The 115,343-nt window shown below is 57.3% G+C and carries 102 protein-coding genes, 1 other RNA gene, 2 pseudogenes, 1 CRISPR repeat array and 1 other annotated feature (1 of these 107 only partly in view); of the genes and pseudogenes, 38 read left to right on the top strand and 67 right to left on the bottom strand.

Annotated elements, in window-relative coordinates; translation table 11 throughout:
• Positions 1–346: 346 nt before the first annotated feature.
• The 17 genes from CSK29544_RS20025 to CSK29544_RS20105 all read right to left on the bottom strand — a co-directional run bounded on the left by CSK29544_RS20025 (position 347) and on the right by CSK29544_RS20105 (position 19,807).
• The gene (locus CSK29544_RS20025; protein WP_004387930.1) at positions 347–1,651 is read right to left on the bottom strand and encodes an inosine/guanosine kinase; all 1,305 of its coding nucleotides are present in this window, start codon (positions 1,649–1,651) and stop codon (positions 347–349) included.
• Between the two features lie 63 nt (positions 1,652–1,714).
• Positions 1,715–2,677, bottom strand: a complete 963-nt coding sequence (gene hemH, locus CSK29544_RS20030; protein WP_029039165.1) for a ferrochelatase — start codon at positions 2,675–2,677, stop codon at positions 1,715–1,717.
• Between the two features lie 120 nt (positions 2,678–2,797).
• A complete protein-coding gene (locus CSK29544_RS20035; RefSeq protein ID WP_007891938.1) occupies positions 2,798–3,952 on the bottom strand; it encodes a glycerate kinase in 1,155 nt (384 codons plus the stop codon).
• 10 nt (positions 3,953–3,962) lie between these two features.
• Positions 3,963–5,228, bottom strand: a complete 1,266-nt coding sequence (locus CSK29544_RS20040; protein ID WP_004385034.1) for a GntP family permease — start codon at positions 5,226–5,228, stop codon at positions 3,963–3,965.
• Positions 5,229–5,348: 120 nt separating this feature from the next.
• Positions 5,349–6,482 (bottom strand): sugar diacid recognition domain-containing protein, encoded by a 1,134-nt coding sequence (locus CSK29544_RS20045; protein ID WP_007891937.1) that lies wholly within the window; start codon positions 6,480–6,482, stop codon positions 5,349–5,351.
• A gap of 134 nt (positions 6,483–6,616) precedes the next feature.
• Positions 6,617–7,261, bottom strand: a complete 645-nt coding sequence (adk, locus tag CSK29544_RS20050; protein WP_007891936.1) for an adenylate kinase — start codon at positions 7,259–7,261, stop codon at positions 6,617–6,619.
• Between the two features lie 333 nt (positions 7,262–7,594).
• Positions 7,595–9,469: a molecular chaperone HtpG gene (gene htpG, locus CSK29544_RS20055; protein WP_029039164.1), complete on the bottom strand. Its 1,875-nt coding sequence runs from the start codon at positions 9,467–9,469 to the stop codon at positions 7,595–7,597.
• Between the two features lie 157 nt (positions 9,470–9,626).
• On the bottom strand, positions 9,627–10,232 hold the full coding sequence (recR, locus tag CSK29544_RS20060; RefSeq protein WP_004386895.1) for a recombination mediator RecR: 606 nt from the start codon (positions 10,230–10,232) through the stop codon (positions 9,627–9,629).
• 74 nt (positions 10,233–10,306) lie between these two features.
• Complete coding sequence (locus CSK29544_RS20065; protein WP_007891933.1) at positions 10,307–11,392, bottom strand: type 1 fimbrial protein; 1,086 nt, start codon at positions 11,390–11,392, stop codon at positions 10,307–10,309.
• A gap of 48 nt (positions 11,393–11,440) precedes the next feature.
• Positions 11,441–12,016, bottom strand: a complete 576-nt coding sequence (locus CSK29544_RS20070) for a fimbrial protein SthD (protein WP_029039162.1) — start codon at positions 12,014–12,016, stop codon at positions 11,441–11,443.
• Positions 12,017–12,044: 28 nt separating this feature from the next.
• Positions 12,045–14,534 (bottom strand): fimbria/pilus outer membrane usher protein, encoded by a 2,490-nt coding sequence (locus tag CSK29544_RS20075; protein WP_029039161.1) that lies wholly within the window; start codon positions 14,532–14,534, stop codon positions 12,045–12,047.
• Between the two features lie 95 nt (positions 14,535–14,629).
• Positions 14,630–15,307, bottom strand: coding sequence for a fimbrial assembly chaperone (locus CSK29544_RS20080; RefSeq protein WP_007891930.1), 678 nt, complete (start codon positions 15,305–15,307; stop codon positions 14,630–14,632).
• A gap of 39 nt (positions 15,308–15,346) precedes the next feature.
• Positions 15,347–16,087, bottom strand: coding sequence for a fimbrial protein SthA (locus CSK29544_RS20085; protein ID WP_234004285.1), 741 nt, complete (start codon positions 16,085–16,087; stop codon positions 15,347–15,349).
• Between the two features lie 160 nt (positions 16,088–16,247).
• A complete protein-coding gene (locus CSK29544_RS20090; RefSeq protein WP_004386900.1) occupies positions 16,248–16,580 on the bottom strand; it encodes a YbaB/EbfC family nucleoid-associated protein in 333 nt (110 codons plus the stop codon).
• 82 nt (positions 16,581–16,662) lie between these two features.
• The gene (dnaX, locus tag CSK29544_RS20095; RefSeq protein ID WP_029039160.1) at positions 16,663–18,636 is read right to left on the bottom strand and encodes a DNA polymerase III subunit gamma/tau; all 1,974 of its coding nucleotides are present in this window, start codon (positions 18,634–18,636) and stop codon (positions 16,663–16,665) included.
• Positions 17,266–17,330: a sequence feature (DnaX frameshifting element), on the bottom strand. It overlaps the preceding gene by 65 nt.
• Positions 18,637–18,726: 90 nt before the next feature.
• Complete coding sequence (gene apt, locus CSK29544_RS20100; RefSeq protein WP_004386902.1) at positions 18,727–19,278, bottom strand: adenine phosphoribosyltransferase; 552 nt, start codon at positions 19,276–19,278, stop codon at positions 18,727–18,729.
• Positions 19,279–19,429: 151 nt separating this feature from the next.
• Positions 19,430–19,807 (bottom strand): DUF454 family protein, encoded by a 378-nt coding sequence (locus CSK29544_RS20105; protein ID WP_007891928.1) that lies wholly within the window; start codon positions 19,805–19,807, stop codon positions 19,430–19,432.
• Positions 19,808–19,873: 66 nt separating this feature from the next.
• Between CSK29544_RS20105 and priC the strand changes: the two genes are divergently transcribed.
• Together priC and rsmS are read left to right on the top strand one after the other, a co-directional pair.
• On the top strand, positions 19,874–20,389 hold the full coding sequence (gene priC / locus CSK29544_RS20110) for a primosomal replication protein PriC (RefSeq protein WP_004386904.1): 516 nt from the start codon (positions 19,874–19,876) through the stop codon (positions 20,387–20,389).
• 22 nt (positions 20,390–20,411) lie between these two features.
• Positions 20,412–20,564 carry a pleiotropic regulatory protein RsmS gene (gene rsmS, locus CSK29544_RS23435; protein WP_004386905.1) on the top strand — a complete coding sequence of 51 codons (153 nt, stop codon included), beginning with the start codon at positions 20,412–20,414 and terminating at the stop codon, positions 20,562–20,564.
• 38 nt (positions 20,565–20,602) lie between these two features.
• Here the strand turns inward: rsmS and mscK are convergent, their stop codons facing one another.
• Complete coding sequence (mscK, locus tag CSK29544_RS20115) at positions 20,603–23,974, bottom strand: mechanosensitive channel MscK (protein ID WP_007891923.1); 3,372 nt, start codon at positions 23,972–23,974, stop codon at positions 20,603–20,605.
• 116 nt (positions 23,975–24,090) lie between these two features.
• The gene (acrR, locus tag CSK29544_RS20120) at positions 24,091–24,756 is read right to left on the bottom strand and encodes a multidrug efflux transporter transcriptional repressor AcrR (protein WP_007848023.1); all 666 of its coding nucleotides are present in this window, start codon (positions 24,754–24,756) and stop codon (positions 24,091–24,093) included.
• A 144-nt stretch (positions 24,757–24,900) separates the two neighbouring features.
• Here acrR and acrA point away from each other — a divergent pair, with 144 nt between their 5' ends.
• The 6 genes from acrA (at position 24,901) to CSK29544_RS20150 (ending at position 31,746) form a co-directional block, all read left to right on the top strand.
• Positions 24,901–26,106: a multidrug efflux RND transporter periplasmic adaptor subunit AcrA gene (gene acrA / locus CSK29544_RS20125; RefSeq protein ID WP_007848022.1), complete on the top strand. Its 1,206-nt coding sequence runs from the start codon at positions 24,901–24,903 to the stop codon at positions 26,104–26,106.
• 21 nt (positions 26,107–26,127) lie between these two features.
• Positions 26,128–29,277, top strand: a complete 3,150-nt coding sequence (acrB, locus tag CSK29544_RS20130; RefSeq protein ID WP_007848020.1) for a multidrug efflux RND transporter permease subunit AcrB — start codon at positions 26,128–26,130, stop codon at positions 29,275–29,277.
• Positions 29,278–29,739: 462 nt separating this feature from the next.
• Positions 29,740–30,114, top strand: a complete 375-nt coding sequence (gene tomB, locus CSK29544_RS20135) for an Hha toxicity modulator TomB (RefSeq protein ID WP_007891922.1) — start codon at positions 29,740–29,742, stop codon at positions 30,112–30,114.
• A gap of 26 nt (positions 30,115–30,140) precedes the next feature.
• Positions 30,141–30,359: a hemolysin expression-modulating protein Hha gene (gene hha / locus CSK29544_RS20140; protein ID WP_004386909.1), complete on the top strand. Its 219-nt coding sequence runs from the start codon at positions 30,141–30,143 to the stop codon at positions 30,357–30,359.
• A gap of 206 nt (positions 30,360–30,565) precedes the next feature.
• The gene (gene maa, locus CSK29544_RS20145) at positions 30,566–31,117 is read left to right on the top strand and encodes a maltose O-acetyltransferase (RefSeq protein ID WP_007891921.1); all 552 of its coding nucleotides are present in this window, start codon (positions 30,566–30,568) and stop codon (positions 31,115–31,117) included.
• 119 nt (positions 31,118–31,236) lie between these two features.
• Positions 31,237–31,746 carry a YlaC family protein gene (locus CSK29544_RS20150; RefSeq protein WP_007891920.1) on the top strand — a complete coding sequence of 170 codons (510 nt, stop codon included), beginning with the start codon at positions 31,237–31,239 and terminating at the stop codon, positions 31,744–31,746.
• A 28-nt stretch (positions 31,747–31,774) separates the two neighbouring features.
• Here the strand turns inward: CSK29544_RS20150 and ykgO are convergent, their stop codons facing one another.
• The 3 genes and pseudogenes from ykgO to CSK29544_RS20160 form a co-directional block, all read right to left on the bottom strand.
• Positions 31,775–31,915 carry a type B 50S ribosomal protein L36 gene (gene ykgO / locus CSK29544_RS23440; RefSeq protein ID WP_007891919.1) on the bottom strand — a complete coding sequence of 47 codons (141 nt, stop codon included), beginning with the start codon at positions 31,913–31,915 and terminating at the stop codon, positions 31,775–31,777.
• 3 nt (positions 31,916–31,918) lie between these two features.
• Positions 31,919–32,179, bottom strand: a complete 261-nt coding sequence (locus tag CSK29544_RS20155; RefSeq protein ID WP_004386912.1) for a type B 50S ribosomal protein L31 — start codon at positions 32,177–32,179, stop codon at positions 31,919–31,921.
• A gap of 139 nt (positions 32,180–32,318) precedes the next feature.
• A pseudogene (locus CSK29544_RS20160) lies at positions 32,319–34,220 on the bottom strand (methyl-accepting chemotaxis protein).
• Between the two features lie 357 nt (positions 34,221–34,577).
• On the opposite strand from CSK29544_RS20160, the gene CSK29544_RS20165 reads away from it, so the two are divergent.
• The 5 genes from CSK29544_RS20165 (at position 34,578) to pdeB (ending at position 39,605) form a co-directional block, all read left to right on the top strand.
• On the top strand, positions 34,578–35,615 hold the full coding sequence (locus tag CSK29544_RS20165) for an isopenicillin N synthase family dioxygenase (protein ID WP_012125455.1): 1,038 nt from the start codon (positions 34,578–34,580) through the stop codon (positions 35,613–35,615).
• Positions 35,616–35,636: 21 nt separating this feature from the next.
• A complete protein-coding gene (locus CSK29544_RS20170; RefSeq protein ID WP_029039158.1) occupies positions 35,637–36,440 on the top strand; it encodes a MetQ/NlpA family ABC transporter substrate-binding protein in 804 nt (267 codons plus the stop codon).
• Positions 36,437–37,228, top strand: a complete 792-nt coding sequence (locus CSK29544_RS20175) for a methionine ABC transporter ATP-binding protein (RefSeq protein ID WP_012125457.1) — start codon at positions 36,437–36,439, stop codon at positions 37,226–37,228. The genes CSK29544_RS20170 and CSK29544_RS20175 overlap by 4 nt, the downstream gene beginning before the upstream one ends.
• The gene (locus CSK29544_RS20180; protein WP_012125458.1) at positions 37,225–37,884 is read left to right on the top strand and encodes a methionine ABC transporter permease; all 660 of its coding nucleotides are present in this window, start codon (positions 37,225–37,227) and stop codon (positions 37,882–37,884) included. The genes CSK29544_RS20175 and CSK29544_RS20180 overlap by 4 nt, the downstream gene beginning before the upstream one ends.
• 164 nt (positions 37,885–38,048) lie before the next feature.
• Positions 38,049–39,605: a cyclic di-3',5'-guanosine monophosphate phosphodiesterase PdeB gene (gene pdeB, locus CSK29544_RS20185; RefSeq protein WP_007891910.1), complete on the top strand. Its 1,557-nt coding sequence runs from the start codon at positions 38,049–38,051 to the stop codon at positions 39,603–39,605.
• On the opposite strand, the gene CSK29544_RS20190 is transcribed toward pdeB, so the two are convergent.
• Together CSK29544_RS20190 and yczE are read right to left on the bottom strand one after the other, a co-directional pair.
• Positions 39,598–40,425, bottom strand: a complete 828-nt coding sequence (locus tag CSK29544_RS20190; RefSeq protein WP_007891909.1) for a GNAT family N-acetyltransferase — start codon at positions 40,423–40,425, stop codon at positions 39,598–39,600. The genes pdeB and CSK29544_RS20190 overlap by 8 nt on opposite strands.
• A gap of 56 nt (positions 40,426–40,481) precedes the next feature.
• Positions 40,482–41,099: a membrane protein YczE gene (gene yczE / locus CSK29544_RS20195; protein ID WP_014729420.1), complete on the bottom strand. Its 618-nt coding sequence runs from the start codon at positions 41,097–41,099 to the stop codon at positions 40,482–40,484.
• A gap of 86 nt (positions 41,100–41,185) precedes the next feature.
• Between yczE and yczR the strand changes: the two genes are divergently transcribed.
• Positions 41,186–42,607 (top strand): MocR-like transcription factor YczR, encoded by a 1,422-nt coding sequence (yczR, locus tag CSK29544_RS20200; RefSeq protein ID WP_004386921.1) that lies wholly within the window; start codon positions 41,186–41,188, stop codon positions 42,605–42,607.
• Positions 42,608–42,610: 3 nt separating this feature from the next.
• On the opposite strand, the gene CSK29544_RS24985 is transcribed toward yczR, so the two are convergent.
• The 8 genes from CSK29544_RS24985 to CSK29544_RS20225 all read right to left on the bottom strand — a co-directional run bounded on the left by CSK29544_RS24985 (position 42,611) and on the right by CSK29544_RS20225 (position 49,030).
• Positions 42,611–42,739, bottom strand: coding sequence for a hypothetical protein (locus CSK29544_RS24985; protein ID WP_007865308.1), 129 nt, complete (start codon positions 42,737–42,739; stop codon positions 42,611–42,613).
• Between the two features lie 243 nt (positions 42,740–42,982).
• Positions 42,983–43,204, bottom strand: coding sequence for a hypothetical protein (locus CSK29544_RS20205; protein ID WP_007781449.1), 222 nt, complete (start codon positions 43,202–43,204; stop codon positions 42,983–42,985).
• Positions 43,201–43,452 carry a DUF6364 family protein gene (locus CSK29544_RS20210; protein ID WP_004386923.1) on the bottom strand — a complete coding sequence of 84 codons (252 nt, stop codon included), beginning with the start codon at positions 43,450–43,452 and terminating at the stop codon, positions 43,201–43,203. The genes CSK29544_RS20205 and CSK29544_RS20210 overlap by 4 nt, the downstream gene beginning before the upstream one ends.
• 300 nt (positions 43,453–43,752) lie before the next feature.
• An RNA gene (gene ffs / locus CSK29544_RS23445) (signal recognition particle sRNA small type) lies at positions 43,753–43,849 on the bottom strand.
• A gap of 423 nt (positions 43,850–44,272) precedes the next feature.
• Positions 44,273–44,731, bottom strand: a complete 459-nt coding sequence (locus CSK29544_RS20215; RefSeq protein WP_029039157.1) for a DUF3828 domain-containing protein — start codon at positions 44,729–44,731, stop codon at positions 44,273–44,275.
• Positions 44,732–44,733: 2 nt separating this feature from the next.
• Complete coding sequence (locus CSK29544_RS24420; protein ID WP_155267709.1) at positions 44,734–45,093, bottom strand: CHAP domain-containing protein; 360 nt, start codon at positions 45,091–45,093, stop codon at positions 44,734–44,736.
• 213 nt (positions 45,094–45,306) lie between these two features.
• A protein-coding gene (locus tag CSK29544_RS20220) for an IS1-like element IS1B family transposase (RefSeq protein ID WP_095033700.1) occupies positions 45,307–46,004 on the bottom strand; the annotation gives its coding sequence in 2 pieces (ribosomal slippage) (positions 45,307–45,755 and positions 45,755–46,004; 699 coding nt in all).
• 392 nt (positions 46,005–46,396) lie between these two features.
• On the bottom strand, positions 46,397–49,030 hold the full coding sequence (locus CSK29544_RS20225; RefSeq protein ID WP_007902474.1) for a CRISPR-associated helicase/endonuclease Cas3: 2,634 nt from the start codon (positions 49,028–49,030) through the stop codon (positions 46,397–46,399).
• 205 nt (positions 49,031–49,235) lie between these two features.
• Here CSK29544_RS20225 and CSK29544_RS20230 point away from each other — a divergent pair.
• Positions 49,236–49,547, top strand: a pseudogene (locus tag CSK29544_RS20230) (MGMT family protein).
• Positions 49,548–49,578: 31 nt separating this feature from the next.
• Here the strand turns inward: CSK29544_RS20230 and CSK29544_RS20235 are convergent.
• Positions 49,579–50,151: a YbaY family lipoprotein gene (locus tag CSK29544_RS20235; protein WP_004386081.1), complete on the bottom strand. Its 573-nt coding sequence runs from the start codon at positions 50,149–50,151 to the stop codon at positions 49,579–49,581.
• Positions 50,152–50,376: 225 nt separating this feature from the next.
• Here CSK29544_RS20235 and tesB point away from each other — a divergent pair, with 225 nt between their 5' ends.
• Entirely contained in the window at positions 50,377–51,237 is an 861-nt protein-coding gene (gene tesB, locus CSK29544_RS20240) for an acyl-CoA thioesterase II (protein ID WP_004386082.1), read from the top strand.
• Positions 51,238–51,398: 161 nt separating this feature from the next.
• Here tesB and amtB read toward each other — a convergent pair whose 3' ends face one another.
• From amtB to CSK29544_RS20265, 5 genes are all read right to left on the bottom strand, one after another.
• Entirely contained in the window at positions 51,399–52,685 is a 1,287-nt protein-coding gene (gene amtB / locus CSK29544_RS20245; protein WP_029039630.1) for an ammonium transporter AmtB, read from the bottom strand.
• A gap of 31 nt (positions 52,686–52,716) precedes the next feature.
• Positions 52,717–53,055, bottom strand: coding sequence for a P-II family nitrogen regulator (gene glnK, locus CSK29544_RS20250; RefSeq protein WP_004387552.1), 339 nt, complete (start codon positions 53,053–53,055; stop codon positions 52,717–52,719).
• Positions 53,056–53,286: 231 nt separating this feature from the next.
• Positions 53,287–55,065 carry a SmdB family multidrug efflux ABC transporter permease/ATP-binding protein gene (locus CSK29544_RS20255; RefSeq protein WP_007902825.1) on the bottom strand — a complete coding sequence of 593 codons (1,779 nt, stop codon included), beginning with the start codon at positions 55,063–55,065 and terminating at the stop codon, positions 53,287–53,289.
• Positions 55,058–56,833 carry a SmdA family multidrug ABC transporter permease/ATP-binding protein gene (locus CSK29544_RS20260; protein WP_007865262.1) on the bottom strand — a complete coding sequence of 592 codons (1,776 nt, stop codon included), beginning with the start codon at positions 56,831–56,833 and terminating at the stop codon, positions 55,058–55,060. Before CSK29544_RS20260 ends, CSK29544_RS20255 begins: the two co-directional genes overlap by 8 nt.
• A gap of 57 nt (positions 56,834–56,890) precedes the next feature.
• On the bottom strand, positions 56,891–57,352 hold the full coding sequence (locus CSK29544_RS20265; protein WP_004387554.1) for an Lrp/AsnC family transcriptional regulator: 462 nt from the start codon (positions 57,350–57,352) through the stop codon (positions 56,891–56,893).
• A gap of 115 nt (positions 57,353–57,467) precedes the next feature.
• On the opposite strand from CSK29544_RS20265, the gene CSK29544_RS20270 reads away from it, so the two are divergent.
• The 3 genes from CSK29544_RS20270 (at position 57,468) to CSK29544_RS24990 (ending at position 61,847) form a co-directional block, all read left to right on the top strand.
• Complete coding sequence (locus tag CSK29544_RS20270) at positions 57,468–58,514, top strand: PLP-dependent cysteine synthase family protein (RefSeq protein WP_007902833.1); 1,047 nt, start codon at positions 57,468–57,470, stop codon at positions 58,512–58,514.
• Positions 58,515–58,908: 394 nt separating this feature from the next.
• The gene (locus tag CSK29544_RS20275) at positions 58,909–59,346 is read left to right on the top strand and encodes a hypothetical protein (RefSeq protein WP_007865247.1); all 438 of its coding nucleotides are present in this window, start codon (positions 58,909–58,911) and stop codon (positions 59,344–59,346) included.
• The gene (locus tag CSK29544_RS24990) at positions 59,343–61,847 is read left to right on the top strand and encodes a coiled-coil domain-containing protein (RefSeq protein WP_007902837.1); all 2,505 of its coding nucleotides are present in this window, start codon (positions 59,343–59,345) and stop codon (positions 61,845–61,847) included. The genes CSK29544_RS20275 and CSK29544_RS24990 overlap by 4 nt, the downstream gene beginning before the upstream one ends.
• Before the next feature lie 39 nt (positions 61,848–61,886).
• Here the strand turns inward: CSK29544_RS24990 and cof are convergent, their stop codons facing one another.
• A complete protein-coding gene (gene cof, locus CSK29544_RS20285) occupies positions 61,887–62,705 on the bottom strand; it encodes an HMP-PP phosphatase (protein WP_007902844.1) in 819 nt (272 codons plus the stop codon).
• 91 nt (positions 62,706–62,796) lie between these two features.
• Here cof and CSK29544_RS20290 point away from each other — a divergent pair, with 91 nt between their 5' ends.
• Positions 62,797–64,527, top strand: a complete 1,731-nt coding sequence (locus CSK29544_RS20290; RefSeq protein WP_029039631.1) for an SgrR family transcriptional regulator — start codon at positions 62,797–62,799, stop codon at positions 64,525–64,527.
• Between the two features lie 29 nt (positions 64,528–64,556).
• A complete protein-coding gene (gene queC / locus CSK29544_RS20295; protein ID WP_007902849.1) occupies positions 64,557–65,252 on the top strand; it encodes a 7-cyano-7-deazaguanine synthase QueC in 696 nt (231 codons plus the stop codon).
• On the opposite strand, the gene CSK29544_RS20300 is transcribed toward queC, so the two are convergent.
• From CSK29544_RS20300 to bolA, 10 genes are all read right to left on the bottom strand, one after another.
• A complete protein-coding gene (locus CSK29544_RS20300) occupies positions 65,245–66,081 on the bottom strand; it encodes an MBL fold metallo-hydrolase (RefSeq protein WP_029039632.1) in 837 nt (278 codons plus the stop codon). The two genes, queC and CSK29544_RS20300, sit on opposite strands and share 8 nt — an antisense overlap.
• Before the next feature lie 173 nt (positions 66,082–66,254).
• Positions 66,255–66,710: a CRISPR direct-repeat array (repeat unit 29 nt; unit sequence CGGTTTATCCCCGCTCGCGCGGGGAACGG).
• 214 nt (positions 66,711–66,924) lie between these two features.
• Positions 66,925–67,323 (bottom strand): YbgC/FadM family acyl-CoA thioesterase, encoded by a 399-nt coding sequence (locus tag CSK29544_RS20305; RefSeq protein ID WP_007902862.1) that lies wholly within the window; start codon positions 67,321–67,323, stop codon positions 66,925–66,927.
• A gap of 123 nt (positions 67,324–67,446) precedes the next feature.
• Positions 67,447–67,815 carry a helix-hairpin-helix domain-containing protein gene (locus CSK29544_RS20310; RefSeq protein WP_004387725.1) on the bottom strand — a complete coding sequence of 123 codons (369 nt, stop codon included), beginning with the start codon at positions 67,813–67,815 and terminating at the stop codon, positions 67,447–67,449.
• A 146-nt stretch (positions 67,816–67,961) separates the two neighbouring features.
• Complete coding sequence (gene ppiD, locus CSK29544_RS20315; RefSeq protein ID WP_012125487.1) at positions 67,962–69,839, bottom strand: peptidylprolyl isomerase; 1,878 nt, start codon at positions 69,837–69,839, stop codon at positions 67,962–67,964.
• A 215-nt stretch (positions 69,840–70,054) separates the two neighbouring features.
• On the bottom strand, positions 70,055–70,327 hold the full coding sequence (hupB, locus tag CSK29544_RS20320) for a nucleoid-associated protein HU-beta (protein WP_004387727.1): 273 nt from the start codon (positions 70,325–70,327) through the stop codon (positions 70,055–70,057).
• 209 nt (positions 70,328–70,536) lie between these two features.
• On the bottom strand, positions 70,537–72,891 hold the full coding sequence (lon, locus tag CSK29544_RS20325; protein WP_004387728.1) for an endopeptidase La: 2,355 nt from the start codon (positions 72,889–72,891) through the stop codon (positions 70,537–70,539).
• A 186-nt stretch (positions 72,892–73,077) separates the two neighbouring features.
• Entirely contained in the window at positions 73,078–74,352 is a 1,275-nt protein-coding gene (gene clpX / locus CSK29544_RS20330) for an ATP-dependent protease ATP-binding subunit ClpX (protein ID WP_004387729.1), read from the bottom strand.
• A gap of 123 nt (positions 74,353–74,475) precedes the next feature.
• Positions 74,476–75,099 carry an ATP-dependent Clp endopeptidase proteolytic subunit ClpP gene (gene clpP / locus CSK29544_RS20335; protein ID WP_004387730.1) on the bottom strand — a complete coding sequence of 208 codons (624 nt, stop codon included), beginning with the start codon at positions 75,097–75,099 and terminating at the stop codon, positions 74,476–74,478.
• A 300-nt stretch (positions 75,100–75,399) separates the two neighbouring features.
• Positions 75,400–76,698, bottom strand: a complete 1,299-nt coding sequence (gene tig, locus CSK29544_RS20340; RefSeq protein ID WP_004387731.1) for a trigger factor — start codon at positions 76,696–76,698, stop codon at positions 75,400–75,402.
• 350 nt (positions 76,699–77,048) lie between these two features.
• Positions 77,049–77,366 (bottom strand): transcriptional regulator BolA, encoded by a 318-nt coding sequence (bolA, locus tag CSK29544_RS20345; protein WP_004387733.1) that lies wholly within the window; start codon positions 77,364–77,366, stop codon positions 77,049–77,051.
• A gap of 298 nt (positions 77,367–77,664) precedes the next feature.
• On the opposite strand from bolA, the gene CSK29544_RS20350 reads away from it, so the two are divergent.
• Positions 77,665–78,243 carry a lipoprotein gene (locus tag CSK29544_RS20350; RefSeq protein WP_004387734.1) on the top strand — a complete coding sequence of 193 codons (579 nt, stop codon included), beginning with the start codon at positions 77,665–77,667 and terminating at the stop codon, positions 78,241–78,243.
• 54 nt (positions 78,244–78,297) lie between these two features.
• Positions 78,298–79,782 (top strand): muropeptide MFS transporter AmpG, encoded by a 1,485-nt coding sequence (gene ampG, locus CSK29544_RS20355; protein WP_007902148.1) that lies wholly within the window; start codon positions 78,298–78,300, stop codon positions 79,780–79,782.
• Here the strand turns inward: ampG and CSK29544_RS20360 are convergent.
• On the bottom strand, positions 79,771–81,111 hold the full coding sequence (locus tag CSK29544_RS20360) for a J domain-containing protein (protein ID WP_029039073.1): 1,341 nt from the start codon (positions 81,109–81,111) through the stop codon (positions 79,771–79,773). The two genes, ampG and CSK29544_RS20360, sit on opposite strands and share 12 nt — an antisense overlap.
• A complete protein-coding gene (locus tag CSK29544_RS20365) occupies positions 81,111–82,811 on the bottom strand; it encodes a molecular chaperone HscC (RefSeq protein ID WP_007902167.1) in 1,701 nt (566 codons plus the stop codon). Before CSK29544_RS20365 ends, CSK29544_RS20360 begins: the two co-directional genes overlap by 1 nt.
• Positions 82,812–83,331: 520 nt before the next feature.
• Between CSK29544_RS20365 and cyoA the strand changes: the two genes are divergently transcribed.
• From cyoA to CSK29544_RS20395, 6 genes are all read left to right on the top strand, one after another.
• Positions 83,332–84,279: a cytochrome o ubiquinol oxidase subunit II gene (gene cyoA, locus CSK29544_RS20370; RefSeq protein WP_004387737.1), complete on the top strand. Its 948-nt coding sequence runs from the start codon at positions 83,332–83,334 to the stop codon at positions 84,277–84,279.
• 19 nt (positions 84,280–84,298) lie between these two features.
• Positions 84,299–86,290: a cytochrome o ubiquinol oxidase subunit I gene (cyoB, locus tag CSK29544_RS20375; protein WP_004387738.1), complete on the top strand. Its 1,992-nt coding sequence runs from the start codon at positions 84,299–84,301 to the stop codon at positions 86,288–86,290.
• A complete protein-coding gene (locus tag CSK29544_RS20380) occupies positions 86,280–86,897 on the top strand; it encodes a cytochrome o ubiquinol oxidase subunit III (RefSeq protein ID WP_004387739.1) in 618 nt (205 codons plus the stop codon). Before cyoB ends, CSK29544_RS20380 begins: the two co-directional genes overlap by 11 nt.
• Positions 86,897–87,226, top strand: a complete 330-nt coding sequence (locus CSK29544_RS20385; protein ID WP_004387740.1) for a cytochrome o ubiquinol oxidase subunit IV — start codon at positions 86,897–86,899, stop codon at positions 87,224–87,226. Before CSK29544_RS20380 ends, CSK29544_RS20385 begins: the two co-directional genes overlap by 1 nt.
• An 11-nt stretch (positions 87,227–87,237) precedes the next feature.
• A complete protein-coding gene (cyoE, locus tag CSK29544_RS20390) occupies positions 87,238–88,125 on the top strand; it encodes a heme o synthase (RefSeq protein WP_007705361.1) in 888 nt (295 codons plus the stop codon).
• Positions 88,126–88,296: 171 nt separating this feature from the next.
• Entirely contained in the window at positions 88,297–89,661 is a 1,365-nt protein-coding gene (locus tag CSK29544_RS20395) for an MFS transporter (RefSeq protein ID WP_007902172.1), read from the top strand.
• 63 nt (positions 89,662–89,724) lie between these two features.
• Here CSK29544_RS20395 and CSK29544_RS20400 read toward each other — a convergent pair whose 3' ends face one another.
• The gene (locus tag CSK29544_RS20400) at positions 89,725–90,216 is read right to left on the bottom strand and encodes a YajQ family cyclic di-GMP-binding protein (protein ID WP_007902174.1); all 492 of its coding nucleotides are present in this window, start codon (positions 90,214–90,216) and stop codon (positions 89,725–89,727) included.
• 152 nt (positions 90,217–90,368) lie between these two features.
• Between CSK29544_RS20400 and panE the strand changes: the two genes are divergently transcribed.
• Both panE and yajL read left to right on the top strand, forming a co-directional pair.
• Positions 90,369–91,283 (top strand): 2-dehydropantoate 2-reductase, encoded by a 915-nt coding sequence (gene panE, locus CSK29544_RS20405; protein ID WP_007902190.1) that lies wholly within the window; start codon positions 90,369–90,371, stop codon positions 91,281–91,283.
• The gene (yajL, locus tag CSK29544_RS20410; RefSeq protein ID WP_004387745.1) at positions 91,243–91,836 is read left to right on the top strand and encodes a protein deglycase YajL; all 594 of its coding nucleotides are present in this window, start codon (positions 91,243–91,245) and stop codon (positions 91,834–91,836) included. Before panE ends, yajL begins: the two co-directional genes overlap by 41 nt.
• A 78-nt stretch (positions 91,837–91,914) precedes the next feature.
• Here yajL and thiI read toward each other — a convergent pair whose 3' ends face one another.
• On the bottom strand, positions 91,915–93,363 hold the full coding sequence (thiI, locus tag CSK29544_RS20415; protein WP_007902192.1) for a tRNA uracil 4-sulfurtransferase ThiI: 1,449 nt from the start codon (positions 93,361–93,363) through the stop codon (positions 91,915–91,917).
• Between the two features lie 212 nt (positions 93,364–93,575).
• On the opposite strand from thiI, the gene xseB reads away from it, so the two are divergent.
• The 4 genes from xseB to CSK29544_RS20435 all read left to right on the top strand — a co-directional run bounded on the left by xseB (position 93,576) and on the right by CSK29544_RS20435 (position 97,653).
• Positions 93,576–93,818, top strand: coding sequence for an exodeoxyribonuclease VII small subunit (gene xseB / locus CSK29544_RS20420; RefSeq protein ID WP_004387747.1), 243 nt, complete (start codon positions 93,576–93,578; stop codon positions 93,816–93,818).
• A gap of 2 nt (positions 93,819–93,820) precedes the next feature.
• Positions 93,821–94,720 (top strand): (2E,6E)-farnesyl diphosphate synthase, encoded by a 900-nt coding sequence (gene ispA, locus CSK29544_RS20425; protein WP_007781336.1) that lies wholly within the window; start codon positions 93,821–93,823, stop codon positions 94,718–94,720.
• Positions 94,721–94,746: 26 nt separating this feature from the next.
• The gene (gene dxs / locus CSK29544_RS20430; protein ID WP_007902194.1) at positions 94,747–96,609 is read left to right on the top strand and encodes a 1-deoxy-D-xylulose-5-phosphate synthase; all 1,863 of its coding nucleotides are present in this window, start codon (positions 94,747–94,749) and stop codon (positions 96,607–96,609) included.
• A 69-nt stretch (positions 96,610–96,678) separates the two neighbouring features.
• Complete coding sequence (locus CSK29544_RS20435; protein ID WP_007902198.1) at positions 96,679–97,653, top strand: aldo/keto reductase; 975 nt, start codon at positions 96,679–96,681, stop codon at positions 97,651–97,653.
• Between the two features lie 41 nt (positions 97,654–97,694).
• Here CSK29544_RS20435 and pgpA read toward each other — a convergent pair whose 3' ends face one another.
• The 6 genes from pgpA to nrdR all read right to left on the bottom strand — a co-directional run bounded on the left by pgpA (position 97,695) and on the right by nrdR (position 101,915).
• Positions 97,695–98,216, bottom strand: a complete 522-nt coding sequence (pgpA, locus tag CSK29544_RS20440; protein WP_004387751.1) for a phosphatidylglycerophosphatase A — start codon at positions 98,214–98,216, stop codon at positions 97,695–97,697.
• Positions 98,191–99,171 (bottom strand): thiamine-phosphate kinase, encoded by a 981-nt coding sequence (gene thiL, locus CSK29544_RS20445; RefSeq protein ID WP_029039072.1) that lies wholly within the window; start codon positions 99,169–99,171, stop codon positions 98,191–98,193. Before thiL ends, pgpA begins: the two co-directional genes overlap by 26 nt.
• 186 nt (positions 99,172–99,357) lie before the next feature.
• Entirely contained in the window at positions 99,358–99,777 is a 420-nt protein-coding gene (nusB, locus tag CSK29544_RS20450; protein WP_004387753.1) for a transcription antitermination factor NusB, read from the bottom strand.
• 22 nt (positions 99,778–99,799) lie between these two features.
• Complete coding sequence (gene ribH / locus CSK29544_RS20455) at positions 99,800–100,270, bottom strand: 6,7-dimethyl-8-ribityllumazine synthase (protein ID WP_004387754.1); 471 nt, start codon at positions 100,268–100,270, stop codon at positions 99,800–99,802.
• A gap of 88 nt (positions 100,271–100,358) precedes the next feature.
• Positions 100,359–101,462 (bottom strand): bifunctional diaminohydroxyphosphoribosylaminopyrimidine deaminase/5-amino-6-(5-phosphoribosylamino)uracil reductase RibD, encoded by a 1,104-nt coding sequence (ribD, locus tag CSK29544_RS20460; protein WP_007902202.1) that lies wholly within the window; start codon positions 101,460–101,462, stop codon positions 100,359–100,361.
• A gap of 3 nt (positions 101,463–101,465) precedes the next feature.
• Positions 101,466–101,915 carry a transcriptional regulator NrdR gene (gene nrdR / locus CSK29544_RS20465; protein ID WP_004387756.1) on the bottom strand — a complete coding sequence of 150 codons (450 nt, stop codon included), beginning with the start codon at positions 101,913–101,915 and terminating at the stop codon, positions 101,466–101,468.
• Between the two features lie 154 nt (positions 101,916–102,069).
• On the opposite strand from nrdR, the gene CSK29544_RS20470 reads away from it, so the two are divergent.
• Both CSK29544_RS20470 and CSK29544_RS20475 read left to right on the top strand, forming a co-directional pair.
• Complete coding sequence (locus CSK29544_RS20470; protein ID WP_007865183.1) at positions 102,070–102,630, top strand: SadB/YajI family lipoprotein; 561 nt, start codon at positions 102,070–102,072, stop codon at positions 102,628–102,630.
• A 340-nt stretch (positions 102,631–102,970) separates the two neighbouring features.
• Positions 102,971–103,849, top strand: coding sequence for a nucleoside-specific channel-forming protein Tsx (locus tag CSK29544_RS20475; RefSeq protein WP_012125503.1), 879 nt, complete (start codon positions 102,971–102,973; stop codon positions 103,847–103,849).
• A gap of 192 nt (positions 103,850–104,041) precedes the next feature.
• On the opposite strand, the gene secF is transcribed toward CSK29544_RS20475, so the two are convergent.
• The 5 genes from secF to queA form a co-directional block, all read right to left on the bottom strand.
• Positions 104,042–105,013: a protein translocase subunit SecF gene (gene secF / locus CSK29544_RS20480; RefSeq protein WP_004387760.1), complete on the bottom strand. Its 972-nt coding sequence runs from the start codon at positions 105,011–105,013 to the stop codon at positions 104,042–104,044.
• A gap of 10 nt (positions 105,014–105,023) precedes the next feature.
• A complete protein-coding gene (secD, locus tag CSK29544_RS20485) occupies positions 105,024–106,871 on the bottom strand; it encodes a protein translocase subunit SecD (protein WP_004387761.1) in 1,848 nt (615 codons plus the stop codon).
• A gap of 27 nt (positions 106,872–106,898) precedes the next feature.
• The gene (gene yajC / locus CSK29544_RS20490; protein ID WP_004387762.1) at positions 106,899–107,231 is read right to left on the bottom strand and encodes a preprotein translocase subunit YajC; all 333 of its coding nucleotides are present in this window, start codon (positions 107,229–107,231) and stop codon (positions 106,899–106,901) included.
• Between the two features lie 21 nt (positions 107,232–107,252).
• Positions 107,253–108,380 (bottom strand): tRNA guanosine(34) transglycosylase Tgt, encoded by a 1,128-nt coding sequence (gene tgt, locus CSK29544_RS20495; protein ID WP_004387763.1) that lies wholly within the window; start codon positions 108,378–108,380, stop codon positions 107,253–107,255.
• Positions 108,381–108,491: 111 nt separating this feature from the next.
• Positions 108,492–109,562, bottom strand: a complete 1,071-nt coding sequence (gene queA / locus CSK29544_RS20500; protein WP_004387764.1) for a tRNA preQ1(34) S-adenosylmethionine ribosyltransferase-isomerase QueA — start codon at positions 109,560–109,562, stop codon at positions 108,492–108,494.
• 101 nt (positions 109,563–109,663) lie between these two features.
• Here queA and acpH point away from each other — a divergent pair, with 101 nt between their 5' ends.
• Positions 109,664–110,245 (top strand): ACP phosphodiesterase, encoded by a 582-nt coding sequence (gene acpH, locus CSK29544_RS20505; RefSeq protein WP_007902215.1) that lies wholly within the window; start codon positions 109,664–109,666, stop codon positions 110,243–110,245.
• Here acpH and CSK29544_RS20510 read toward each other — a convergent pair whose 3' ends face one another.
• The 3 genes from CSK29544_RS20510 to malZ all read right to left on the bottom strand — a co-directional run.
• Positions 110,246–111,616 carry a DUF3999 family protein gene (locus tag CSK29544_RS20510; RefSeq protein WP_007902218.1) on the bottom strand — a complete coding sequence of 457 codons (1,371 nt, stop codon included), beginning with the start codon at positions 111,614–111,616 and terminating at the stop codon, positions 110,246–110,248.
• Positions 111,613–114,339 carry a DUF2339 domain-containing protein gene (locus CSK29544_RS20515; RefSeq protein WP_029039071.1) on the bottom strand — a complete coding sequence of 909 codons (2,727 nt, stop codon included), beginning with the start codon at positions 114,337–114,339 and terminating at the stop codon, positions 111,613–111,615. Before CSK29544_RS20515 ends, CSK29544_RS20510 begins: the two co-directional genes overlap by 4 nt.
• Positions 114,340–114,423: 84 nt before the next feature.
• Positions 114,424–115,343, bottom strand: the 3' portion of a protein-coding gene (malZ, locus tag CSK29544_RS20520; protein ID WP_029039070.1) for a maltodextrin glucosidase. It continues 898 nt past the right edge of the window; only the last 920 of its 1,818 coding nucleotides appear in the window; its start codon lies beyond the right edge, outside the window; its stop codon occupies positions 114,424–114,426.

The following is a 115,343-nucleotide window of genomic DNA, read 5'->3' on the forward strand; positions in this document are numbered from 1 at the left end:
TAACGGTTAACGTCTTCAGAAAAAAAGGTGGGTGCGGCTTTGCCTTACCCACCCTACAAAACCAGGCCGTTAACCGTAGGGCGGGTAAGCGTGAGCGCACCCGCCATAACGTTAACGGTTAACGTCTCCAGAAAAAAAGGTGGGTGCGGCTTTGCCTTACCCACCCTACAAAAAGCCAGGCCGTTAACCGTAGGACGGGTAAGCGTTAGCGCACCCGCCATAACATTAACGGTTATCGTCTCCAGAAAAAAAGGTGGGTGCGGCTGCGCCTTACCCACCCTACAAAAAACAGGCCGTTTAACCGTAGGGCGGGTAAGCGAATGCGCACCCGCCATAACGTTAACGGTTAACGCTCCCAGTACGCCTCTTCGAGGCTATCTTCGCGTTCCGGCAGACCGCGCGTCAGACGCGGCGAATGCTGGTTCAGCACCTGATAACTCACGCGGTTCGCGTATTTACATACCTGGGCCAGCGACGAATAGGTCAGCCAGGCGTATTTATGCTTGCTGGAGTTTGGCACGTTGGTACGGTGATAATTATTGGCGGTAATATCATGCAGCAGCGCCGCCAGCGCGCCGTCGCCGGCACCGTTGGTGTTCATTATCTTCTCCGGCCCGCCCATGTACGGGGCGATATGGGAGAAAATACGCAGCGGCTTTTCACAATCTTTAAAGCGCATCGCGCGGCTGAATTCATACTGGTTGAACTCGGCGATCGCGCCCGGCAGCAGCGGATGCTGGGTTTTGCGCTTGCCTTCCTCTTCGGTAAAGCCCGCCATATAGAGCCCGACCGGCCCGGCGGTGCAAAGCACCAGATCCACCCAGTCGAGCGCCTTATCAGACGCCAGCAGCGGATCGCTTTCGCCCGTCAGCGCCTCGCCCTCTTCTTCGTTCATTGCGAGAATCGACACGTGCTCTTTCAGGAAATCGCGCCACCACTGCGGGTTATCGGCAATCACATATTTGGTGCCGAGCGTCAGCACCACCGGCACGTTATGCTTTTTGGCGTAACGAATGGCGGTCATGGTGGCCTCCGGCATCGGCTCGCCGGGTTTGCAGCGCACCAGATAGGAGGTCAGCACCAGCGCCGACGCGCCGGCAATCACCTCTTCCGGGATGCTCTCAGGGCGCAGCTGGTTCATCTGGCCTGGGCTGATGGCGAAGGTGCGCTCGCCCTGCTCGCTTATCAGCGTGAAGCAGCGGCCAATCGCGCCGTCGACGCCCTGGAGATAGTTCAGATCGGTACGGCTTGAGGTGTTACAGAGATAACGGTAGGCGTAGCTGCCAATCTGCACGTTATTACACATGACGCCCAGCAGCACCGAGCGGTCGTCCGCCAGTACGGAGTAGTTGTGCATCGTGTTACCAATGGTGCCACCGGCAAACTGATGGGTGATGAGATTTTCACGCACCAGCTCCTGATACAGCGCTTCGGCGACATCGTCTTCAATCACCAGCGAATGGCCGAGACTCAGCCCGTAGCGTTCGATAAAGGCGTCATCCACGCGGGCTTCGATATCCACCAGCGTCTGGTCGATACCCACCACCCAAGAGGCGCTGACATCGGATTCAGGTTGAATTTGTTGCAGGAGCGGATCGCGGTCGCTGACGGGAAAATAGTGTTTGGACTTACGTTTGCCGGGAAATTTCATGGTATTGCGTGCGGGTAGCTAATCAGGCGGGGAATGGTAGCACACTCCCCGCCCCGCGCGCGATTAACGGTAACGGTCGACCAGCTCCTTCATCATCGCGATATGCGCAGGCTCATCATTAAGTGCCGGAATGTATTCGTACTTTTCACCGCCCGCCTCGATAAAAATCTCGCGGTTCTGCTCGGCGATCTCTTCGAGCGTCTCCAGGCAATCCGAGGAGAAGCCCGGACACATCACCTGAATATGCTTCACGCCTTTCTCGCCCAGCATCTTCATGGTTTCGTCGGTGTACGGCGTCAGCCACGGCTCGCGGCCAAAGCGCGACTGAAAGGTCATCATCACTTTTTCCGGCGCGATGCCAAGCGCCGACACCAGCTCGCGCGTGGTGTCGCGGCAGCGCTGCGGATAATCGTCGCCTTCATCGGCGTAACGCTGCGGAATGCCGTGGTAAGAGAGCAGCAGCAGATCCGGCTCGCCATGTTTTTCAAACGAGCGCTGTACTGACTGCGCCAGCGCGCTGATGTAAGCCGGTTCGCAGGCGTAATCGCGAATAAGGGTCATGGACGGCAGCTTACGGTAGCGGGCGGTAATGCGCGCCAGCTCGTCCCATACCGCCGCCACGGTGGAGCAGGAGTATTGCGGATAGAGAGCGAGCACGATGATGTGATCGACATGCTGGTCGAGCAGCTTCTGCACGGCGCTGTCGAGCGACGGCTGGCCGTAGCTCATACCGAGCGCCACCGGCACATCGCCAAGCGCCGCGCTCAGCGCCTTCTCCTGGCGACGGCTGTAAACCATCAGCGGCGAGCCCTCTTCCATCCAGATGGACTTATAGAGTTTCGCCACGCGCGGCGAACGCAGCGGCAGAATGACGCCGCGCAGCAGCGGCCACCAGATAACGCGCGGCACATCCACGACGCGCCGGTCGCTCAAAAACTGTTTTAAATAACGCTTAACGGCAGCTGGCGTTGGCGCCTGCGGGGTGCCGAGATTGACTAATAAAACGCCGCTTTTTACTGACTGCATCACGGTTCCTCATTGATATCCGGCGCGAACGGTGCGCCTCAGGAGACCTGCCGCACCGCTGCGAATGAAAATCATTGTAACGTAAAAGTTATTTATCGGAACCGATAACAGCAAAAGGCGTTAGCGCCGGTTTTCGGCCAGATGCCAGAGCGCCGCCACGTTGCGGGCGGTGACGCGCAGATTGCGTTCAGCGTCATCCAGCGCCTCCTGAAGCGTGACGATGCGGTCAATCACCGAAAACGCGGCGTCGATGCCGTGCTCATGCACTATCTGATAATCGGGCGTCAGGCTACCCGCAATCGCCACCACCGGACGCTGAAACTGTTTCGCCACGCGCGCCACCCCGATCGGCGTTTTACCGTGAATGCTCTGGCTGTCGAGCCGCCCTTCACCGGTAATCACCAGATCCGCGTCGCGTACCGCCTGCGCAAGCCCGAGGGATTCAATAACAATCTCAATGCCGGGACGCAGCTCTGCGTTGAGCATGCCGAGCAGCGCGGCCCCCATGCCGCCCGCCGCGCCCGCCCCCGGCGCGCTGATAATCGCTTTGCCCGTCGCGGCTTCGAGCTGTTCGCCGAAGCGCCTGAGCGCGGCGTCCAGCTCTGTCACCATGGCAGGCGTGGCACCTTTTTGCGGCCCAAACACCGCCGACGCGCCCTTCTCACCGCACAGCGGGTTATCGACGTCGCAGGCGGCGGTCACGCTGACCTGCGCGAGGCGCGGGTCGAGTGCCGAGAGATCAAGCCGTTCCAGCCTGGCCAGCGCCGCACCGCCGGGTGCCAGCTCACGCCCTTCGCCATCGAGAAACCGCGCGCCCAGCGCCTGCATCATGCCCGCGCCGCCATCGTTGGTGGCGCTGCCGCCGATGCCGATGATAATCGCCTTCACGCCCCGCTCCAGCGCCGCGAGGATAAGCTCGCCGGTGCCGTAACTCGTGGTGATGCGCGGATCGCGCTGCGCGGTTGGCACCAGATGCAGACCGGAAGCCGCCGCCATTTCCACCACCGCCGTTTCACCGTCGCCCAGCAGGCCGAAAAAACTGTCGACTTTGTTGCCGAGCGGCGCGGTCACCGGCGTGGTGATGATCTGCCCGCCGGTCGCGGCGACCATCGCCTCGACGGTGCCTTCGCCGCCGTCCGCCATCGGCACGCAGACGTAGTGCGCCTGCGGGTAGATTTCACGAAAGCCCGCTTCGATAGCCCTGGCGACATCCATTGCGCTCAGGCTTTCCTTAAATGAATCCGGTGCGATAACGATTTTTTTCAGGGTTGTCATAGTTTATTCCTTAAGCAGCAACACCCAGTACGCCGAACATCAGCGCTGAAATGGTGGCAATGGTGAAGCCCACCAGCGTTTCATACGGTAAGAGTTTAAGTCGTTCATGCACGGTCATCCCGACGCTGCCGCCGGTCGCGTGGAAAAAGCTGCCGTGCGGCAGGTGATCGAGCACCGTCGCGCCCGCGTGGATCATCGCCGCCCCGGCAATGCCGCTGACGCCAAGCTCCAGCAGCGTGTGGCTGAAGACGGCGGACGCCACGGCGGTGCCTGCGGTGGTGGAGGCCGTTGCCATCGACATAAGCGTGCCGGAGAGCGGTGCCAGCAGCCACGCGGGCAGCCCGGTGTGGGTCAGCGTGTCGATAAGCACATCTTTAAGCCCCGAATTGGCGATGATGCCCGCCAGCGCCCCGGTGCCGAGCAGCATAATGGCGACCGGCGCCATGCGGCTTAACCCTGAGACCATAAACGTATTGCACTGGCGCAGCCGCCCCATCAGCAGCGCGCCCGCAAGCCCGCCGGCCGGAAGCGCGATTAACGGGTCAACGGCGATGCCCGCGATCGGGCGCAACGACAACAACAGAATCGCTACCAGCGGCGCGCTGATGGCCGCGGCGAAACCCGGACGCGGGCCGGTATCCTGTACCGGTAGCTCTTGCTCGGTGACCCGGCTGCCTTTGTTGCTTAAGCGGTTCGCCAGAAAACAGGCCATCGCCAGACCAAACAGCCCCGGAATGACGCCCGCGAGCATTACGGAGGTGAGCGGCACATGGAAGTTATCCGCCGCGGCGATGGTATTCGGGTTTGGCGACATCACGTTACCCGCTTTGCCGCCGCCAATCATGGCAAGCAGGATAGCGATACGCGAGATGCCCGCGCGCTGAGCGATAGAGAGGGCGATGGGCGCGACGGTGATCACCGCCACATCGATAAACACGCCGACCGCCGTCAGGATAAGCGTCGCGATGGCGAGCGCCAGCAGGCTGCGCTTCTCGCCGACCTTGCGCACGATGGTTTCCGCGATGGTGTGCGCCGCGCCGGACTCAATCAGCACGCCCGCCAGCACGCCCGCCGCCAGAATGCGCATCACCGCATTGGTGATGCCCTGCGCGCCTTCAATCATCAGGCTGACCGTATGGACGAGATCCGCGCCGCCGACCAGGCCGCCTGCCAGCGCGCCCGCCAGCATGCCGTAAGCCGGTGGCACTTTACGCAGAATTAATACAATCGCGACGACCAGCGCCGTCAGCGCGCCGAGAGTGGATACCGTTGTCATTATTGTTTTCTCTTTGAGGTAAGGGTCTGGACAACATAGCGTCGCGCCGCGGGGAAAGCCTGAGCGAAACCCACAAAGAAAGCGTGCTGCCGCCCGCCTGCGTTTGTGGGTTTCTACAAATTATGGTTGCGTCAGCATCCCGACATAAAGCTGGAGGCAGTCAGATAACTGGTTGATTTTAAGGCCGGTGATGGCCTCGATACGCTGTAGTCGGTAGCGTAGCGTATTAACGTGGATATGCAGCGCGCTCGCCGTCTGCGCCTGCTCACAGTTTCGGGAAAAATAGTGGCGCAGCGTCTGGCGCAATACGCCTTTATCATCGTGTTCCGCCAGCCTGCGCCAGGGCGCGCCCAGCTCTTCGGCGCGCCAGTCGTCACCGAGATCGCAAAGCAACGCCGCCAGCGGATTTTCATCATAAACCAGGGTTTTGTGGCGAAGCTTAAGACGGCGCGCCATCGACTGCGTGGCCCGCGCCGCGCGCAGCGAACGGGACGGCCCCGCGTCGCCGGGGTAAAAGCCGCCCAGGATCAACCGCACGTTAAACCGCCCCTGCCAGAGCGCATGCAGATGCTGCGCCTGGTGACGTTCCTGCTGCGGGCTCCACTGGCCGTTTTCCATGCTCGCCGGGCGCAGCATGACCATTTCGCTAAAGCCGGTCATGGCGAACATCGCGTCGCGCGCCTCGCGCTCAAGCTCTGCGAGCAGTTCGCGCATCTGTTGCGGGTTGCCGTCGCGCAGTTCGATTATCCACGCGATACGCGGCACCGAGAGCGCAACGCCAAGCCACGCGGCCATTGATTCACGCGCCTCTGTGTCGCCGCCGCCTGCCAGCAGTTGTAGCGTGAGTTCTTCACGATAACGCTTCTCCCACTGGTTTTGCTCAAGCAACGCCGCCTGCTCGACCATCAGCTCGGCCGCCATTTTTACCAGTTCGCCACAGGCGCGCACCTGCGAAGGCTCGCCGGAAATACCGATAACGCCAATCTGGCGCTGGCGAAAACAGAACGGCAGATTGATGCCAGGGCGCACGCCCTTCAGATGACGCGCGGTGGCGGCGTCTATCTCCACGACGCGGCTCTCGGCGAGCGCCAGCAGCGCCCCTTCGTGACGCTCCATCAGGCGCTGCGGATCGCCGGAGGCGATGATGACGCCGTGGCTGTCCATGACGTTAACCGGGTAGTCGATGATGCTCATGGCGCGCCGGACAATCAGCCGGGCGGTGGACTCATCCAGGAGCGGAGTCTGTCTGAACATGCGGGTTTCCTGTGTGTTGATCCGCAAACGTTATACGCCCTCAGGCAGGAAAATTTAAGGCGCAGGCGGCAAGGATGTGAGGCGCAGATAGCAAAACGCCGGGCAGAGCCCGGCGTTGGTCATATCTCTTCGGCTTAACCGAGGATTTTTTCCAGTTCGGCGCGCACGTCGCCAACGGCTTTGGTGCCGTCGACTTTGGCGTAACGGGTGTTGCCCGCTTCCGCTTCTTTGCGGTAGTAGCCGATCAGCGGCTCGGTCATCTCATGGTATTCCACCAGACGCTTACGCACGGTTTCTTCCTGATCGTCTTTACGAGTGGTCAGCGCTTCGCCGGTCACGTCGTCTTTGCCTTCCACTTTCGGCGGATTGAATTTGATGTGGTAAACGCGACCAGACGGCGCGTGAACGCGGCGGCCAACGATACGGTCAACAATCAGTTCATCCGGCACGTCGAATTCCAGCACGTAGTCAACGTTGATGCCCGCTTCCTTCATGGCGTCCGCCTGAGGAATGGTGCGCGGGAAACCGTCCAGCAGGAAACCGTTGCGGCAATCTTCCTGGGCGATACGCTCTTTGACCAGCGCAATCACCAGCTCGTCGGTAACCAGCTTGCCGGCGTCCATAATGTCTTTCGCCTGTTTACCCAGCTCAGAGCCAGATTTCACTGCCGCGCGCAGCATGTCACCGGTGGAGATTTGCGGAATGCCGTATTTCTCCATGATGAATTGTGCCTGAGTCCCCTTTCCTGCGCCCGGAGCGCCGAGCAGAATAATACGCATTGCGTAATTCTCCATACGTTTGCATTTTCACTACGTGATTGAAGCGAAAACCATACCATTAAAGGCGCTATGCCGACAACAAACGCGGCGGAGGGTGAATGGTTTCACCGGGGCGTGACGGGCAGAAAATGGCGTATGCGGTATAAAAAAGGCGGGCACGCGAGGTGTCCGCCTTTTTACCAGTGATGTAATGGGTGTGGGCGTTTGCGACGGTAAAGAGCGTTGCGCTGGCGGGTGCGCTTCGCTTACCCGCCCTACGTTATTACAACGCCCTCATTGTAGGGTGGGTAAGCGTTAGCGCACCCACCTTAACAAAACGCCCCTGACGCGCGATCAGGAGACCAGCAGCTGGTTCATACGACGGATAAACTGGTTAGGATCTTCCAGCGTTCCGCGCTCGGCGAACAGCGCCTGATCGAGCAGCAGCTCCACCCACTCTTTAAACTGCGCCTCGTCCTGAGTATCGGCGGTGCGTTTCACCAGCTGATGATCCGGGTTCAGCTCAAAAATGTATTTCACTTCCGGCACCGCCTGGCCCGCCGCGGCGAAAAGCTTCGCCATTTGCGTACTCATTTCGTCGTTGTCGGTGGTGACAATCGCTGGCGTGTCGGTCAGACGATGCGTCAGACGCACCTCTTTCACGCGATCGCCGAGCAGAGTTTTCACACGCTCAACAAACGGCTCCAGCGCTTTTTCCGCTTCTTTGGCGCTTTCGTCGACTTCATCCGCCAGTTTCTCCAGCGATTCGTCGGCTTTCGCCACAGACTGGAACGCTTTACCGTCAAACTCGGTGAGATAGCTCATCATCCATTCGTCGATGCGATCGGAAAGCAGCAGCACTTCGATGCCTTTCTTACGCAGCAGCTCCAGATGCGGGCTGCTCTTCGCGGCCGCGTAGCTGTCGGCGGTGATGTAGTAGATCTTCTCCTGCCCTTCTTTCATACGGGAGACATAATCTGCAAGCGACACGGTCTGCGCGGCGGAATCGGTATGCGTGGAGGCGAAACGCAGCAGTTTAGCGATCGCTTCCTGGTTAGCGCTGTCCTCCGCCGGGCCTTCTTTCAGCACCAGGCCGAACTGTTTCCAGAAGGTCTGGTATTTTTCAGCGTCATCTTTGGCGAGTTTATCCAGCATCTGCAACACGCGTTTGGTCAGCGCGCTGCGCAGGTTGCGGGTAATGGAGCTGTCCTGAAGAATCTCGCGCGATACGTTGAGCGGCAGATCGTTGGAGTCAATCAGGCCGCGCACAAAGCGCAGGTAGTTCGGCATGAACTGTTCGGCGTCGTCCATGATAAACACGCGCTGCACGTAGAGTTTCAGACCGTGTTTATGATCGCGGTTCCACATATCCCACGGCGCCTGGGACGGGATGTACAGCAGGCTGGTGTATTCCTGCTTCCCTTCCACGCGGTTGTGGCTCCAGGTCAGCGGATCGGTGAAGTCGTGCGCGATGTGTTTATAAAACTCTTTATATTCGTCGTCGCTGACTTCGCCTTTACTGCGGGTCCACAGCGCCTGTGCCTTGTTGATTTTCTCCCAGGAGACGATGGTTTCGCCGTCTTTCTCCTCGCGGGTTTCAATCTCAACCGGCAGCGCGATATGGTCGGAGTATTTGCTGATAATCGAGCGCACGCGCCAGTCGTTTAGGAACTCATCTTCGCCTTCGCGCAGGTGCAGCGTGATTTCGGTGCCGCGATCCGCTTTGCTGATATCCGCAACGGTATATTCGCCTTCGCCTTCTGATTCCCAGAACACCGCTTCATCGGCGCTGACGCCTGCCGCGCGGGTGCGCACAGTCACTTTATCGGCGACGATAAACGCCGAGTAGAAGCCCACGCCGAACTGGCCGATAAGCTGGCTGTCTTTCGCCTGGTCAGAGCCCATCGATTCAAGAAATGCTTTGGTGCCCGATTTCGCGATGGTACCGAGATGGTCGATGACTTCGTCGCGGGTCATCCCGATGCCGTTATCGGCGATGGTCAGGGTGCGTTTGTCTTTATCAAACGACACGCGCACGCGCAGATCGCCGTCGCCTTCATAGAGATCGGGGCTGGAAAGCGCACGGAAGCGCAGTTTGTCCGCGGCATCCGAGGCGTTGGAGATAAGCTCACGCAGGAAAATCTCTTTATTTGAATAGAGAGAATGGATCATCAGGTGCAGAAGCTGTTTGACCTCTGACTGAAAACCACGGGTCTCTTGTCCTTTCATAATGGTGATACCTCAACAAAACAGGCCACAGTGAACAAAAACGGTTGAGGCAGAGATGGGGATAGCGGAGAAATTTTTCAAGCGGCAGGCAAAGCGGGGAACGCTGACTGGTTAAAAGCCGCACAATGCGGCTTTCGGAAGTAGAATCGTTTGACGCTTAAAACGTCATTTTATGCCGCCCGGCAAGCGAGTGCGAAAGCGTGGTGCCGTCGACCATTTCGAGCTCGCCGCCCACCGGCACGCCGTGCGCGATACGGCTTGCGTCAACGCCATACTGGGCGCAGAGCTCGGCGATGTAATTGGCGGTCGCCTCGCCTTCCACCGTCGGGTTGGTCGCGAGAATAATCTCTTTTAACGGCTCGGCGGCGAGGCGCTGCTCCAGGCGATCAAGCCCGATATCGTCCGGGCCGATACCGTCGAGCGGCGAAAGATGGCCCATCAGTACGAAATAGCGGCCCGAGAACTGGCCGGTCTGCTCGATGGCGTGGATATCCGCCGGGCTTTCCACTACGCAAATCTGTCCGTTTTCCTGACGGCGCGGATTGGTGCAGATATTACATTTTTCCTGCTCGGTGAAGGTGCGGCAGTCGGCGCAGTGGCCTATCTCCGACATGGCGCGGGTCAGCGCCTGAGCAAGCCGCATCCCGCCGCTGCGATCGCGTTGCAGCAGCGTAAACGCCATGCGCTGCGCCGATTTCGGGCCCACGCCCGGCAGGCAGCGCAACGCTTCCATCAGTTGAGTCAGCAGAGGACTGGTCTGCATCAGTGAAATTCCTTAACCAAAAACAAAGCGTGTAGATTACCACTTGCGCCTTTATGCACGCACCCTAAACCTGCTTAGTTATAGGATAGCGTAAGCGTTCCGGCCGCGTTGGCTTTGCCAGGCGTGACCTCAGCGCCGGTTTTGTAGTAGTTGGCTGTAAAGAGCAGCGTTTCCGATGCGCCTGCGCCGCCGGGATTCGCCGGATCGGTAAAATAGCTGTAGCGCCGTTCCGCATCATAGGTGCGCTGAGACGTGAGCAGCGGGATCGGCGTGCCGATGGGGAGACCCGCTTTCCCGCTGTCGTAGCCGCCAGACGCGAGTTTCAGATTCAACTGAACGCCGACGCCGGTCGCCACGTCTGACGCGCCGGTATCCGAGAGCGCGATAACCGTATTATTCGCCGTGTCGCCGCTGGCCTGAGGCGCCTGGACTTCCAGCGTGACGTTGGTGCCCGGTTCGCACGAGAGCGTGACCGTTTTTTGCGCCTCGCCCACCTGTGAGTTGTTATCAAACGCTGCCGCGTCGATATCACCCATCACAAAATTCAGCGAGGCCGTGTCTGCGGTGCATCCCATCGCCTTTACATCCACCGCAGAGGAAGAGACATCAAGCTGCGAGGCGATATCGCCGTTCGAACTGATATTTTCGCGCTCGCGGAAATCCACGCGCGCCAGCGGGGATGGCAAAATCAGGCGGCCGCTGCTGATTTTCCCGCCCGTTGCCACCAGCTGTAAACGGTACGCGGAGCCATTTAGCGTATGGCTGCTGCCAAACAGGCTGCCGTCGCCATTGCGCCAGTCGTTATCAATAGTGGTTTCATCGTCATACGGCCCGGCCTGGTTGAGGGTAAATACGCGCACCCCAACGCCGTCCAGGTTGGTGGGGTAAATATGCCCGCCCAGCGAGTCGCCCGTTTGCGGCGCATTCAGATAGATAAAGCCAACAAAATAGCCCATGTTACAGTTATGTATCGTCACTTTATCATCGCTACCCGCAATATAACCGGAGTCATATAACACCGTATCTTGCGCATAAGAGCCGCTTTCCACCACGATATGCTCCGGCAAATGCACCGACGAGACGGAAATATCGTCACTGCGGTCACGCTGGCACGCGGCGTGGGTCGTGGTAGAAAGAAGCGAGAAAAAAAGCATGAACATCAAAACAGGCCAGCGCATATCAAACTCTTAAGCGTTATTCAGTGAAGGTTACGGGTAAATAAAATTAATCGTGACGGAACTGCTGAAATCCCCGGCGGTGGGTTTCCCCAGCGGCGAGTACATGCGGGCAATGAGGCTTAACATGCCGCTATGGGTATCGGCCTTAATGGGCACGCTGTAACTGACACCGTTGGCGAGATTCACCAGCGGTTTGCCGTCGAAATTAATTAATTGCAGCCCAAGATCGCCCGCGCCATTTTCCGCCTGATTAGCGTAAATCGCAGTTCCCATCGCACCATTGTCATAAGGCTGACCGCTGAACTGTGCCGTCGCTTCGCTCAGGCCAGCCGTACAGCCGGTTAACTTAACGAGCACAGGAATGCTGGCGCTATTCGCACCGGCGATAGACAAATCCTGTCGGTTGAACGTGCCAAGCTTCACCACGCTCGGCGCTTCGATGTTGCAGGAAGGCCGAATAATCGTGCCGGTGACGGAAAAGTTAATCGTATCCTGACTGCCTGCCGCCAGCCCCGATACGGGAATCAGTGCGTTGCTGATAAGCAGCGCTAACGCCATTCGACGCCAGCGGCCAGAAAAAACGCCGCGCAACCACGACTTCATCATTTGTTCACTCCCGTGAAAGAGGCGGTGCTTACTCACACGCCGCCTGCTGAAAAATAATCCCGCCAGCGGTTGAAGCCGGTTGCAGCGTATAGTCAACCCGACACTGCTGCGCGCTCTCCGCCCCCCACCTGACCTGCAACTGCCCTTTCGGGCTCAGCCCGGCCAGATAAACCTGCCCGTCCTCGCCGACGATATCGCTGTGCGCTGTCGGGTCCGGGTTATCCGATGTTGTGACCAGCGCACCGAAAGGCACGGGTTTGCCATGAAAGGTGAGCGTCAGCATCGCTTTCAGCCCGGCAAAGGTCTGGTAGCGCGCTTTCACCACGGCACCGCGCGTCGGCACCACTTTTTTGGTGATATTTTCAATGTCGGTATCGCTTTCCTGCGCAAGCCCGCTGTCATCGAGCGAAATCGCATTCTCGTGATATGGGCGAACATAAGGCACGACGGCGTTGCCGTGAGCATCGGTGTGGACATTGTTCTGTCCATTGACCGGAATATCCTTCGCGCCAGGTGCCGTGACGATCGCGACACTCTCATTTAGCGTTCGGGAGAACGTCAGGCCATCGGCGTGCGCGACCATTCCGCCCCGCAGCGCATAGTTATAGCGGCTGGTAAAATTGTCATAACCGTAGCCGCCGGACATTTCGCCCCATGAATTCTGATAGTTAAGGCTGACGTTGCCGTTCGTTTTCTTATTGGTGGCGTTATAGCCTTCCTGCACCTGCCAGTTGAGGCTATTGCCGGCAAGCGCCGAACCGCTCATGCCAAGGCTGTGCATTGTGGCGCCGTGCGCGCTGCTGTTCATGGCGTAGTTCATTGAGGCGGAGGCGAGTTCTCCCTTATGGTCGAACGCACTGAAGGGCACATTGACAGTCAACGCAATAAGGCTATCGTTGGTTCGCTTAGTGTCATCGCTGCCGGTAACGTTCATGTTCCGGGCATAGCTAATAAAATAAGTAATCTGCCCCCAGTTATTGCCATATCCCAGGTTCATGGAGGTCATTTGCGACTGGTTCCAGTAGCGCTCTTTCATCAGCGACAACGAAAGCGAGCCCACTTTGGTACTTTTCGATAACGTGACGTCAAAGCGGTGCTGCGCATGATCGGTGTTATCGATCTCTTCAGCGGTGTCGCGGGCGTTAATCAGATCCTGAAAAGAGTAAAAACCGCGCGTCGCGTAGCGATAACTGGCGACGGAAATATCCGTGCCGGTTTCCTGCAACGTTTTGCTATAGCGCATACGCCAGGCCTGCCCGGTACTGCTTTTCATATTGCCGGGGGTTAATCGATCGGCGAGTTGCGCTTTGGCCTGTGTCACATCTACCGACAGCGCGCCGAAATTCCCGAGATTCGCGCCAATCCCCAGCGCATAGCTGGAGTAGATATCCTGCGCCTGAGTGATACCCCCGTAGAACGTGAGCGCGTTGGATAGCCCCCAGGCCGCGTCAGACTGGATAAAATCCAGCGCGTTTTTTGCATCGCCATCGTTGCGGGTCGTGCCGGCAACCAGCGAATACGTTAACTGATGCTCGCGCTGTAACACCGCCAGCGACGCAAAAGGTACGACAAAATTCTGCTCGCTGCCGTCTGACTCTTTCACCGTCACGTTCAGGTTACCCGCGCTACCGGTCGGGTAGATATCATCGATTTCTAACGGCCCCGGCGGCACAGAGGTTTTGTAAATGCTGTTGCCGTTCTGATAAACCGTCACTTCTGCGTCGCTGCGGGCAATACCGCGTACCACAGGCGCGAAGCCCTGCTGACTGTCCGGCAGCATGTCATTATCGGACGCCAGCGACACGCCGGTGTACGCGACACTGTCGAAGACTTTGGCGTCAGTATTTCCTTCACCTATCATCAGCCGGCTTTTCAGCGGGCGAATATCACGGGAGACGTGACTGTAGACCGAATGCCACTGATGTTTTCCATCGTTGATGTTAAGCGTTGAGTAGTTACGCAGTCGCCAGGCCCCGAAGTTAAACCCCGGCTGGAGGCTGACGAACTGACTGTGACGCACGGCATCGTTCACGCGCGACGTGGTGGTCTGCCCGGAAAAACTGTAATTCAAAAGCCCGGCGGTGATGCCGTCATCCCATTTTTCTTCGGGCACATAACCGCGCGCGCGATGCGTCATCGCCAGTTGCGCAATGGAGAGTTCAAAACGTTGCTGATTGAGCATTAACCGGGCGGACACGCCCTGGATAGCCAGCAGGTTAGCGCAGGTCTCGCCCTGTTTTGTCAGATCCGGATAATTTTCAACCTTGATATTCCATTGGCGGAGCTGTTCCAGCGTCAGGCACGGCAACAGCAGGCGTTTATTCTCCGCCGTGTCGACATAACGGAAAGTAAAAGTACCGGCATCGACTAATTCACCGTTGATATAAATATCGACGTTGTAATCCCCCGCCGGAGTTTGCTCCTCGCTGAATAAATTCAGATCAAGCGCTGAGGCTGACGTTTCGCTGGTCTCCAGCAGATGCGGATTAAAATATTCATTTGCCCGGGCTACTCGCATTGCAGAAAACGCTGCGCAGATTATCCCGAGGGTAATCACTGGCCGTATTTTCGTTAATGATGTCATTACGCGATGCCCGGTCATAAATGCAAAAATTAATACCTGGCGGTGTGTTCGTTTCCACGCATGCCAAAATCGTTAATTATCTGCCATTTTACCTCACCATGACTTTGCGCTTTGGGCAGTGAAAAATCGGCGCTGGAAAAAGGCGCGACAAACGTGGCACTCTTCACCGGTGTATTATTCACCGTGACGGTGGAGAAATTCATATAATACGGCGTGGGGTTATTTACTTTTACTGCATTACCGTCAGCGCTCCACGTTAATTTATCGGCGACGGATTCGGGCACATTGCCACACAGGCTAGCCGGGCGGTAAATTAATTTAATGCGCGAGTTAATGGCAATTTGCACTTCATTTTTGGCAGGTATTCCCTCCATTGCCGGAATCCCTTTGACATTCAGCCAGAACATAGACTCGCGATCGTCAGGCAACGTTTTTCCGGAGCGAACAATACGCACAGAGGCTTTTTCACCGGCGTTCAGACGAAACAGCGGCGGCGTAATAATCATCGTGTCTTTTGCTGCGGAATCTGCCGAGACAGGCGATATCCAGGACTGCACCAGGTTGGCGATTTTGTCTTTATTCTGTACGGATAATGTCGCCGCTTTTTGTTGACCATCGAAGATGACACGCGTGCCGCCGACGACAACACTCGCCTGTGCGGCGCTGACAGAAAGTGCGCAAAGCAGCGCGATTGCTAACGGTTTCATAGAAAACTCCGGATAGAAGGAGGGTTGCCCCTCCTTTGATTACTGGTAACTGATGCTGTACGTTAATGTGCTAACCACATTTCCTTTCGTGACGCCGGTGCCGGTCGCCACCAGTTGCGCGGTATAATCCACAGTGACGTCGCCGCCTTCCGCCGGTAACGTAATATCCGTATTGCCGTCATTTACATATACCGTGTCGGTGCCATACTGTTTCAAAAGCACGCCAACATTTGTCGCGGCATCGGTCGTGGCGATGTTTTTGAAATAACTGTCATCGCCATCGGTTTCGCCGTTAAATTTAATATTGGCTTTCGCAGGACTGCCTGCCGGGCAGGAAGAAAGGGTGATGGTAAAAAGTTTAGGCGCACCCGTATCACCTTTATTTACCAGATCCGATTTAACGGTTTCACCTAATTCAACAGTAGAACTGCCGTCGCCTACTGTTACCGTACAGGCGGCATCAAGCACTTTTCCGTTGAATGTAATGGTTTGGCTATTGGCGAGCGCCGCTTCAGAAGCACACAGCGCTGCAAGCACGGCAATAACACCGCAACCGCCTTTCGTTAATTGCATCATGATTTGATTTATTCCTTTAGATAAATTAACAAAGCATTCCTGTGACTTTATTAATTCCATTCGCATTACTAAATCGAGAATTAACTCCTTTTTACTCTCATTGTTGAATGGCGGTATTTCCCGATCTGAAAAGCCGTGATAAAACCGGCCATTATTATTACACCTCTCTGAACCATATAAATTCAGGAGGGGAATAATATTCACGCATAGTAATAATCATGGGGAATTCATACAATTAACGAATACTTAAAGAGAGTTTTACTGGCGTCTTCAGAACCGGCGTTCCGGCCAGAATCAATGATATAGATGGGATTTAGAGGGGGAAAAGCGGGACGACAGGCGGAGCCTGCCGTCCGGGGGGACATCAGAACGGCATTTTGAAGCCTGGCGGCAGCTGCATGCCAGAAGAGACAGACGCCATTTTCTCTTTCTGCGTCTCTTCGATGCGGCGCGCGGCGTCGTTGAACGCGGCGGCAACCAGATCTTCCAGCATTTCTTTATCGTCTTCGAGCAGGCTCGGATCGATTTCCACGCGACGGCAGTTGTGCGCGCCGTTGATGGTCACTTTAACGAGGCCAGCGCCAGATTCGCCCGTCACTTCCAGCTGAGCGATTTCTTCCTGCATCTTCTGCATTTTTTCCTGCATCTGCTGGGCCTGTTTCATCAGGTTGCCCAGACCGCCTTTACCACCAAACATAAGCTTCTCTCTTTTGCTTCAGGTCGCTGACGGCAGTGCCGACAGCGAGGCCAAGGGTTACAACAGGCAGCGGCACTGCCTGTCAAAGGGGGCGAATACTCTCTTCATCCAGATCCGCATCGAAGAAACGACGCAGCGTCTGAATATTGGTATCCGCGATAATCGCTTCTCTCGCCTGGGCGAGTTTCTCTTCGTAAATCGCCTGCCGCCACTCCAGCGGCGTCCGGTGCGCCAGATTATCATCTTCAATGATAGTCAGTTCAACCGGCGCGCCGTACAAAACGCCCAGCGCGTCAGCGAGCGTTTTCTGCGCCGACGCCGAGTTAAGATGACGCTGCGACGGGCGCAGATGCAGGCGAACCGTCTGCCCGTCCTGCTCTTTCCAGGCATTCAGCGCCACCTGCTCCACCAGCTTCGGCACCTGCAGGCGGCTGACCTCAGCGGCCCATTCGTCACGGGCAATCGCCTCTTCGGCGAGTTTGGCGGCAAGCTCCGGCGTCTTTTCATGCTCCAGCGCTTTTTTTAGCGCCCGCGGCGTGGCGACAGGGGCCTGCTGCGCCTGCGGCACAATATTTTTCGCTTTCCAGCGATACGCCTCTTTTTTGGCCGGGGCGTCCTCTTTGACCGCCGCGGGCCGGGACTGCACGCGCTCGGTCACGGACGCCAGCCGCTCCAGCGCGCTGTTATTCACCGGCCGCGCTGTGGCTGGCGCTGCCGGTTCATTCTTTTTTGTTTTGGCCGCTCCCTGCGCGCGCTGCAACTGACTGCGCGCCTGTAGAAGCTGGCTGGTCGTGTCGGGCAGCGGCGTCTGCGCGCCTGGCTGCGGTTGAGAAACGGCTGGCGAAACGGGCTGCTGCGCCTGGGTCTGATAAGCGGGCTGAGAGGCAGGCATTGCCGGCGCTTCAGGCGCGTTCACCACCGGCAGTACGGCGGCAGGCTGTACCTCGCGCTCGGGTTCCGGCAGCGGCGCGCGCGGGTGGAACGCCAGCGCGCGCAGCATGGTCATTTCCACGCCCATCCGGCGCTCCGGCGCCCACGGCAGCTCTTTACGCCCGATAAGCAGCGTCTGGTAGTAGAGCTGAATATCACCCGGCGGCACGACGCGCGCCAGTTCGCGCAGGCGCGGCTCCAGCGGGGCCATATCCGCGCCGAGCGCGGACGGCGAGAGCTGCACCATCGCGACGCGGTGCAACAGGCCGAGCATTTCAACCAGCAGCGCTTCCCATTCGACGCCGCGCGCGGCAGCGTCGTTAATCTGCTGCATGACGCGCTCGCCGTCGGCGGCGACCAGCGCTTCAATGAGGCTTAACGCCTGATCGTCATCCAGCGTGCCGAGCATCGCGCCTACCGCCTGGGCGGTCACTTGCCCGTCGCCGCTGGCGATGGCCTGATCGGTGAGGCTCAGCGCGTCGCGCAGGCTGCCATCGGCGGCGCGGGCCAGTAGTTGCAGCGCGCGCGGCTCATGCGCGATGCCTTCCTGCGTTAGCACATGTTCAAGCTGCTGGCGGATTTGATCCGGATCCAGCGCCCGCAGATGGAACTGCAGACAGCGGGAGAGGATAGTCACCGGCAGCTTTTGCGGATCGGTAGTCGCAAGCAGAAATTTCACATGCGCAGGCGGCTCTTCCAGCGTTTTCAACAGCGCGTTGAAGCTGTGGCGCGAGAGCATGTGCACTTCATCAATCAGATAAACTTTAAAGCGGCCACGGGCGGGCGCGTACTGGACGTTATCCAGCAGGTCGCGGGTATCTTCCACTTTGGTGCGCGAGGCGGCGTCGATTTCAATCAGATCGACAAAACGCCCCTGCTCGATTTCACGGCAGTTGTCGCACACGCCGCACGGCGTGGCGGTGATGCCGGTTTCACAGTTCAGCCCCTTCGCCAGAAGACGGGCGATAGAAGTCTTGCCGACGCCGCGCGTACCGGAAAACAGATAGGCGTGGTGAATTCGGCCCAGCGATAAACCGTTCGCCAGGGCGGTGAGCACGTGCTCCTGGCCGACGACGTCAGCAAAGGTTTGTGGGCGCCATTTTCGGGCTAAGACCTGATAACTCATGGGCAGGCTCTGAAACGCTTGAGTGGTGGATTCTGAAGGGGTAATGCTAACACAGCCCCACCCGATGGGCGAGGCTGCCGGGAAGGAAGATCAGTGGCCCGGGAACGGCACGAGGCTGTAGCAGGTAATGCCCTGCTTGTTGAGGCGTTCTTCGCCGCCGATGTCGAACAGATTAATGATAAACGCCGCGTCGGTCACTTCACCGCCCAGACGACGGATAAGCTTCACGGTGGCTTCAATGGTGCCGCCGGTCGCCAGCAGATCGTCGACCACCAGCACTTTGTCGCCAGGCTTGATCGCGTCAACGTGGATCTCCAGCTGATCGGTGCCGTACTCCAGCTCATAGCTTTCTGCGATCGTTTCACGCGGCAGCTTACGCGGTTTGCGCACCGGGACAAAACCCACGCCCAGCGCCAGCGCGACCGGCGCGCCGAACAGGAAACCACGCGCTTCGGTACCCACCACCTTCGTGATGCCCGCGTTTTTATAGCGCTCCACTAACAGTTCGATGCTCAGCGCGTAGGCTTTAGGGTCTTCCAGCAGGCTGGTGACGTCGCGAAAGAGAATGCCCGGCTTCGGGTAATCCTGAATGCTTTTGATGCTATTTTTAAGATATTCAAGCTGCTGCGCAGTTGCGGTCATGGATGTATGCCTGATAAAAACGGTATTACTCACAGGTTGCCGGACACGACTGAAAGGCGAATTTGCTCACCCTTTAATCAACGGCCCCTGTACTCGAAAACGCTCGAATTTACTGGCTGCGCGCGGTAAATGCAACCACTGCGGGCAGGCTTTACCCGTTTTGTTGTTTTTCATCAACCACCGGGATGCGCCACATGAAAATCAACAGCCCGGAAAGGATGACCAACAGCAGAATACGCACCCAGAAAATCTTCACCAGCCACAGTGAGATAGCGAACGTGGCGAGAATAAAAAGCATCGCGCGCGGTTTCGCGCCGGGCGGCATTGCGCGGTGCTGCTGCCAGTGGCGCAGATAACCGCCAAACCACGAGCGGTAGAGCAGCCAGTGATGAAAACGCGGCGATGAGCGCGCAAAACACCAGGCCGCCAGCAGCAGAAACGGCGTCGTCGGAAGCAGCGGCAGCACCACGCCGAGCGTCGCCAGCACTACCGCCAGCCACCCCAGGATGAGTAAAATAGTCCTTTGCATAATCGTACTCGCGAAAGCAGGTGATGTACTGTAGCACAGCCCGCATGGCCAGACGCCCGGAGTAAAATGAGAACGCCCCTATTATTACAATCGCTGAAGACCCGTGTCGCCGCGCTGCATACGCTTATCGGGCCGCTCGCCTTGCAGCGTCACTTTTCACCGCGCTTCGACAGACAACTGTTTGCATGCCGCGGCGCACGGCTCGGTGATTATCTGACGGAAGCCGAAGAGAGCCTCACGCACCTGGAAGCGGCGGTGAATCAGGGTGACGCGACGCGCGTGGCGTGGCTTGCCGAACGGCTCGCGGCCCAAATCGAGGCGTTACAGCGCGAGGCGGCTACCGCCACGCTGCGTCGTCATGAGAACGCGCATTTGCCCGGCGGTCGGCTACACGCGCGGCTTGCGGAGTATCAGGAATATGAACGTCGCCTGCTGGCAATGAAAAACGAGCGCGAGCAACGCTATGCTGAACGCCATGACCCGCAACTGGCGCGTGAAATCACCGCGCTTGACGAGCGCCTTACGCGCTGTCGCACGGCTATCGCCCGCACCGAGCGCGCGCTTGAGCGCATTACGCGCTGAATCAACGACGAGGAGAGAAACGATGTCGCTGGAACAAGCCCCTGATGAGGTTAAGCTCGCGGTCGATTTGATTATGCTGCTGGAGAATCATGACATTGCGCCGCAGACAGTGCTGGCGGCGCTGGAGATTGTGCGTAACGACTATTTGCGAAAGCTTGCCGACGCCGAGCAGTAATCGCCCTTCCCCTGGTAAGGAAAGGGCGAGAACCGGCGTCAGGCTTTGGCGGCGTTCGTCTCGCCGTTATCGTCACTGCGTAAATCGCGCTTCACTTCGGTGTGCGTCTCGCCGTTGTTGTTATGCAGATGCACTTCCAGCTGGTTGAAGGCGATATCGATATTATTTTCACGGCACAGTCTGTCGATGGTGCGGTTCAGCTCATCCACGGTATAGCTGCGATCGCGCAGTTCACGCACATACAGACGCAGTTCGTGATCCAACGAGCTTGGCCCGAAGGTGGTAAAGAACACCGCCGGTTCCGGATCGTGCATCACTTTCGGGTGATCCATCGCCGCTTTCAGTAAGATCTCGCGCACTTTGTCGAGATCCGATCCATACGCCACGCCGAGGCGGATCACCACGCGGGTGATGGTATCGGTCAGCGACCAGTTGATGAGACGCTCCGTCACAAACGCTTTGTTCGGGATAATCACTTCTTTACGGTCAAAGTCGGTGATGGTCGTGGCGCGGATGCGGATTTTGCTGACCGTGCCCGAGAAGGTGCCGATGGTAACGGTATCGCCGATACGCACCGGACGTTCAAACAGGATAATCAGGCCGGAGACGAAGTTACCGAAGATCTCCTGCAGGCCGAAACCGAGACCGACCGACAGCGCCGCCGCCAGCCATTGCAGTTTATCCCACGACACGCCGAGCGAGCCGAACACGGTCATCGCGCCCGCCGCGATAATCACATAGTTCAGGATGGTCGTAATGGCGTACGACGCGCCCTGACGCATTTTCAGGCGTGAAAGCACCAGCACTTCCAGCAGGCCTGGTAAGTTGCGAATCAGCGCCCAGGCGACCATAAACGCCACCACCGCGAACAGAATACTGCCGAGCGTCACGTTCTTCGTGACCGCCGCCCCGGCTTCGGTGCCGTTGTAGTGCCACAGCACGATGCTGTCGAGATAGGCGAAAACGGTGATTAAATCAGACCAGATAGCCCAGAACACCACGCCGAACAGCGCGAACATCAAAAGCATGGTGATACGCAACGTCTGCTGGTTCACCTGATCGAGCGCCAGCGACGTTTCCTCTACCGGTTCGGCCCCTTCGGCGCCCTCTTTCACCATATTCTGGCGACGGGCCACCGCACGGCGATACGCAATGCGGCGCGCCGCGACGCTCAGACCGCGCAACACGGTCTGATAAAGCAAGTTCCAGACAATCACCAGATAGACGGTATCTATCCAGCGCCCGGCGAGACGCAGCGTGGTATAGAAATAGCCCGTCGCGGTGAGCACCAGCAGCGCGACCGGCACAATCGAGAGCACCGTGACCGTCACCAGCCGCATGGTGTGCGACTCTTTATCACGCCAGCTGTCGCGGCACATCGGCCACACCAGGGCGCTGATTAACAGCAGATTCAGGAAAATCATGCTCTGGCCGAGCACGTCGTCCATCAGATGCAGCGGTGAGAGTTCTGCCAGCACCGACCAGAACAGCAGCGGAAGCAGCGCCAGGCTGACGCGCACAATCTGACGACGCCAGTGGCTGGTCAGTGTCGCGGGCATATTAAAATGGCTGACCGCCATACCGTCTTTTTCCAGCACACGCCAGCAGAGGCCGAAGACCAGCCAGAACACCGCCAGCTCTTTGCTGAACGCCCAGAGCAGATCGCTGATGTTCAGCTGCATCACATAAAGAATGAGCCCGACGGCCAGAATAATCAGGCAAACCGGTAGCGCGCGGACAAGGTTAATCAGTATCGCTTTCGGCGTGTGCAACTGGCTGTCGTTGCGCAGCTGACCGACTTCGCCTGCAAGCGTATTCAGGTACTGGCGCAGCCAGCCGAAACGCCAGCGAATAAGCCCGGCAATCAGCAACAGCGGCAGCCCCGCCAGCAACGCTTTTAACATCGCAGGCCAGGCTTTCTCCCAGTTAAAGGTGATTTTCATCGACTTCAACTGATCGTGCAGCGCCTGCGGGAAGGCTTTCACCCACTCCCAGTCCATCGGTTTGTTACTGTTCACCCAGAAAATCTGCTGAGTAAGCATTTCCCGCAGGTTGGTGCTGACGCTCATTAACTGCTGCTGATTGATTTGCAGGTTAATCGCCATCATCAGCTGGTTGCCGAGCTGCTTGTTGAGCTGATCCAGCAGCTCACGGCGCATATCGACTACCTGTAACAGCGCGTCATGTACGTCGTCATTAATTTCGCTTTTGTGCCCCTCTTCCAGCTTCTCGACGAAGGCGTCGTTCTGGAACAGGGCGTCGCGCTGCTGGTTCACCTCGAACTGTTCAAGACGCAGATCCGCGATGCGGTTGGTCATATCTTCCAGCTCATCGGCGGAAGGCAGCGTTTGTTGTTGCTGATACAGAATGCGCGACAGCAACAGGCTGCCTTTCAGCACAGAGATCTGCTCTTTGAGGTTGCGCTCGGATTGCAGCGCGCGGTCGAGCCAGTTCTTCACCCGGATATTCTGCTGCACCAGCGTATTGCCGCTCTGGGTCGCGTCGATCAGGCGCTGGCTGAGCTGGTGATTGATCTCCAGCTCCTGGCGTACCAGCGGGTTGTTCTGAATGCTGGAAGCGTCTTCCGGCGCAATCGCCTCCTGCGCGGTTTTCTCGGTCAGCGTCAGACGTTTGCTATTCACCGCCTCCTGCAACAGCTGTAACTGATGCTCAAGACGGTTGATATTCGCGGTAGTGTAGTCGCGCTGTTTCTGCAGCGCGTCCTGCAGAACCGTGTTGCCTTCAAGACTTTTACGCTGCTGTTCTATCTGGGCGTTGAGCAGCGCCTGCTGCGCGAGCAGGAGCGTCTGCTGCGACGGGCGCAGCGCCTCTTCACCAGGTGCGGTGCCATTCAGGCGATTGCGGATCTGCTGAAGCTGCTGCGAGGCGTTGTACATCGCGTTCTGAACGCGCTCTGGCTGCGTCTGTAACGACACCAGCTGACTGTTGTACGTCGCGAGATCGTTTTGTGCGGTTTGCAGGTCGTCAAGGACGGAGGTGACGCGCGACTCCAGCTGGCGCAGCGACAGGTTTTTCAGCGTCTGGCGCACCACCTCGTCGCTGTCCTGGTTTTGCAGCGCGCTGAGGTTGTCTGTCGCCTGGCGCATTTTCTCGGGCGCCTGCATGACCTGCTGGCGCAACTGCACGGTTTCTTGTTTGATGCGCTCGATTTTATCCAGCGTCTCAAGCGTCGCCGTCAAATCTTCGGTCGTCAGTTTGTCCTGCGCGGAGTGGTTTTTTTGTTTGCCGAGCGCGTCGAGCTGCGCCTGCACGTCAGCGCGCGACGGAAGATCGCCGCTCGCAGGAGCCGCCTGCGCCGCAACGGACGACAGCGCGCCGAACACCAGCAGAACGGCAAAAAGTACAGCGGACGCCAGGCGTCGCGAAAGGATTGTGTGCTGCATAATCATTTGAATGAAGTCATGGCCGGACCGCACGCGGAATGCCTGCGGGGATACTGGAACGGCGCTGAGAATACCACGGCTCTCGCGCATGGAATAGCGGCCCGCCGGGCTTTAAGAATATTTTAGCAGGCGTCTTGTGCGGGCGCGGCATCCGGGGCGCGGCGCAGGCTCGGGCAAAACTGATACATCTCCAGTAAAATCGCCACCAGTTCGCGCGCTTCGCTTTTAAGATCAAACGTCTGTGGCGCAAAAAGCCAGTTTTCCACCAGGCCTGAAATATAGCTGCGCATCAGGATAGCGGCGCGGCGGGTTTGCAGGTTTTCCGGCAGCATGCCGCTTTGTATGCACTGCCTTAATGTGTGTTCGATACGGTCGTAACTCTGGAAGCACAAACTGCGGTGCGCCTGTTGCACCACAGCCATTTCTCCAACAAACTCACATTTGTGATAAATTATTTCCATCATCAGGCGACGGCGCTCTTCTGTCACCGTAGCTTCAAGTATATAAACGAGAATCTCCCGTAAAACAGAGAGTGGATCGTCTGGGAATTTTGCCCGATACTCATTTTCAAGATCGCCAATGCTGGCCTCTGATGATTCCCAGATTTCACTAAACAAATCCGACTTGTTCCTGAAATGCCAGTAAATCGCGCCTCGCGTTACGCCCGCCGCCTGAGCAATATCTGAAAGGGACGTGGCTGACACACCCTGTTGCGAGAATAAGCGAATCGCCACATCCAGAATGTGTTGACGCGTCTCCAGGGCTTGCTGTTTGGTTTTTCGTGCCATAGGTCGGTGAATTTACAGGAGTCAGACTTACATACATTTTTGTATGTATGTACCATAGCATGACGACACTATAAACGCAGCAATGGGTTTGCGGACTTTTGATCCATTGGTCATTTTTTGGAATCGAACACTCGAGGTTTAGATATGAACAAAAACAGAGGGTTCACGCCTCTGGCGGTCGTTCTGATGCTCTCAGGCAGCTTTGCGCTAACAGGATGTGACGGTGAACAGGCTCAGCAACAAGCGCCACAGGCGCCCGAAGTGGGTGTAGTGACGCTGAAAAGCGAACCTCTGCAAATCACAACTGAACTCCCGGGCCGCACCCTCGCTTATCGTGTGGCGGAAGTTCGTCCGCAGGTCAGCGGCATTATTCTCAAGCGTAATTTTGAAGAAGGCAGCGAGATCAAGGCTGGCGTGTCGCTTTATCAAATCGACCCGGCGCCTTATCAGGCCTCTTACGAAAGCGCGAAAGGCGATCTGGCGAAAGCCCAGGCCAGCGCGAATATCGCGCAGGTGACGCTCAGCCGTTATCAGAAACTGCTCGGCACGCAGTACATCAGCAAGCAGGATTATGACAATGCGCAGGCGGAAGCCCAGCAGGCGAACGCCGCCGTGGTCGCGGCGAAAGCGGCGGTTGAAACCGCGCGTATCAACCTCGCGTACACCAAAGTGACCTCCCCTATCAGCGGTCGTATCGGTAAATCGAACGTGACCGAAGGCGCGCTGGTGCAAAACGGCCAGACCACCGCGCTCGCCGTCGTCCAGCAGCTCGACCCTATTTATGTTGACGTGACTCAGTCCAGCAACGATTTCCTGCGCCTTAAACAGGAACTGGCGAGCGGTCAGCTGAAACAGGAAAACGGGAAAGCGAAAGTCACGCTCTCGACGGCTGACGGCCTGAAATATCCGCAGGACGGCACGCTGGAGTTCTCCGATGTGACTGTGGATCAGACCACCGGCTCCATCACGCTGCGCGCGATTTTCCCGAACCCTGACCACACGCTGCTGCCGGGCATGTTTGTCCGCGCGCGTCTCGAAGAAGGGGTTAACCCGAACGCGATTCTGGTACCGCAGCAGGGCGTAACCCGTACTCCGCGCGGTGACGCGACCGTCATGGTCGTGGGCGAAGGCGATAAAGTGGAAGTGCGTCCGGTGCAGGTCGGCCAGGCGATGGGCGACAAATGGGTCGTGACGGACGGCGTGAAGGCCGGCGATCGCGTGATCGTCACCGGGTTGCAGAAGGTTCGCCCGGGCGCGCAGGTCAAAGCGCAGGAAGTGACTGACAACCAGCAGCAACAGAAGCAATCCGGCGCCGCTGGTCAGACGCAGTCACAGCAACCGCAGTCTTGAGTTAACAGGAGCCGTTAAAACATGGCTAAGTTTTTTATCGATCGCCCCATCTTCGCGTGGGTGATCGCCATCATCATCATGCTGGCAGGTGGCTTGTCCATTATGAAACTGCCCGTGGCGCAATATCCGTCGATTGCGCCGCCAGCGGTGACGATTAACGCGACCTATCCGGGCGCGGATGCGAAAACGGTGCAGGATACCGTGACGCAGGTTATCGAACAGAACATGAACGGTATCGATGGCCTGATGTACATGTCCTCTACCAGCGACTCTTCGGGCACCGTGCAGATCACGCTGACGTTCGAATCCGGCACCGACGCGGACATCGCGCAGGTACAGGTGCAGAACAAACTGCAGCTCGCTATGCCGCTCCTGCCGCAGGAAGTGCAGCAACAGGGCGTGAGCGTTGAGAAATCCTCCAGCTCGTTCCTGATGGTGTTAGGCCTTATTAACACCGACGGCTCGATGAAGCAGGAAGATATCGCGGACTACGCGGGCGCGAACATTAAAGACCCGATCAGCCGTACCACGGGCGTGGGCGACGTACAGCTCTTCGGTTCTCAGTACGCGATGCGTATCTGGCTCGACCCGAACAAACTGAACAACTTCCAGTTAACGCCGGTGGACGTTATCAGCGCCATTAAAGCGCAGAACGCCCAGGTGGCGGCTGGTCAGCTTGGCGGTACGCCGCCGGTGAAAGGCCAGCAGCTGAACGCCTCGATCATCGCGCAGACCCGTCTGACGTCTGCCGATGAGTTCAGCAAAATCCTGCTGAAAGTCAATCAGGATGGTTCGCGCGTACTGCTGCGAGACGTGGCGAAGGTTGAGCTCGGCGGCGAGAACTATGACATTATCGCACGCTATAACGGCCAGCCGGCGGCGGGTCTCGGTATCAAGCTCGCGACCGGCGCGAACGCGCTGGATACCGCTGAAGCGGTGCGCAAGACCATTGCCGGTCTTGAGCCGTTCTTCCCAAGCGGTCTGAAAGTCGTTTACCCGTACGACACCACGCCGTTCGTTAAAATCTCTATTTTCGAAGTGGTGAAAACGCTGGTCGAAGCGATCGTGCTGGTGTTCCTGGTGATGTATCTGTTCCTCCAGAACTTCCGCGCGACGCTTATTCCGACCATTGCGGTGCCGGTCGTCTTGCTCGGTACGTTTGCGATACTGGCGGCCTTCGGTTACTCGATAAACACCCTCACCATGTTCGGGATGGTGCTCGCCATCGGTCTGCTGGTGGATGACGCCATCGTGGTGGTTGAGAACGTCGAGCGTGTGATGGCTGAAGAAGGCCTGCCGCCCAAAGAAGCGACCCGCAAATCGATGGGTCAGATTCAGGGCGCGCTGGTCGGTATCGCGCTGGTGCTCTCGGCGGTATTTATCCCGATGGCGTTCTTTGGCGGCTCGACCGGTGCGATTTACCGTCAGTTCTCCATTACTATCGTTTCCGCGATGGTGCTGTCAGTTATCGTGGCGTTGATCCTGACGCCGGCGCTGTGCGCCACCATGCTTAAACCTGTCGCGAAAGGCGATCACGGCGAAGGCAAAAAAGGCTTCTTCGGCTGGTTTAACCGCATGTTCGACAAGAGCACGCACCATTACACCGACAGCGTAGGCAACATTCTGCGCAGCACCGGTCGTTATCTGCTGCTCTATCTGCTGATTGTCGTGGCGATGGCGTTCCTGTTTATCCGTCTGCCAAGCTCGTTCCTGCCGGATGAGGATCAGGGCGTCTTCCTGACGATGGCGCAGCTGCCAGCGGGTGCCACCCAGGAGCGTACCCAGAAGGTGCTGGATGAGGTGACCGACTACTACCTCACTCAGGAGAAAGACAACGTTAACTCCGTCTTTACCGTTAACGGCTTTGGCTTCTCCGGTCGCGGCCAGAACACCGGTCTGGCGTTCGTCTCGCTGAAAAACTGGGATGAGCGTCCGGGCGCGGAAAACAAAGTTCCGGCTATTACCGGCCGTGCGATGGGCCGCTTCTCGCAGATTAAAGATGCGATGGTGTTCGCCTTTAACCTTCCGGCGATTGTGGAACTCGGTACGGCGACCGGCTTTGACTTCGAGCTTATCGACCAGGGCAACCTGGGCCATGACAAGCTGACGCAGGCCCGTAACCAGCTGCTGGGCGAAGCGGCGCAGCACCCGGATCTGCTCTCGCAGGTGCGTCCGAATGGTCTGGAAGATACGCCGCAGTTTAAAATCGACATCGACCAGGAAAAAGCACAGGCGCTGGGCGTTTCCATCAGTGATATCAATACCACGCTCGCTTCTGCGTGGGGCGGCAGCTACGTCAACGACTTCATCGACCGCGGTCGCGTGAAGAAAGTGTACGTCATGTCGCAGGCGCAATACCGTATGCTGCCGGGTGATATCAACAACTGGTATGTGCGTGGTACAAACGGTCAGATGGTGCCATTCTCCGCCTTCTCGACGTCTCACTGGGAATATGGCTCACCGCGTCTGGAGCGTTATAACGGCCTGCCGTCCATGCAGATCCAGGGCCAGGCGGTGCAGGGTAAGAGTACCGGTGAAGCGATGGCGATGATGGAACAGCTTGCCAGCAAGCTGCCAACCGGTATCGGCTACGACTGGACCGGCATGTCCTATCAGGAACGTCTGTCCGGCAACCAGGCGCCTGCGCTTTACGCCATTTCGCTTATCGTGGTGTTCCTGTGTCTGGCGGCGCTGTATGAGAGCTGGTCGATCCCGTTCTCGGTCATGCTGGTGGTCCCGCTTGGGGTTATCGGTGCGCTGCTGGCAGCCTCGCTGCGTGGCCTTAACAACGACGTTTACTTCCAGGTAGGTCTGCTCACCACCATCGGCCTGTCGGCGAAGAACGCCATATTGATTGTGGAATTCGCCAAAGATCTGATGGAAAAAGAAGGTAAAGGTCTTATCGAGGCGACGCTTGAAGCGGTACGTATGCGTCTGCGTCCTATCCTGATGACCTCGCTGGCGTTCATCCTCGGCGTAATGCCGCTGGTGATTAGCTCGGGCGCAGGCTCCGGCGCGCAGAACGCCGTCGGTACCGGCGTAATGGGCGGGATGGTGACCGCAACCATTCTGGCTATCTTCTTCGTTCCGGTGTTCTTTGTGGTGGTTCGCCGCCGCTTCAGCCGTAAGAGTGAAGATATCGAGCACAGCCATCCGGTTGAGCATCACTAATAAGAAAGGCCGCAGATGCGGCCTTTTTTTTACCCCTTCCCTGCATACGTGTTTTAACGCTTCGCGCAAAAAAACATCACTCGCGCCTTTCGTTTCTCTTTTTTTCGCTATAAATATTTTATTGGGATTAATCTGATGCAGAAAAAACCTTTATTACAGAATATTCTTCAGGCGTGAATAAATAAACGTTTTAAACTAAGGTAAAACTAAGACTTAAAGGTTAAGTTTTCTTTCTGAATGCGTCTGCGTGCCTTGCCTTTATTGATTCGCGTAAAAGAGTCTGCGCCGATGTGCGATTAACCGCGGAAATGTAATTTTTCGTAATCGTGCCAGGAAAAAATCCCCAGGGTGTTTTATAGTAACAGTAGATTAAAAATGGAGCGCCACGGCTCCAGACACTGGTTGTGTATCTGCCCCTGCGGTGCTGTTGACTAAAATTTTTCGCTAAAAAGGGGATACGTTATGGACGAATACTCACCAAAACGGCATGATATAGCGCAGCTTAAATTTCTTTGCGAAAGCCTGTATCATGATTGCCTTGCCACGCTCGGCGAAAACCAGCATGGCTGGGTTAACGACCCCACTTCCGCCGTTAACCTGCAACTCAACGACTTGATTGAGCATATTGCCAGCTTCGGCCTGAATTATAAAATTAAGCATGAAGATGACGCAGCTCTCATTGAGCAATTAGATGAATATCTGGATGATACCTTTATGCTGTTCAGCAATTACGGTATCAATGCGCAAGATTTACAAAAATGGCGCAAGTCCGGAAACAGGCTTTTCTGGTGTTTTGTAAACGCCAGCAAAGAAAACCCTGTAAGCTTGTCTTTTTAAAAATAGAACAACTACTTAGGTGTATTATGACGACCAAACCATTAACCAAAACCGATTATTTAATGCGACTGAGACGTTGTCAGACAATTGACACGCTTGAGCGCGTTATTGAAAAAAATAAATATGAATTATCCGACAACGAACTGGCGGTATTTTATTCAGCGGCGGATCATCGTCTGGCTGAACTGACGATGAATAAGCTCTACGATAAAATTCCGACCGCCGTGTGGAAGTTCGTTCGTTAATCTCCCGCTATTTTGTATGTGATTATCTGGCTTTGATAATGTCGACGCCATGTTAGTGTCGAGCGATTCGCGTTGTGCGTGCCACACCGGATATGTCCTCCGTTAGCATGGCTTCTCTCCTGTACTCTTCCCCTCAAATGCAGTGAATGGTCAGCCGCGCGTTTAGTCGCTACTATCAGAGTTTCCATTCACGGAGCGAAACCACCATGAGCGAAGAGAAACGCAAGATGATTGCGGGCGAGCTTTACCGCCCGAACGACCCGGAGCTGCGTGAGGACCGCCTGCGCGCGCGGCATCTGCTGCATGAATACAATCACAGCGCGCCGGATGCGAAGGCACAGCGTCAGGAGATCCTCAAATCACTGCTGGGGGAAGCCGGCAACACGTACATAGAGCCCACCTTCCGCTGCGACTACGGCTATAACATTTACCTGGGCGAGAATTTCTACGCCAATTTCGACTGCGTGATTCTGGATGTCTGTCCGGTGCATATCGGCGCGAACGTTATGCTGGCGCCCGGCGTGCATATCTATACCGCCACGCATCCGCTGGATCCGACCGAGCGCAACAGCGGGCTGGAATTTGCCAAACCGGTCACCATTGGCGATAACGTCTGGATTGGCGGGCGCGCGATTATTAATCCGGGCGTCACGCTTGGGGATAACGTGGTGGTCGGTTCAGGCGCGGTAGTGACGCATTCCGTGGAAGCCAACTGCGTGGTCGCAGGCAATCCGGCGCGGGTGATTCGCCGCCTTTGAGCGCCGCTTCGGTTAACTGTTATGGTTTTTTGTTGGCCGTCTGTTACTTTTTTCGTGAACGGCGGCCTCATAAAATGCCCATTCCCGCGCACGCGCGACACCGATTCTGAAGGTTTTGCATGACTGAAATCCAGCGACTGCTGACGGCCACCATTGACCGACTCAACAAAGAAGAGAAGCGCGACAACCGTCCACGCTTTAGCATCAGCTTTATCCGTAAGCACCCTGGCCTGTTTATCGCTATGTATCTGGGCTGGCTGGCAACGCTTGCGGTGATGCTACAGTCAGAAACGCTGGCAGGCTCAGTCTGGCTGCTGGTCGTGCTGTTTGTGCTGTTAAACGGCTTTTTCTTTTTTGACGTGAATCCACGCTACCGCTACGAAGATATCGACGTGCTGGATCTGCGCGTATGCTATAACGGCGAATGGTATAACACCCGCGACGTGCCGGAGAGTCTGATAGAAGAAATTCAGGCATCGCCGCGCGTGAGCGCTGAACAAAAAGCGCAGCTTGAGAAGATGCTGACTCGTAAGAAAGCCTTATCGTTTTACGATATCTACTCGCTGGATAAAAATAACGGCCCTGCCCGCTCGCCGGTGAATACCGCAACCGCCTCACAGGCGCACTAAAAAAATCGCCCTCTTGCGAGGGCGATGCTTATTTTCTTTTCTTCCTTCCCTGTACCGCTTTAAACCGCGGGTTCGTTTTGCAAATCACATACAACCGCCCTTTGCGTCGCACTATCTGACATTCAGGATGACGCGCCTTCGCGCTCCTCAGTGAATTCAGCACCTGCATGATTTACGCCTTTTTATCGTTAAAGAAGCGACCAAAACGCTGCTGGAAGCGCGCGGCGCTGCCCTCGGTGGTAATGGTTTTTTGACGCCCGGTGTAATACGGATGCGACGCCGACGACACGTCGATGGTCACATACGGATAGGTTTCGCCATCGAGTTCAATTTCGCGCTCGGTTTTAATGGTCGAGCCGACTTTGAAATATTCGTTGGCGCTGGTGTCATGAAACACCACGGTACGGTAATGCGGATGGATATCAGCTTTCATCATTCGCCTCCTGTTAATGTTATAACATAACGATATCGTAAATCGACGCCGCTGAAATTGCAAGCAGCGGCTATCACGGGGCGACGGTAAAGAAAAAGCCGACGCATCAGGCGTCGGCTTTTCAGAAGTGAGTAATGACTTACAGGCGGAAACCGGCCACTACGCGGTCAAGCTGCTGCGTCTGTTCGGTCATCGAGTGCGATGCCGCCGAGACTTCCTGCACCAGCGCCGCGTTCTGCTGCGTCGCGCTGTCGAGCTGGTTAATCGCCAGGTTTACCTGCGAGATACCCGCGCTCTGCTCGCGGCTGGAGGACATGATTTCGCCCATCAGCGTGGTGACGTTGCGCACGCCGCTCAGCAGTTCATCCATCGTTGCGCCCGCTTCATTCACAAGCTTCGTACCAACTTCAACGTTGCTGGCGGAGTTTTCAATCAGCTGTTTGATTTCGCGAGCCGACTGCGCGGAGCGCTGCGCCAGGCTGCGCACTTCCGAGGCGACCACCGCGAAGCCGCGGCCCTGCTCACCCGCACGTGCCGCTTCCACCGCCGCGTTCAGCGCCAGGATGTTAGTCTGGAAGGCGATGCTGTCGATCACCGCGATAATATCCACCACTTTGCCGGACGAACTCTGGATAGCGCTCATGGTGCTGACCACTTCGCGCACCACATTACCGCCCCGCTCCGCCACCTGCGACGCCTGGTGCGCCAGCTCGTTGGCATGTGCGGCGTTATCAGCGTTCTGGCGCACGGTGCTGGTAAGCTGTTCCATTGACGCCGCCGTCTCTTCAATCGAGCTTGCCTGATCCTCCGTACGCGCCGAGAGATCCTGGTTGCCGCTTGAGATCTGCTGCGACGCCGACGACAGCGCGCGGGCGCTATCGCTCACCTGGCGCAGCATAGTTTGCAGGTAATCAATCACGCCGTTGAAACTGTTGATGATCGCGTTAAATTCCGGGCTGCTGGTGGGCTCCAGGCGCTGCGTCAGATCTGCCCCACCTGCGGAGAGCCGGCTGATATTGCGGTTAAGATCGGCCAGTTTGCCCATCATTGAGCGGATAAACAGCACCAGTACGCCCAGCAGCAGAAGCAGCATCGGGATCTGCACCATGCTCAGGCGCGCGAGGATCGTATCGGTCTGCGCGGTTAACAGCGCGGTCGGCAGATCGACCGCGATAATCCACGGGCTGCCTTTAATGGATTGCAGCATCACGGTATGCGAATCGCCGTCCTGATCATACTCCTGCTCGGTTTTCTCGCCGGGGCGGAACGTGGAAAGCGCTTTCTGCACCGTCTGCGCCATCGGATCGTCGCCGAGGTCTGCCAGCTTCTTCAGGCTCGCGGTTTTGCCGACCTGAGCGGCGTCGCCGACGATTTTGCCGTCCGCTTCCACAATCAGCACGCGCCCGGAGATGGCGTCGTTCATCTGTTTCGCGAGCTGATTAAAGAAGCCCAGCGTCACGTCGATGGTCGCAACTCCCCACGGCTGGCCATCTTTGGTAATGACCATCGCGCAGTTGGTACGCGGCTGCGGGCTCGCGTCATCCTGATACGCGTTCGCCCAGGCGCAGTGGCTGGCAGGCGAATTCAGACCCGCTTTATACCAGACCTATTCGTAGTAATTTGGTGCTGCGTCGGAGTTCCAGTAGGTATTCACTTCGAGCTGATTGCTGGCGTTACGCGCAAAGAAGGTGCTGAATTTATTGCGCCCCGCCTCGCGTTTTTCCGGCAACGGCCAGACGCCGCCGCCAAAGACGTTCACATCCTGGTACTGGTCCACCAGCGCCGGTAACAGCCGGTCGATTTCATCGCTCTGCATCGCCGCGACGCTCTGCGTCACGCTGCGCATCTGCGCCTGCACGCGGTTCATCTGCTCAACGATGCTGAACGCCACGTTATCCACTTCATAACGGATAATCCGCGTCTCGGTGCGTTTAATTTCCGGCATGACGAAAAAGTGGATCACCAGCGCGGTAATGCCGCTCAGGGCAGCAAGAAAGAGACAGAGTAAAAAGATAAATCTGGCCTGCGTTGTTTTTAGCATTGTTATTTTCCTGGAAAGGATCAGAGGGTTCTTCATTCAGGACAACGGCAGCGCAGCGCTAAACTTGAAGGCAGAATGCATGTTAAAAAATTAACAAAAAATTAACTCATTGACGGATAAAACAAATCCATTTTTCATGGAAACATTTTGAAATAATTACTTATGCGTCAGCCAGAAATCCTTTTTACCCCATGACGTTATAAATCAGAAAAGAACGATATTGGGCGCGCGGACGTCTTTCGGGCAGTGTGGCGGTATGGCAACAAATGAAGGAGACTCCCATGCGCCAGCGCTGTTGTTGTGCCTGTCTGTTTGCAGATAACCGACTGTGATTTTCTTTTGCTAACGGAGCGCCCCATGAGCACAGCATTACCCTCTACCCTGCCAATTCTCGATCTCGCGAGACTCAATGCAGGCCCGGCCGATCGCGCCGCGTTTCTCGATCATCTGCGCTACGCCGCGCGCGATATCGGTTTTTTCTATGTGGTTAACCACGGCGTCGACACCCGTCTGCTGGAAGATGTCCAGCGCGAGGCGCGCCAGTTTTTTGCCCTGCCGGAAGAAGAAAAAGCGCAGGTGGCGATGATCCACTCTCCGCATTTTCGCGGCTATAACCGCGCGGCGGCGGAACTGACGCGCGGCAAGCCGGACTGGCGCGAGCAGTTTGATATCGGTGCCGAGCGCCCGGCGCTCGCGCTTTCAGCGAATGCGCCCTCGTGGCGTCGCTTGCAGGGGCCAAACCTCTGGCCCGCCGCGCAGCCGTCGCTCAGGCCAACGCTGCTGCGCTTTCAGCGCGATATGGCGCAGATGGCGCTGCGGCTGCTGCGCGCGTTCGCCGAAGCTTTGCAACTTTCGCCCGACGCCTTCGACACGCTCTACGGCGAGCAGCCCAACGAGCACATTAAGCTCATCCGCTACCCCGGCCAGCAGCGCACCGGCAGCGACCAGGGCGTCGGCGCGCATAAAGATTCCGGGTTTTTAAGCTTTCTGTTACAGGATCAGCAAAAAGGCTTACAGGTGGAAGTGGCGCCTGACGAGTGGATTGACGCCGCCCCGCTGCCGGGCAGCTTTGTGGTGAACATCGGCGAACTGCTGGAGCTTGCCACCAACGGCTATCTGCGCGCCACGGTGCATCGCGTCGTCTCGCCGCCCGCGGATAACGAACGCCTCTCCATCGCCTTTTTCCTCGGCGCGCGGCTCGACGGCGTGGTGCCGGTCTATCCGCTGCCGCCGGAGCTGGCGCGCGAGGCGCATGGCCCGCAGAGCGATCCGCGCAACCCGCTTTTGCGTGATGTCGGCTGGAACTATTTAAAAGGCCGCCTGCGCTCACACCCTGATGTCGCCGAGCGCTACTACCGTGACGTGCTGCGCGAAAGCCACGAACTGATCGCCTGATCCCTTACTAAGGAAAGCAAAATGAAAAAAGCCACTATGACGCTGGCCGGGCTGGCGCTGCTTATTTCCGCAGGCTTACAGGCCGCCGAGCCGCTGCGTGTCGCCGCCGATCCGGTGCCGCACGCCGAAATTCTTAACTACATTAAAAAACTCGATCCGAAGCTCGACCTGAATGTCGTGGAGCTCACCAGCGGCGTCAACGCCAACGAGCTGCTGGCGAACGGCGACGTGGACGCCAACTATTTTCAGCATCTGCCCTACCTGAAGGATCAGGAAAAAGCGCTCGGCAAAACCTTTGCGGTCGCCGCCACGGTGCATGTTGAGCGGCTCGGCATCTATTCGCGTAAATATAAAGATTTCAAAGCCGTGCCGGAGGGCGCAACCGTGGCGGTGCCGAATAACGTCACCAACCTGAGCCGCGCGCTGTTCCTGCTGCAAAACCAGGGGCTGATTACACTCAAGGCGGGCTTTAACGATCCGGCGAGCAGTCTCGCCACGCCGAATGATATCCGCGATAACCCGAAAAAGCTGAAGATCCTCGAAATTGAATCGCCGCAGATCCCGCGCTCGCTTGACGATGTGGATCTGGCTGTGATCAACGGCAACTACGCGCTGGAAGCGGGGCTGACGCCCGCCAAAGACGCGCTGGGACTGGAGCGCGCCGATCATAACCCTTACGCCAATCTCCTGGTGACCACGCCCGCGCTGGCAGGCGATCCGCGCATCAAAGCGCTGGCGAAAGATTTACAGTCGCCGCAGGTCGCGGAATTTATTCGCCAGCATTACAACGGCTCGGTGATCCCGGTCGCGGCTCCGCAGTCATGATAACGCTTGACGGGCTGAGCAAAACTTACGCCGGAGAGGGCCACCCGGCGCTGGACGACGTCTCGCTCGCCATTCCACAGGGTGCCGTGTACGGCATTCTGGGGCGCAGCGGCGCGGGCAAAAGCACGCTGCTGCGCTGTCTTAACCTGCTGGAGCGGCCAACGTCGGGCCGCATCCTGATGAACGGCGTGGATATTACCCGCCTCGACGACCGCGCGCTGCGCCAGCACCGGCAGCGCACCGCGATGGTGTTTCAGCACTTTAATCTGCTCCATGCGCGCACGGTGGCAGACAACGTAGCAGTACCGCTGGAGATCGCGGGCGTGCCGCGCGCGGCGCGGCGCGAACGGGTGGCGGAACTGCTCGCGTTAGTCGGGCTTGCCGATAAAGCCGACGCGTTTCCTTCGCGCCTTTCCGGCGGGCAGAAACAGCGCGTCGGCATTGCCCGCGCGCTTGCCGCGCGCCCGGACGTGCTGCTGTGCGATGAAGCCACCAGCGCGCTCGACCCGGAGACCACCGCCTCCATTCTTGCGCTGCTTGCCGATATCAATCGCCAGCTCGGACTGACCATCGTGCTGATTACGCATGAGCTTGAGGTGGTTAAAGCCATCTGCGACCACGCGGCGCTGCTGGAGAATGGGCGTCTGGTGGAGAGCGGGCGACTCGCGGATTTACTCACCGCGCCCTGGTCGGTGCTGCGTCAGACGCTGGTGCGCGACAACGCCGCCTGGCAGGCATTTTTACGCCGTCATGGCGTGGAGGAGAGAATATGGTGCGAAGTGGCATGAGTTTTGAAGATCTCTGGCCGCTGCTGGCGCAGGGCACGTTGGAGACGCTCTATATGGTTGGCCTGGCGGCGCTCTTTACGGTGCTTATCGGCCTGCCAGTCGGCGTGGTGTTGTTTATCACCCGCCGCGACGGCGTACTCCCGCAGCCGCAGCTCAACAGCGTGCTGGGCAGCGTGATTAACGTCGGGCGTTCGCTGCCGTTTATTGTGCTGTTGATTGCGTTAATCCCGCTGACGCGTCTTATTATCGGCACAACGCTTGGCAGCACTGCCGCCGTGGTGCCAATTACCATCGGCGCGTTCCCCTTCTTCGCGCGCGTGGTGGAAAACGCGCTGGATGAAGTGGACCGCGGGCGCGCCGAGGCGATTATTGCGATGGGCGGCAACGCCTGGCATGTAATAAGCAAAGCGCTGCTGCCGGAGGCGCTGCCCGCGTTGCTTTCTGGCGTGACACTTACCGTGGTGATGCTGATAGGCTTTTCCTCTATGGCCGGTGTTATTGGCGGCGGCGGGCTTGGCGATCTCGCCATTCGCTACGGTTATCAGCGTTTTAATAATGAAGTGATGGCCGCCACGGTGCTGATACTGGTGGCGCTCGTTCAGGGCGTACAGACGCTCGGCGACCGGCTGGTGCGGCGTCTCGCGCACCGGCGCTAAAATCCATACTCGCGGCGCAGCCGTCATTGCTGCGCCCGCTTTACACACTTTTTTTGCCCTAACCCTACGCAAAATCAATGCGCCGTGCCGTCGCAAAAGCCATTATCCCCCACTACGCTAGAAGTACTCCGGCACTCATTTCTTCTTCAGGGCAGGCAGCAATCGTGACCATCACAAGACGGATAAAAATAGTAACAGGCGTGCTGTTACTCAGCGTTTTGCTGCCTGTCGCGTTTAGTTTCTGGCTCGCCCGTCATCAGGCCGAACAGCATTTTGTCGTGGAGCTGGACGCCTATACCGAACGCACGCTTATCCGTACCAATGACATCATGCAGCAGGCGAAAGCCGCACTCGCCAAAATCAACAGCTTCACCGGCGAGCCGTGTAGCGAGGCGCATTTACAGGCGATGCGGCGCACGTCGTTTGTGTTCCGCCATGTTCAGGAAGTGGTCTACTTAAAAGATATGACGCCGGTCTGCTCCTCGCTGGTAGGGCGCAGCACGTCAAAACCGCTGCCGACGCCAACATGGGTTAACGATGAGAATTACAAGATCTGGTTCAGCACGCAAAACGATGTGGGATTGTCGATATCCATGGTAATGGTTGCTCACGGGCCACATATGGTGCTTATCGATCCCAGCTCGTTTATCGATTTAATTCCGTTCAGCGCCTGGCCGATTAACACCGCCATCATTGGGCTGCCGCGCAACCGCGTGCTGGCAAGTAGCGGCCCGTTTGATAAAACGGTCTGGAACATGGCGCGTAAAAGCGGTGCCAGAAAAATTGAGTATCAGGGCAATATCTATCTGATTCACCGCGAGCCGCGCTCCGGGATTGCCGTGGTGGCGTGGGCCTCTCAGGCACCGCAGACGGCAGAAATCCGTAAACTCCAGCTTATCTGGCTCCCGGCGGGTATCCTTATCAGCCTCGCATTAGCGTTCTGGCTGCTGCGCCTGTTGCGGCGTTTGCAGTCGCCGCGCTATCGCCTGCAGGACGGTATCGCCAATAATGAACTGGTGATGCACTATCAGCCGATCATTCGTCTGTCCAATGGCCAGCCCACCGGCGCTGAAGCGCTCATCCGCTGGCCGCAGCCTGACGGCAGCATGTTAACGCCGGATATTTTTATCCCGCTTGCCGAGCAGACCGGGCTTATCGGCCCGCTGACGCGCCGCATTGTTCATAACGTGCTGGACGATCTTGGCGACTGGCTGCGTACGCATCCGCAACAGCATATCTCCATCAATATTTCCGCGTTCGATCTGCACGATCCGCAGTTTGTCGATATGTTCAGCCAGGCGCTGGCGCAACACGGCGTCGCGCCGCATCAGCTCGCCCTGGAGATAACCGAACGCGGCTTCGCCGACCCGGCGCTAAGCGGGCCAATCATCGCACGCCTGCGCGCGGCGGGGCACAAAATTTATATTGATGACTTCGGCACTGGCTATTCCAGCCTGAGTTATCTCGAAGATCTGGATGTCGATATCCTGAAAATCGATAAATCGTTCGTCGATGCGCTGGAGTACAAAACCGTCACGCCGCACATTATCGAAATGGCGAAAACGCTGAAGCTGGAGATGGTGGCCGAAGGCGTGGAAAATCAAAGCCAGGCGCTGTGGCTGCGGGAACATGGCGTGCAGTACGCGCAGGGCTGGCTCTACAGCAAGGCGCTGCCCGCCGGGGAGTTTATCGCCTGGTGCGGGCGGCACGGCGTCAGTTAAGCCGATGCCGCATCTCATACTGGCGCACCGGCTGAATGCGAAAACCGCTCTGTTCAAAGAGCGGCGCCAGGCGCTGATCAACCGCCACGGGCGTCATTAAACCCGCAAAGCGCTCATGCAATAGCGACAGTAACTGCCGGGCGTGCCCTTCACGCCGCGCCTGCGGCGCAACCCACAACGCGCGCAGTTGCGGCTGAGCAAAACCGGTCGCAATAATGGCAAACGCCTTATCATCCAGCGAAAACCCCGTGCCCGGCAGCGCCTGCGCCGTTTCCGGAGCCATTAACCACGGCAGGTCTTCCACCTGCGCTGCCATGCGCTGTGCGATGTCATGCGGATCGCAGGGCATTAACGCCTGCGTATTCACAAACGCCGCCGGGCTGTGGGCCTGAAAACCTACCAGCGTTTTCTCACAGGTAAACCCCACACGTTCATACAGCGCCTGACCGGCGTCGTTACCGACAATTACTTCAAGCGTCATGCTTTTTTCACCGCGCTCGTGGGCTTCATCCAGCAACTGCATCATCAGCGTTTTACCCACGCCTTTACCGCGCCAGTCAGGATGAATGGCGAACGCCGCGAGACGGCTGCGCCAGCCGCGGCGGGAGATGAGCGCCAGCGCGACGACCTGCTCACCCGCAAGCCAGACGCGACTCGCGTTCAGGCAGACATTTTCCGCGCCGAAACGGTACGCAAACGCGGCGCCATCCAGTTGAAACGGCACCAGATAGCCATCAAAACAGCGGCACAGTATTGAGGCCAGCGCTTCGCTGCTCCAGTGCAGCGCTGGCCGTGCGTGTAAGGCTGCAGGGTTCGACATGACCATTCCTCATCGGCGAAAACACCCAGCATAACGCAGCGCGGCAAAAAGATGACCTATCCTTTTTCAGCGGCTGCCACGGCCGGTGCGGCAGGCTTTACGCGCCGCACCAGAAACCACGGCAGGCAGAGCTGAATAAGCGGCCCGATGGCGAGCGCATACACCACGGTGCCAATTCCGGGCGTGCCGCCCATGGCCCAGCCCGCCAGCAGGACGGTGATTTCAATCGCGGTACGAATACTTCGCACCGACCAGCCGGTACGGGCGTGAATGCCGGTCATCAGGCCATCGCGCGGCCCTGCGCCAAAGCCCGCGCCGATATACATGCCGGTTGCCAGCGCATTCAGCACCACGGCGGCAACGAGCAGCCCGCCACGCAGCGCCAGCGATGACGGCGCAGGCAGCACGGCCAGCGCCGCATCTGCCGCAAGCCCGATCATAATAACGTTACTGATAGTGCCAAGGCCCGGCTTCTGGCGCAGCGGCACCCACAACAGCAACACCAGCGCGCCGACGCCGATAATCACCGCACCGAGATTCAGCGACAGCAGCCGCGCCAGCCCCACGTGAAACACGTTCCACGGATCGGTACCGAGATCGGCCCGGACGAACATTGCGGTCGATACGCCATACAGCGAAAGCCCGACATACAACTGCACCAAACGACGCCACATATTTTTTCCCTCATTCGTCATCTGGCTACTACTTTAAGGCCAGTGGACGTAAGATTAAGGTCCAGTTTCAACAAAGTGGACTGCTTATGAATCATCGTCGTACCGGCACAGCCTCGCTGTTGCGCCTGCTCGGCCACTGGCAGCAGGCGCATTCCCGCCTGCCGGTTTATCGTCAGCTGGCGCAGGCGCTGCGCCTGATCATTCTGGATGGTCGCCTGCCGCTCGCGAGCCGTCTGCCGGGCGAGCGTGAACTGGCCGGCGCGCTGGGCGTCAGCCGTACGACCATAGCCAGCGCGCTGGGGCTACTGCGCGATGAAGGTTTTCTGATAAGCCGCCACGGCGCAGGTTCGGAAATCGCCCTGCCCGCCAGCGCCTCGGTGCCAACGCTCACTGGCAGCGGCGGCGCGCTCGATCTCTCTACCGCAGCGCTGAGCGCAGGCCCGGAGGTGTTAGCGGCTTGCCAGCGCGCCGTGGCGCAACTGCCGGATTATCTCGGCCATACGGGCTACGATCCGCAGGGGCTGCTGCGCCTGCGTGAAACCCTCGCCGCCCGCTATAGCGCGCGCGGTCTGCCCACCAGCCCCGATCAGGTGATGCTCGTCAACGGCGCGGTGAGCGGTTTTGCGCTTGTCCTGCGGCTGTTGACCGGCCCCGGCGACCGGGTGGTTATCGATAACCCAACCTATCCGCTCGCCATCGCCGCCATTCGTGGCGCATCATGCCGTCCGGTATCGGTGGCGCTGGCAAGCCAGGGCTGGGATCCGGACGGGCTGGCGGCCACGTTCGCCCAGACGTCGCCGCGCCTTGCGTATCTCATTCCCGATTACCACAACCCTACCGGCTACTGCATGGACGCCGCCACCCGTGAGCGCATCGCCGCCGCGGCCACCGCCAGCCGCACAACGCTGGTCGTCGACGAAACGATGGTGGATCTCTGGTATGAAGAGGCGCCGCCGCCGCCGCTCGCCGCGTTTGACGCCCAGGATACGGTCATTACGCTCGGCTCGGCAGGCAAGAGTTTCTGGGGTGGGCTACGGCTTGGCTGGATACGCGCCAGCACACGCACGATCGCATCGCTGATCCAGATGCGCGATACGCTCGATCTCGGCTCGCCGCTGCTGGAACAGCTCGCCGTCGCCACGCTGATTGAGGATGCCCCGCATTTTCTGCCGCCGCGACGCACGGCGTTAAAAGCGCGTCGCGATGCGTGTCTGGACGCCATGCAGCGCTATTTTCCGCAGTGGCGCACGAGCTTGCCGCAAGGGGGATTATCGTTCTGGGTGGAGCTGCCGCGCCCGCTGGCGACACGTTTCGCGGCCAGCGCCGAAGGGCTCGGGATTCATCTTGGCGCGGGCAACCGGTTTGGCGTGGAAGGAGCCTTTGAGCGCTTTCTGCGAATGCCGTTTACGCTTGAGACCGAACGCCTGGAAGAGGCATTTTCCCGGTTACAGCCGCTCTGGCATCAGCTTATGGAGACGCGCGCGTCGACTGCCCGTGGGCTGGTGTGAACATTACATATTCAGAACAGGCCAGGTGATGCGCAGCAAAAAGACACCGACAATCGCTACCACATATGCGCACCAGAGAGAGATAACCACGCTGGCGATATGGCCTGCCACGAGCAATAACTTGGGTATCATTGCACACCTCTGTCATTAAGGTGAACCTGAAGCAAAAGTTACAAACACGCACCGAGTTTTAATAATGGCGAGAAAAACAGACGACGAGCCTTCCGGCCCGCCATAAAAAAACGGTCATCCATGACTGCACATAATTTGAGATGGTGAGGCGTATCATTTTATTATGCGAGGATAATGACGGCGCTTTGTAACAGCGCCGTGTCACGCAGATGATATATTCATGACGCGTGTAGCAGGAGGGAATTAATGCTGGCGGGGAACCGGAAAACCTTTCAGGGAAATGACAAACGCATCGCCCTCTTTTTTTATTTTTGCACCTGCATCGCACCAGTCAGACGCAATGCGAAAAAACTCATCGCTGCCGACATCCCAGCCCAGGCGGACGTGTTTGACATAGCCTGAACGCAACAGCTCACAGGCTTCCCGATAGGTTGCAGCCGTAGTGGATAAAGACGCGTCTTTCATTTTCTTTTCTTCAGCAGTTTACGTAGCGCTTTGATTTCTTTTACAGAAAGTGGGGATACATCTTCTTCAGTGTGCTGGCTGTCGATCTCTTCGCTGTTCACCACGTCGTCTTCCTCGCCCAGCACCAGCGCCTTTTGCAACAGCTTTTCTGTGGCGGCGCTGAGCGTTTCACCGTGCTGCTCAGCATACTGACGAAGCTTTTCTTTGAGATCGGTATCTATTTTTACGTTAAGCACCGCAGCAGTCATAGAAAATTCCTTTCCTTTCAGATGAGAGCTATTTAATACCTTAATTGATTATTAAGATCCAGCATTAAGCTCTTACTTATAAAAAGACGTTTTAAAAATGAGATATCGGTTCAGCTATTATGACAATAAGATGACAAATATATGACAATATAATTAAATTTAAACGACAGAATAAAATAAAGCGGTTTGCAACGCGGAAATAAATAGCTGTGGGAAGAACGGGAAAACGCAGAAGCGGATGCTTAAAAGCAGCGCAGTAGAAGTAGGTTATCGCGGTGGAGAGCCTGAAATGGGTGGGGGCCCTGCCAGCTACATCCCGGCACACACGTCATCTGCCTTGGCTGCTTCCTTCCGGACCTGACCTGGTAAACAGAGTAGCGTTGCGGGAGAACCAACAGGGCCCCCATTGAGAGCGTCGTTAAACGCGCAGGGCGCATTATGTCTGTTGCCCCCGGCGATTGCAACCCAACGCGCGCCGTATGCCGGTTTATTGCGCAATCGAGAGCAGGTGCGGGAAAAGTTTGTGTGTCGGATAAGCGCTGGCGCGCCAGTTTATATATAGGGTGGGTAAGCGAAGCGCACCCACCTGGCCTTGCAATCAATAGATGTAGGGTGGGTAAGCAAAGCGCACCCACCTGGCCTTGCAATCAATAGATGTAGGGTGGGTAAGCAAAGCGCACCCACCTGGCCTTGCAATCAATAGATGTAGGGTGGGTAAGCAAAGCGCACCCACCTGGCCTTGCAATCAATAGATGTAGGGTGGGTAAGCAAAGCGCACCCACCGGGCGCAAGGACTCTACTCAACGACTCGATTTCCTTTTCAGGGTTTCCCTTTCGCCACTGGCACGCGTGCAACGGACTGAACCTTCCATATACCCGCTTCCTTCACCATACAATCGATCACCTCATGTACCGGGTTTTGACCAAACGACACATACACCTGCGTACAAACCGGGTCATACTCGACATCCGTAATGACGATATGAGAAGTCCAGTCCGGCAGAATGTCCTGAGCCTTGATGAAAAAGTCCGCATCATAAAATTCATTTTCATTCGGTCTGGCTCGCCGCAATTTCTCCCGCGTTGTTTTTGTCACGTAATGTCTAATCTGCTTGCTATCAAGAAGATCCTGATGAGTATTCTGAAAGCCGCTTATATACCAGCGATTAAAATTAAGTGCGGCCTGCTGCGGTTTTTGTTCAAGCGTTTCATCATTGGCAACAGCGGTAGTACTACACAACGCGACAGTAGTAAGTAAGGTGCAAATGGTTTTATTCATGTTCAGTAATGCCTGTAAAGTTTAAAGGCAGGGTGAGCCCGGCGGTAACTATCCCCTGGATAAAGCGATCTCTGCCTAAAATCGCTAATCCATTTTTGGCCATCATAAATACAAACATGACCATCAGGATGTCCGGGGATCGCGTTAATAACAGCAACGTCACCCGCTACGGGCTCACCATAAACTTCATAAAAACCAGATTGAATCAATGCGTTACCCATATCTTTTGCAGAAGGTGTTGGATGTATATCCACCCCACCAGCAATAATAGCTTCTTTGACAAATAACTCACACTTATGATGGCTATTGCTATAGGCCCGATCATGTGCATGACGTATTGCTGCATACTTATCCCATGTCATTTATATATTCCTATTAATTGAAGAAAGTATAAATTCTACATGTTTAACTTAATAAACGCTGTAATTAACATTTAATTTAAATTAACAAACATAAAAGTTAGCAATAGAAAGAGTTTCATTATAACTAGCAAAAATAGAACAGATACAATACCTTTCATTTTTTATTATTACCGTTATCTTTATTTCCCAGCTCAGAGTGGTAATGACTCCAACTTATTGATAGTGTTTTATGTTCAGATAATGCCCGATGACTTTGTCATGCAGCTCCACCGATTTTGAGAACGACAGCGACTTCCGTCCCAGCCGTGCCAGGTGCTGCCTCAGATTCAGGTTATGCCGCTCAATTCGCTGCGTATATCGCTTGCTGATTACGTGCAGCTTTCCCTTCAGGCGGGATTCATACAGCGGCCAGCCATCCGTCATCCATATCACCACGTCAAAGGGTGACAGCAGGCTCATAAGACGCCCCAGCGTCGCCATAGTGCGTTCACCGAATACGTGCGCAACAACCGTCTTCCGGAGCCTGTCATACGCGTAAAACAGCCAGCGCTGGCGCGATTTAGCCCCGACGTATCCCCACTGTTCGTCCATTTCCGCGCAGACGATGACGTCACTGCCCGGCTGTATGCGCGAGGTTACCGACTGCGGCCTGAGTTTTTTAAATGGCGGAAAATCGTGTTGAGGCCAACGCCCATAATGCGGGCGGTTGCCCGGCATCCAACGCCATTCATGGCCATATCAATGATTTTCTGGTGCGTACCGGGTTGAGAAGCGGTGTAAGTGAACTGCAGTTGCCATGTTTTACGGCAGTGAGAGCAGAGATAGCGCTGATGTCCGGCGGTGCTTTTGCCGTTACGCACCACCCCGTCAGTAGCTGAACAGGAGGGACAGCTGATAGAAACAGAAGCCACTGGAGCACCTCAAAAACACCATCATACACTAAATCAGTAAGTTGGCAGCATCACCTGCCTGACAGATATCCCGCAGGCATGCGTCCTTTAAAGGTTTAAATAATGGATAGCAGAAATTAATCAAGACAATTAATTCATATCAAAAATAATTCAATCACCTCGATCGAACTCATTGAAAAATACGCCTGAAGATTCAAATAAAAAGTGACATAGCGCTAAAAAAACATCAAAAGAAAAATTACACCTTTTATTTTATTTCTTATCTATTACCCTTATTTCGTTCCCGTCGATATTAACCGGGATAAACCGGTGTATTTTTTCTCCTGGTGTTTAACCGTTCCCCGCTTTCGCGGGGATAAAATCCCAGGGCAAGTGCCCTGGGATTGACTAAGCTACGCCTCGCCGATAAGCCCCTCTTTGGCTGAATAACCGCCCGGCAGCAGAATCACCACCGCCTCTGGTTTACGCTGCTCGCTGCACCACTGAGAGAGCGCCTCGCCGCAAAGCAGCGTGAACTCGTCGCGGTGCTTGTCCCACCAGCTTTTGCGCACGCGCAGCGCGCTCATCTCCCAGGCGTTATCGCCCTGCGCGTAGGGTGTTATGCCTTGCGATGTCTCGCGTGCGAGCGATACGCTTATGGTCATATCTCCAATACGGGTCGAGACGTCCGGCCCCCATAGCTCCGCGCTCTCAACGCGGTAACCAACGTCAAGGGAAATTTCATACTTACTCGCAATGGCGCGCTGGCAGTAATAGTCGGCCAGCGCCTTCTCTTCAGAACGTTTCATGCCTTCCGGCACCTCAACGTCTTCGCCATATACGGCTTCAATTAACAGGCGCGCCGCTTCCGGCATCTTTATTTCGCCCTGCTCGCGCAATATCCGCTGGGTCAGCCAGAGCCGCGAATGCGCCGGATAAACGTAACTGGTATTACGCATGGCGGAGGTCAGCCATTTCTCATCCGGCTGCGCCTCCCAGCGCGGAGCCAGAATATCCAGACGTGGCGCGGGGCGTTCATCTGCGCCGGTTAATTTAAGCTGCCCCTGTTTATCACGACTATGCCGCTGCAAACGTCCGGCGCGCTGAATTAATAAATCGACCGGCGCGAGATCGCTAATTAAATAATCCAGATCAATATCGATAGATTGTTCTATTACTTGAGTAGATATAATTATCTTACCGCTTCGATTAATCGTATTTTGTTTTCCGAACCATTCCAGCGTTTTTTGTTCCTTATCATTACGGTCGATAAACGCGAAACGGCTATGAAATAAAATAATATTCTCTTCCGGGATATTCCTCCGGCGAATTAATTCCCGGTAGCTGTTCACCGCATCGTCGACGGAATTTCGTATCCAGCCGATACAGCCGCCCTCGCGCGCTACCGTCTCGATCTTATCAAAGCACGCAGCGTCATCCTCCATCCAGCCGATGCCGACGCGCCGCTGCACCTGCGCACGCGTGGAGACGCGCTGCCCGTCGATGCCCTGCGCGTGGAGATGCGTTATCCACGGGTAGTCGTCAGGCCCGAGGCGCGGCGATTCACGCGTGGTGTTAAGCCCTTTATAAAAGGCGGCGATTAGGCGGTCGCGCTGCGCCTGCGAAAGCGTGGCGGAAAGCAAAATCGTGGCGTTGCCGTAGCGGGCACGCGTCTCGACAAGCTTTTCCACCACATGCGACATATACGCATCGTAAGAGTGGATTTCATCGGCAATAAGCACTTTATCGTTCAGGCCCAGCAGGCGCAGATTCTGGTGCTTAAACGCCATCACCGCCATCATCGCCTGGTCGAGCGTGCCGACGCCGGTTTCAGCGAGCAGTGCCTTTTTAGGCGACTGCGCAAACCAGGCGGCACAGCCTTCATACGCGGCGGCCTCATCGCCGGAGTCGTTCGGCAGTAATTCATGTGCCCAGATGGAGGCATTAAATCCCGCAGAGAGTTTGCGCGCGCTGTGCGCCAGCACGAGGCTTGGATGACTGCCTTCACGATAGAGCCGCAGCCAGGCCTGCGACATCCGCGCATACATGGCATTCGCCGTCGCCATCGTCGGCAGGCCGATATAGAGCCCGCGCGCCTGCCCCGCCGCCATCAGGCGATGCGCCAGCACCAGCGCCGCCTCCGTTTTTCCGGCGCCGGTGACATCTTCAAGAATGATGAGATGCGGGCCTTTCGCGTGAATATCCATCTCCAGCGCTTTTTGCTGAAGCGGCGTAGGTCTGGTGATAAAAGGAAAAAGCGTTTCGATGCCGGTAAAGGGCGCGACGTCGCTTGCTGGCGGCAACAGGCGAAGCGCCCGTTGCGCCTGTTTAACAGCGCGAGCCCAGTACTCCTCAAACGGCATCGCCTGCGCCACCCAGGGGAAGTGCAGATTCGCGGAGCCCGTCCAGTCTGCCAGTACCGTGAGCGCGGAGACCAGCCAGCTTTTCTCCGGGAACGCCTCCCGCCAGTTATCGTCATTCCATAACGGCGGCAGCGCAACCGACGGGAAGAGTGCATTCACCGCGCCCGTAAACGCTCTGGCGGCAGCGATATCTTCCGGCAGAAAATCGTTATGGCAGTTTTCACAGGAGACGGGCTTGCCATGATGGCCAATAACCGCAGGCATCCACCTGTCCAGCACGCGTTTACACTCGCGCGCCGACAGCGGGCCTGTCATGCCCTGCGCCACAGTATCGCCAAGATGGTTTTGCCACAGCCACATACCGGTGACGGTATGGTGATGGCGGCTGTCGTTGACGTCTCGTTGGCCGCACGCCAGCGCGTCGCAGCGGTATTGTTGCTGAAACAGACGCGCAAATTTGCCGATGTCATGCCAGCAGAGTAGCCAGGCGAAAAACGTGGCCGCCGTTTCGCGATCGTCTATCCCGAGCGTCACAAAGAGAGACGCGGCGTTAAAGTGGTTTTCCATGACCATCACGTATCCGCATGCAGCTACATCAAGGGAATGCCATTGCAGCAGGTGGTATTCATCGCCCTGATGGTTCTCACCTTTTCGGGATTTACCCCAGTGTAAATATCCGCTCATAAATCAGTCCTTTGCAAAATTCCGCCTATTCTGCGGCGCACGCCGGAATCGTACCGTGAGCGCAAGCGTATTTCCTTTTCCCTGAAAACATATAATTCACTGATATGTAAAGGATTAATATTTAAATAACTGATAAAAAACACTCCACAGTTGCGCCCTTCGCCCGCGCTTTCTTATGCTTAACGCCTGAAATCAAGGAGCCTCTATGAACCACCACGACACCTTTCCACAGCGCGTTTATCAGATTGTCGCCGCCATCCCGGAAGGCTGCGTCACGACCTATGGCGAGGTGGCGCGGCTGGCGGGCTCGCCGCGGGCGGCGCGTTAGGTAGGCGGCGTGCTAAAGCGTCTGCCGGAAGGCAGCACGCTGCCGTGGCATCGGGTGGTGAATCGTCACGGGGAAATTTCGCTGACCGGGCCGGATTTACAGCGCCAGAGGCAGGCGTTGCTCGCGGAGGGGGTGCAGGTCTCAGGGAAAGGAGAGATCGATCTGGCGCGCTACGGGTGGCGCTACTGAAAAGCGCCTCCGAAGAGGCGCTTGTGCGGGTTTAGTACGTCGTCGGCGCCGGAACGGCGGAGGACGGCGTGACCTGCGTCGGCGAGGTTGACGGCACGCTTGTCACCGCACCGCCACCAGACTGTACTGGCACCGCGGTCTGCTGCACCGGCACCAGCGTCAGGTCGATTTTGGTGCCACCTTCGTTCACCGCAGGCTGGACGCGGTCGGTGATAAACACCAGCTTATCTTTAACCGTAATCGCCGCACTCAGCAGAACGCGGGCGTTCGGCTGAATGTCGGACGGGTTAAACGGCAGTACGAAGCTGAACGGCGCCTGTTTACCTTCGGTACGCACCACTTTCTGCGCCAGTACTTTCGACGGCGCGTTCGCCTGGGTGGCGTCAGAAAGGGTCACGGTCAGCACGGCATCCGGCGGCAGAGCCACTTTCTGGCGGATCCAGACGGTACCGGAAACGTTCGGCTGTTTAATCACCGGCTTGGTCGCGACGCCGGAAGTATTCGGGTTCGGGGCTGGAACAGCAATATCAGCACTTTTATCCTGCGCGCAACCGGCCAGAGCAACGGCAACGGCTAAACCACTTAACATGTGCACGAGTTTCATGGCGTTCTCCTTATTTTCATTCCACCAGTAAGCGCCAGGCACTCACCAGCGTGAGCTGTTACAACATGTTTGTCGTGCTAAGTGTGGCACATATCACTAATTTTCGCTTGGAAACGGGGCGCTATTAAGATTATTTAACCCCTCTGACCAGTTGCCGTTCTGCGTTATAATCGGGATATATTCATTCGCACGGCTGTGCATTTCCCGGTATGTAGAGGACCCTTTATGAGTCAGGCGCTGAGCAACTTACTCGCGTTATTAAATCTGGAAAAAATTGAAGAAGGGCTCTTTCGCGGCCAAAGCGAAGACCTCGGCTTACGGCAGGTGTTCGGCGGCCAGGTCGTCGGGCAGGCGCTGTACGCCGCCAAAGCAACGGTGCCGGAAGAGCGTCTGGTGCATTCATTCCACAGCTATTTTCTGCGCCCCGGTGACAGCCAGAAACCCATCGTTTATGACGTGGAAGTGCTGCGCGACGGCAATAGTTTTAGCGCGCGGCGCGTGGCGGCTATCCAGAACGGTAAACCGATTTTTTATATGACCGCGTCGTTCCAGGCGCCGGAAAGCGGCTTCGAGCATCAGAAACCCATGCCGCCTGCGCCCGCGCCTGACGGGCTAAAATCGGAAACGGAGATTGCCCGCTCGCTGGCGCACCTTTTGCCGCCGCAGGTGAAGGACAAATTCCTGTGCGATAAGCCGCTGGAGATCCGCCCGGTAGAGTTTCACAACCCGTTAAAAGGCCACACGGCGAAGCCGGAGCGTCAGGTGTGGATGCGCGCCAACGGGCAGATGCCGGACGAGGTGCGCGTGCATCAGTCGCTGCTCGGTTATGCATCGGATTTCAATTTCCTGGTGGTGGCGCTGCAACCGCACGGCGTTGGCTTCCTGGAGCCGGGGATGCAGGTGGCGACCATCGATCATTCGATGTGGTTCCACCGCCCGTTTGATATGAACCAGTGGCTGCTTTACAGCGTAGAGAGTACGTCCGCCTCCAGCGCCCGCGGTTTTGTGCGCGGTGAGTTTTATACGCAGGACGGCGTGCTGGTCGCCTCGACCGTGCAGGAAGGCGTGATGAGAAAGCGCGGGTAATTTTTTTGCGACCCGGCGGGTGACCCGCCCTACGGTTAACTACGGTAGGTGTGAGTGTTTTTTGTAGGGTGGGTAAGCAAAGCGCACCCACCTTGCCACTCGCCCCCATAAAAAAACCTCCCGCATGCGGGAGGTTTTTTGCTCCGGAGATATCGCCGCTATCAGGCGTTGTAGGCGTTCTCGCCGTGGCTGTTGACGTCCAGCCCTTCGCGCTCCTGCTCTTCGGAGACACGCAGGCCGACGGTCAAATCTGCCGCTTTATAGGCGATAAACGCGACCACAGCAGACCAGACAACAGTAATGGCGATGCTCTCAAGCTGCACCAGCACCTGATGACCCATCGTCACGCCCGCCGCGTAACCCACGCCGCCAAGTGATGTTGAGGCAAAAATACCTGTCAGGATGCAACCCACTATGCCACAGACGCCATGCACGCCGAATACGTCGCACGGGTCGTCAACGCGCAGCCAGCGTTTCAGCAGGGTGACGCCCCACAAGCCCGCCAGACCCGCCGCGATACCCACGATAAGCGAGCCGCCCACGCCGATGTAGCCGCACGCAGGCGTTACGCCCACCAGACCGGCAATGGCGCCGGAACACGCGCCCAGCAGCGACGGTTTACCGCGCAGCGCCCATTCGCCAAAGACCCAGGCAAGGATAGCCGCCGCCGTTGCAACAACCGTGTTCACAAACGCCAGACCCGCGATTTCGTTGGCGGCGCTGGCAGAGCCGGCGTTAAAGCCGAACCAGCCGAAATAAAGGATTGCAGTGCCGGTAAAGACCATCGGCAGGTTATGCGGTTTAAACGCTTCTTTGCCGAAGCCAACGCGTTTGCCAACCAGATACGCGCCCACCAGACCTGCTACCGCCGCGTTAATGTGCACCACGGTACCGCCCGCGAAATCCAGCGCGCCGTGAGACGCCAGCAGGCCGCCGCCCCAGACCATATGCGCAATCGGCACATAGGAGAAGGTGAGCCACACCGCCACGAAGATAAGCACGGCCGAGAAGCGGATGCGTTCCGCCAGCGCGCCGACGATAAGCCCCACGGTGATGCAGGCGAAGGAGCCCTGGAACGCTACGTGAATGTATTGATAGAAGGTGCCCATCAGGTCGGTGATTTTAATGCCTTTCAGCAGCAGCCAGTCGACATTGCCAAAGAAGCTGCCGCCGCTGCCGAACGCCAGCGAGTAGCCATAGACCACCCAAAGGACGCAGACCAGCGCGAACGCGACGGACACCTGCGTCAGCATCGAGAGCACGTTTTTCGCGCGGATTAGACCGCCGTAAAAGAGCGCAAGGCCTGGGATGGTCATAAACAGCACCAGCGCGGTGCAGATCATCATAAAGGCGTTATCGGCTTTATCCGCCACCGCGGGCGCCGCCAGGGCAATACCCGGCAGAAGAGCAAGCAGGCCGAAACCCGATTTGAAAGCTGTGTGTTTCATCTTGTGCATTCCTGTTACGGTTGGCCAGAAATCAGAGAGCCGCTTCGTCGGCTTCGCCGGTACGAATACGAATCACGCGTTGCAGTTCGGCGACAAAAATTTTGCCGTCGCCAATTTTTCCGGTCCACGCGGCCTTGCTGACCACCTCGATCACTTCATCCAGCTGATCGTCGGCGATAGCCACGTCGATTTTTACTTTCGGCAGGAAGTTCACGCTGTATTCGGCGCCGCGGTAAAGCTCGGCATGGCCTTTCTGGCGCCCGAACCCTTTCACCTCGGTGACGGTAAGCCCCTGAATGCCAATGGTGGAGAGTGCTTCACGCACGTCTTCCAGTTTGAACGGTTTGATTACCACGGTAACCAGCTTCATAGATCCCCTCCAGTCAGAAATGGGTAATTCGGCAGCGAAGATGATCTGATAAAGCAAGTGGCGTGCCAGGAATAGAAAAGCGTGCGGCGACGGCAAAAACTGCGGCAAGGAAGCGGGATGAAACGAAGGGATCGCAAAGCAGAAAAGAAAAACGCACCATGCGAGTGCACGGTGCGTTACATTTTTGCACCACTAAGGATGCGTGTTAGCAGAACGCCTGATTTTGGTGCATCAGGCGCTGAGCGGCTCCTCTTTCGCGGCGGCCTGTAGCTCTTCACCCGCAAGCTGGAGCTGATACATCTGCCAGTAGCGTCCGCGCGCCTCAAGCAGCGCCTGATGGCTGCCCCGCTCTACCGCCTGCCCGCGATGCAGCACCAGAATGGTGTCGGCTTCCACGATCGTTGAGAGGCGATGCGCGATAACCACCAGCGTCGTGTGCGGCCGAATAGCGGCCAGCGCGTGCTGAATCGCCTGCTCGGTGCCGGAATCAATATTCGCCGTCGCCTCATCAAGGATAAGGATTTGCGGCGCATCCACCAGTACGCGCGCCAGCGCCAGCAACTGTTTCTGCCCGACGGAGAGATTATTGCCCTGCTCGCCAAGGCGGGTATGGATGCCCTCGCTCATGCCGCGCGCCAGCTCGGCCAGTTGTACCGTTTCCAGCACTTCCCAGACGCGCGCTTCGTCGATATCACGCCCGAGCGTGACGTTCGCGAAGAACGAATCGGCCAGCACGACAGGATCCTGCTGCACCATCGCCACGCCTTTACGCAGCACGCCGTGGCTGAGCGAGGCGAGCGGTCGGCCATCGAGGCGGATTTCGCCGCTGCTGAGCGGATAATACCCCATCAGCAGGCTCGCGAGCGTGCTTTTGCCGCTGCCGGTGTGACCGACCAGCGCCACGAAGTGACGGGACGGCACCGAGAGCGAAATGTCTTTCAGCACCAGCTGATCGTCGCGATAGGCAAATGAGACGTTATCCACCTCAATCGCGCCGCTCGTCAGCGGGCGGTCGTCGTGGCCGTAATCCTGGCGCGGCCTGTCCATCAGCTCGAACACACGTTCGCCCGCCACCAGCGCCTGCTGCAAAATCGACTGCTGGGTGGTGAGTTCAATCAGCGGCTCGTTCAGGCGGCCCAGATAGCTGATAAACGCGTAGAGAACCCCCACCTGAATCGTCCCGACGGCGGTGAAGCCGAACAGCATCAGCAGGCCGCACAGCACCAGCGCGGAAAAGAGGCTCAGCAACGGGCGCAGCAGAAAGCCGTCCAGGCGCAGCGTCTGCATTCGCGCCAGATAGTGCGAATGGCTGGCGGCGTTCATGCGCTCGCCAAAACGCGTCTGCTGGCGGAACTGCTGGATGACATTCATCCCGCTGATGACTTCATTAAAGCCGTCGTTAATGTCCGCCAGATAAGTTCGCACCCGGCGCACAATCGGCGTGCTGTAGCGCTGATAAATCATCATGACGATCAGCACCGCCGGGAAGATAGTGATAGCAACCAGCGCCATGCGCCAGTCGAGGCTGAACATCGCCACCAGCATCGCGCCGATAAGCGCGGCGCTGCGCAACACCGTCGCCACGACCGTGACGTAGAGATCGCGGATCACCTCGGTATCGTTAGTGACGCGCGAAATCAGCTGCCCCACCGGCTGCGTGTCGAACGCGCTGAGCGGCTGGCGCAGCGCAGCATCCATCACATCGGTACGCAACTGTTGCACCACGCCCACCGCCGCCTGGTTAAACAGCAGCGCCTGCCAGTAGTGCAGCCCGGCGGCGAGGATTTGCAGCAGCACATACGCGAACGCCAGCCCGGCCACCAGCCCCAGCGGCAGCTGGTTTTTCGCGACCAGGTTGTCGATGAAATAGCTGATGAGCGCGGGGCCGGTCACTTCCGCCGCGGCGGCCACCCACAGCATCAGCACCGCGCCGCCGAGCGGTTTACGCCACGGCGAGCCATACGCCAGCAAACGTTTCAGCGTCGGCCAGCTTTTTACGGTATTACGCATTCAGCGCCTCCTCGTCGTTCTCTTCCGGCGCGTCGTCCAGCGCCGCTTCGAGCTGCTGATAGCGATACATATCCCGGTACCAGCCGGGCTGTGCCGCAAGCGCCTCATGACGCCCGCGCTGCGCCACCTGGCCGTGTTGCAGCACCAGAATTTCGCTGGCTTCGGTCAGCGCCGACAGCCGGTGCGCGCTGATGATAACCGTGCGGTTTTCGCCCCACTGGCGCAGGTTATGCAGAATCTGATGTTCAGTACGCCCGTCAACGGCGGAGAGCGCGTCATCCAGCACCAGAATTTCGGCCTCCAGCAGCAGCGCGCGGGCAATAGAGATGCGCTGCTTCTGCCCGCCGGAGAGCATCACGCCGCGCTCGCCGACTTGCGTGTCATACCCCTGCGGCAGACGCAGAATATCGTCATGCACGCAGGCGAGTTTCGCCGCCTGTTCTATCTCTTCCTGCGTGGCGTCCGGCTTGCCGAGCGCAATATTGCTGGCGACCGTGTCGGAGAATAAGAACGGCGTCTGGTTGACGACGGCGAGCCGCCCGCGCCAGTCATCCAGATGCACGCGGTCAAGCGAGACGTTATGGAACGTAATCTCCCCTGCGTCGAGATCGAAATGGCGCTGAATAAGCGACAGCACGCTGGTTTTGCCGGCACCGGTCGGGCCGCACAGCCCCAGCATCTGGCCGGGTTTCAGCGTGAACTGCACGTTACGCAGCGTATCGCGCGCGGCATGTGGATAGCGGAATTCGCGGATAGCCACGTTCAGCACACCGCGCCCGGCGGGCAGCGACGCCTGGCCATCTTTCACTACCGGCGCCTCCGCCAGCAGCGCGCGAATGCGGCTGTACGCCGCGCTGCCGCGCTCGACAATGTTAAACATCCATGCCAGCGCCAGCATTGGCCAGATCATCAGGCCCAGATACATCGTAAAGCTGGTGAGCTGGCCGAGCGTCAGCGTGCCATTCATCACCATCCAGCTGCCGCCGCCGATGGCCAGCAGGTTCGCCATGCCAATCGCGATATAAATCGTCGGGTCGAAACGAGCGTCCACGCGCGCCACGCGCAGGTTTTTCACGCCGGTATCGCGCGCGTCTTCAGAAAACAGCGCCGACTGTCTGTCTTCCAGGCCGAACGCTTTAATCATGCGGATACTGGTCAGGCTCTCCTGCGTTCTGTCATTCAGCGACGAAAACGCCGCCTGCGCGGCTTTGAAGCGGTGATGTAGCTGATCGCCGTAGCGCTTGATGACAATCGCCATCACCGGCATCGGCAACAGCGCCAGCAGCGTGAGCTGCCAGCTGATCTGCGTACACATGATGACCAGCACCGCGCAGCCCATCACCAGTGAATCGACCAGCGTCAGCACGCCCTCGCCGGCGGCGAAGACCACGCGATCGACATCGTTAGTGGCGCGCGCCATCAAATCACCGGTGCGATGGCGCAGATAGAATTCCGGATGCTGGCGGCTGAGCTGGCGGTAAAAATCGCGCCGCAGTTCAACGGCAAGCTGATAGGACGCGCCAAAAAGCAACACACGCCAGACGTAGCGCAGCAGATAAACCACTATCGCAATCACCACCAGCAGGCCCACCCACAGCAGCACCTGGCGCGTGGTGTAGTGGTGTTGAGTGACGCCGTCGACAACGTAGCCCACCACTTTTGGCGGCACCAGTTGCAGAATGGCGATAACAATAAGCAGGGCAACCGCGCCGAGGTAGCGACGCCACTCCCGGCTAAAATACCAGCTTAACTGAGCAAATAATCGCACGCGAAATTCCTGATTGGTCTGATGATAAAGCGCGGGCGTCGTGGCGAGCCAGACGGTTCAGCGCTTAAGCGGCAGGGCCGTGGTGTATTTTATCTGCTCCATGGCGAAGCTCGACGTGACATCTGACAGCCCCGGCACCCGGTTGACCAGACGTTTATAAAAGTCATCATAGCTTTTCATATCGGCCACCTGTACCCGCATAAGGTAGTCGTATTCGCCCGCCATGCGCCAGAAACCGAGCACTTCCGGCATCTCCTCCACCACCGCGACAAACTGACTGTACCAGTCGCTGCTGTGATGCTGCGTTTTGATCAGCATAAAGGCGGTGAGGCCGAGGCCGAGTTTTTCCGGGTCGAGCAGCGCGACGCGCTTAATAATATAGCCGTCATCTTCAAGCCGCCGGAGCCGCTTCCAGCAGGGCGTCGTCGTCAGATTAACGGCATCGGCGAGCGCCTGCAAAGAGAGCGTCGCGTCCTCCTGAAGCAGCGCCAGCAGTCTGCAATCAATTTTATCTAACATTACCGATTCCTGTAGAAAATTTTTCTCTCATATCAGCAACAGGCAGGCTAAATGGCAACTTATTTTCCTGAAAGATGCTTTACGCTGGGCACAAATTGATAAACCGGAACGTATCATGTCCAGCACCTGGGTTCACCACGCCATTAATGAGATCCACGCCGACGCCCGGCGATCCGCGGATACCCATTTGATCCGCTTTACCCTGCCCGCCTTTCCGGGCATCTGGTTCTATCTGAAAGATGAAAGCACGCACCCCACCGGCAGCCTGAAACACCGCCTGGCGCGCTCGCTGTTTTTATACGGCCTGAGCAACGGCTGGATCCGCGAAGGCACGCCGATTATCGAGGCCTCTTCCGGCTCAACCGCGGTTTCGGAAGCCTGGTTTGCCCGCATGCTGGGCCTGCCGTTTATCGCCGTGATGCCCGCCTGTACCGCACGGCGCAAAGTGGAACAAATTGAATTTTACGGCGGCCGCTGCCACTTCGTGCAGAGCGCCTGTGAAATTTACGAGGCCTCCGAGGTGCTCGCCCGCGAGCTGCGTGGCCGCTATATGGATCAGTTTACCTACGCCGAGCGCGCGACCGACTGGCGCGGCAACAACAATATCGCCGACAGTATTTTCCGGCAGATGGCAGGCGAGCCGCACCCGGTTCCTGATTACATCGTGATGAGCGCCGGTACCGGCGGTACATCGGCCACCATTGGCCGCTATCTGCGTTATCAGGGGCACGCCACGCGCCTGATGGTGGTCGACCCTGAGAACTCGGTGTTTTACGATTACTGGCAGCAGCGCGACAGCGGACTGAAAAGCAGTGTGGGCAGCCGCATTGAAGGGATTGGCCGTCCGCGCGTCGAACCCTCTTTTATTCCCGATGTTATCGATGAAATGTTGCAGGTGCCGGATGCCGCGAGCGTGGCGGCGATGCAATGGCTTAGCGAACTGCTGGGCCGCAAAGTGGGTGCTTCCACCGGCACCAACATGTGGGGGGCGCTGCAGCTGGCCGCGCGGATGCGTGAAGAAGGCCGCAGCGGCGCTATCGTTACGCTGCTGTGTGACAGCGGAGAACGATATCTCGAAACCTATCACAACCCGGAATGGGTGGCGGCCTCGATTGGCGATATCACGCCCTGGCGCGCGGCCATTCAGGAACTCGTGGGTTAAGATGGAAAGGTGAAGATCAAAGCGGCGAACCTTCGCCGCTTTTTATATGCATCATGCTTTTAAATTTATGTCACGCCCTGTTTATTCCAAAAATATAAAATAAAAACATTTATGAAATCTATGCATATAATTTATTGATAAAATAAAATAATACAACCCTATCGTAATTATTGATTTTCATACTTTTGAAATAGCGAAGAATCACTTTTAAGAATTTATTAAAATCTATCTTGATAAACTCTGTATAAAATCACCTTTCTTTCTCCCGGTATACTGGACTAATGCAGCGCGCTGTTTGTGGTTAGCCAGTCTATTACTGGACATATTTCGGATCATCCCGGCCAGATTGCGCAGGGATTGCTGGCATTCTGTAATCAGACACATAAGAGATAATATGTTGGACAAAAAAATCCTTTATATCGCTGCGATGATGATGTCTTTAAGCGCCTGTACCACCGCCCCTAAAAGCGCCCCGGTAAAAAGCAATGTGTCGCAGACGCCTGTCGTCCCCGCACAGCCTGCCCCGACACCGGTTGAATCCATGAATCAGTTAGCCCCCGTCAGCAGTGATACCAAACTGCGTCTTGAACGTTGCCTCGCGGAGACTAAACACCTTTCAGATATTAACCGTGAAAAATATCGTGAGCAGATCGACACGCTATATCGCAGCATTAAAGCGACACAATATTACGCCTCTATCAGTAACGATCTGTCCAATATTATGGTGGAAACCATCACTCCGCTGTATCAATTCCGCGTCAATGACGCCTGCAATACAATTTCGCAGTCTCTTCTGGCCGAACTGAAAAAAGGCGCAGGGCTTGCTAAATGAGAGGTGATGGGAGGAAGGGAAGCATCAAAAGCCATAAAAGCGCGATCGCTGTTTTACTGGCGCTCGCACTGAGCGGACAATCGTCCTGGGCTGCGCAAAATAGCGCTGCCGTTCAGGGAAATGATTTTCTGTCGTCAATTCAGCAAATCGAAGTGAAGCAGATAGACTTCCCTGCTCCCACCCATCGTCAACAAACGCCATCCGCTTCCCGGGCGCAAATCAACGATCTACAGCAGGAGATCGCTCGCCTGAAAAAACAGCTTAAAGCTGCGGAACAAGAAAAGAAAAGCCTCAGCGCTCCCAGCGATCTTCAGGCGCAAAACACGCAACTGCTGAAAGACAATAGCGCGCTTGCGAAAGAGAACGACCGCCTCTCCCGCAGCCTGCAAAACGCGCAGCGCGAACAAGGTGCTACCAGCACGCAACAGGCCGCGCGCATTGAAGCGCTGGAGCAGAAAACCGCGGAGCTTCAGGCGTCGCTTGCCAGCAAAACCGAAGCACTGGCGCAACTCAAAAAATCAAGCAACAGCCAGGCGGCGAGCGAAAGCGCACTGCAAAAACAGATTGCGCGTCTTGAAACAGAAAAAGCCGCCATCACAGAGCGCAATACGCAAGACACCGCGCGTTTTAACCGCGACATGCAGGCACTGCGCAATGAACTGAATAAGCGCGCTAATGAACTGGTGGCGCTGAAAAATACAGGCGATAAACGCGCGCAGAGCGAAAGTGCGCTGCAAAAACAGCTTGCACAGCTGGAAAAAGAGAAAACGGCGCTGACGGCGCAAAGTGCGCAGAGCATCGATGCCGCTAATAAAAAAGCACAGGCGCTGCAGGCAGAGCTTGATAAACGCACCGCCGAACTCGCCGCGCTCCAGAAGACAGGCAGCGAGCACGAGAAGAGCCAGACCTCGCTGCAAAAGCAACTCACGCAGCTTGAACAAGAAAAAGCGGCGCTGACGGCGCAAAGTGCGCAGAGTCTCGAAGCCTCGAATAACAAAGCGCAGGCGCTGCAGGCAGAGCTTGATAAACGCACCGCCGAACTCGCCGCGCTCCAAAAGGCAGGCAGCGAGCGCGAGAAGAGCCAGACCGCGTTGCAAAAACAGCTTGCACAACTGGAGCGCGAGAAAGCGGCGCTGACGGCGCAAAATGAGAAGAGCATCGGTGCACTGAACAAACAGCTCGCGCAGCTTGAGGAAGAGAAAGCCTCGCTCACCGAGCAGAACAACCTGCTGATGAAGAACAGCTCGCTTAGTAAAGAAGAAAAAGCGAAACAGCAAAAAGCGCAGGCGGAGCAGACCGCGTTGCTTGAGAAAAATCAGGCGGCAGAAGCCGCGCTTAAGGCGCAGATCGCCGCTCTTACGGAAAAACTCAACGCCTCGACAACGCTTGCCGCCACCTCGCAGGAAAAAGTCGCGGCCCTGGCCTCAGAGCTTGCCAGCCTGAAAGGCAGCCAGAGCGAAAAAGCGCAGGCGCTGCAGAGTCAGCAACAGCAGGCCGCGCAGATTGCCGCGGCAAAAGAAGCGCTCACTCAGCAGCTTGCTGCCGCCCAGGCAGATATCGCCACACTAAAGCAGTCGCTGGCAGACAAAGAAAGTCGTTTACAGCAGTCGGATAAAGCGCTGCTCGCGCTGAAAGAAGAGGCACAGTCGGCCAAAGCGCTGACTACCGCCTCCGCCACCAGCCAGCAAAAAACACAGGCTGAGCTGGATACGCTTAAACGCGCGAATGAAGAACTTAACGCCAAACTGGCCAGCCTGAGCGCGCAAACCGAGGCGCAAAAAGCGCAGGCCGAGAAAGAAAAAGCGGAGTTGCTGGCGCAGGCAGAAAAACTGAAATCCGACGCGGCAACGCAGGTGCAAACAGTGGCGGCGACGAAAGCGGAACCGGAAGTCAGCGCCGCGGCGCTTAAAGATAAAGCCAATAAGCAGTCCTATGCGAACGGCGTGATGTTCTCAAGGCTGGTGCAAAAGAGCATGGATCAGATGGCTGATCTTGGCATTAAAACCAATCTCCCCATCCTGCTGGCAGGCATTAAAGACGGCCTGGCGCAAAAAGTCGCGGTCGAGCCAAAAACGCTGCTGTCGCTGCATGAGTCGATGCTGAAAGAGCTTTCCAGCCGCGAAGAGAAGAAATATCAGGCGGGTATTGATCAGCTTGAAAAAGCCACCGCGAAGAAAAAACTGCTCAAGCGTAATAAATCGCTGTTCTTTGTGCAGGCGAAGGCTGGCAAAAAAGCCATCGCACCGGGCGAGACCGTTAACGTCACGTTTAAAGAGGCAACGTATGAAGGCCGCGTGATCAACAATAACGCCAATGTGCCGGTCACCTATGACGAAAACCTGCCGTATATCTTCCAGCAGGCGCTGGAGCTCGGTAAACGGGGCGGTGTGATGGAGGTTTACTGCTTCGCAGGCGATCTCTATAACCCGGATACCATGCCGCCGGATCTCTTCAACTATTCGCTGATGAAGCTGACAGTGACCATTAGCGGCGGAAAATAAAAAAAGCCGGGGGTTCCCCCGGCTTGCTGGAATGCCTCATCATTCGGGGGAATAATCAAGGTGTGGATGCTCCAGCCAATGCGTCAAATAGTGGGCGACCGCCTGTCTGCTGCAGTGCCCGATCACTGGCAGATGCGGGAGCTCTGCCAGAAGCTGCGGCATCGCGTTGCCCATAATCAGCCCCTTCCCTGCCAGCGATAACATTTCGCGGTCGTTCATGGCGTCACCAAACGCCATACAATCCGCCATCGTAATGCCCAGATGCTGGCTCAACGCCTGCAGCGCCGCGCCTTTATTACACCCCGGCGGCAGCACCTCCAGACAGTCGAGCGCGGAAAAGCAAATATGCGCCTGCGAACCAAGCGCCTGGCAAAGCTTAACGCGCAGTTCGCACAGCGTGTCGTGGTCGGCGACAAAGCAGATTTTCGTTACCTGATGGGCAGGAAGCCGCTTCAGATCGGTGAGCTGATAGCAAAACCCGCTCCAGGCGTGCGCGTCCAGCAGCGCCGGATCGTCGTTATCCGTCAGCCAGCCGCTGTCGTTAAACACGTGCAGACTGGCTGATGTATCCCAGTGGCCATGCAGCACCGCTTCCGCGACCTGCGGCGATAAATCTTCTGCGAACAGCAGCTCGCCCGACGGCGCATGAATGCGCGTGCCGTTGCCGGTAATGAGGAACGCTTCCAGCGCGATTTTTTGCAGCATCTGTCGCATTTCCAGCAAATGACGACCGGTTGCAAACGCCAGCGTCACGCCGCGCTGATGCAAACGGTGCAGCGCCATCTGTGTGGCTTCACCAAGCTGATGGTCTGGCATCAGCAGCGTGCCATCCATATCAAAAGCAGCCAGTCGCGCCATGGTTCGTCTCCCTCTGTCGGTTGACTTGCAGTATTGCCTGGCATATACGGAACTAATAGTGAAGAGTTAGGAAAAATCGTTCCGGGTTTATATGCGCCTTCTGAACCGACTTAATCAGTTTCAGCGTTTGTGGCAGCCTTCCGAGGGCGCGCCGCAGGCCGTGACTATCAGCGAGCTCGCCGTGCGTTGTTTTTGCAGTGAACGCCACATGCGCACGCTGCTTCGCCAGCTTGAACAGCACGGCTGGCTGCGCTGGCGCGCGCAGTCGGGACGCGGCAAGCGGGGCGAGCTGATCTTTCTGGTATCGCCGCACACCGTGCGCGCCGGCATGATGGAAACGGTGTTAAGCCAGGGGCAGACGCATAATGCGCTGGCGCTCGCACAACTGGCGTCCGGGCAACTGCGCCAGTTACTGCATCCGTTTCTGGGCGGCCAATGGCATAACGACACGCCGACGCTGCGCATTCCCTACTACCGCCCGCTGGAGCCGCTCAAGCCCGGCTTTTTGCCCGGCCGCGCCGAGCAGCATCTCGCCCGGCAGATCTTCAGCGGCCTGACGCGTTTTAATCCCGACACCGCGCGCCCGGAAGGCGATTTAGCCCACCACTGGCGCGTTTCGCCGGACGGGCTCAGCTGGTGGTTTTATCTGCGCCCTACCCTGCACTGGCACAATCACGAGCCAATAGATGCCTGGCAACTCCGCCAGCGGCTGCAACAACTGTTTGAGCTGGAGACGCTGCGCCAGCTTTTCGCGAGCGTCAGAGAGATTACGGTGGAGCATAAGCACTGCCTGCGTGTTGAACTCACGCGCCCGGATCACTGGCTCGCGTGGCGTCTTGCCAGTCACGGCTGTTATCTGGCGCATCCGGATGACACAACGATCGGCAGCGGGCCATTCCGGCTCGCCACGTTTACGCCTGAGCTGGTGCGCATTGAAAGCCACGATCGCTGTCATCTCGGGCATCCGTTGCTGAACGCGGTTGAATACTGGATAACGCCCGGACTCTTCGACAGCGCGCTCGGTACCAGCTGTCGGCACCCGGTACAGATAGCCATCGGGCAGCAGGAAGAACTCGTACATCTGCGCCCCGTCAGCAACAGCATCAGCCTCGGGTTCTGTTATCTCGGCATCCGGCAAAACGGACAACTCTCACACGCGCAGGCGCGCTGGCTGATGCAACGGGTTCACCGCAGCGGCATGATAGATTCCCTGCCGCTTGATGAGCATCTGATTACGCCAAGCAGTGAGCTGCTACCGGGCTGGCATCTGCCGCAATGGCCCGACGAGCCTCCTCCACCGCTGCCGCCCTCGCTGACGCTGGTCTATCATCTGCCGGTGGAATTGCCGGTAATGGCACGCCAGCTTCAGCATGAGCTGGCACAGCGTGGATGCACGCTCACGCTGCATTTTCATAATGCGAAAAACTGGGACGGCTGTACGCAACTGGCGCAGGCGGATATCGTCATGGGTGACAGGCTGATTGGCGAAGCGCCGGAATATACGCTGGAGCAGTGGCTGCGCTGCGATCCGCTCTGGCGACATCTGTTAACAGGCCCACAGCGGGCGCATCTGGAAGCCACTCTTGACGCGGTGCAAAGCCACCCTGATGAACAGAGCCGTCACGCGGCGCTGCGCGAGGTATGGCAGACGCTGATGCACGACGCCGTTATCACTCCGCTCTTTAATTATCGCTACCAGATAAGCGCGCCGCCGGGCGTGAACGGCATCGAACTGAACGCGCTCGGCTGGTTTGATTTTAGCCGCGCGTGGCTGCCGCCGCCGCAAGAAGCTGGTGGACGCGACGGTGCGGCGCTACCATAACGGTTTTGCTACTCAATGACAGGGGCTTTATGAAACGTGCCGTTGTGGTCTTCAGCGGGGGCCAGGACTCCACCACCTGCCTGATTCAGGCGTTACATCAATATGATGAAGTGCATTGCGTCACGTTCGATTACGGCCAGCGCCATCGGGCGGAGATTGATGTCGCCAGCGCCCTTGCCGCATCGCTGGGCGCACGGGCGCATAAAGTGCTGGATGTGACGCTGCTTAACGAACTCGCGGTCAGCAGCCTGACGCGCGACAGCATCCCGGTGCCGGATTACGATCCTGACGCCGAAGGCTTGCCAAGCACTTTCGTGCCTGGCCGCAATATTCTCTTCCTGACGCTGGCCTCGATTTACGCGTATCAGGTGCAGGCGGAGGCGGTGATTACCGGCGTGTGCGAGACCGATTTTTCCGGCTATCCGGATTGCCGCGATGAATTTGTCAAAGCGCTGAATCATGCCGTCGCGCTCGGCATGGCGCGCGATGTGCGTTTTGAAACGCCGCTGATGTGGCTTAACAAAGCCGAAACCTGGGCGCTCGCCGATTACTGGGGCAAGCTTGATGTCATCCGCCGCCAGACCCTGACCTGCTATAACGGCATTCAGGGTGATGGCTGCGGCGAATGCGCGGCCTGCCATCTGCGCGCCAACGGCCTTAGCCAGTACCAGGCCGATAAACCTGCCATTATGGCCGCGATGAAGCAGAAAACCGGGCTTAAATAGCCAGGTTTTTCCCGCTTAACCGTTCAAACTCGCGGGCGTCGTGGCTGCAAAACAGCGTCACGCCCGCGCTGGCGTCAGCGGCCAGAAGCCGCAGTCGCTTCTGGTTCGCAAGCCTCGCGGCTTTGTCTTTTTGCATCATCCACTGATAAAAGCGCAGGCCCGGCGTACAGTGCGGGTCTGCCGTCATTTCATCGCGATAGAACCACGCATCGCCGCCGTGCAGTAACCAGCCCTGCGGCGTATCAATCGCCACACCTGCGTGCCCTTCCGTATGCCCCGGCAGCGGGATCAGCAGGATCTCCGGCGGCAAACCGTCGAGCGCGCGCACCGCGCTGAAACCAAACCACGCCTCGCCATGTGGATGATAGCCATGCCAGCCGGAATGATTTCCCCATTGCCCCGGACGATAGCGCGCGCTGTCAAGCCACGTGCCGCGCCCTTCTGCAGCGGTCATTTCACGCTGCATCAGATGCACCTGCGCCTGCGGGAAATCGCTCAGCCCGCCGGCGTGATCGAAATCCAGATGCGTCAGCACAATGTGTCGGACGTCCTCCGGCTTAAAGCCGAGCGCTTTAATATGGTGCAGCGCCGTTAATGATTCCCGGTACTGGATATTATTCAGCGCCCGGAAAAAAAGTGGTAAACGGCGGCGCGGATGGCGCATATCGTCACAGCCAAAGCCGGTATCCACCAGCACCAGCCCGTGATGGTCGGTTTCAATCAGCAGGCAGTGGCAGATGAGGTGCGCATGCAGCCCTTTACTGAAGCCATCGTACAGCGCGCCGCCCAAAGGACACATACAACCGCAGTTGAGATGGTGTACTCGCATAGCCTCTCCTTCGTTGCGCAGTGTTCAAAATTTAACAAGGGCTTTGAAGTATAAACGTTGCTGAAGAATGTGGCGGGAAAGGGGGCGGCGAGTGACAGACGCGAAGAGCCTGGGCGGTTTATTACGGATGGCGGGAAACGGAGATTTTGCAGCGTGTTCGCCAGGTCAGCGTTCGGTTTATCCCCGCTCGCGCGGGGAACAGGCGCGGCGTCGCTGCGTCAATAATCCCGCCGACGGTTTATCCCCGCTCGCGCAGGGAACAGCCGCTGGGCGCAGCGGGCGGCAAAACTGATTTCGGTTTATCCCCGCTCGCGCGGGGAACGGCCACCCGCTGATACCGGGCCGCCGTTTTTGCGCGGTTTATCCCCGCTCGCGCGGGGAACGGCGGGGTGCCAGTCGATAAATTTACGTTCCATACGGTTTATCCCCGCTCGCGCGGGGAACGGTAAACTAACTATCGAGGGAATGAAAATGGATACGGTTTATCCCCGCTCGCGCGGGGAACGGGACTCAGACCAGGCAGAGCCGGGGACGATGCTCGGTTTATCCCCGCTCGCGCGGGGAACGGTGCCTCCCATACCGGAATAAGCCGCACGATAGCGGTTTATCCCCGCTCGCGCGGGGAACGGCACTAACGGTAACCCTTTATACTGAATGGCATTTTTTCGCCTTCCACATCCTACCAACATTTTTACAACAACCCATCTTGTTAAAGAACGGCTGCCCTGTTGATTTTGAAGGCGTTTTTTCGCGACGCTTGTGGGCTGTTAACATCTACCGGATTGTTCACCCTGTGCGGTGATAAATCCATGATTGCCAGCACACGCGCCACTTTTGCAGAATTTACCCTGTGATTTTTTCCAGTTTTTCACGCAGCTCGCCCTCAATCGGTAAGGCTTTTTGCGTTTTCAGATCGATACAGACAAAGGTGATCAGCGCATCGGCGACCACTTCGCCTTCCGGCTCAAGCGTAATGACCTGGCTTAAGACCCCGCTTTTACCGTTAAGCTGCTTCACCTGGCTCGTGACAGTCAGCAGATCGCCAAGCACGGCGGGCCGACGGTAGTTGATATTGATATTGGCGACAATAAACGCGATGTTGTTTGCCATCATCCATTTAAAGCTTTCATCGTTTTCCAGCCCATCCCAGCGGGCTTCTTCAAGAAATTCCAGATAACGCGCATTGTTCACGTGCTGATAAACATCCATGTGATACCCGCGCACTTTGATTTGAGTCTGCATAGCGCTTGAACCTTTTCTTTTTGTCAGGGATACAGAGTGATATAAAAACAGAGGTCACACCACTGGTATGACCTCTTTAGTCTGGCAAAGTTTTTCAACTCTGCAAGCGTGGATGACTAACGATTAGAGGCGGATCCGGGAAAGATTACGTTCGACGAGCGAATTCCCCATTCCCGGCACCTGTTTTAAATCCTCAATAGACTTAAACGGACCATACTCTTCGCGATAGCTGACGATAGACTGCGCTTTCTTTTTACCAACGCCGTTCATCGCCTGTGCCAGTTCATCCGCCGTCGCGGTGTTAATGCTAACGGTTTCTTCTGGCGCATCCGCCGTGGTTTCCGGCTTCGCCTGTGGCGTAGTGGCGGCGGTTTTTTCTTTTACCGGCTCCGCCTGGGTTTTTCCTGCTGATGGTGCCGCGATAGCTGCGGTGCAAAAAGTGCCGCCAGCCAGCGCGACGGCGAGACATAAGGCTTTGATTCCACGTTTCATGCTGTGTTCTCCTTGTTTGTTAACAGCCTCGCCACCTTAAGCGGAGAGAGAAACAGGCTCAAATGTCAGATTTCAGAAATGGAAAAGGCCGCGAAAGCGGCCTTTAGTATTTGCAGTGAGTTGCAGAAATGGTGCGAGACGTCTCGTTATTGCTGCGGCGGTGCGCCCGCATCGCCAAGTTTGATTTTGGCGTCTTTACGCAGGCCTTTCAGCAGCGCGTCGAAGGCAATCTCTGCATTGTTCTGAGTCAGACGCTGCGCCATCGCTTTCTTCTGAGCATCCGGCATGGTGCCGCTACGCACTTCATCGAGCGCCAGCAGAACCACGTTGCCCTGCATGTCGTTGCCGATGCCGTAACTCGGTTTATCTTTGGCTGGCAGCGGCAGAGCGAACACCGGCTGCGTCAGCGTATCCTGCGTGGTGCGCTCAAAGGTTTTTACCGGGCTGAAAGCAATGCCTGCCGCTTTCAGCGCCTCGTCACCTTTGCCCGCTTTCAGCGCGCTCAGCAGATTTTGCGCTTCTTCATTTGCCGCTTTCAGCGCCTTCTGGTGTTTCACCAGTGCCGTCACCTGATCTTTCACCTCTGCCAGCGGTTTTTCCGCCTGCGGTTTGTGATCGGTAATACGCAGCACGAACGCGCGGTCACCATCGACGGTGATGATGTCTGAATTACTGCCCGGCGTGCCGTTCTCGCCGAGCAGGTTGCCGCCAAACACAGCGTCGGCCACCGGCTTAAAGTTAATTTCCTCAGGCACTGCATCACGGCTGAACCAGCCGGTTTCCACCGCTTTCACGCCTGCGGCTTTTTCGGCGCTTGCCAGTGATTCGTTATCGTTATTTGCCGCATCGCTCACTTTACGCTGCAGTGCGAAGAAGGCATCCAGCGCTTTCTCTTGCTTCACTTTCGCGCTGATGTCGTTATGTACCTCAGAAAGCGGCTTCACGGTGGCTGGCGTGATGTCGTCGAGACGCACAATCAGGAAGCCCACGGAGGATTTGATAACATCAGACAACTGGCCTTTCTCTTTCAGACCGGCGTTTTTGAACTCATCCGGCGTGGTGCCCGGCTCCAGCCAGCCCATGTCGCCGCCGTTGCGGGCAGTGATGACATCAACCGATTTCTCTTTGGCAAGCGTTGCGAAATCCGCGCCCTGTTTGAGCTGCGCGAGAATGGCTTTCGCTTCATCTTCGGTTTTAGTCTGGATCAGGCTGTAGCGGTTACGCTGCGGCTGACCAAATTCATCCTGATGTTTGTCGTAGTACGCCTGGATTTCATCTTCGCTGGCGTTCTCAGCGAGGGCTGCGGCATCAAGCTTGATGTAGCTTACGCGGAACTGCTCAGGCGACTGGAAATTATTGGTGTGCTGCTGGTAGTAGTCTTTGATTTCCTGTTCGGAAACCTGCTGCTTCTGAGCCAGCGCATCGACCGCGATGGTCGCCGTGCGAACCTGGCGCTGCTGGGCAAAGAGCGCAGCAAATTGATCGCTTTCGCCCGGCAGAATGAAGTCGCTGCCCATCACGGCGCTGACCAGTTGGTCAGTCGTGAGCTGATTACGCAGCGCCTGCGCGTACTGATCGGCGCTCATGCCCATGCTGGTGATAATAGCGTTGTAGCGCGCGTTATCGAATTTACCGTCGCTCTGGAACGCCGGGTTTTTGAAAATCGACTGGCGCACCTGCTCATCGCTGATGTTGAGATGCAGCGAACGCGCATATTGATCAATCAGCGCTTCGTCAATCAGCCCCTGCAGCGCGCGCTGGCGCAGCTCAGCCATATATTGTTCATTGGACGCGAGCTCAGAGAAACGGTCGCCCAGTCTTCTCTCAAGGTTGTTGCGCTCGATGTTGACCGCGTTTTCAAGCTGGGCCCGACTGATTTCCTGGTCGTTAACTTTCGCGGCATAGTTGCTGTTACCGCCAATCAGGTAGTTACTCACGCCAGTCAGTACGAATGACAGGATAATCAAACCCAGAATGATCTTGAGCACGACGTGATTTGCCGCCGCGCGTAAATTGTCCATCATGGTGTAACAACACTCCGCTGTAGAATGACAGGTAGAACTCGCACAGAAACATGGCGACATCCGCTGGGCCGCTGCGCGCAAAGGCGTATTGTGACAAGAAACCGGGGCGGTTGTCAGCCCATATCCGCAGATTACTCATCCAGAAAGAAAAAAGGCACATCTTATGATGCGCCTTGTTTTTTTATCCTCTGGCTGTGCTGACGCCAGCCACAGGATCAGTTAACCGCGTCTTTCAGCGCTTTACCGGCACGGAAACCCGGAACTTTCGCAGCCGCGATGGTGATTTCCTTGCCCGTCTGTGGGTTGCGGCCAGTGCGGGCAGCGCGTTCACGAACGGAAAAAGTACCAAAGCCAACCAGCGCGACTTCATCCCCGGACTGCAGAGATTCAGTCACGGAATCAATCAAAGCATCTAACGCTCGTCCAGCCGCTGCTTTAGAAATATCGGCACCTGCGGCAATTTTGTCTATCAGTTGAGATTTATTCACTCTTCTCTTCCTCTCTTTATATTTTATATCGCACCGGGATCCTTCAGGGTGCGACCGCGCAGCAGTTATAACAGTCCTCACATGCCCTTACAACAGGAGTTGTTGATGGCACCCCAGACCGGCAATCTAAATTAGCTATACAAAAAAAGGCTGGCAAGTACGAAAGCACTTACCAGCCCTGTTTTTCTCAGCGCGCTTGCGTCAGGTCACTATTTTGCAGTGGCGACCTGCATGCCGTACGGCGCGTTTTGCAGCGCCAGCGTCAGCACTTCTTCGATGCGCTTAACCGGGTGGATATCCAGATCGGCAATCACGTTCTCCGGAATCTCTTCCAGGTCGCGTTTGTTTTCATCCGGGATCAGCACGGTTTTAATGCCGCCACGGTGCGCCGCCAGCAGTTTCTCTTTCAGGCCGCCAATCGGCAGCACCTGACCACGCAGCGTGATTTCACCGGTCATCGCCACATCGGCGCGCACCGGGTTGCCGGTCAGGCAGGAGACCAGCGCGGTGCACATCGCGATACCGGCGCTCGGGCCATCTTTCGGCGTGGCACCTTCCGGCACGTGAACGTGAATATCACGTTTTTCGTAGAAGTCGCTGTTGATGCCAAGCTTCTCAGCGCGCGCGCGAACGACCGTTAACGCCGCCTGGATAGATTCCTGCATCACTTCACCCAGTGAACCGGTGTAAGTCAGTTTGCCTTTGCCCGGCACGCACGCGGTTTCGATGGTCAGCAGATCGCCGCCCACTTCCGTCCACGCAAGCCCCGTCACCTGCCCTACGCGGTTTTCGCTGTCGGCGCGGCCATAGTCGAAGCGCTGCACACCCAGGAAATCTTTCAGGTTTTCACCGGTGATTTCGATGCGTTTGAGCGATTTATCCAGCAGCAGCTGTTTTACCGCTTTACGGCACAGTTTAGAGATTTCACGCTCAAGGCTACGCACGCCCGCTTCGCGAGTGTAGTAACGGATGATGCCGATAATAGCGCTGTCATCGACGTTAATCTCATTCTCTTTCAGCGCGTTACGCTCGATCTGCTTCGGCAGCAGGTGACGCTTCGCGATGTTGAGTTTTTCATCTTCGGTGTAACCGGACAGACGGATCACTTCCATACGATCCAGCAGCGGCGCCGGAATGTTCATGGAGTTAGACGTCGCGACGAACATGACGTCGCTTAAGTCGTAATCCACTTCCAGGTAGTGATCGTTAAAGGCCACGTTCTGTTCCGGATCGAGCACTTCCAGCAGGGCGGAAGCCGGATCGCCACGCATGTCAGACGACATTTTGTCGATCTCATCGAGCAGGAACAGCGGGTTTTTCACGCCCACTTTGGCCATTTTCTGGATAAGTTTACCCGGCATGGAGCCGATGTAAGTACGGCGGTGACCGCGGATTTCCGCTTCGTCACGCACGCCGCCGAGCGCCATACGGACATATTTACGACCGGTCGCTTTAGCGATGGACTGACCGAGCGAGGTTTTACCTACCCCCGGCGGCCCGACCAGGCAGAGGATCGGCCCTTTGATTTTGTTAACACGACTCTGAACCGCGAGGTATTCCAGAATGCGGTCTTTGACGCGCTCAAGGCCGTAATGGTCGGTATCGAGGATTTCCTGGGCCTGGCGCAGATCTTTTTTGACTTTGCTGCGCGCGTTCCACGGCACCTGCACCATCCAGTCGATATAACCGCGTACTACGGTCGCTTCGGCGGACATCGGCGACATCATTTTCAGCTTCTGCAGCTCGGCTTCGGCTTTCTCTTTCGCCTCTTTCGGCATTTTGGCCGCGTCGATTTTACGCTTCAGCGCTTCGTTTTCGTCCGGCGCGTCGTCCATTTCGCCAAGCTCTTTCTGAATGGCTTTCATTTGCTCGTTCAGATAGTACTCGCGCTGGCTTTTTTCCATCTGTTTTTTGACGCGATTACGAATGCGTTTCTCAACCTGCAGCAGGTCGATTTCCGATTCCATCATCGCCATCAGGTATTCCAGACGCTCGTTGATGTCGGACATTTCCAGCACCGACTGCTTGTCGCTGAGCTTCAGCGGCATATGCGCGGCGATGGTATCCGCAAGACGCGCCGGATCGTCGATGCTGTTAAGCGACGTCAGCACTTCTGGCGGGATTTTTTTGTTCAACTTGATGTAGCCTTCGAACTGGCTAATCGCGGTGCGCACCAGCACTTCCTGCTCGCGCTCGTCAATAGCCGGCGATTCGAGGTATTCCGCTTTTGCCGCGAAATGGTCGCCGTTGTCGGAAAGCGTGGTAATACGCGCGCGCTGCAAACCTTCGACCAGCACTTTGACGGTGCCGTCCGGCAGTTTCAGCATTTGCAAAATAGACGCCACGGTCCCGACGGTAAACAGATCGTTCACGCCCGGCTCATCCGTTGAGGCTTCTTTCTGCGCCACCAGCATGACTTTTTTGTCATTATCCATGGCGGCTTCAAGACAACGAATAGACTTTTCCCGTCCCACAAACAAAGGGATAACCATGTGCGGATAAACCACCACATCGCGCAATGGCAATACGGGGATTTCAATGCGTTCAGAACGCTCAGGATTCATAGAGCTCTCTCTTAGTTTAGTTTCCGCCTGGTGATGGGGCGCATGTGAACGCACTTCACGGCATCACCAATTAAGTAAATCAGTATATGGGGATGTTTCCCGGACATTCAACGGCACGGAAGCAGGAAAAATAAATGGGGGAATATTTCCCCCATTTATTGTTAACTGATTGTCGGAACGGGCGAATTATTCGCCGGATGCCTGCTGGGCTTCCGGCTTGCCGTAAATCAGCAGCGGCTCGCTCTGGCCGGCAATCACCGACTCATCGATGACCACTTTTTCCACTTCTTCCATAGACGGCAGATCGTACATGGTCTCCAGCAGCGCCGCTTCTACGATAGAGCGCAGGCCACGCGCACCGGTTTTACGGGACATCGCTTTCTTCGCGATGGCTTCCAGCGCTTCGTCGCGGAACTCAAGCTCCACGCCTTCCAGATTGAACAGCGCCTGATACTGCTTGGTCAGGGCGTTTTTCGGCTCTTTCAGGATCTGGATCAGGGCGTCTTCGCTCAGCTCGTTCAGGGTGGCCACCACCGGCAGACGACCGATGAATTCCGGGATCAGACCAAACTTGATCAGATCTTCCGGCTCCACCTGAGAGAGCAGTTCGCCTTCGGTCGCTTTCTGCGATTTGCCTTTGACCGTCGCGCCAAAACCAATGCCGGAGCCGGTTTCTACGCGGTTCGCGATAACTTTATCGAGGCCCGCGAACGCGCCGCCGCAGATAAAGAGGATCTTGGAGGTATCCACCTGCAAGAACTCCTGCTGCGGATGCTTGCGACCGCCCTGCGGCGGTACGGCAGCCACGGTGCCTTCGATAAGCTTCAGCAGCGCCTGCTGAACGCCTTCGCCGGAAACGTCACGCGTGATAGACGGGTTATCGGATTTACGGGAGATTTTGTCGATCTCATCGATATACACGATGCCGCGCTGCGCTTTCTGCACGTCGTAGTCGCACTTCTGAAGCAGTTTCTGAATGATGTTTTCCACGTCCTCGCCCACGTAACCGGCTTCGGTCAGCGTGGTGGCGTCAGCCATGGTGAACGGCACATCCAGCAGGCGCGCCAGCGTTTCGGCGAGCAGCGTTTTACCGCTACCGGTCGGGCCGATCAGCAGAATGTTACTTTTGCCAAGCTCAACGCCGTTAGACGTGTCGCCATTGCGCAGACGTTTGTAGTGGTTATAAACCGCAACCGCCAGCACCTTTTTGGCCTTTTCCTGACCGATAACGTAATCGTCAAGATGGCTACGAATTTCATGTGGCGTCGGCAGAGCGCTGCGTTCACGGTGCGGAGCCACTTCTTTAATCTCTTCGCGAATAATGTCGTTACACAGATCGACACACTCGTCGCAGATATACACGGACGGCCCGGCAATCAGCTTGCGCACTTCATGCTGGCTTTTGCCGCAAAAAGAGCAGTACAACAGTTTGCCTGAGCTGTCTTTGCGCTTATCTGTCATGAGTCAAAACCTCTTTTCTGTTCTTAGTGCCGCACGCGACAACGCCATGCCAATACCAGCGCCTGCCGCCAGGATACCGAGGACCACCTCTTAATGAGTATAGCGGCCCTCGCGTGGCGGGCGTCAGTTACGGTGGGTCATGATGGAGTCAACCAGACCATACTCTACTGCTTCACCTGCAGAGAGGAAACGGTCGCGCTCGGTGTCTCTCTCGATTTGTTCAAGAGGCTGGCCCGTATGTTGCGCCATCAGTTCGTTCATGCGTGCTTTCACTTTCAGGATTTCGCGGGCGTGGATTTCGATATCCGTCGCCTGCCCCTGGTAGCCGCCCAGCGGCTGGTGGATCATTACGCGCGAGTTGGGCAGGCAGAAACGTTTCCCTTTCGTGCCCGCGGTCAGCAGGAATGCGCCCATTGACGCCGCCTGGCCCATACAAATGGTGCTGACGTCCGGCTGAATAAACTGCATGGTGTCGTAGATAGACATCCCGGCGGTAATTACCCCACCCGGCGAGTTAATGTAAAGATAGATGTCTTTCTCTGGGTTTTCCGCTTCCAGAAACAGCATCTGCGCGACAATCAGGTTGGCCATCTGGTCTTCGACCTGGCCAGTCAGAAAAATGATACGTTCCTTGAGCAGACGGGAGAAAATATCGTAAGAACGCTCGCCGCGCGAGGTCTGTTCAACAACCATCGGCACCAGAGCCATATGGGGTGCAAATTGATCACGTTCGTCACTGTATGACATATCCGTCTCCTGGATAAATATTCTGAGTAACCTGCTGCACTGATTCTACTTGAGACCGTACAGGATGACTATGCTCCTGCCGGTAAACACCTTACGGACGGATTATCAGCCAGTCGTTCACTTTTTGATGTTTCATTAATGGGGATAATGATGCCCTGTTTCAAGCATAACAATCTTTTGCTGTTACGCTAACACCGAAACACGCCTGACCCGCCATTTTTGGGTAGGAAAAGTGACAAAAAAGCCCGTCACCCTGCGGTGACGGGCCCCATGTGCCTCGTCGTGAAACGATGAAAGGGCTTACGCCTGCTGGTTCATCAGTTCGTTGAAAGAGGTCGGTTTTTCGGTCACTTTGGCTTTCGCCAGTACCGCTTCAACCGCCTGCTCTTCCAGCGCCACGTTGCGCATGTTGTCCATCAGCTCGTTGTTCTTGCTGTAGAACTCGATTACTTCTGACGGATCTTCGTAAGCGGAAGCCATCTCTTCGATCAGCGCTTTCACGCGATCTTCGTCAGCTTTCAGCTCGTGGGTACGGATCACTTCACCCAGCAGCAGGCCAACAACGACGCGACGTTTAGCCTGTTCTTCGAACAGTTCGCGCGGCAGTTCCAGAGCCTGTTTCTCGTTGCCACCGAAACGCTGTGCAGCCTGACGGCGCAGCACGTCGATTTCGCCGTCAATCAGCGCCGCCGGAACGTCGATGTTATTCGCGTTCACCAGACCTTCGATAGCCTGAGACTTGATGCGGTTACGCACGGCGCCTTTCAGTTCGCGCTCCATGTTTTTACGCACTTCAGCACGCAGACCAGCAACAGAACCATCTTCAACGCCGAAACGTTTGATGAACTCTTCAGTCAGTTCCGGCAGTTCGCGCTCTTCAACTTTCTTCAGATTGATGACGAATTTCGCCGCTTTACCTTTCAGGTTTTCTGCGTGGTACTCTTCCGGGAAGGTCACGTCGATGGTGAACTCTTCGCCCGCTTTGTGGCCTTTAATGCCTTCTTCAAAGCCCGGGATCATGCGGCCCTGGCCCATCGCCAGTACGAAGTCGGTCGCTTTGCCGCCTTCGAACTCTTCGCCGTCTACAGAACCGGTGAAGTCGATGGTCACACGGTCTTCTGCATCAGCAGCGCCGTCTTTGTCTTTCCAGGTCGCCTGCTGCTTGCGCAGGGTGTCCAGCATGGTGTCTACGTCAGCGTCGGTCACTTCAACAACCGGTTTTTCCACTTCGATAGATTCCAGGCCTTTCAGCTCAACTTCCGGGTACACTTCGAACTCTACCGCGTAGGTGAAGTCTTCGCCCAGTTTGTATTCGCCCGGAACGTAGTTCGGCGCGCCAGCCGGATTGATTTTTTCTTTGATGATAGCGTCAACGAAGTGACGGCTCATCAGATCGCCCAGCACATCCTGACGCACGGAAGCGCCATAACGCTGAGCAACAACATTCATCGGTACTTTGCCTTTGCGAAAGCCGTCGATACGCACTTTCTTTGCCACGTTGACCAGCTCGCTTTTTACAGCGTTCTCGATGCTGTCAGCAGCGATAGTAATCGTTACACGGCGCCCAAGGCCCTGAGTGGTTTCAACTGAAACTTGCATCTTGTTACCTCAAAAAATCACAGTGCTCGGTCAACTCTGGAAGCCCTATGGTATTCGCTTCGCAGAACCGGGACGTCTTCTTTAGCAGAAACACTATCCCTGTCGCCAGAATCGTCCCGAAGACATTCCGAAAAATAAGACGCAGCATTATAGCGGCATCCCCTTGGGGAGTCGAGAAAAGCCAGCCGAGGCATTGCGGCACTTTTCACACTTCCCGGCAAAATTACGACTGAAAAATGCACATACCGTGCAAAATTCAGGCAAAACAAAAACGGCCACGCAGGCCGTTTCGTTTTCTTACCGCTGGCGCAACATACTGGAAAAGCTCCCGACGTTGCAACTGTGATTAATCAGGCCAGCGTGCCGGCTCCCCGACAGGCCGGAGAAGGCAGGACCGTATCCTGTAGCCCTTCCCACTCTTTAAGCGTGTAGGTATGCAGTGCCAGCGCATGCACCGTCGAGGCCAGCTCTTCGCTAAGGATGCCGTAGATAAGGCGGTGACGATTCAGAAAACGCTCGCCTACAAAGCGATCGCTGACCAGCACGACTTTAAAATGGCTTTCAGAGCCTGCCGGTACGTTATGACGATAGCTTTCATCCACCACATCCAGAAAGACAGGCTCAAACGCTGCTTTCAGTTTTTCTTCGATCTGCTCGCGTATCATCATAAAACTCTCCTCGACCACGCTGCGATGGCAGCCATCACTTTAAAGGTTAGCCGCTTTTACCGTTTCCATTGTCAAAAAACAACACAATTTTAACTTTTGCAGCCGCTTCGCTTTATGGCAGGCTGTGCGCCCGGTCGCGCCGTTTTACGGGAATCTGTTACGGTGCGAAGCCAGGCGACGGTCATAAAAAAGACATTGCGTTATTTTCAGTCGACTGGCCTCTTCCCCTCGCGCATGGCGATGCTATGATGGCGGGAATTTTCTTCTTTATTGCCCATGGACCGTTGAGAGCCTGAACATGTTAAAAAAAGTACTCTTCCCGCTCGTCGCCCTTTTTATGCTGGCCGGATGTGCCACACCGCCGACGACGATTGAAGTCTCCCCGAAAATCACCCTGCCGCAGCAGGACCCGAGCCTGATGGGCGTGACCGTCAGCATCAACGGCGCTGACCAGCGTCAGGATCAGGCGCTCGCGAAAGTCACCCGCGACAACCAGCTGGTAACGCTGACCGCCTCTCGCGATCTGCGTTTCCTGCTCCAGGAAGTGCTGGAAAAACAGATGACCTCCCGCGGTTATATGATTGGCCCAAGCGGCGCGGTGGATCTGCAAATCATCGTTAACCAGCTCTATGCTGACGTCTCGCAGGGTAACGTGCGCTACAACATCGCCACCAAAGCGGATATCTCTATCATCGCCACCGCGAAGACCGGCAATAAGATGACCAAAAACTACCGCGCCAGCTATTCTGTTGAAGGCGCTTTCCAGGCGAGCAACAAAAACATCGCCGACGCCGTTAACTCCGTGCTGAGCGACACCATCGCCGATATGGCGCAGGACACCAGCATTCACGAGTTCATCAAACAGAACGCGCGTTAATCATCCTTGTTGTTAAAGGCCCGGTTCGCCGGGCCGCTTTTTTTACGGCCGCCCATGCACAGTTCTTACTTACGTCTTTTCCAGCAGCCGAAATCCGCCATTTTACTGATCCTCGGCTTCGCTTCTGGACTCCCGCTGGCGCTCACCTCCGGCACGCTCCAGGCCTGGATGACGGTCGAGAATATCGATCTCAAAACCATCGGCTTTTTCTCCCTCGTTGGTCAGGCTTACGTCTTTAAATTTCTCTGGTCGCCGGTGATGGACCGCTATACGCCGCCGTTTCTCGGCAGACGCCGCGGCTGGCTGTTTATCACACAGCTGTTATTACTGGTCGCCATCGCCGCGATGGGCTTTTTAGAGCCCTCAACGCACCTGCGCTGGATGGCGGCGCTGGCGGTGCTGATTGCGTTCTGCTCGGCATCGCAGGATATCGTGTTTGATGCCTGGAAAACGGACGTGCTGCCCGCAGACGAACGCGGAACGGGTGCTGCGATTAGCGTGCTGGGCTACCGGCTGGCGATGCTGGTGTCTGGCGGGCTTGCGCTCTGGATAGCGGACCGCTGGCTTGGCTGGCAGGCCACCTACTGGCTGATGGCTGCGCTGCTGATCCCCTGCATTATCGCCACCTGGCTTGCGCCCGAACCGGACGACGCGATCCCCGCGCCGCGCACGCTGGAGCAGGCGGTGGTCGCGCCGCTGCGCGATTTCTTCGGGCGCAACAACGCCTGGCTTATCCTGCTGCTGATTGTGCTCTATAAGCTTGGCGACGCGTTTGCCATGAGCCTCACCACCACCTTTTTAATTCGCGGCGTCGGCTTTGACGCCGGTCAGGTGGGGATGGTGAACAAGACGCTGGGGCTGCTCGCCACTATCATTGGCGCGCTTTTCGGCGGTGCGCTGATGCAGCGGCTCTCACTGTTTCGCGCGTTGATGATTTTCGGGATTTTGCAGGCGGTTTCAAACGCGGGTTACTGGCTGCTGTCGGTGACAGATAAACATCTGCTGAGCATGGCCGGTGCGGTCTTTTTTGAAAACCTGTGCGGCGGCATGGGCACCGCGGCGTTCGTCGCGCTGCTGATGACGCTCTGTAATAAGTCGTTCTCCGCCACACAGTTCGCCCTGCTCTCTGCGCTCTCGGCCGTGGGCCGCGTCTATGTCGGCCCGGTCGCGGGCTGGTTTGTGGAAGCCTACGGCTGGCCGGCGTTTTATCTTTTCTCGGTCGCGGCGGCCGTGCCGGGCCTTCTGCTTTTACAGTTGTGCAAGGGAACGCTGGAATATATGGGCGATACTGGCAAGTTCCTGCGGCGTCAGGCCTACCCGGCTGGCTACCGGTTTGCGCTGCGTCTGCTGCTGCTCGGCTGCGTGCTGGCAGGCGTCTGGCTGCTGATTATCATCAGTAACGCGCTCGGTCTGAGCGCGTTGACCTTCGGCGTCACGCTGCTTGAAGCGGGCATCGTGCTGGCGCTTGCCGGTATCGTGCTCGGCTGCCTGCTGGATTATCTGGCGCTGCGCAACAGTTCCGCGCGTTCAGAGCCCTAAGCGTAATAACGTAATCATGTTGCTTATTATCGCGCTGTAGACTTTGCTGCCGAACGGAATCAACAGCAGGTTGATTATCCACGGAAGCTGACTGATAAGGTTTACAGGGAACCCTAACGGCCCGGAGATAATATCAATGGGCCAGCGCCACCAGACCCGCATCCGCGGCCTTAAACACACCACCAGCACCGCCACGATAATGACGACCACATACAGCAGCGGCGTGATTTCATGGTTTTTGTGGTAAAACCCGACGGTATATCGCGCAAGCTCTCCCACCGGAAGGGCAAGTAACGCGACGGATAACAGCACGTACCCGACACGAATGCCGATCCGCTGACGACTGCCTTCCGGATAGCGGTTCCAGAGATAAGGTATGCCAAACAGGTAAACCACCACTATCGCGCCGACGATACCGACATCCACCGCCGTCACCTGCGGGTCGATCGCAAGGAAACCCAGCACGCTGCCCCAGAAGAACACAGACATGAAGGTATAGAGTGACAGCGCCCAACCAGGCGCAGATAAAAGCTCAACCATGACCGGATTCAGACGCTGCCACATCCCCGGATGCTCGCTGCACATCGCGCGCGTGCGCTGCCGTGCCTCATCCAGAAAACCGGGCCAGAAACGTCCCCACCATGGCAGTGGCGCCTGCGGTTCGCTGATCAACCGCCAGCGGGCTTTCGACAGCCAGTTCGCCTGATGCTGCCCGCGCTCCACCACCATCCGGTAATCTTCTTCTGTCGTGGCGATACGCGCTTCAAGCGCCCAAATCAGCACGTCAGGCAGCGCCGTGCTGCGGTAGTGATCAAGCTCCCAGCCCATTATCCTGCCCACATGCTCCAGCATGCCGCGCGTCAACCACTGCTCTTGAGAGAGCGCATCGGCAAGCCGCTCGCTGAAATAACGGCGTGCCGCCAGCGCATCCGGCAGCCCGGTAGCGAGAAACGTCTCTAATTGCCCACAGCCTGCCATCTCGTCAGCCACGATTGTGGTGGCGAGCGCCTGCGCTTGTTCGTTAAGCGTTTGTGCATCCCAGTCAGCCAGCGTCACGGTTTCAGCCTGCGGCAGAGGCTCATCCTGCGGCGTTAACGATGTTTGCGGCGTAAAGCGGTACGTGATGGCGCCTTCATCATCCGCCTCTTCACCCTCTTCTTCGTCGTCATACGCCTGATAACGCTGCGCCGCCTCGTAGGCTTCACGTAGCTGCTGATATTTTTGCGGATCCTGATCCGGGCGGTGTTGTTTGACGATTTTCGCCCAGGCACGGCGCAGCGCGCCTTTATCTTTCGTTGGCTCAAGGCCAAGAAGCGTCCAGGCGTCCATCAGCGTAATCCGTCGTCAAACTGCGCGAGGATCTGCTCCAGCGCCTGACGCGCGAGCGCAATCTCACGCAGATCCTGGCTCTCAAGCGCCTGCTCTAACTGCGCGCTATAGTGATCGATAAGATGGCGTCTTTCGCCGAGCGATTGTTCATAACGCAGGCTCGCCTGCGCCAGCAGTTGCCGGTTCTCTGTGCGGTCGCGCGGGTGAATTTTCAGGGCGTCGAGCTGTGCCAGACGCTGTTTGATCTCCTCCGGGCTAAGGCTGCCGGGGGCGCGCTCAATCACCAGCGACGCCGCGCCCTCCTGGCCGTCCACTTTGCACTCCACTTCCAGAATGCCGTCGAGGGTATAGGTAAAGCGCACGTCCATCGTTACCTCGCCCGCCGGGCGCGGGGGAACATCAAGCGTGAATTTATCGAGCAGAATATTTTCCGCGACCCGGCGCGCTTCGCCCTGAAACACGGCGATCTCAAGCTGGCGCTGGTTATCGTAAACGGTGGAAATCGAGCGAAACATGCTGACAGGCACAAAGCTGTTGCGCTCAATAATGGGGAGAAAATACCCGCTGTCATAGCGATCGCCGTTGCGGCGCGCCGTTTCGATGCCAAGAGAGTATGGCATGACGTCGGTCAGTACGATGTCATCGAGCGCAGCGTCAAGACTGGCAAGCCCGGCCTGAATGCCCGCGCCAAGCGCGACCACTTCATCCGGGTTGAGTTCGGCGCGCGGGAAGCGGCCAAACATACGCGCGGCCAGCTGGCGCACCACCGGCATACGCGTGGCGCCGCCCACCAGAATCACATCATCCAGATCGCCGATATCAAAGCGGGCGTCGCGCAGCGCCTGGATAACCGGCTGTTTGAGGCGCGCCAGCAGCGGCTGGCAGATCTCCGTTAAAGTCTCGTTGTCGAGTGTCCACGTCATCGCCTCGCCACCGGCGCTGAGCGTGGCGGTCGCCTGCGCCTGGTGCGTCAGTTGCCGCTTGAGGCTTTCCGCCGCGTCCACCAGTTGCGCCGCTTCCTGCGCGCCGGACGGCTGGTAGTGCGGATAACGCGAGAGCATCCACTGGCGGATGATGTCGGTGAAGTCATCGCCGCCAAGCCTGGCGTCGCCGCTACTGGCGCGCACTTCAATCACGCCTTCAAACATATCGACGATGGAAACGTCAAACGTGCCGCCGCCCAGATCGAAAACCAGAAATTTTTGCTCGCGGTTATCGGCAAGGCCGTAGGCGAGCGAAGCCGCCGTAGGTTCATTCACCAGCCGCTCAACCGTCAGCCCCGCCAGATGCCCGGCGGCTTTCACCGCTTTACGCTGGATATCGTTAAACCAGGCCGGTACGGTGATCACCGCGCGGGTAACAGGAGAGCCAAGCGCCACTTCCGCATCGGCTTTCAGCTTGCGAAGCACTAAGGCAGACAGCTCTTCGGCGCGAAAGCGGTGTTCGCCGAGCGCGAAGATTTTATCGGTACCCATGTAGCGCTTGAAACTGGCATGGGTGAGCGCCGGATGGCTCACCAGCCGCGCTTTCGCCGCCTCGCCCACAATCAAATGACCATCGTCGTCCAGCCCAACCACCGATGGCGTGAGGACGCGCTTCTGGCCATCGGCAATCAGCGTGGCGTGTCCCTCGCTAAACCAGGCCACCGCGCTGTTGGAAGTGCCAAGGTCAATGCCGACGAGCGGCGTTGCTGTTTCCATGTGTATCAATCCTTTACCCTGAATATTTGTTGTTTTTTTGTTGCTTTTATCGCCAGAAAAAAAGCACAACGAAGAAAGAGTTCCAATTTACTGGTCAATAAAATAGCATCTGATTTGCTTAGATATATTTATCGAAATTTGGTAGCAGAGACTTTAAATAATTTCGTTTATCATTCTGTGCGACATTATTTTTAACGATTCAGCACCGGGAATAATTATTTCCGCCGCGTTATTGTTTCCCATTTGAAACCGCCTTGTTAATTTATTGTATGTTATTTTCTCCCCGATATACTCAATTCCCGTCTTGACCTTACTTTACATAGGATTTTGTTATAACCCTTGCCATGTGGCTGTCATGGCTTACATTTTACATTTTGTTGCATTAGCTGTGACGGTAGCGACAGAACCCGGTTACACCCCACAGACACTGCGCCATTCGTGTTTACAGTAATGTAACCTTCCCGTAAAATGCCCGGCACACTTTAACCGCCACCAGATCCCCCTGAATTGAGGTCGTTAAATGAGACTCAGGAAATACAATAAAAGTTTGGGACTGCTGTCATTATTCGCAGGCACTGTTTTACTCAGTGGCTGCGATGCTGCGCTTCTCAACCCCAAAGGACAGATTGGACTGGAGCAACGTTCATTGATACTGACCGCCCTCGGGCTGATGTTGATTGTCGTGATTCCAGCCATCTTGATGGCTATTGGCTTCGCCTGGAAATATCGGGCAACCAATAAGGACGCAAAATACAGCCCCAACTGGTCACACTCCAACAAAGTTGAAGCTGTTGTCTGGACCATCCCGATCCTTATCATCATTTTCCTTGCAGTACTGACATGGAAAACCACGCACTCGCTCGAACCCAGCCGTCCGCTGGATCACGATGCGAAGCCGGTGACCATCGAAGTTATCGCAATGGACTGGAAGTGGTTCTTCATTTATCCGGAGCAGGGTATCGCAACGGTCAATGAAATCGCGTTCCCGGCGAACACGCCTGTGGAATTCAAAATCACCTCCAACTCGGTGATGAACTCCTTCTTTATTCCGCGCCTGGGTAGCCAGATCTACGCAATGGCAGGTATGCAGACCAAACTGCACCTGATTGCGAACGAAGCCGGCACCTACGACGGTATTTCTGCTAACTACAGTGGTGCAGGTTTCTCCGGCATGAAGTTCAAGGCAATCGCCACGCCGGATAACGAGACCTTCAACCAGTGGGTGGCCAAAGCGAAGCAGTCTGGCAAAACCATTAACGATATGGCGACCTACGACAAGCTGGCGGCCCCGAGCGAATACAACAAAGTCGAATACTTCTCCAGCGTAAAACCGGATTTGTTTAAAGATGTCATTAACAAATTCATGGGACCTGGGAAGAGCATGGATATGACTCAGTCTGAAGGGGAGCATAACGCCCACGAAGGCATGGAAGGCATGGACATGAATCACGCGGAAACCTCTCACTAAGGGGCCGAGGAATAATACGATGTTCGGAAAACTTACACTGGATGCAATCCCGTACCATGAGCCAATTATCATGGTTACGGTGGCTGCCATTATCGTCGGGGGTCTGGCGCTAGTTGCAGCTATCACTTACTTCGGTAAGTGGTCTTATCTGTGGAACGAGTGGCTCACGTCTGTGGACCACAAACGTCTGGGGGTAATGTATATCCTCGTGGCTATCGTGATGCTGGTTCGCGGCTTCGCGGACGCCATCATGATGCGTACCCAGCAATTGCTGGCGGCCTCCGGCGAAGCCGGGTTCCTGCCGCCGCATCACTACGATCAGATCTTTACCGCCCACGGCGTTATCATGATCTTCTTCGTGGCGATGCCGTTCGTTATCGGTCTGATGAACCTGGTGGTTCCGCTGCAGATCGGCGCGCGCGACGTGGCATTCCCCTTCCTGAACAACCTGAGCTTCTGGTTCACCGTTGTCGGGGTAATCCTTGTGAACGTCTCTCTGGGCGTGGGCGAATTTGCTCAGACCGGTTGGGTGGCTTATCCGCCGCTCTCAGGTATTGAGTACAGTCCGGGCGTTGGGGTGGACTACTGGATCTGGAGTCTCCAGCTCTCCGGTATTGGTACGACACTGACCGGTATCAACTTCTTCGTGACCATTCTGAAGATGCGTGCGCCGGGCATGACCATGTTCAAAATGCCGGTATTCACCTGGGCGTCGCTGTGTACTAACGTCCTGATTATCGTCTCCTTCCCGATCCTGACCGTCACTATCGCGTTGCTGACCCTGGACCGCTATCTGGGCACCCATTTCTTTACCAACGATATGGGTGGCAACATGATGATGTACGTGAACCTGATCTGGGCCTGGGGCCATCCGGAAGTGTACATCCTGGTTCTGCCGGTGTTTGGTGTGTTCTCTGAAATCACCTCCACCTTCTCGAAGAAACGTCTGTTTGGTTACACCTCCCTCGTTTGGGCGACCATCGCGATTACCGTGCTGTCGTTCATCGTGTGGCTGCACCACTTCTTCACCATGGGTAGTGGCGCGAACGTTAACGCCTTCTTTGGTATCACCACGATGATTATCGCCATCCCGACCGGGGTGAAGATCTTCAACTGGCTGTTTACCATGTATCAGGGCCGCATTCAGTTCCACTCCTCTATGCTGTGGACCATCGGCTTCATCATCACCTTCTCCATCGGTGGTATGACCGGCGTTCTGCTGGCGGTACCGGGCGCAGACTTCGTACTGCACAACAGCCTGTTCCTGATTGCGCATTTCCATAACGTCATCATCGGCGGCGTGGTATTTGGTTGCTTCGCAGGTATGAGCTACTGGTGGCCGAAAGCCTTTGGCTACAAGATGAACGAAACCTGGGGCATCCGTGCGTTCTGGTTCTGGATCATCGGCTTCTTCGTAACCTTTATGCCGCTGTACGCCATGGGCTTCATGGGTATGACGCGTCGTGTGAGCCAGAACATCGACCCGATGTTCCAGCCGCTGATGATTGTCGCAGAAATCGGTGCGCTGCTGATCGCGTGCGGTATCCTGTGCATCATCCTGCAGATCTACGTAAGTATCCGTGACCGTCACCTGAACCGTGACCTGACTGGCGACCCGTGGGGCGGCCGTACGCTGGAGTGGGCAACCTCTTCTCCGCCGCCGTTCTATAACTTCGCAGTAGTGCCTGAAATCCACGAGCGCGACGCGTTCTGGGAAATGAAAGACAAAGGTGAAGCTTACAAGCAGCCGGCGCACTATGAAGAAATTCATATGCCGAAGAACAGCGCAGCAGGCATTTTCATTGGCGCGTTCAGCACCATCTTTGGCTTCGCGATGATCTGGCACATCTGGTGGCTGGCTATCGTGGGCTTCGCGGGTATCGTTATTACCTGGATTGCGAAGAGCTTCGATGAAGACGTGGATTACTACGTACCGGTAGCCACCGTTGAGAAACTGGAAAACCAGCACTTCGAAGAAATCACCAAAGCAGGGCTGAAAAATGTCAACTGAGAGCATTAATCACGAACTTGCCCATGGCAGCCATGAGCATGGGCACCACGATGCAGGAGCCAATAAGGTCTTTGGCTTCTGGATCTACCTGATGAGCGACTGCATTCTCTTTGCATGTCTGTTTGCCACCTATGCCGTTCTCGTGAACGGCACGGCGGGGGGCCCGACCGGGAAAGACATTTTCGAACTGCCGTTTGTGCTGGTTGAAACTTTCCTGCTGTTGTTCTCCTCCATCACGTATGGCATGGCGATGATCGCCATGAACAACAACAAACAGAGCCAGGTGATGTCCTGGCTCGCCCTGACCTTCCTGTTTGGCGCAGGGTTCGTGGCGATGGAAATCTATGAATTCCATCATCTGATCGCCGAAGGCTTCGGCCCGGATAAGAGCGGCTTCCTGTCCGCGTTCTTTACCCTGGTCGGCACCCACGGTATCCACGTGACCTCTGGCCTTATCTGGATGGTGGTGATGATGATTCACGTCTCCCGCCGCGGTCTGACCCACAATAACCGCGCGCGTCTGATGTGCCTGAGCATGTTCTGGCACTTCCTGGATGTCGTGTGGATCTGTGTGTTCTCTGTAGTCTATCTGATGGGGGCGATGTAATGAGTCATTCAACCGATCACAACGGCGCCCACCACGGTGGCGTCAAGACGTACCTGATTGGGTTTATCCTGTCGGTCATTTTGACAGTAATCCCGTTCTGGATGGTCATGAACGGCTCCGCGTCTCACGGCACCCTGCTGGGTGTGGTCGTGGCAACCGCAGTCGTACAGATTCTGGTTCACCTGGTGTGCTTCCTGCACATGAACGCCTCCTCTGAGGAGCGCTGGAACCTGGTAGCCTTTGTCTTTACGTTGCTGATTATCGCGATAGTAGTGGTAGGCTCTATCTGGATTATGTGGAACCTGAATTACAACATGATGGTTCACTAAGAGCGGCGAGTATGATTAAGCAATACCTGCAAGTAACGAAACCAGGCATCATCTTCGGCAACCTGATATCGGTTATCGGGGGATTCCTGCTGGCTTCCAAAGGCAGCATCGACTATCCCCTGTTCCTTTTCACCCTCGTGGGGGTGTCGCTGGTCGTGGCGTCCGGTTGTGTGTTCAACAACTACATCGACCGTGATATTGACCGCAAAATGGAGCGCACGAAAAACCGTGTGCTGGTGAAGGGACTGATTTCGCCGAAAATGTCGCTGGTGTACGCCACCTTGCTGGGTATTGCTGGCTTTATGCTGCTCTGGTTCGGCGCGAACCCGCTGGCGATGTGGCTGGCGGTCATGGGCTTTGTGGTGTACGTAGGGGTTTATAGCCTGTACATGAAACGCCACTCGGTCTATGGCACGCTGATCGGCTCGCTGTCGGGCGCCGCGCCGCCGGTTATCGGTTACTGCGCGGTGACCAACGAGTTCGATACCGGCGCGTTGATCCTGCTTGCGATTTTCAGCCTGTGGCAGATGCCGCACTCCTATGCGATTGCTATCTTCCGCTTCAAGGATTATCAGGCCGCCAATATTCCGGTGCTGCCGGTGGTAAAAGGGATCTCTGTGGCGAAAAACCACATCACCCTTTATATCATTGCCTTCGCCGTGGCGACCCTGATGCTCTCGCTGGGCGGTTATGCCGGGTATAAATACCTGGTGGTGGCGGCAGCGGTCAGCGTCTGGTGGCTTGGCATGGCCCTGCGTGGCTACAAGGCTGAAAACGACAAAGTCTGGGCGCGTAAGCTGTTTGTGTTCTCGATTGTCGCCATCACCTCGCTGAGCGTGATGATGTCCGTCGATTTCATGGTGCCGGATTCACATAATCTGCTGACTTACGTCTGGTAAGTCATCGATACGAAAAAGGGTGCTGCGGCACCCTTTTTTATTGCTGCAATCTGGCGCTCGTTTTATTGGCAGCATTAATAGTTAACCCTTGAAATATTTTCTAAATAACCCGGCATTTACCCTCCCCTGCCCTCGCACTACACTAAGACCTGCTTTTTATCTGAGGTGGTAATGAACGATAACAAAATGACGCCAGTCGAATTGCGCGCGACATGGGGTTTAGGGATGGTCTTTTCTTTGCGCATGCTCGGTATGTTTATGGTACTGCCGGTCATTACTACTTACGGAATGGCGCTACAGGGCGCAAGCGAAGCGCTGATTGGCCTGGCTATCGGTATTTACGGCCTCGCGCAGGCGATTTTCCAGGTGCCGTTTGGCCTACTCTCTGACCGCATCGGCCGCAAGCCGCTGATTGTCGGGGGCCTGGCGATTTTCGTTATCGGCAGCCTGGTGGCAGCGCTGACCGACTCCATCTGGGGCATTATTCTCGGGCGCGCGCTGCAGGGCTCCGGCGCGATCGCCGCCGCCGTCATGGCGCTGCTGTCCGATCTCACCCGCGAACAGAACCGCACCAAAGCGATGGCGTTTATCGGCGTCAGCTTTGGCGTGACGTTCGCCATCGCGATGGTGCTCGGGCCGATTATCACGCACGCGCTCGGCCTGCATGCGCTGTTCTGGATGATCGCGGTGCTCGCCACCGCAGGCATCATCATCACGCTCTGGGTGGTGCCCGACAGCGGCAATCACGTGCTGAACCGCGACTCCGGCATGGTTAAGGGCTGCTTTCGCAAAGTGCTGGCGGAGCCGACGCTGCTGAAGCTTAACTTCGGCATCATGTGCCTGCATATTTTGCTGATGTCGACCTTCGTCGCCCTGCCCGGCCAGCTTGAAGCAGCAGGCTTTCCGGCGGCGGCGCACTGGAAAGTCTATCTCTGCACGATGCTGATTTCGTTTGTTTCCGTGGTGCCGTTTATCATCTATGCGGAAGCGAAGCGCAAAATGAAGCGCGTGTTTCTCTTCTGCGTGGCGCTGCTGCTGATTGCGGAAATCGTACTCTGGGGCGCAGGCCCGCACTTCTGGGAGCTTATCGTCGGCGTTCAGTTGTTCTTTGTGGCGTTTAACCTGATGGAAGCACTGCTGCCGTCGCTTATCAGTAAAGAGTCGCCGGCGGGCTATAAAGGCACCGCGATGGGCGTCTACTCCACCAGCCAGTTCCTGGGCGTGGCCATTGGCGGATCGCTCGGCGGCTGGGTCGATGGCCTGTTTGACTCGCAAACCGTGTTTCTCGTGGGCGCGCTGCTGGCGACCGTCTGGCTGCTGGTGAGTACGACCATGAAAGAGCCGCCGTATGTAAGCAGCATACGCGTGGAAATTCCGCCTGACGTGGCCGCCGATGAAACACTGGCGCAGCGTTTACGCGAAAGCGCGGGCGTCAGCGAAGCGATTGTGGTGGCCGATGAGCGTAGCGCGTATCTGAAAATCGACACCAAAGTGACGAACCGCGTTGAGATAGAGCAGCGAATGCTCGGCGCTTAAGCCATCAGCAAAGAAAAAGGGCGGAAAATCCGCCCTTTTTTGTGCCGTCGGTTCGACTGCCGCTTAGTCGCGGAAGTTGTTGAACTGGAACGGCTGGCCGAGATTACCGCCGCGCACCAGCGCAATGGCCTGCTGAAGATCGTCGCGGGCTTTACCGGTGACGCGCACCTGCTCGCCCTGGATCTGCGCCTGGACTTTAAGCTTGCTGTCTTTAATCAGCTTCACGATTTTCTTCGCCATCGCGGAATCGATGCCCTGCTTGAGCTTCGCTTCCACGCTCCAGGTTTTCCCGCTGTGATCGAACTCTTCCGGCACCTCGATGGAGCTGCCTTCAATGCCGCGTTTCAACAGCTTCGCGCGCAGGATATCCAGCAGCTGGTTAACCTGGAAATCAGATTCGCTCGTCACTTTAATGGTCTGATTTTTTTCGTTCAGCTCGAAGCTTGCGGTCACGTTGCGAAAGTCGAAACGGGTTTCGAGCTCGCGCGTCGCGTTCTCTACCGCGTTCTGCACTTCGCGCATATCGACCTCAGAGACAATGTCAAAAGATGGCATGTTTTCTATCTCCCTCACAGTATGTGCGTTGCATAATACCCGCAAAGGCGCATAACACAACCCGGAAACCGGCGGCAGGCGAAAGCCTAAGCGCTCACGTTATAATAGACGTATGACACAACGCCCGGCGCTGTTGCGGGCGAGGAGGAATCATGAAAATTACCGTGCTTGGCTGCGGCGCGTTAGGCCAGCTCTGGATGAGCGCGCTGCATAAACAAGGTCACGAGGTGCAGGGATGGCTGCGGGTGCCGCAATCGTCATACAGCGTGAATCTGCTGGAAACCGACAACAGCGCGTTTCAGCACACCTTTACGACTAACGACAGCGAGTTTCTGGCGAAAAGCGAACTGCTGCTGGTGACGCTGAAAGCCTGGCAGGTTTCTGACGCGGTAAGCACGCTGGCGACACGGCTACCGGCCGCCAGCCCGATTCTGCTGCTGCATAACGGCATGGGCACGCTTGATGAGCTGCGCGCCGTAACACAGCCGCTGCTGGCGGGCGTGACGACCCACGCGGCGCGGCGCGAAGGTAACCAGGTGATACATGTCGCCTGCGGTACCACTCACATTGGCCCGGTCACGCCCGGCGCGCAGGATTATTCCCGGCTGGCGGCGCTGCTCCAGCAGGCGCTGCCGGATGTCGCCTGGCATGATAACGTCAACGTCTCGCGCTGGATAAAACTGGCCGCCAACTGCGTGATTAACCCGCTGACGGCGCTTTATAACTGCCCGAACGGCGACCTGCGCGCGCGCCAGGATGAAGTGCGCGAAATCTGCGCCGAAGTCGCCCTGGTCATGCAGCGTGAGGGGCATCACACGTCGCCGGAGAGTCTGCTCTATTACATCAATCAGGTGATTGAGAGCACCGCCGCTAATATTTCCTCGATGCTGCAGGATATCCGCCAGCAGCGTCACACCGAGATAGATTACATCACCGGCTATCTGCTGCGCCGCGCCAGAGCGCATGGCCTGACGCTGCCGGTTAACAGCCGTCTGTATGAACAGATTAAACGCAAGGAGAATGAGTATGAGCGCATCGGCACTGGTATGCCTCGCCCCTGGCACTGAAGAGACCGAAGCGGTCACCACCATCGATTTGCTGGTGCGCGGCGGGATTAACGTCACCACCGCGAGCGTCGCCAGCGATGGCAATCTGACTATCACCTGCTCGCGCGGCGTCCGGCTGCTGGCGGATGCGCCGCTGGTGGAAGTCGCCGACGGCGATTTCGATGTGATTGTCCTGCCGGGCGGCCTGAAAGGTGCCGAAGCGTTTCGCGACAGCCCGCTGCTGGTCGAAACGGTGCGCCAGTTTCATCTCTCCGGACGCATTGTCGCGGCCATCTGCGCGGCGGCGGGTACGGTACTGGTGCCGCACGAACTCTTCCCGATTGGCAATATGACCGGCTTTCCGGCGCTGAAAGAGACGATCCCTGACGATCAGTGGCAGGATAAGCGCGTCGTCTGGGATCCGCGCGTCAACCTGCTCACCAGCCAGGGGCCGGGCACCGCGATTGATTTCGCACTCAAGATTATCGATCTGCTGGTCGGGCGCGAAAAAGCGCACGAGGTGGCAGGGCAACTGGTGCTGGCCGCGGGTATTTACAGCTATCGCGACTACTAAGCGTTATCCTGTTAAGCCACGGACATAAAAAAATCCCCTCGGTTGAGGGGATTTTTGTCTCTGCGCAACGCGATGACGTTACGGACGGTAGACTTTCACGTTCTTAAAGCCCTGCTCCAGCAGATAAAGCGCCTGCAGGCGGCTCATCACGCCGCGCTCGCACCACAGCAGGTACGTTTTGCTCTGGTCGAGATCGCCAAATTTCGTGCTGAGCTTGTAGAACGGCAGCGAAACCACCTCAACGCCTTCGACCACCAGCGGTTTCTCATCCTGCTCATCGACGGAGCGGATATCCAGAATCGCGTCGTTCGGGCCGAAACCGTTAACGGTTTCTACTTCCACCACCTGCTGTTCGGTCTGCTCGGCGATTTCACGGATATCCACGTTGGTGGCTTCCGCCACGACGCGGTCGAGGATAGAGAAATCGAAATTCGCCTCTTCGGCTTCGATTTTCCCTTTCACAGCTTTCACGGTCGGGCTTTTTGAAATCACGCCGCAATATTCCGGCATGGTGCGGGCAAAATCTTCGGTGCCGATTTTACGGGCAATATCGATGATGTGCTCTTTGTCGTAAGAGATAAGCGGGCGCAGCACCAGCGTATCGGAAACATTATCGATAAGACGCAGGTTGGTCAGCGTCTGGCTGGAGACCTGGCCCAGCGCTTCGCCGGTGACCAGCGCCTGCACGCCGTAGCGCTCCGCCACTTTCGAGGCCGCACGCACCATCATACGCTTGAGCACCACGCCCATCTGGCCGTCGTCCACTTTCTCAAGGATTTCGCCGACAACCGGCTCAAAGTTAATCGCCACAAAACGCACGCGGTGCGAGCTGCCAAAACGGCTCCACAGATAGTGCGCCACCTGGCGCACGCCGATTTCATGCGCCGCGCCGCCCAGGTTAAAGAAGCAGTAGTGCACGCGGCAGCCGCGACGCATCAGCATATAGCTGGAGACGCCGGAATCGAAACCGCCGGAAATCAGCGACAGCACATCTTCCTGGGTGCCGATCGGGAAACCACCGATGCCTTCATAGCGGCCTTTGATAAGCAACAGGCGATCGTCTTCTATCTCCAGATTCACGGTGACGTCAGGCTGCTTGAGTTTGACGCGGGCAGATTCAATATGCTGATTTAAACCGCCGCCGACGTAGCGCTCCACTTCAATCGAGCTAAACTCATGTTGACCGCGTCGCTTAACGCGCACGCAGAACGTTTTCCCTTCGAGCTGCTCACGCCAGTTGGCGAGCGCCTTCTCAAAAATGTCATGCATGTCCGTGAACGGGACGTCGTCCACCTCAAGCACATGATGAATGCCGGGAATACGGGTCAGGGCGTCAAGCACAGTATCGTGCTGGGTTTCATCTTTAATACGCACTACGATATGGTCCCAGTGGCGAACCACGGCAAGGTTTTCATCGTAGTGTTTCAGGACGTTACGAATATTCCCGGTCAGGATTTTTATAAAGCGCAACCGCACAGACTGGCTTTTAATGGTGATTTCCGGGAATAATTTAATGATAAACTTCATGGTGGCTATGATTCGTTGGCAAGCCCACCGGGGCTTAGAAAATGGTACAGCAGGCAGAACCGCGCCTGCATCGTGAGCCCGGCAGTATATCATCATCGCGATGTCACTGCGCCTATTACCAACCCACAAGGCGTTATTTGCTAATCTTTGCGTCTCCGCTACCATGCAGTGTCGCTAACATGACCGTTAACCCATAGAGTCAGACATTTACTATGCCGAAGAAAAATGAACAGCCGGCCAGTTTCGAAACGGCCCTGACGGAGCTTGAGCAGATAGTCACCCGTCTGGAAAGCGGCGACCTGCCGCTGGAAGAAGCGCTGAATGAATTTGAGCGCGGCGTGCAGCTCGCGCGCCAGGGCCAGGTAAAACTGCAGCAGGCTGAGCAGCGCGTTCAGATCCTGCTGTCCCAGAATGAAGACGCGCCTCTTACCCCCTTCACGCCGGACGCCGAGTAACGATGGATTTCAGTCAACAGCTTCAGGCGCAGGCCGAGCGGGCCAATCGCGCGTTACAGCATTTTATCGGCGAACTGCCGTTTCAGAAGAGTCCACTGGTTGAGGCGATGCTCTACGGCACATTATTAGGCGGTAAACGCCTGCGGCCGTTTCTGGTGTACGCCACCGGCGAAATGTTTGGGGTTAACCCGACAGCGCTGGACGCCCCGGCGGCAGCCATTGAGTGTATTCACGCCTATTCGCTGATGCATGACGATCTGCCTGCCATGGACGATGACGATCTGCGTCGCGGACAGCCGACCTGCCATATCCGCTTTGGCGAAGCGAGCGCTATTCTCGCGGGCGACGCCCTGCAAACGCTGGCGTTTTCGATATTAAGCGACACGCCGATGGAAAACGTGGCGCTGCGCGACCGGCTCGCAATGGTGTCTGAACTCGCGAAAGCCAGCGGTGTGGCGGGCATGTGCGGCGGCCAGGCGCTCGATCTCGAAGCCGAAGGCCAGCAGGTGGATCTCGACGCGCTGGAGCGTATCCATCGCCACAAAACGGGCGCGCTTATCCGCGCCGCCGTGCGAATGGGTGCCTTGTGCGCGGGCGATAAAGGCCGCGACGCGCTGGTTTACCTCGACAGCTATGCTGAAAGCATCGGCCTCGCCTTCCAGGTACAGGATGACATTCTGGATGTGGTGGGTGATACTGCAACCCTTGGAAAACGCCAGGGAGCCGATCAGCAACTTGGCAAAAGCACCTACCCCGCCCTGCTGGGTCTTGAGCAAGCCCAGGCGAAAGCGCGCAGTCTGTGCGATGACGCCCTGGCGGCGCTGGCGCCGCTGAAAGCACAAGCGCTGGATACCGCGACACTGGAAGCGTTAGCGAATTTCATAATCCAACGTGATAAATAAACGTATAACACCACGATGAGTCTCTGATGAGTTTTGATACTGCCAAATACCCGACCCTGGCGCTGGTGGACTCCACTGCGGAGCTGCGCCTGTTGCCAAAAGAGAGTTTGCCGAAGCTGTGCGACGAGCTGCGTCGTTACCTGCTCGACAGCGTGAGCCGCTCCAGCGGACACTTCGCCTCCGGGCTTGGCACGGTGGAACTCACCGTGGCGTTGCATTACGTCTACAACACGCCGTTCGACCAGCTTATCTGGGACGTGGGTCATCAGGCGTATCCGCATAAAATCCTGACTGGCCGCCGCGACCGCATCGGCACTATCCGCCAGAAAGGCGGCCTGCACCCCTTCCCGTGGCGCGGTGAGAGCGAATATGACGTATTGAGCGTCGGCCATTCGTCCACCTCTATCAGCGCCGGTATCGGCATCGCCGTCGCTGCGGCGCGCGAAGAGAAAAACCGCCGCACCGTCTGCGTGATTGGCGATGGCGCGATCACCGCGGGCATGGCGTTTGAGGCGATGAACCACGCGGGCGATATTCGCCCCGATATGCTGGTTATTCTGAACGACAACGAGATGTCGATTTCCGAGAACGTCGGCGCGCTTAATAACCATCTGGCGCAACTGCTTTCCGGCAAGCTCTATTCACGGCTTCGCGAAGGCGGCAAGCGCGTATTCTCTAACGTTCCGCCCATCAAAGAGCTGCTTAAACGTACCGAAGAGCACATCAAAGGCATGGTGGTGCCGGGCACGCTGTTTGAAGAGCTGGGCTTTAACTATATCGGCCCGGTGGATGGCCACGACGTGCTGGGGCTGGTGCATACGCTCAAAAACATGCGCGATCTTAAAGGCCCGCAGTTCCTGCACATCATGACCAGGAAAGGCCGTGGTTATGAGCCGGCGGAAAAAGATCCGATCACCTTCCACGCGGTGCCGAAATTCGATCCGGAAAGCGGCACGCTGCCGAAAAGCAGCGGCGGCCAGCCAAGCTATTCGAAGATTTTCGGCGACTGGCTGTGCGAAACCGCGGCCAAAGACGATAAGCTGATGGCTATCACGCCCGCCATGCGCGAAGGCTCCGGCATGGTGGAGTTCTCCCGCCAGTATCCGGCGCAATACTTCGACGTGGCGATCGCCGAGCAGCACGCGGTGACCTTCGCGGCGGGGCTGGCGATTGGCGGCTATAAGCCGGTCGTCGCGATTTACTCCACGTTTCTGCAACGCGCCTATGACCAGGTTATCCACGACGTCGCTATCCAGAAGCTGCCGGTGCTGTTCGCTATCGATCGCGCAGGCATCGTTGGCGCTGACGGTCAGACGCACCAGGGCGCGTTCGATCTCTCCTATCTGCGCTGCATCCCGGACATGGTTATCATGACCCCGAGCGATGAAAACGAGTGCCGCCAGATGCTGTTTACCGGCTATCACTATAACGACGGCCCGAGCGCCGTTCGCTATCCGCGCGGCAACGCGCTCGGCGTCACGCTGGAGCCGCTCCAGAAGCTGCCCATCGGCAAAGGCGTGGTGAAACGCCACGGTGAAAAAGTAGCGCTGCTCAACTTTGGTACGCTGCTGCCGGAGGCCACGCAGGCCGCCGAAGCGCTTAACGCCACGCTTGTGGATATGCGTTTTGTGAAGCCGCTTGATGAAGCGCTGATTATGGAGCTCGCCGGGCGTCACGAGGCGCTGGTCACCATCGAAGAAAACGCCGTGATGGGTGGTGCCGGTAGCGGCGTAAACGAAGTGCTGATGGCGAAGCGCAAACCAGTGCCGGTGCTGAATATTGGCCTGCCGGATCACTTCATTCCACAGGGTACGCAGGACGAAGCGCGCGCCGAAATTGGCCTGACCGCGTCGGGCATCGAACAACGCGTGCGGGACTGGCTCGCCTGATCCCTGCTCTGTTTCCGCTCCTGCTATGCTTAACGGTGACCTTTGTGACCCTAAAGCAGGAGCGGAACCATGCAATACAAGCAATTAGGAAAAACCGACCTTCAGGTTTCCCGTCTGTGCCTGGGCTGTATGACTTTTGGCGAGCCGGACCGCGGTAATCACGCCTGGACTCTCCCCGAAGAAAGCAGCCGCCTTATCATCAAACACGCCATTGACGGCGGCATTAACTTCTTCGACACCGCCAACAGCTACTCCGACGGCAGCAGCGAAGAGATTGTTGGCCGCGCGCTGCGCTATTTCGCGCGCCGTGAAGAGGTCGTCGTCGCCACCAAAGTTTATCACCAGGTCGGCGACCTGCCGCAGGGGCTCTCCCGCCCGCTGATCCTGCGCTCGATTGACGACAGCCTGCGCCGCCTCGGTATGGACTATGTTGACCTGCTGCAAATCCACCGCTGGGACTACGACACGCCGATAGAAGAGACGCTGGAAGCGCTGAACGAAGTGGTGAAAGCGGGTAAAGCGCGTTACATCGGCGCGTCGTCAATGCATCCGCACCAGTTTGAACAGGCGCTGCGGCTGCAAAAAGAGAACGGCTGGGCGCCGTTCGTTACCATGCAAAACCACTACAACCTGATTTACCGTGAAGAAGAACAGGAGATGCTGCCGCTCTGCTATCGCGAGGGCGTGGCCGTGATTCCGTGGAGCCCGCTGGCGCGCGGGCGTCTGACCCGCCCGTGGGGCGAAACCACGGCGCGTCTGGTTTCCGATGAGTTCGGCAAAACGCTCTACAGCGAAACCGAAGAGAACGACGCGAAAATCGCCGAACGGCTGGCGTTCATCGCCGAAGATAAAGGCGTGAGCCGCGCTCAGGTGGCGCTGGCCTGGCTTTTAAGCAAACCCGGCGTCGTCGCACCGATTATCGGCGCCTCGCGCGAAGAGCAGTTGCAGGAGCTGATTGAGGCGGTTGACGTAACGCTCACCCCTGAAGAGATGGCCGAGCTGGAGACGCCTTACAAAGCGCACCCGGTGGTGGGTTTTAAATAAGCCAGTAAAAAAACAGCCCTCGTCGCAGAGGGCTGTTTTCGTTAAATCAGGCCGATGGGCCAGTGATGCCCAATCCAGTAGAGAAGCCCGGCCGAGATAATCCCCGCGACGATATCATCCACCATGATCCCCATACCGCCGTGAACGTTACGGTCAAACCAGCGGATAGGCCAGGGTTTCCACATATCGAAAATACGGAAAATCACAAACCCGGCAGCGACCCACTGCCAGTCATTCGTCGGCAGCGCCATCAGCGTAATCCACATGCCGATAAACTCATCCCAGACAATACTGCCGTGGTCATGTACGCCCATATCTTTGGCGGTCTGATGACAGAGATAGACGCCAAGACTAATGCCAAACATCACCACCAGCGAGTAGAGCTGCCAGGGTAAAAAAGTCATCAGGTACCAGAACGGGATCGCCGCAAGCGACCCCATCGTGCCCGGTACCCACGGGCTTAAACCGCTGCCAAAGCCGGTGGCGAGCAGATGCCACGGATTGCGTAAATTCAGGCGGCTTTTAGCAACATCCTTATTAAATGTGCGTTTCGAAGTGGTCATATCCTTTCCAGTCGAGCGTTACCGGCGCGCCATCGCGTAAAAATACCATGCCTTCCGACGCCGTGGTCAGCTGGCCGATGCAGGTTACGGGCACGCCAAGATGGCTCACCGCCACCTCCAGCGCGCCGCGATTAAGCTCCGATACCGTAAAGCAGAGTTCATAATCCTCACCGCCAGACAACGCCCAGCGCAGCGCCTGCTCCGGATCAACATGGCGGGAGAGCGCTTCGGAGTAAGGCAGATCGTTAAGCTCAATGCGCGCGCCGCAGTCGCTCGCCTTCAGGATATGCCCGAGATCGGAAATCAGCCCGTCCGAGAGATCGATAGCGGCGCTGGCGAGCCCGCGCAGTGCCTGACCGTGCAGCACGCGCGGCGTCGGGCGCAGATGGCGCTTCACCAGATAGCCGGCGTCGCTGGCATCTTCGACGTGAAGCCGCTTTTGCAAAATCGCGAGCCCGGCCGCGCTGTCGCCCGGCGTGCCGGTGATAAACACCCAGTCGCCAGGCCGTGCGCCGGAGCGCTTCAGCGCCCGTCCGGCGGGAACAAAGCCGTGAATGCCGAGCGTCATGGAGAGCGGGCCGCGGGTGGTATCGCCGCCGATAAGCTGCATATCGTAATAGTTAAGCTGTTCAAAGAGGCTGTCGCTGAACGCTTCAAGCCAGGTCTCGTTCACCTCCGGCAGGGTCAGCGCCAGCGTCAGCCACGCAGGATCGGCGCCCATCGCCGCCAGATCGCTGACATTCACCGCCAGCGCCTTGTAGCCGAGATCGCGCGGATCGATATCCGGTAAAAAGTGAATGCCCGACACCAGCGTGTCGGTGCTGATAGCCAGGGTTTGCTTCTCCGGCACGGTCAATAGCGCGCAGTCGTCGCCAATGCCGGTCTCGACATCAAGACGAGAGCTTCTGACCCGATCGAAGTAACGTGCAATCAGGGAAAACTCACCGCATGACATAAGGTTACGCCTCAACAGATAAGAAGAAGAAAAGGCCGGGATCCCGGCCTCAGAAAGCAGAAGAAGAACCGTAGTTTCTTCGTATTGATGACCATAGTAGACAATCGCCAGCTTTTCGTCTGCCTTAAGCACAGAACGGTAAAAGAAAACGAGCGTCAGGTCTCGCCTGCCGATGGCAGGCGGAAATTACTTTTTGTTAGGGCGGATGTGCGGCGCGGCTTTATCGAGCACGCCGTTGACGAACTTATGGCTGTCTTCAGCACCGAAGACTTTCGCCAGCTCAATCGCTTCGTTGATGGCCACTTTGTACGGCACATCATCACGTTTTGAGAGTTCGAACAGCGCGATGCGCAGCACCGCTTTCTCCACCTGGCCCAGCTCTTCGAGCTGACGGGACAGGTACGGCTTCATCAGGCCGTCGAGATAGCCGCTGTTGGTCGCCACCCCGGAGAGCAGTTCGCGGAAATACATCACGTCCACATCTTTGACATCCTGTTCCGCCAGGAACTGGTATTCAACATCGGCGATGTCATTGTGGGACAACTGCCAGGAGTAAAGCGCCTGGACGGCACACTCACGGGCGCGGCGACGAGCAGCAGGTTTCACGGAATTCCCCTTACAAAAAAAATCAGGCCTGGATAGCCTTCAGGACATTAATCATTTCAAGCGCGGTCAGCGCCGCTTCGGCGCCCTTGTTCCCGGCTTTAGTGCCAGCGCGTTCGATGGCTTGTTCAATACTTTCAGTGGTGAGTACGCCAAAAGCTACCGGGATTTCGCTGTGCTGCGCCACGTGGGCCAGACCGTTGCTGGCACCGCCGGCAACATATTCGAAATGCGCGGTGCCGCCGCGAATCACCGTACCGAGCGCAATCACCGCGTCATATTTTGCGGTTTTCGCCAGCGCCTGAGCCGCCAGCGGCAGCTCGTAAGCGCCCGGCACCCACACGACGGTGATATTTTCATCTTTTACCTGACCAATGCGTTTCAGGGCGTCGATAGCGCCTTCCAGCAGACTGTCGTTGATGAAGTTGTTGAAACGCGCAATGGCGATGGCGACGCGAGCGTCCGGGGCAGCAACGGTAGCTTCAATAATGTTCATACTCTTACCTTAGGGTTATGTAGCCCCCGCAGGGGGGCGGATTTTATCATACTCTTTCGCGCACTGCTTACGTTTTACATCCCGCCAGTCAGGCGAGCGTCAGGCGCAGGCGCAAATCGGGGCCGACCTGAACGGCATCGCGAAATTCCAGGCGCGGCGCGTCGGCGAGCCGCTCAAGTCCTGGCAGCGTGAATAGCCCGCGGGCCTCGCTGCCGAGCAGTTTCGGCGCCATATAAACAATCAGCTCATCCACCAGCCCCGCCTGCAGGAGCGCACCGGCGAGCTGCGGGCCCGCTTCAACCCACAGACTGTTCACCTGGCGTTTGCCAAGCTGCATCATCAGCAATACCAGATCGAGCTTGCCGTTATGCACGGGCGTCGGCAGTTGTTCGACGCCCTCTGGCCAGACGGTGTCGTCCGGGCAGGCGCGGGCAAGCCAGGTCTCGCCGGGCTGATTGACAATCTTGTGCGCGGGCGTGACCTGATTCTGGCGGTCGAGCACGATCCGCAGCGGCTGGCGCAGGTTTTCACGCGGGTAAACCGCCTGCGTTTCTTCGCCGAGTTCGTCCCAGCGCACGGTCATTGACGGATCGTCGGCCAGCACCGTGGCGCTGGTAGTGAGGATAGCATGGCTTTCGGCGCGCAGACGCTGCACGTCGCGCCGGGCCTGCGGCGAGGTTATCCACTGACTTTCGCCGCTCGCCATCGCCGTGCGGCCGTCAAGCGACGCGCCGAGCTTGAGCTGAATAAACGGAAAACCGGTGCGCATGCGCTTGAGAAAGCCTTTATTGAGCGCTTCGGCCTCGCTCATCATCAGACCGTGGCTGACCTCAATTCCCGCCTGCTGAAGACGATACAAACCGCGGCCTGCCACCTGTGGGTTCGGATCCTGCATCGCCGCGACAACACGCGCGACGCCCGCGTTAATCAGCGCATCGCAGCACGGCGGCGTGCGTCCGTGGTGACTACAGGGTTCAAGCGTGACATACGCGGTAGCACCGCGCGCCTTGTCGCCCGCCATACGCAGCGCATGCACTTCGGCGTGCGGCTCGCCAGCGCGCAGATGAAAGCCTTCGCCGACGATTACGCCCTCTTTAACAATCACGCAGCCCACGCGCGGATTCGGATGCGTGGTAAAACGTCCCTGGCCCGCGAGCTTAAGCGCGCGCGCCATGTAAAATTCGTCAGACATCAGTTAATCCTGTAAGCGGGCGATCTCTTCGCCGAATTCGCGGATATCTTCAAAGCTGCGGTACACGGATGCAAAACGGATGTAGGCGACTTTATCGAGCTTTTTAAGCTGCTCCATCACCAGATTGCCGATAAGTTTGCTCGGCACTTCCCGCTCGCCGGTCGCGCGCAGATGGGATTTGATATGGTTGATGGCCATCTCCACGTCATCGGAGCTGACCGGGCGTTTTTCCAGCGCTTTCTGCATGCCGCTGCGCAGTTTGTCTTCATTAAAAGGCTCGCGCACGTCGTTGCTTTTCACCACGCGCGGCATAACCAGTTCCGCGACTTCAAAGGTCGTGAAACGTTCATTACACACCAGGCACTGGCGGCGGCGGCGCACCGAGGAGCCTTCTCCCACCAGGCGGGAATCGATCACTTTAGTGTCAACGGCGAAACAGAACGGGCAATGCATAGCGCTTCCTGACTGAAAAAGTTAACTGAACAACAGTTTACCCTGAACTGGCGGGACTACAAAGACGCAACCTTTTTGAGACAAAGGCGCTATGCCGGACGCGCCGTTACGCTCTACCATAAAAAGACCGCCACTCTTTCAGGAAAAGCGAATAATGACAACACGTTATCTGAAATGGTCTATCGTCGCCAGCGCGCTGGCCTTAAGCGCCTGCGCCCCGCAAAGCGAAGTACGCCAGATGCACCAGAATGTCAGCACGCTCAATCAGGAGATGACGAAGCTCAAGCAGGAGACCGTCAAAATCACGCAACAAAACGCGCTGAATGTGAAATCGAAAAGCGGCGTTTACCTGCTGCCGGGCTCCAACACGCCCGCTCGCTTAAGCAGCCAGCTCGGTATGCTGAAAATGTCGCTGCGTAACGTCACGGCGGGCGCAAACGGCACACAGGCGACGCTGTTTATCCAGAGCGAATCCAGTGAGGCGCTGCCCGCCTTTACCGGCACCGTCGAATGGGGCCAGTTACAGGGCACCACCGAAAATTATCAGGAAGTGAACGTGCAGAACCAGCCGTTCAGCGCGCCTGCCAGCACGCTGGCACCGAGCGATGTCTCCATTCCGCTGACGCTGACTGGCATCACGCCAGAGCAGCTGGGCTTTATCCGCGTGCATGATATTCAGCCGCTTATCGCTGGTGACGCCGTCGTCACGCCCTGAGAGCCTCACCACCTGCGGCGCGGAGTTTGTTACATTCGCGCCGCTCGCTTTTCTTGCTTTTTTCGCGCCGTAAATTCTTCATTTCATCCCTGCCGCTTCGCAAAAATGGTGTAACAAGAGTTGGCTTAGTTCCCTTATGCCGCTAGAATCCGCGTTCCGATGTACGCAAACGTGAACGCAATCGATTACGTACATGACAAGAATGTGAAACGCCACATATTTTTGTGAGGCTGGATACTTATAATAGGCAGCACAATTTATGCGGCGGCGGTTTATCCGCGTTGCGCGAAAGCATTACTCCACCCAGAAATGGGGATTTCCTGAAAACAGTGGCTCTATTATGAAAAAAATTGTTTTAGCTGCCGGTGCAGCCCTGGCGCTCTCCACCTCTTTTACTGCCGGCGCGGCAGAAACCAGCAATAGTGAGTTTGTTTCCGACTGGTGGCACCAGAGCGTTAACGTGGTGGGCAGCTACCACACGCGCTTCGGACCGACCATCCGCAACGATACCTATCTGGAATATGAAGCGTTCGCCAAAAAAGACTGGTTTGATTTCTACGGCTACGCTGACGCCCCGGTCTTCTTCGGTGGTAACACCGATGCCAAAGGGATCTGGAACCACGGTTCCCCGCTGTTTGTGGAGATCGAACCGCGCTTCTCTATCGATAAGCTGACCGGCACCAGTCTGGCGTTTGGCCCGTTCAAAGAGTGGTATTTCGCGAATAACTATATCTACGATATGGGCCGCAACGCTTCTGGCCGTCAGAGCACCTGGTATATGGGTCTTGGTACCGATATCGACACCGGCCTGCCGATGAGCCTCTCCCTGAACGTCTATGCCAAATACCAGTGGCAGAACTACGGTGCAGAAAACCAGAACGAGTGGGATGGCTACCGCTTTAAAGTGAAATACTTCGTGCCTATCACCCAGCTGTGGGGCGGCAACCTGAGCTATATCGGTTTCACCAACTTTGACTGGGGTTCAGACCTCGGCGATAAGAGCGGTTATGCGCTCAATGGCGTGAAATCCCGCACTAACGATTCCATCGCCTCCAGCCATATTCTGGCGCTGAATTACGATCACTGGCACTACTCCGTGGTCGCGCGTTACTGGCACAACGGCGGCCAGTGGAACGATGATGCGCAGTTAGCCTTCACCAACTACAACACCCGCACTACGGGCTGGGGTGGTTACCTGGTGGTAGGTTACAACTTCTAAGCTTTACCCCGGTGAACGTGTGAAAAAGCCAGCCTCTGCTGGCTTTTTTTATGGGCACTGATTATCGCGTCCTGCTGTTACGCCACAGATGTACGCGCACCGCCTCTTCTGCTCTCTTTATCCCTTATCGAGGCGAAAAAAAACCGCAGGCCTGAACCTGCGGTTTTATTAACGTATCACGTTGCTTCGCGATTACGGCAGGAGAGACGGTTGATCCGCGCCCTCTTTTTCCACCTTCTGCTGCAACAGATGTTCACGCTTCATGCCAAGCTTCAGCGCCAGAGCGGAAGCGACATAAATGGACGACGCCGTACCGATAGAGACACCGATAAGCATGGTCAGCGAGAAGCCCTGCAGCATCGCGCCACCGAACAGATAAAGCATCAGGATCACGACAAGCGTCGTACCGGATGTGATTAACGTCCTTTGCAGCGTCTGGGTCAGCGACACGTTAAAGATTTCGTAAGGCGTTCCGCGGCGGATCTTGCGGAAGTTCTCACGAATACGGTCAGAAACCACGATGCTGTCGTTGAGAGAGTAACCAATAACCGACATCAGCGAGGCGATGATGGTCAGGTCAATCTCAATCTGGAACAGCGACAGCACGCCCATGGTGATAATGACGTCGTGCGCCAGCGCGATAACCACACCAGCTGCCAGACGCCACTCAAAGCGGAACCCGACGTAAACCAGAATGGAGAGCAGCGCGACCAGCAGCGCCATCGCGCCCGCCTGAGCGAGGTCAGCGCCTACGCTCGGGCCGACAAACTCGATACGCTTCACCGCCGCGTTCTGGCCAGTGGCCTGGTTAATGACGTTCACCACTTTGGTGCCGAGTGCCTGACCGCCGGTTTCACCCTGGGCAGGCGGCATACGAACCATGATGTCGCGGCTGCTGCCGAAGTTCTGCAGCAGCGGCTCTTCAAAGCCCGCTTTTACCAGCGACTCGCGCATTACATCCAGATCCGCCGGTTTTTCCAGGCCAATCTCGATAACCGTACCGCCGGTAAAATCGAGACCCCAGTTAAACCCGCGTACGCCCATCACCACGATAGAGGCGACAAGCAGCAGGCCGGAGATGGCGAAAGCCCAGTAGTCCCAGCGCATAAAGTCATAGACTTTGCGGCCGTGGTTCAATTGTTCAACAGTATATTCCTGTGCCACAACGCACTCCTCAGATAGACAGCTTGTTGATGCGTTTGCCGCCGTACAACAGGTTCACAATGGCACGGGTACCGACAATAGCGGTGAACATGGAGGTCGCCACGCCGATACCGGTCGTGATAGCAAACCCTTTAATCGCGCCGGTTCCCACTGCGTACAGGATGATGACCTTAATCAGCGTCGTGACGTTGGCGTCGAAAATAGAGCTGAACGCCCCGCGATAACCTTCGTCAATCGCCTGCTGCACCGAACGGCCGTTGCTGAGCTCTTCTTTAATACGCTCGTTTATCAGCACGTTCGCATCCACCGCGACCGCAAGGGTTAACACAATCCCCGCGATACCCGGCATGGTGAGCGTCGCGCCCGGCAGCAGCGACATAATGCCCACGATCAGCACCAGGTTTGCCAGCAGCGCCGTAGTGGCGATAAGACCGAACTTCTTATAGAACAGGATCATAAACAGAATGGAGACCGCGAGGCCCGCCAGACATGCTTCCAGACCCTGAGTGATGTTTTGCATACCCAGCGTCGGGCCAATGGTGCGCTCTTCCACAATCTGAATCGGCGCAATCAGCGCGCCCGCACGCAGCAGCAGCGAAAGCTGACGCGCTTCGTTCGGGTTATCAATGCCGGTAATCACGAAGTTCTGACCCAGACGCGCCTGAATCGTCGCGACGTTGATCACTTCTTCCTGTTTTACCAGGATGCTGCGGCCGTTGGCGTCTTTCTTACCGCTGTCCTTATATTCCACAAAGAGCGTCGCCATCGGTTTATGGATGTTGTCTTTGGTGAAATTAGACATGATATTACCGCCCGCACTGTCGAGCGAAATATTCACCTGCGGCATGTTGTACTGGTCAACGCCGGAGGTGGAATCGGTAATATGGTCACCGGTCAGGATAACGCGTTTGTACAGCACAACCGGCTGGCCTTCACGGGTCATCTTCACTTCAGAATCGCCTGGAACACGGCCTGCCGCGGCGGCTGAACGGTCAACAGAGCTGTTAACCAGACGGAATTCCAGGGTCGCGGTCGCGCCGAGGATTTCTTTCGCGCGAGCGGTATCCTGAATACCCGGCAGCTCGACCACGATGCGGTCAGCGCCCTGACGCTGCACCAGCGGCTCGGCTACGCCCAACTGGTTCACGCGGTTACGCAGGATGTTAATGTTCTGCTGAACGGCGTATTCACGCGCTTCGCGCAGACGCTCATCAGACATCACCGCGCGCAGGCTGTTATCGCCCTGGCTTGAGATAACCATGTCGCGATGGCGGCTCGTCAGATAAGAGACCGCGGCGTCACGGATATCGCTGTCACGGAACTGAATCGTCACGCCGTAGTTATCGGCTTTACGCACGTTCGTCCAGCTCAGCCCTTTCTCGCGCAGATCGCTGCGCAGGCTGTCCATATTCTGTTCCTGGAGCTTGCCAAGCGCGGTGTCCATATCCACTTCCATCAGGAAGTGAACGCCGCCGCGCAGGTCGAGGCCCAGCTTCATCGGTTCGGCGGAAATAGCGGTAAGCCAGCGTGGGGTGGCAGGCGCGAGGTTAAGCGCGACGACGAATTGATCGCCCATCGTGCTCATCAGCGCTTCACGAGCGCGCAGCTGAGTATCGGTGGAGTCAAAGCGCGCAAGAATTGCGCCCTCTTCCAGAGCCACAGATTTCGCGGAAATTTTTTCTTTTTGTAACGTATTCTGGACCTGGATCAGCGTTTGCTCACTGGCGGCGACGCCGCGCGCGCCAGTGATTTGAACAGCCGGATCCTCACCATACAGGTTGGGAAGTGCATAAAGCAGGCCGACGATAAGCACGGCGACCAGCATGAGGTACTTCCACAAAGGATAACGGTTTAACACGGCAGTTCCCTTTGGGAAAACAATGAATTACAGCGCCTTCATGGTGCCTTTCGGCAGGACGGCTGCGACGAAGTCACGCTTGATAACCACTTCGGTGGTGTCGTTCAGAGCGATAGCAATGTAGCCGTTTTCCGCTACTTTGGTCACGCGACCCACCAGACCACCGTTAGTGAGCACTTCATCCCCTTTGGCGATGGAGTTCATCAGGTTTTTATGCTCTTTGGTACGCTTCTGCTGCGGACGCAGGATCATGAAATAGAAAATCAGACCAAACACGACCAGCATCAGGATCAGAGACATCGGGCTGCCCTGCGCCGGCGCACCGCCAGCGGCTACCGCGTCAGAAATAGAAAAGCTCATTCAAATTCCCTCATTATTAAATTAATCAACGTTCAACGGTGGCACCGGCCGCCCCTGGCGTTGGTAGAAATCCGCGACGAAGTGCTCTAATTTACCCTCTTCAATAGCCTTGCGTAAACCAGCCATTAAGCGCTGATAGTGGCGAAGGTTATGAATGGTATTGAGCCGCGCGCCCAGTATTTCGTTGCAACGGTCAAGATGATGCAAGTAGGCGCGTGAATAATTGCGACAGGTATAGCAATCACACTCAGGATCCAGCGGCCCCGTATCGCTTTTGTACTTCGCGTTGCGGATTTTCACTACGCCTTCGGTGACGAAAAGATGGCCGTTACGCGCGTTGCGCGTCGGCATGACGCAGTCGAACATATCGATGCCGCGACGCACGCCTTCGACCAGATCTTCCGGCTTGCCCACCCCCATCAGGTAGCGCGGCTTGTCCGCCGGGATCTGCGGGCAGACATGCTCAAGAATGCGGTGCATATCTTCCTTCGGCTCACCGACAGCCAGGCCGCCGACAGCGTAGCCATCAAAGCCTATCTCTACCAGACCTTTCACGGAGATATCGCGTAAATCTTCGTAAACGCTGCCCTGAATAATGCCGAACAGCGCGTTTTTGTTGCCGAGGCTGTCAAAGCGGTCGCGGCTGCGTTTCGCCCAGCGCAGAGACATCTCCATAGAGCGCTTCGCGTAGTCCCAGTCTGCCGGGTATGGCGTGCACTCATCGAAGATCATCACGATGTCAGAACCGAGATCGAACTGGATCTCCATCGATTTTTCCGGGTCAAGGAAGATAGGATCGCCGTTGATCGGGTTGCGGAAATGCACGCCCTGCTCGGTAATTTTGCGAATATCGCCCAGGCTAAAAACCTGGAAGCCGCCGGAATCGGTGAGGATCGGGCCTTTCCACTGCATAAAATCGTGCAGGTCGCCGTGCAGCTTCATGATCTCCTGGCCTGGACGCAGCCAGAGGTGAAAGGTATTGCCGAGGATAATCTGCGCGCCGGTGGCTTCCACTTCTTCCGGCGTCATGCCTTTGACGGTGCCGTAAGTGCCCACGGGCATAAACGCCGGGGTTTCCACGACGCCGCGATCAAATACCAGGCGGCCGCGGCGCGCGCGGCCATCGGTCGTATCAAGTTCGAATTTCACGTTTTTCTCCACATCAGAGAGACAGTCTGATGATTAATGTTACAGAGTGAGGGCGCCCCTCACCCCGGCCCTCTCCCGTTAAGGAGAGAGAAAAAAGCGGCAAGCGCCCGGTTATTCTCCCGGACGCTCGTTAATGGCCTGCGGATTGTACGTGATGTACATCGCATCGCCGTAACTAAAAAAGCGATACTCCGCTTTTACCGCTTCGCGGTAGGCGTTCATGGTGTGCTTATAGCCCGCGAACGCCGACACCAGCATGATGAGCGTCGATTCCGGCAGGTGGAAGTTGGTCACCAGCGCGTCGATCACTTTGTACTGATAGCCCGGATAGATAAAAATCTGGGTGTCTCCGAAAAACGGCGCGATAAGCGCGTCTTGCGCTGCCTGCGCGGCGCTCTCAAGCGATCGCACCGATGTGGTGCCAACGGCGACGACTTTATTGCCGCGCGCTTTCGCGGCCAGCACCGCGTCGACCACCTCCTGCGGCACTTCGGCGTATTCAGAGTGCATCACGTGATCTTCGATGCTCTCAACGCGTACCGGCTGGAACGTCCCCGCGCCGACGTGCAGCGTGACAAACGCCATCTCAATGCCTTTCGCGCGCAGGCGCTCAAGCAGCGGCTCATCAAAATGCAGGCCTGCGGTCGGTGCCGCGACAGCGCCCGGTTTCTGGCTGTAGACGGTCTGATAAAGCTCGCGGTCAGCCTCTTCATCCGGGCGTTCAATGTAAGGCGGCAGCGGCATATGGCCGATGCTGTTCAGAATATCCAGCACCGGGCGCTCGTCGTTAAACTGCACTTCGAACAGCGCGTCATGGCGCGCGGTCATCGTGGCGTTTACGCTTTCATCATCGCCCAGCAGAAGTTCCGCGCCCGGCTTCGGCGCTTTAGAGGCGCGGATATGGGCCAGCACGCGATGGTCGTCGAGCATACGCTCCACCAGCACTTCAATTTTGCCGCCGCTCGCCTTGCGGCCAAAGAGGCGCGCCGGGATCACGCGGGTATTGTTAAACACCAGCAGATCGCCGGGGTTGAGCTTATCGAGCAAATCGGTGAAAGTGCCGTGCGTGAGATCTCCCGTCGGCCCGTCGAGCGACAGCAGGCGACAGGCGCTACGCTGGGCTTGCGGATAGTGAGCTATCAGGGATTCGGGTAATTCAAAAGAGAAATCGGTCAAACGCATGGCTGGAACTCTGACATAAAAAACAGGCGGCTAGTCTAGTGCCGGGGCGCGCTCCCTGCAACTGATAAGCCGCTTTATCTCTCTTTAAGGAAAGGATCGTTATGAATTTTCTTGCCCATCTGCATCTGGCGCATCTGGCGCAAAGTTCGCTGCCCGGCAATCTGATGGCGGACTTCGTGCGCGGCAAACCGGATGAGCTTTATCCGGCGGATGTCGTGGCGGGAATTTACATGCACCGGCGCGTGGATGTGTTGACCGATAACCTGCCGGAAGTGCGCGAAGCGCGCGAGTGGTTCCGCCCCGAAACCCGCCGCGTAGCGCCGGTGACGCTGGATGTCATGTGGGATCACTTTCTCTCGCGCCACTGGGCGCAAATCTCGCCGGAGATCCCGCTTGCGGAATTTATCGCGCACGCGCACGCCCAGATTTTACCGACGCTGCCCGACGCGCCGGAGCGCTTTGTGAATCTTAACAACTACCTCTGGCGCGAGCGCTGGATGGAGCGCTACCGCGAGATGGACTACATCGCCCGCGTGCTTAACGGCATGGCGACCCGACGGCCGAAACTCGCGGCCCTGCGCGACTCCTGGGACGATCTCAATACCCATTACGCCGCGCTGGAGCGCCAGTTCTGGCGCTTTTATCCGCGCATGATGGCGATGGCGCACGAGCAAACGCTCTGATTACGCCGCTTTTTCGCCGCGAATCTCGCGCCACAGCCGCCAGGCGAGCAGCAGCAACCCGGCGGCGCCCGCCACCAGCACGCCCCAGATAATCCAGGTATAGCGCGCGTTGCGCTGCGCGCTGGCATCTTTGGCCGTCAGCCGCGCGTCGCCGCCGAGCGTCACCGCTTTAACCGCCTGCGCGTAAGGCAACATCTCCGGATCGTGAGAGCCCGGCACCAGCGTTTGTAGCTCCAGCGCCTGCGTTTTAGCGGCACCATTGCCCCAGGCGAGCAGGAACGGGCCGCTGCCCTGGGCATTAAACACCAGCGTTTTTTCGTCGCGCTCGCCGGTCACTTCCGGGAACGCGTCGCCAAAGCGCTGGTTCACCGCCCGCACGCGGAGCGCGGAAATCAGCTCGCCGCGCAGCGGCAGCGTCACCGCCGGGCGCTCCGGCAGGCGATAAATAACCGTGCGGGCGAGCGGCTGCCACGCCATGTTATCCGCGCTGCGATACTCAATCTCCACCGGCACAACGGCGTTCTCAAGCTGCGGGCGCAGCGTCAGGGCATCGAATGGCTGTGGCCGCGCCCAGCGATACACGGCGGTGTTATCGTTTTCTTTCTCGCCATGCGCGGCAAGCGTGACGCGCCGCGCCTGTACGTGCGGTGCCTGCCACTGTCCGGTAGCCGAGGTAAAATCAAGCGGCGCGCTGGCGTTTTTCACCACCACTAGCAGGTATTTCGCGCCAAAGAGTGACGGGGCACCGCTGAAATCCACCGTGTTCTGCAACAGCCGCTGATTGCCGGAGGCTAAATCCAGCAGCGGCGCATCCGCGATGATCGGCTGCCAGTCGCGCATCGTCTCGCTCGCGAGCACGTCCACGCGCGCCTGCCAGCCGTTGACCTGTTGTGGCCACGCCAGTTGCAGCTGTGTCAGTGCGCGCTCGCCGTTGTTCTCGCCAAGCGGGATCAGCCAGCTCGCGCTCAGTTGCTCTACCGGCGCGTTTTCCATGCGGATCTGCACGCCAGACGGCGAGGTTAACAGCACCGTGCGCTGCTCTTCTTCGCTGGTTTTAACCGGCTGTGCGTCAAGCCTGTAGACCGTCAGCGGCGCGCGTTGCGGCGCAGGCGCGGGCGGCGTGGTGGTGTCGAGCGCAAACGGCAGGCTTGCGCCCTGCGCATTAAACACGCGAACATCGCGCAGATCCGGCCAGGCGCTCTGCGAATAGACGGCCTCCGGCAGCGGCAGCCGGTACCACGGCGACTGCCCTTCCACCGCAAGTTCCACACCGCGTGCATAATCCTGCGGACGCTCGGCGCGAGGGGTGTCGTCACTGGCCGCGCAGGTGGCGGCGAACGCCCAGACAAGGGCAACCCATAACTGTTTCATTCTGCCTCTCCCTGACGGGCATTGACCGGCTGCGCCGCTTTCGGCGGCAGCGGTGAGAAATAACCGACAATCAGCACCAGCACCGCGACGCCGATAAACGCCACGGCGCGCGCAAGCCCGCCGCCGCCTGCGCTGTCCACCAGCATCAGCTTCACAATCACCACGCCGAGCAGGCCCGCGCCGCAGAACCAGCCCTGACGCGCGCCTTTACGCGTGGCGCTCACCATCACCAGCAGCGCCAGCAACATCCAGAGCAGCGCGAACGTGGTCTGGACCAGACGAGAATCCCACAGCGCGTCGGACTGCCACGGGATCCCCCCGATCCACGCAAGCGTACGCAGCACCAGCCCGTTGCCCCACCAGAACAGCAGCGCATACCAGACGAGCGGCGCCCACGGCTGCGCCTGCTGTAACAGCGGCGACCAGAAGCGCGTAAGCAGCCGCCACCAGCCCAGCACCGCCAGCAGCGCGAAACCTGCGCCAAGCTCCAGCGGGTTGATCAACGGCAGGTACGGCCAGTCGATTGTTACGCCGCTCATCAGGTTGCCCGCAAGCAGTAAAAATGCCAGCACCGGCGCGACCGGCAACAGCCCCGGCCCGCTGTAAAGCGCAGGCCACTGCGCGCACGGCCACAGGCCGCGCCGGAGCGCGCCGTTCACCAGCAACACAATAGCGGCGCTGACGGCGAGGATAATGCCGGTCTGCCACGCCTCGCTGCCCCACGGCAGGCTGTCGGTAAACCACCAGGTTTCCGCGCCAGCGGCAAGGAGCAGCATCCAGAACAGCGACAGATGCAGCGCCTTCTGAAGGCGAACCGGCAACGCGCCGGCATCACGGCGCAGCAGCCAGAGCGCGCACGGCAGCGCCAGACACCAGACGAGGCTGTGCCAGCCCGCCAGCACCAGCGCGCCGTCAATAACGATGTGACAAGCCAGCATCAGCGCCATGCCCGGCCACAGCAGCCAGACGGCGTAAGCGAGATCCGGCCACGCCGCTTTGCGCGATGCGGCGCGCCACAGCAAGACGGAGAGCGTCAGCAGCGCAAGCGCCAGGGCAAGCCCGGTGGAGATATCCGTAAACGCCCAGCGGGCAGTCTGCAGCAGCGCCACCAGCCAGAAGGCGATGCCCGCACCAAGATGCGCCCGGCTCACCTGCCGCTGCGGTTCTCGCCACAGCCAGCCGCCCGCCAGCCAACAGAGCGCCAGCACCGCGCTGATAAACGCCGCGTTAAGCAGCGTAATACCATCAACCCATGCGTAAACAGCGCTGGCCGCCGCAAGCGTCAGCAGCGCGCTGCCGCTGTAGCTCATCCGACGCTGCGTCTGCTGCATGCCAAACCACAGCAGCCCCAGCCCTTCCAGCGCCCAGGCGAGCGCCGTCCAGCGGGCCGACAGCGCCAGCGGAATAGCGAGCGTGACAAACGCGCCGCCGAGCGCCAGCCCGCCCAGCGCCAGTATCCGCCCATCCTGCGAATAGCGACGCAGCGCGGCGCGCGCGAGCAGCAAATAGACCAGCCCGAAGCCGAGCGCCGAAAACGCCGGGCCATACGTCCAGTGGCGGGTAATCGCATACTGCATCCCAAAGCCGACCAGCGGCGGCGCGAACAGCATCACGCCATCGACGATTTTCTTGCGACCCTGCGCGCGCAGCGACAGCGCCACGCAGACGACGCCGAAGAGCAGAATATTGGCGATAAGAAAGAGCTGGCAGCTCAGCCACTCGTCCGGCTGATAACCGTTGATGCCCCAAAGGCCCGCCACGCCAAAGGTAAACAGCAGGCCAAGCAGATTAAGCTCGCGCCAGTGCTGCCAGACGCTGACGGCGGCGATGCCCACCGACAACAGCAGATAGAACGAGAAGAGTGCGATGTGACTGCCGCCGCCAGTTGAGAGCAGCAGCGGCGCGAGATAGCCGCCGAGGCTCGCCAGCATCGCGAGGCTTAACGCGCGTTGCAGCACGGCCAGCGCGACGCTCGCGGCGCACACCACCAGCATCAGGCCGAAGGCGAGCGGCATCGGCAACATCTGCCAGAGCCGGAACGCGCCGAAAATCGTGATATAGAGCGCGCCCACCGCACCGCCCTGAAGGATCAGCGCATAGACCGGCGTTTTGTGGCGCAGCCGCCAGCCGAAGGCCAGCAGCACCAGCGCGGCGACGCCCGCGCCCGCGACGCGCAGCTCAAGCGGCAGCAGATCGCGCTCAACGCTGTAGCGCAGCAGGAAGGAAATCCCTAAAAAGAGAAGAATGACACCGATTTTGGCGAGCGGGTTGCCCTGCATAAACCAGCGCGTCAGGCTGGTGATAAGCCCGCCTGACGCCGCGGCATGGCGCGGTTCCGGCGCGGGTTCTTCGCGGCGCGTAGCGGCGGCGGGCGCAGGGGCTTTCGCCGCGTTGCGCACCGCCTGCGACCAGACCGGCGGCGCGTCCGCAGGCGGCTGCGGTTCAGGCTCCGGCGCTGCCGCGGTTTCAGGCACCGGTTCGGGTTCTGGCGCGACAAACACGGGCGCAGGCTCCGGCGCAGGCGTTGCCACTGGCGCGGTTTCCACACCCGGCGGCGCAGACGCCGCGGCAAGCCGCGCTTCCAGCGTCTCTATGCGATTACGCAGGCGATGAAGTTCGGTTTCGTTACGCGCGCTGCGTTTTAGCGCCATGATGGCTATCACCGGCACCACAACCACGCAGAAGAGCGCAATCAGAGCAGCAAATACAAAAATCTCATCCATTGATTTCAGACCCTGCGGCAGAAGTGCGGCTACTTTCCCATATCTGAATGAAAAGCGGTATTCCTTTACCGCGTTTCGTTACGCTTATCGCGAATGCAGGATCACCGCCGCGCCTGCGGCGAGCCGCAGCGTCTGCCCTTCCAGCGCGGCGTCGCCCTCTTCGCGCGTCCAGGCCCAGTCATCAAGGAGCGGCGAGAACGGCAGTGTGATTTCACAAGCCGCGCCGCGGTTCAGCGCCACCAGCACGCGCTCCTGCCGGAAGACACGCGTAAACACAAAGACGTCGCCTTTCGCATACACCACCTGGCATGCGCCGGAACGCAGCGCCCGGCTGCGGTGGCGCAGGCGCGCGAGCCGCTGATAGAGCGCCAGCAGCTCGCCGTCCTGCTGTGTTTTATCCCACGGGAACGGCTGGCGGCAGAACGGATCGTTACCGCCTTCCACGCCCACTTCATCGCCATAGAAAACGCACGGCACGCCGGGCCAGCAGAAAAGCCACACCGCCGCCGCCCTGATGCGCGCCGGGTCGCCTTTGGCGACCGTTTTAAAACGCGCGGTATCATGGCTGTCGAGCTGGTTAAACATTCGCAACTGCTGCTCGTGCGAGAGCGCGGCGCGATACTCATCCATCCACCGCGCGCAGTCGGCGGCGTCAAGCTGCTGTGGCTCAAGGCCGTGATCGACGCCCGCAAGAAAGCTCCACACCGGCGTCGTAAAGCCGCGGTAGTTCATAGCCGCATCTTCCACGTCGTTTTGCAGCCACTGGCGCGCGTCGCCGAAATGCTCACCGAAGACAAACGCTTGCGGATTCACCGTTTTGGCCGCGCGGGTGATCCCCTCAACGTGGCGCAGGTTTGCTTTCGCGCCGCCGCTTTCCCCGAGCATATGCACCACATCGAGCCGCCAGCCGTCGATGCTCCAGGGCGCTTTCAGCCAGTGTTTCACCACGCTCTCTTCGCCTGCGTAAATCTCTTCCACCACATCGCGCTCAGCGAAATCGAGTT

It is taken from the genome of Cronobacter sakazakii (genome assembly GCF_000982825.1).
Lineage (GTDB): Bacteria > Pseudomonadota > Gammaproteobacteria > Enterobacterales > Enterobacteriaceae > Cronobacter > Cronobacter sakazakii.

Coding starts and splice junctions, on each gene's coding strand:
- CSK29544_RS20025 (WP_004387930.1), bottom strand. CDS start 1,651: ATGAAATTTCCCGGCAAACGTAAGTCCAAACACTATTTTCCCGTCAGC.
- hemH (WP_029039165.1), bottom strand. CDS start 2,677: ATGCAGTCAGTAAAAAGCGGCGTTTTATTAGTCAATCTCGGCACCCCG.
- CSK29544_RS20035 (WP_007891938.1), bottom strand. CDS start 3,952: ATGACAACCCTGAAAAAAATCGTTATCGCACCGGATTCATTTAAGGAA.
- CSK29544_RS20040 (WP_004385034.1), bottom strand. CDS start 5,228: ATGACAACGGTATCCACTCTCGGCGCGCTGACGGCGCTGGTCGTCGCG.
- CSK29544_RS20045 (WP_007891937.1), bottom strand. CDS start 6,482: ATGTTCAGACAGACTCCGCTCCTGGATGAGTCCACCGCCCGGCTGATT.
- adk (WP_007891936.1), bottom strand. CDS start 7,261: ATGCGTATTATTCTGCTCGGCGCTCCGGGCGCAGGAAAGGGGACTCAG.
- htpG (WP_029039164.1), bottom strand. CDS start 9,469: ATGAAAGGACAAGAGACCCGTGGTTTTCAGTCAGAGGTCAAACAGCTT.
- recR (WP_004386895.1), bottom strand. CDS start 10,232: ATGCAGACCAGTCCTCTGCTGACTCAACTGATGGAAGCGTTGCGCTGC.
- CSK29544_RS20065 (WP_007891933.1), bottom strand. CDS start 11,392: ATGTTCATGCTTTTTTTCTCGCTTCTTTCTACCACGACCCACGCCGCG.
- CSK29544_RS20070 (WP_029039162.1), bottom strand. CDS start 12,016: ATGATGAAGTCGTGGTTGCGCGGCGTTTTTTCTGGCCGCTGGCGTCGA.
- CSK29544_RS20075 (WP_029039161.1), bottom strand. CDS start 14,534: ATGCGAGTAGCCCGGGCAAATGAATATTTTAATCCGCATCTGCTGGAG.
- CSK29544_RS20080 (WP_007891930.1), bottom strand. CDS start 15,307: ATGAAACCGTTAGCAATCGCGCTGCTTTGCGCACTTTCTGTCAGCGCC.
- CSK29544_RS20090 (WP_004386900.1), bottom strand. CDS start 16,580: ATGTTTGGTGGTAAAGGCGGTCTGGGCAACCTGATGAAACAGGCCCAG.
- dnaX (WP_029039160.1), bottom strand. CDS start 18,636: ATGAGTTATCAGGTCTTAGCCCGAAAATGGCGCCCACAAACCTTTGCT.
- apt (WP_004386902.1), bottom strand. CDS start 19,278: ATGACCGCAACTGCGCAGCAGCTTGAATATCTTAAAAATAGCATCAAA.
- CSK29544_RS20105 (WP_007891928.1), bottom strand. CDS start 19,807: ATGCAAAGGACTATTTTACTCATCCTGGGGTGGCTGGCGGTAGTGCTG.
- priC (WP_004386904.1), top strand. CDS start 19,874: ATGAGAACGCCCCTATTATTACAATCGCTGAAGACCCGTGTCGCCGCG.
- rsmS (WP_004386905.1), top strand. CDS start 20,412: ATGTCGCTGGAACAAGCCCCTGATGAGGTTAAGCTCGCGGTCGATTTG.
- mscK (WP_007891923.1), bottom strand. CDS start 23,974: ATGATTATGCAGCACACAATCCTTTCGCGACGCCTGGCGTCCGCTGTA.
- acrR (WP_007848023.1), bottom strand. CDS start 24,756: ATGGCACGAAAAACCAAACAGCAAGCCCTGGAGACGCGTCAACACATT.
- acrA (WP_007848022.1), top strand. CDS start 24,901: ATGAACAAAAACAGAGGGTTCACGCCTCTGGCGGTCGTTCTGATGCTC.
- acrB (WP_007848020.1), top strand. CDS start 26,128: ATGGCTAAGTTTTTTATCGATCGCCCCATCTTCGCGTGGGTGATCGCC.
- tomB (WP_007891922.1), top strand. CDS start 29,740: ATGGACGAATACTCACCAAAACGGCATGATATAGCGCAGCTTAAATTT.
- hha (WP_004386909.1), top strand. CDS start 30,141: ATGACGACCAAACCATTAACCAAAACCGATTATTTAATGCGACTGAGA.
- maa (WP_007891921.1), top strand. CDS start 30,566: ATGAGCGAAGAGAAACGCAAGATGATTGCGGGCGAGCTTTACCGCCCG.
- CSK29544_RS20150 (WP_007891920.1), top strand. CDS start 31,237: ATGACTGAAATCCAGCGACTGCTGACGGCCACCATTGACCGACTCAAC.
- ykgO (WP_007891919.1), bottom strand. CDS start 31,915: ATGCAGGTGCTGAATTCACTGAGGAGCGCGAAGGCGCGTCATCCTGAA.
- CSK29544_RS20155 (WP_004386912.1), bottom strand. CDS start 32,179: ATGAAAGCTGATATCCATCCGCATTACCGTACCGTGGTGTTTCATGAC.
- CSK29544_RS20165 (WP_012125455.1), top strand. CDS start 34,578: ATGAGCACAGCATTACCCTCTACCCTGCCAATTCTCGATCTCGCGAGA.
- CSK29544_RS20170 (WP_029039158.1), top strand. CDS start 35,637: ATGAAAAAAGCCACTATGACGCTGGCCGGGCTGGCGCTGCTTATTTCC.
- CSK29544_RS20175 (WP_012125457.1), top strand. CDS start 36,437: ATGATAACGCTTGACGGGCTGAGCAAAACTTACGCCGGAGAGGGCCAC.
- CSK29544_RS20180 (WP_012125458.1), top strand. CDS start 37,225: ATGAGTTTTGAAGATCTCTGGCCGCTGCTGGCGCAGGGCACGTTGGAG.
- CSK29544_RS20190 (WP_007891909.1), bottom strand. CDS start 40,425: ATGTCGAACCCTGCAGCCTTACACGCACGGCCAGCGCTGCACTGGAGC.
- yczE (WP_014729420.1), bottom strand. CDS start 41,099: ATGTGGCGTCGTTTGGTGCAGTTGTATGTCGGGCTTTCGCTGTATGGC.
- yczR (WP_004386921.1), top strand. CDS start 41,186: ATGAATCATCGTCGTACCGGCACAGCCTCGCTGTTGCGCCTGCTCGGC.
- CSK29544_RS24985 (WP_007865308.1), bottom strand. CDS start 42,739: ATGATACCCAAGTTATTGCTCGTGGCAGGCCATATCGCCAGCGTGGTT.
- CSK29544_RS20205 (WP_007781449.1), bottom strand. CDS start 43,204: ATGAAAGACGCGTCTTTATCCACTACGGCTGCAACCTATCGGGAAGCC.
- CSK29544_RS20210 (WP_004386923.1), bottom strand. CDS start 43,452: ATGACTGCTGCGGTGCTTAACGTAAAAATAGATACCGATCTCAAAGAA.
- CSK29544_RS20215 (WP_029039157.1), bottom strand. CDS start 44,731: ATGAATAAAACCATTTGCACCTTACTTACTACTGTCGCGTTGTGTAGT.
- CSK29544_RS24420 (WP_155267709.1), bottom strand. CDS start 45,093: ATGACATGGGATAAGTATGCAGCAATACGTCATGCACATGATCGGGCC.
- CSK29544_RS20225 (WP_007902474.1), bottom strand. CDS start 49,030: ATGAGCGGATATTTACACTGGGGTAAATCCCGAAAAGGTGAGAACCAT.
- CSK29544_RS20235 (WP_004386081.1), bottom strand. CDS start 50,151: ATGAAACTCGTGCACATGTTAAGTGGTTTAGCCGTTGCCGTTGCTCTG.
- tesB (WP_004386082.1), top strand. CDS start 50,377: ATGAGTCAGGCGCTGAGCAACTTACTCGCGTTATTAAATCTGGAAAAA.
- amtB (WP_029039630.1), bottom strand. CDS start 52,685: ATGAAACACACAGCTTTCAAATCGGGTTTCGGCCTGCTTGCTCTTCTG.
- glnK (WP_004387552.1), bottom strand. CDS start 53,055: ATGAAGCTGGTTACCGTGGTAATCAAACCGTTCAAACTGGAAGACGTG.
- CSK29544_RS20255 (WP_007902825.1), bottom strand. CDS start 55,065: ATGCGTAATACCGTAAAAAGCTGGCCGACGCTGAAACGTTTGCTGGCG.
- CSK29544_RS20265 (WP_004387554.1), bottom strand. CDS start 57,352: ATGTTAGATAAAATTGATTGCAGACTGCTGGCGCTGCTTCAGGAGGAC.
- CSK29544_RS20270 (WP_007902833.1), top strand. CDS start 57,468: ATGTCCAGCACCTGGGTTCACCACGCCATTAATGAGATCCACGCCGAC.
- CSK29544_RS20275 (WP_007865247.1), top strand. CDS start 58,909: ATGTTGGACAAAAAAATCCTTTATATCGCTGCGATGATGATGTCTTTA.
- CSK29544_RS24990 (WP_007902837.1), top strand. CDS start 59,343: ATGAGAGGTGATGGGAGGAAGGGAAGCATCAAAAGCCATAAAAGCGCG.
- cof (WP_007902844.1), bottom strand. CDS start 62,705: ATGGCGCGACTGGCTGCTTTTGATATGGATGGCACGCTGCTGATGCCA.
- CSK29544_RS20290 (WP_029039631.1), top strand. CDS start 62,797: ATGCGCCTTCTGAACCGACTTAATCAGTTTCAGCGTTTGTGGCAGCCT.
- queC (WP_007902849.1), top strand. CDS start 64,557: ATGAAACGTGCCGTTGTGGTCTTCAGCGGGGGCCAGGACTCCACCACC.
- CSK29544_RS20300 (WP_029039632.1), bottom strand. CDS start 66,081: ATGCGAGTACACCATCTCAACTGCGGTTGTATGTGTCCTTTGGGCGGC.
- CSK29544_RS20305 (WP_007902862.1), bottom strand. CDS start 67,323: ATGCAGACTCAAATCAAAGTGCGCGGGTATCACATGGATGTTTATCAG.
- CSK29544_RS20310 (WP_004387725.1), bottom strand. CDS start 67,815: ATGAAACGTGGAATCAAAGCCTTATGTCTCGCCGTCGCGCTGGCTGGC.
- ppiD (WP_012125487.1), bottom strand. CDS start 69,839: ATGATGGACAATTTACGCGCGGCGGCAAATCACGTCGTGCTCAAGATC.
- lon (WP_004387728.1), bottom strand. CDS start 72,891: ATGAATCCTGAGCGTTCTGAACGCATTGAAATCCCCGTATTGCCATTG.
- clpX (WP_004387729.1), bottom strand. CDS start 74,352: ATGACAGATAAGCGCAAAGACAGCTCAGGCAAACTGTTGTACTGCTCT.
- clpP (WP_004387730.1), bottom strand. CDS start 75,099: ATGTCATACAGTGACGAACGTGATCAATTTGCACCCCATATGGCTCTG.
- tig (WP_004387731.1), bottom strand. CDS start 76,698: ATGCAAGTTTCAGTTGAAACCACTCAGGGCCTTGGGCGCCGTGTAACG.
- bolA (WP_004387733.1), bottom strand. CDS start 77,366: ATGATGATACGCGAGCAGATCGAAGAAAAACTGAAAGCAGCGTTTGAG.
- CSK29544_RS20350 (WP_004387734.1), top strand. CDS start 77,665: ATGTTAAAAAAAGTACTCTTCCCGCTCGTCGCCCTTTTTATGCTGGCC.
- ampG (WP_007902148.1), top strand. CDS start 78,298: ATGCACAGTTCTTACTTACGTCTTTTCCAGCAGCCGAAATCCGCCATT.
- CSK29544_RS20360 (WP_029039073.1), bottom strand. CDS start 81,111: ATGGACGCCTGGACGCTTCTTGGCCTTGAGCCAACGAAAGATAAAGGC.
- CSK29544_RS20365 (WP_007902167.1), bottom strand. CDS start 82,811: ATGGAAACAGCAACGCCGCTCGTCGGCATTGACCTTGGCACTTCCAAC.
- cyoA (WP_004387737.1), top strand. CDS start 83,332: ATGAGACTCAGGAAATACAATAAAAGTTTGGGACTGCTGTCATTATTC.
- cyoB (WP_004387738.1), top strand. CDS start 84,299: ATGTTCGGAAAACTTACACTGGATGCAATCCCGTACCATGAGCCAATT.
- CSK29544_RS20380 (WP_004387739.1), top strand. CDS start 86,280: ATGTCAACTGAGAGCATTAATCACGAACTTGCCCATGGCAGCCATGAG.
- CSK29544_RS20385 (WP_004387740.1), top strand. CDS start 86,897: ATGAGTCATTCAACCGATCACAACGGCGCCCACCACGGTGGCGTCAAG.
- cyoE (WP_007705361.1), top strand. CDS start 87,238: ATGATTAAGCAATACCTGCAAGTAACGAAACCAGGCATCATCTTCGGC.
- CSK29544_RS20395 (WP_007902172.1), top strand. CDS start 88,297: ATGAACGATAACAAAATGACGCCAGTCGAATTGCGCGCGACATGGGGT.
- CSK29544_RS20400 (WP_007902174.1), bottom strand. CDS start 90,216: ATGCCATCTTTTGACATTGTCTCTGAGGTCGATATGCGCGAAGTGCAG.
- panE (WP_007902190.1), top strand. CDS start 90,369: ATGAAAATTACCGTGCTTGGCTGCGGCGCGTTAGGCCAGCTCTGGATG.
- yajL (WP_004387745.1), top strand. CDS start 91,243: ATGAGCGCATCGGCACTGGTATGCCTCGCCCCTGGCACTGAAGAGACC.
- thiI (WP_007902192.1), bottom strand. CDS start 93,363: ATGAAGTTTATCATTAAATTATTCCCGGAAATCACCATTAAAAGCCAG.
- xseB (WP_004387747.1), top strand. CDS start 93,576: ATGCCGAAGAAAAATGAACAGCCGGCCAGTTTCGAAACGGCCCTGACG.
- ispA (WP_007781336.1), top strand. CDS start 93,821: ATGGATTTCAGTCAACAGCTTCAGGCGCAGGCCGAGCGGGCCAATCGC.
- dxs (WP_007902194.1), top strand. CDS start 94,747: ATGAGTTTTGATACTGCCAAATACCCGACCCTGGCGCTGGTGGACTCC.
- CSK29544_RS20435 (WP_007902198.1), top strand. CDS start 96,679: ATGCAATACAAGCAATTAGGAAAAACCGACCTTCAGGTTTCCCGTCTG.
- pgpA (WP_004387751.1), bottom strand. CDS start 98,216: ATGACCACTTCGAAACGCACATTTAATAAGGATGTTGCTAAAAGCCGC.
- thiL (WP_029039072.1), bottom strand. CDS start 99,171: ATGTCATGCGGTGAGTTTTCCCTGATTGCACGTTACTTCGATCGGGTC.
- ribH (WP_004387754.1), bottom strand. CDS start 100,270: ATGAACATTATTGAAGCTACCGTTGCTGCCCCGGACGCTCGCGTCGCC.
- ribD (WP_007902202.1), bottom strand. CDS start 101,462: ATGTCTGACGAATTTTACATGGCGCGCGCGCTTAAGCTCGCGGGCCAG.
- nrdR (WP_004387756.1), bottom strand. CDS start 101,915: ATGCATTGCCCGTTCTGTTTCGCCGTTGACACTAAAGTGATCGATTCC.
- CSK29544_RS20470 (WP_007865183.1), top strand. CDS start 102,070: ATGACAACACGTTATCTGAAATGGTCTATCGTCGCCAGCGCGCTGGCC.
- CSK29544_RS20475 (WP_012125503.1), top strand. CDS start 102,971: ATGAAAAAAATTGTTTTAGCTGCCGGTGCAGCCCTGGCGCTCTCCACC.
- yajC (WP_004387762.1), bottom strand. CDS start 107,231: ATGAGCTTTTCTATTTCTGACGCGGTAGCCGCTGGCGGTGCGCCGGCG.
- queA (WP_004387764.1), bottom strand. CDS start 109,562: ATGCGTTTGACCGATTTCTCTTTTGAATTACCCGAATCCCTGATAGCT.
- acpH (WP_007902215.1), top strand. CDS start 109,664: ATGAATTTTCTTGCCCATCTGCATCTGGCGCATCTGGCGCAAAGTTCG.
- CSK29544_RS20510 (WP_007902218.1), bottom strand. CDS start 111,616: ATGAAACAGTTATGGGTTGCCCTTGTCTGGGCGTTCGCCGCCACCTGC.
- CSK29544_RS20515 (WP_029039071.1), bottom strand. CDS start 114,339: ATGGATGAGATTTTTGTATTTGCTGCTCTGATTGCGCTCTTCTGCGTG.